The following is a 115078-nucleotide window of genomic DNA, read 5'->3' as shown; positions in this document are numbered from 1 at the left end:
CCCGAATGGCAGCCCGTGCAGGCGGCGGAGGCCGTCACGCCGCAGCGTCGATGCAGCGGTGATCGTTGGGTCGGGTGGGAAGCCCGCGCCCGCACGCCGGCGCCCGCCGCCGCGCGCAGGTGCGCCACGTGGCCGCGCCCGCCGCCATCCGGCCCAGGCGAGTCCCACCACCACCAGCACGCCCAGCAAGGGCAACAGCCAAGGCATTCCGCTCATCCCCTCCCCCAAAGGGGATTGTCTGCGCGCATTCTACCGCTCGCCGGCGCCACCCCGGCACGCCCCCGACGCCCAATCATTTGGGCGCGCGCCCGTCAATACGCAACAAAGCCCTTGTTCAGGCGCGATTCGTATAATGGCCGTGTTGCGCCGCTGCGCAGCACGTCCTGCCCCCGGTGGAGCAGGTCCGACGCCCGCCCGTCGCCGCGCCCATGGCGCCTGCTCCCGAGGGAGTCAATTGCCCGGATTCGAGGTCCGCCTCATCGAGCTCCACGCCGGTGGTGAATGCTACCGGCTGCGCGTGCTCACCGACCTGCAGCAGTTCTCCGATCCCGACGGGCATGGCGCCCGGCTGGGGATCTCCTGCTCCCAGTGGAGCCTGTTCGGCCAGCTGTGGCCGGCCGGTGAACTGCTCGCCGAGGTCATGTCGCACTTCGACATCGAAGGCAAGCGCTTCCTGGAGGTCGGCTGCGGCATCGGCGCGGCCAGCCTGGTGCTCCAGCGCCGCGGCGCGCAGGTGGTGGCAACCGACATCCACCCGCAGGCCGAGCCGTTCCTGGCCTACAACTCCGCGCTCAATGGCCTGGAGGCGGTGCCCTACCGCCAGCTCGACTGGACCACGCCGCTGCCCACGCTCGGCCGCTTCGACGTGTTGATCGCCAGCGACGTCATGTACGAGCGCGACCACGCCCGGTTGCTGGCCGAGGTGGTGGAGCGCCACGCCTGCGGGGCCGCCGAGGTCGTGCTCACCGATTCCGGCCGCGGCGGCCGCGGGCTGTTCACCCGCCTGTTGGAAGCGCAGGGGTTCGCGCTGGAGCCCTGGACCGCCTCGGCGCCCGCGGGGGAGACGCGCAGCCGCCTGCGCGTGCTGCATTTCCGCCGACATTCCCGCCCCGACCGCATCCCCGACGCGTTCGGCCCATCCGTAATGACTGGAGATCCCATGTCCAAGAGCAACACCAAGACCAAGACCACCGCCGCCAAGCCCGCCAGCGCCCCGCTGCGCCGCACCTTCAGCCGCAGCGGCGCCAACGCCGCACACCTGACCAGCCAGGCCATCGCCAGCCACATCGCCGACTTCAAGAAGCAGGGCGGCCGCATCGAAGTGCTGGGCAACACCCCGCTGCGCCCCTTCGTCAGCAAGACCGCACGCCGCAAGACCCCCGCAGCACCCGCCAAGGCCGCCGCGAAGAAAACCGGCACCTGACACCGGGCGCCGGCGTCCGGTCAGAAGATCGACAGTCCGGTCATCTCAGTGAAACGGTGCAGGGCATAGCCGCCCAGCAGCGAGTTCCCCTTGGTGTCCAGGCCCGGCGACCAGACACACAGGCTCATCACCTTCGGCACCACGGCGACGATGCCGCCGCCCACCCCGCTCTTGGCGGGAAGCCCGACATGGAAGGCGAAATCGCCGGCCGCGTCGTAGGTGCCGCAGGTGAGCATGACCGCATTGATGCGCTTGGCCCGGTCGGGGCGGGTGACTCCCACGCCCGATACCGGGCAGTGGCCTTCGTCGGCCAGGAACAGCACGCTGCGCGCCAGGTCCAGGCAATCCATCTCCAGCGAGCACTGGGCGTAGTAGAAGTCCAGAACCGCGTCGATGTCGTTGTGGATGTTGCCGAAGCTCCTGATGAAGTTGACCAGCGCGGTATTGCGGTAGCCGGTCTGCTTCTCGGAGGCGAACACCTCCCGGTCGACTCCGACCGAGGCGTTGCCAGAGCGTGCCCGCATGAACTCCAGCAGGGCCTCGCGTGGTCGCTGGTAGTGCGACAGGATCACGTCCGCCACCACCAGCGCGCCGGAGTTGATGAGCGGGTTGCGCGGGACGCCGCCCTCGAACTCCAGCTGCACCAGCGAGTTGAACGGCACGCCCGACGGCTCGCGGCCCACCCGGTCCCACAGTTCCGCGCCGGCCACCTCCAGCGCCAGGGTCAGGGAATGGACCTTGGACACGCTCTGGACCGAGAACGGCTCGCGGGCGTCACCCACGCAATGCACCTGGCCGTCCAGCGCGACCAGGGCCATGCCGAAGCGGTCGACCGGCACCGAACCGAGCATCGGGATGTAATCGGCGACCCTGCCCTCGCCGAAGCGTTCGCGCACCTCGGCGTTGATGGCGGCCAGGATGCCGGGCAGGTCGTGCCGGGCCAGCACGTTGGCGGTGTCGGAAATCGGCGCCATCAGGCCTTGCGCAGGAAGCAGGTCTTGAGCACGAGGTCGCGGATCCGGTCGGAGTGCCCCTCGATGTGCTCCGGATCATCCGCGACCAGGCGGATGTTGCGGATCATGGTGCCCTGCTTCAGCGGTACGGAACTGCCCCGCACCTTCAGGTCCTTGATCACCACCACCGAATCACCCTGCTCCAGCGGATTGCCATTGCAGTCGCGCACCACGGGCCCGCCGCCGGCCGCCGCATCGCCGGGCGCCCATTCGTGCCCGCAGTCGGGGCAGGAGAAGAGCGTGCCGTCCGACCAGGTGTTGTCCTTGCCGCAGTCAGGGCAGTCCGGTGAGGTGTGCATGCAGGGGCTCCGCGACGTGGGCCGGGCATTGTAGCCGCGCGTCCGGGCGCGCAGTCCCCGTCACCGCGCCCGCCGCCTGCCACCGGGCGCCGCGACCGGTGCGGTGATGCCCATCGACAGGTACACGCTGGTCAGGGTGTCGACTCCGATGTCGGCGCGCGCGACCCACTGCACCGGCACATACAGCAGCCCGCCACCCACCGGGATGGGTGCGGTCGGCACCAGTACCGCGAGGTGGGGCTGGCCGGCGATCGCCAGCGGCTCGGGGTTCGGCAGCAGCCCCAGCACCTTCACCCCGGACTCGCCGAAGCTGCACCACACCGGGCTCATCGCCGCGATGTCGGCGGTCTTGCCACGGTCGCCCAGCACCGCCACGAAGCGCTCGGCGACGTCGTAGACCCGACCCAGCAGCGGAATCCGCCGCATCGAGCTGTCCAGCAACGCCATCACCGGCGCCCGCAGCCGGGACTGGACCACCAGTCCCAGCACGTAGATGGCGGCCAGTACCAGCGCAGTGCCCGCCAGCCAGGCCAGGAACGGGTTGCCGGCGAACACCCCGAGAACCGAGAACGAGCGCCCGAGCATGCTGTCGGGGCCGACGAACCGGTTCAGCAACCCGACCACCCAGACCACCAGCCCCAGCGTCATCACCAGCGGCAACACCGCCAGCAGGCCGGTCAGCCAGGTCGACAGGAACGGTTTCAGCAATCGGCTGGACATCGGACGGTCAGCTTTCGCCCATGCCCGCCGCCGGCTCCCGGGCGCCATCGGTCCTCACCTTCCGTTCGATCCGGGCACCCACGTCCGGGTCGATGTTCTTCCAGTACTCGAAGGCACGCTCCAGCACCGGGCTGCGCACGCCGCCCAGCAGGCTGCCGGCCACCTGCTCGACCAGTGCCCCGCGCTCGGCCTCGGTGAACACCTCGCGCACCAGCACGCCAGGCTGGCTGAAGTCGTCATCGTCCGCGCGCAGCACATAGGCGCTGCGCACCATCGCGCCGTCCGCCTCCCAGCCATCGTCCGCGGTGCCCGACGACTCGGCCCAGGGCCGCCCGCCGCTGTTGGGCGCATACACCGGTGCGGCGCCGCTGTGGTGGTAGGCCATCGGGCCATCGAACAGATAGCTGTTCACCGGCACCTTAGGCTGGTTCACCGGCAGCTGGTGGAAATTGGCACCGATGCGGTTGCGCTGCGCGTCGTTGTAGGCGAAGGCGCGCCCGAGCAGCATCTTGTCCGGCGACAGCCCGATGCCCGGCACCGTGTTGCCCGGGGAAAACGCCGCCTGCTCGACCTGGGCGAAGAAGTTCTCCGGATTACGGTCCAGGGTCATCACGCCCACCTCGATCAGCGGGTAGTCCGCGTGCGGCCACACCTTGGTCAGGTCGAAAGGGTTGATCCGGTAGGTCTTCGCGTCCTCGTAGGGCATCACCTGCACCGACAGCGTCCACTGCGGGTGCTCGCCGCGGGCGATGGCGTCGAACAGGTCGCGGCGGTGGAAGTCGGCGTCGCGCCCGGCCATCTCCATGGCTTCGGCGTTGCTGAAGAACGCCATACCCTGCCGGGTGTGGAAGTGGTACTTCACCCAGAACCGCTCGCCTGCGTCGTTGATCCACATGTAGGTGTGCGAGCCGTAGCCGTTCATGTGGCGCCAGGTGCGTGGAAGGCCGCGCGGCCCCATCAGGTAGGTGACCTGGTGGGCGGACTCGGGATTGTGGGTCCAGAAGTCCCACTGCATGTGGTTGTCGCGCAGCCCGGAGTCCGGCAGGCGCTTCTGGCTGCGGATGAAGTGCGGGAACTTCATCGGATCGCGGACGAAGAAGATCGGCGTGTTGTTGCCGACCAGGTCGTAGTTGCCTTCGCTGGTATAGAACTTGAGCGAGAAGCCGCGTACGTCGCGCCAGGTATCGGGGCTGCCCATCTCACCGGCCACGGTGGAGAAGCGGATCAGCAAGTCGGTCTTCGTGCCGGGCTGGAACAGGGCCGCCCGGGTGTAGCGGGAAACATCGGCCGTGGTCTCGAAGATCCCGAATGCGCCGGCGCCCTTGGCGTGTGGCTGGCGCTCGATGACCTTCTCGCGGTTGAAATGCGCCATCTGCTCGAGGAAGTGCACGTCGTGCAGGACGATCGGGCCGTCGGGACCAATGGTGAGGGAATCGCGGTCGCTGGGCGCGGGTGCCCCGGCACCGGTGGTGGTAGCCGGAGGGCGCTGTTCGTTCCTGCTCATGTACGACTCCTGGTGGTCTGCGGCACCGGCACTGTATCGCGATCGGCGCCGTGCCCGTGATCCACGTCGGGCACGTCCAGGCGGAAAGCCCGGCGCGCGACGAAGCCGCCCCAGTCGACGGGCGACGCCGGGCTAACGGCAAGCCTGCTAGGACTGCGGCTCCCCCACACCACAGGGACCTCCATGGCCACCCAACAGGAAATCGCCGGCAAGCTCTGGGACGCTTTCCAGCAGGACCGCTTCGTGATGATCGGGCTCGACGGCGCGGGCGCCGCGCCCCCCCAGCCGATGACGCTGCTCATGGACGGCAACCACTCCCCGTTCTGGTTCTTCACCTCCAGCGAGACCGATCTTGCCCGCGCCCTCGCCACTCCGCAGTCCGCGGTCGCGACCTTCACCAAGAAGGGCCTGTCGTTGTTCGCCTCCATGCGCGGGCGGCTGTCGGTGGACAACGACCCGGGGGTGATGGACCGGCTGTGGAGCCCGATGGTCGAAGCCTGGTTCGAGGGCCGCAACGATCCGCGCATCACCCTGCTGCGGCTGGATGTGCAGGACGCGCAGGTCTGGCTCAACGAGGGGCAGATGCTGGCGGGGGTGAAGCTGTTGTTCGGGGTCGATCCGCGCGGGCAGGAGGGGCAGGACCGGGACACGGTGGACCTGGACTGAGCGGAAACCGGTTCCGGGTGCGGCCTTTGGCCGGGCCACGTCGGTTGGGGAGCCGGCGGCGTCCATAACGAGGAAGGCCCCCTTTCGGGGGCCTTCTTGCCTTACCAGATGCGCACCCGGTCTTCGGGCGCGATCCACAGCGGATCGGCCTCGGTGACGCCGAACGCGTCGTACCAGGCGTCGATGTTGCGCAGCGGCGCGAAGGCGCGGATGTGGCCCGGCGAGTGGGTGCCGTTGACCAGCTGCTGGCGCAGGGCATCATCGCGCCACAGCGTGCGCCAGACCTGGGCCCAGCCCATGAACAGGCGCTGCTCGCCGGTGAAGCCGTCGATCACCGGCGCTTCCCCGCCGTCCAGCGAGCGGCGATAGGCCTCCAGCGCGATGGTCAGGCCACCCAGGTCGCCGATGTTCTCGCCCATCGCCACCCGGCTGTTGATGTGCATGCCCGGCAGCTGCGGGAACTCGTAGGACTCGTACTGCGCGCCCAGCTTCGCCGCCTGCTCCTCGAACTTCGCCGCGTCCTCGGCGGTCCACCAGTCACGCAGCAGGCCCTCGCCGTCGGACTTGCGGCCCTGGTCGTCGAAGCCGTGGACGATTTCGTGGCCGATCACCCCGCCGATGGCGCCGTAGTTGACCGCCGGGTCGGCATCCGGATCGAAGAACGGGGGCTGCAGGATCGCGGCCGGGAACACGATCTCGTTCTTGACCGAGTTGTAGTAGGCGTTGACGGTCTGCGGGGTCATCCCCCACTCGGTCAGGTCCACCGGCTGGCCGATGCGGCCCTTGCGGTAGTCCCATTCGAAGGCCATGGCGCGCTCGGCATTGCCGAACACGTCGCCGTTGGCCAGCTGCAGGCCGTCGTAGTCGCGCCACTTCTCGGTATGGCCGATCTTCAGCCCGAAGCCCTTGAGCTTGGCGTGCGCCTCGGCCTTGGTCGCCGGGCTCATCCACTCCAGCTGGTCCAGGCGCGCGCCCATGGCGGCCTTCACGTTGGCCACCAGCTCGTCCATCTTGGCCTTGGCGTCGGGCGGGAAGTACAGCTTCACGTAGTCCTGGCCGATCGCCTCGCCCATCGCCGAGGAGGCGTAGGCAACGGCGCGCTTCCAGCGTGCGCGCTGCTCGGGCTGGCCGGACAGGAACCGGCTGCGGAATTCGAACTCGGCATCGGCGAAGTCGCTCGACAGCAGCGAGGCGGCGTTGTCGGTGGTGTGGAAGGCCTGCCAGGCCTTCAGCGTGTCCAGGTCGGTGCCGGCGAAGATCGCGGCAATCTCCGGGAACGCGCTGTCCTGGCGGATCACCCCGTTTTCGGCGTAGTCCACGCCGGCGGCGGCCAGGTAGGCCGGCCATGGGAATCCGGGCGCGAGGGTACCCAGTTCGGCCAGCACCACCGGGTTGTAGGTCTTGTCGCGGTCGCGGCTTTCGGCGCGGGTCCAGTGGGCCTCGGCGATCTTCGTCTCCATCGCCATGATCCGGTCGGCGTTGCCCGCCGGGTCGTCCCAGCCGGCCAGTCCGAGCATCTGCGCGATGTACTCGACGTAGCGCTCGCGCTGCGGGGCGAACTTCTCGTCCAGGTACATCTGCCGGTCGCCCAGGCCCAGGCCGGACTGGCTCAGGTACAGGGTGTAGGTATCCGGGTTGCGCTGGTCATCGGACACGTAATGGCCGAAGAAACTGCCGCCGAAGCTGGCATTGCGCTGGCCCATCAGGCGCGCCATGGCCTCCTTGCTGTCGACCGCGCGGATGGCCTCCAGATGCGGCTGCAGTGGCCGGGCGCCAAGCGCCTCCACCGCCTGCTCGTCCATGAAGCCCTGGTAGAGGGCGGCCAGCTTGGCCTGGTTGTCGGTGCCGGCCGGATCACCCAGGCGGTAGCTTTCCAGCAGCTGGTGCACGCGCGCCTCGGACAGGTCACGCAGGACCAGGAACGAGCCGTACATCGACTGGTCGGACGGGATCTCGGTGCCTTGCGCCCAGGCGCCACTGACATAGGCGAAGAAGTCCGCGCCGGGCTCGACGGTGGGATCCATGCCGGCGGTATCGATGCCCCAGGTGCCGAAGCGGGTGGCCTGGATCGGGTCGGTGGCAGCGCCGCCGGCATGATCACCCGCGTCGACCAGCGACAGGGCGTGGCAGGCCTCGTCCAGGCATGCATCGTGGGCGAGGGCCGCGGGCGCGGCAACGAGGCTGAGCGCGACGGCGGTCGCCGCGGAAAGCAAGGTCTTCTTCAAGGGGGTTCCCCGGTAGCGTGCTGGTCCAACCCCCCTTTTACCCGTTCCGGCACCCCGGGCGCAGTGTCGAAAGTTGGCGGTTCGCGTTCGCGCAGCCAGTTGTGCGCGCGGGTGGCGGCTAGCGCCCCGTGGCCCATCGCCACGCTGATCTGGTCCAGGCCCTCGACGATGTCCCCGGCGCAATACAGCCCGGGCACGTCGGTCCCCAGCGGTGAGCGCGCGTGGGTCGTGCCCTCCTCCCCCAGTTCCAGGCCGAGCATGACCGCGAGCTCCACGCGCTGGCGGACACCCAGTGCGGGGTAGACGACGTCGAAGGACAGCGGTGCCTCGTCGCCCTCGATCTGGACCTGGTAACAATCGCCCCGTGGTGCGTGATGGATGACCGGGCGGTCCACCACGGCGATGCCGGCGCGCTGCAGCCGGGTACGGTCCCGGGGATCCAGCTCGCTGCTGTTGAGTGGCACCAGGGTGATGTCGGCGGAGAAGCGGCGCAGGAACAGCGCCTCGTTCGCGCCGTGGCCATCCGAGCCGATCACGCCGATGCGCTCGTCGATGTGCTCGTAGCCGTCACAGACCGGGCAATAGCGCAGGATGCCGGCGCCGATGGCCGCTTCGTGCACCCCGTCGTCCAGTGGCACCTGCTCCATGTACAGGCCGGTCGCCAGGACCAGACTGCGCGCCCGCAACTGCTCACGGCTGCCGGCGAGGGTGAGGATGAATCCCGGTCCGCCCGCGGCCGCCTGGACCACCTCGCCCTCGCGCACCACGGCACCGTACCGCTCGGCGTGGCGGGTCATGCGTGCGACCAGCGCGGGACCCTCGACCCCGTCGGGGAAGCCGGGCACGTTGTGGGTCACCGGGATGCGCAGCGCGCGCGAGCGGCCGTCATGCACCACCAGCACCCGGCGCCGGAACCGGGCCAGGTACAAGGCCGCGGACAGCCCCGCCGGCCCGGCACCGACGATGATGCAGTCCCACTGGTCCATCGCCCGCTCCCGTGACTGGAAGCGGCAGGCTAGGCGGCACCACGTGAAAGCGCCGGCGGCGTAGGATGCATGACCATGAACATCCTCAAGAGCCTCGCCGCAGCCCTTGCGCTCACCTTCGCCGCCGCCTGTGCGCAGCCCGCCTCGGCCGCGCTCAAGCCGGGCGACCCGGCGCCGGACTTCAGCGCGCCGGGCTGGCTGGCCGGCGAAGCGTTCCAGTTCAGCCTCGCCGACGCACTGCGTGGTGGGCCGGTGGTGGTGTACTTCTTCCCGGCCGCCAATACCCCGGGCTGCAACCTGGAGGCCTCGCTGTTCTCGCAGAACATCGACGCCTTCAGGGGAAAGGGCGCGACCGTCATCGGCGTGACCGCCGGCAACATCGACCAGTTGCGCGCGTTCTCCAATGACACCGCCACCTGCGCCGGGAAGTTCCCGGTGGCCGCCGACGAAGGCGCGGCGATCGCGGCCGATTACGACGCGGTGACCGGGAGCGGCGACATGTCCAGCCGCACGTCCTACGTCATCGCGCAGGACGGCACCATCGCGGCGGTGCACTCGGACATGAACCCGGCCCGGCACGTGCAGGCGATGCTCGACGGGTTGGACCCATAGCCGCCAGGCCGTTCCGCCTCCGAAACCCCATGCGCGGCGCCGGGACGTGGAGCGGTCGTGAACCCCGACTTAACGGTTCGTGCTAAACAGGGCTGCACGCCTTCCATGAACCGGGGATTCGATGGGAACCGCCGCGCCACCTGCCAGCAACACGTTCGGACCCGCAATCCGAGCCCTGTTGGCCTTGGTGCTGCTGGTCGTCCTGTCGCCCACGCCGCGCCCGGCGCATGGCCAGACCGGTGATCCCACGCTGGTGGTCGGTGGCGACGCGGAGTACCCGCCATTCCAGTTCATCGATGAGCACGGCAGGGCCACCGGCTTCGATGTCGAACTCATCCGGCTGCTGGCGCGTGACCAGCGGATGCAGGTGCGTTTCGAACTGGGCGGTTGGGATGCCTCGCTGAAGCGGCTCGAGCGTGGCGAACTGGACGTGGTGCCGATGTTCGCCTCCTCGCCGCGCGAGGACCGCTTCCTGTTCACCCGGCCCTACCTGCTGCGTTACCACGCCGTCTTCGGCACCATCGGCACGCCCGCGGTCGGATCGCTGGAGGAGCTCGCCGGCTCGGTGGTCGCGGTCCAGAAGGCGAGCCTGGCGTGGGAGGCACTCCGGGCGATGGGAAGGACCGGACCCAGGCTGCTCGAGCTTGCCAGCGAATCCACGGCACTGGCCGCGGTCGCCCGTGGCGAGGCGGAGTACGCGCTGGTGCCGACCAGCATCGGCTACCAGACCGTGGCCAAGGAGGGCCTGGACGGGGTGATCGCGCTCAGCCCTCCCCTGCTCGAGCGGCAGTACGTGCTCGCCGTCTCGCGCCAACGCCCTGAACTGGTCGGGCAGCTCAACGACGGCCTCGACCGGCTGCGCGTGAGCGGCGAGCAGGACCGGCTCTACGTGGCATGGATCGGCAACCTGGGCCGGCAACACGCGCCGGCCGGTGCCTGGCCGATGGTCGCCGGGGTGGCGGCGATCCTCGCCCTGTACCTTGCGTTGCTGCTCTGGCGCCGGCGGGCCGGACAGGCGATCGCGGGCGGCGGCCCGGCAGCGCGCGGGCAGGCCCAGGCACCGGGCAGCGGCGCGACCCAGCTGGCGGTCCTGCCCGGACAGCCGGCGCTGCTGGAGCAGCTGGCGCTGCGTGCCGGCAAATGGACGCCCGGCACTCCGGGCTTCGCGCTGGCCAAGATCCGCCTGCTCGGCCTGGACATGGTCCAGAACCTGGCCGGGGAAGCCACCAGCCGGGACCTGGAGGCGATCGTGGCCGCGCGGCTGGCCTCCACCCACGGCAGGAGCGATGTCGCCTACCTCGGACCCGGCCGCTTCGCCGTCGTCCTGCCGGGTGTCGGCGATGCCGAACAGGCAGGCATGGCGACCGAACAGCTGCGGACGCTGTTGTCGCAACGGATCAGCCTGCGCGACCTTCCGATCGACCTGCGTACCCGTATCGGAATCGCCGTATTCCCCCACGATGGCGCGGATGCGCCTTCACTGATGCGGGCGGCGCGGCTTGCACTGGAGGCGGCCGAACGGCTGGGCGTCCGCCGCCTGGCCTACAACGTCACCCTGGAACCCGACCCGCGCAACCTCACCCTTCTGGCGGAGCTGCGCGAGTCACTGGCCGCCGGCCAGCTCGGGTACGCGCTGCAGCCAAAACTCGACCTGCGTACCCGGCGCTGGTTGGGCGCCGAGCTGCTGGTGCGCTGGAACCATCCGCGCCACGGGCCCCTGCCCCCCGCGGCCTTCGTCCCGCTTGCCGAACAGGCCGAGGCGATCGGCGAGATGACGCTGTACCTGATCCGCGCCGGCCTGGCCACCATGCGGCAGTGGTCCGGCCATGGGCAGGCGCTCTCGCTGGCGGTGAACGTTTCGGCCAACGACCTCGCCGACGGCGCGCTCGTCGACGCGGTCATCGGCGCGGCGGCGCGGCCGGGGCCCCAGCTGATCCTCGAGGTCACCGAAACCGACATGATGCGCGATCCCGAACGCGTGGCCGCCGCGATTCCCCGGCTGCGCGCGCATGGCATCCGCATCTCGGTCGACGATTTCGGCACCGGCCACTCGTCGCTGACCAACCTGCGGCGCCTCGGGCCCGACGAGCTGAAGATCGACCAGTCGTTCGTGGCCAACGTGGTGGGTTCGCAGTCGGACCAGGCCATCGTGCGCGCCACCATCAGCCTGGCCCACGACCTCGGCGCCTCGGTCACCGCGGAAGGCATCGAGGACCAGGCCACGCTGGACTGGCTTGCCGCCGCCGGCTGCGATGCCGCGCAGGGCTTCTGCATCGCCAGGCCCATGCCGCCCGAGGCGTTCGCCCGCCTGCTGCAGGACGCCAGCGCGCCTGCGACGTCCTAGGCCATTACCGGCGGGAGCCTCGCCCGTTCGACGTCAGCCCTGCGCCAGGACGAAGTCGATCGCCGCCCGCACCGCCGTCGCCTGCGCGTCGTTGCACTGCTGCGGGGTTGCCTGCGGGCTGTCGGGATAGACCTCGGTGGTGGTGACGTAGGGCGCGCCGGTGACGCTGGCGCACAGCCCGAGCCGGGCCAGCGGATAGTTGATCACCCCACGCTGGGCCAGCGGCGCGCCGATGAGGCCCCCACCCGGGTCTTCCGGCGCGATGTGGGTGACGCGCTCGACCGCGTCGATGATCGCCTTCTGGAACTCCGGCTGCGGGTTCTCGCTGTCGCCGACGAGATAGAAGCCGTCGGGGATCCTGCCCGGCTCGAAAGGCGTTCCGTCGCGCGCGGCCAGTGCCGGGCGGAACTCCGATTCGTCGGTGTCGGTGGTCTCGTGCAGGTCGATGTGCAGCAGCACCTGCCCGCGCAGGGGCTCGACCAGCGCCATCAGCGCCGCCGACTCGCCGGCGGGACTGTCGGGGCGGAAGGAACGGTTCGGGTCCACCGCATGCCGGTTCCAGCGATGGATCCGCTCATAGCCCCAGGGACTGACGGCCGGTGCGATCAGCAGGTTCACCCGCCCCGCGTACCCGGCCGCATCCTCGCGGGCGAACTGCAGCGCGCCATGCACGCCGCTGGTCTCGTAGCCGTGCACGCCGCCGGTGACCAGCACCACCGGCAGGTCGCCGCGCCAGTCGCGGCTGCGCAATGCATGGAGCGGGAACGACTCACCGTCGTAGTCCAGCTCGCCGTACTGGATGACATCGAAGCGATCACGCAGGCCGTCGATGGCCGATACCACCTCGTCGCGGTAGCTGCGCCGGCGGGACTGGCGGCCGAGCCACTCGGCCTTCTCGCTGTCGGACCAGGGGGTACCGGGCGTGCCGATCGGGTAGAAGCGCTCGCTTGCCATCATGGGTCCTGCATCGTGGGTGCACTGAATGATGGACTCCTGCCGTGGGAGGTGCCAGCGGCCGCACCGGCGTGCCCGTTCCCCGGGGAGGCGTCTTCACGGCACGCACGGGGCCGGGGGCGAATCATGGCGACCGGGTTTCACGAAGGAGGATTCCCCCACATGAACATCAAGCTCACCCTGTTGACCGCGTCCTGCGCGCTCGCCCTGGCCGCCTGTGGCGGCAATGACACGCCACCGCGCGACCGGGACACCGCCGCCACCCCGCCCCCGGTCGCTGGCGACACGGCCCCGGACAGCGCCATGGGCGCCGGCAACACGCCCCCGGCGGCGACCACGCCCCCGGCGCAACCGGCGGGCAGCACCGGAACGGCCGGCAACACGGGAACCGACACGGCGGCACCCGCAGCAGGCGCCAGCGGCAACAAGCCCGCGGCGGTCGTGAACGACTGCAGCACGACCATCGAGGGCAACGACGCGATGCAGTTTGACGTCGGCTCGATCACCGTGCCGGCCTCGTGCAGCGATTTCACCATCAACCTGCACCACAGCGGCCAGCTGCCGGTCGCGGCGATGGGCCACAACGTGGTGATCACCCGCGCCGCCGACATGCAGGCGGTCGCATCGGCCGGGCTGTCGGCCGGGGCCGACGACAACTATGTCGATCCGGATGACGAGCGGGTCATCGCCCACACCGACCTGGTCGGCGGCGGCGAGACTACGTCGGTGACCTTCGCGGCCAGCGGGATCCAGGGCAATGGGCCGTACAAGTTCTTCTGCAGCTTCCCCGGTCATTCCGCACTGATGCGGGGCACGATCCAGGTCCAGTAAGCCTGGCCCACCCCGTCACTCCACCGCACCCCGGCCCATGCCGGGGTGCGCGTGCCGGCGTCGATTCCGGCACTCGTCGCAGCAGCGACCTTCAGTGGGTCATCCGGCGACCGGCATCCTTCATCCCGGTCTTCGCCTGCGCGGCGACCATCGCTTCACGTCCCTGGGCGGACTGCTTCCACTGCTCGTAGTCCTCGTCCAGCTGCGCGCGCTCCTCCGTGGTGAACAGCTCGCGCGCCATCTTGAACATGGTCTGTTCCTCCTCCCTGGCGTGGTGCTCGACCATCTCCCCGAACACCTTGATCCGTCCCGCGAATTCGGGGGTGTCGACCTCCGCCGCATGCACGTCGGGAATCACGGTTTCCTCCACCGCCTTGTGCTCGGCGACCGCTTCGGCGTGGGTCTTGAGCCCGTCACGGTCTGCGCGCTTGCGGAACTCCGGGTAGAACACCTGCTCCTCCCACCTGGCGTGCGGCATGAAGCTCGCCTCGATGCGCTCGAGCAGGTCGGTACGCGTCTTGCGCGCGCGGTCGGTGGTGTCGTTCACCTGGTCGAACAGCTTGCGCAGTTCGTCGTGCTCGGACTTGAGTGTCTTCAGGATGTCGCGCGCCATGTCGGGATCCTCCGGTTGAATATCCCGACAGTGCTGGGCCCGCCGTTAGTGCCGCGTCGTTGCCGCCCCCCGGGGACTGCCCTGGCCCGCACGCGTACACTGGCCGTTCCACCCCACACGGAAGAGCCCATTGGCCAAGCCCAACTACTCGTTCGAAAAGCGCCAGCGCGAGATCGCCAAGAAGAAGCAGAAGGAAGAGAAGGAAGCACGCAAGCGCGCCGCCAAGGCCGCCAAGCAGGACGAGCCTGCCGCCACGGACCCCGGCCAGGGCACCTGAGCCGGCCTGCGGCCCGCCCGGCGGGGCAGGCCCGCCGTGTCAGGGCGCCCGGGGATTGAGCTTGCGCTTGCCTGAGCGACCGGCCAGGGTGATGACGGCGACGCCGGCGAGGATCACCAGCATGCCGGCGATGTCCCGGGGCCCGACGCTCTCGCCCGCCAGCACCACCCCGAACAGCACCGCCACCGGCGGATTCACGTAGGCGTAGCTGGTGGCGATCGCCGGTCGCGCATGGCGCAGCACGTAGAGGTAGGCGCTGAAGGCGACGATCGAGCCGAACAGCGCCAGGTAGGCCAGCGACAGCGTGGCCTTGAGCGTGGGTTCGGCCGGCAGCCGCTCCCCGGTTCCGAAGCCGACCGCCAGCAGCGCCACCGACGCGCACAGCATCTGCGCGGCGGTGTTCATCGGTCCCGCCGGCATGTCCTGGCGCCGGCTCCAGACAGAACCGAAGGCCCAGGCCGCCGCGGCGACCAGCAGGGCGACTGCCCCGATCCGCTCGCCCGACAGCCCGCTGCCCAGGTTCAGCAGCACCACCCCGGCAAAGCCGACCATCAGGCCCAGCGCCTCTCGCCGGGAGGGCCAGTTGCCATAGAGCCCGCCAAAGGCGGCGGCGAACAGCGGCATGCTCGACACCGCGACCGCCGCGATCCCAGAACTCACCCGCTCCTCGGCAAAGCACACCAGGCCGTTGCCCATGCCCAGCAGCAACAGCCCGGTGACCGCCGCATTGCGCCACTGCGTCCGGCTCGGCGGCGCCATCCCGCGCCAGCGCAGGAACCCGTACAGCAGCACCCCGGCGGCCGAGAACCGCAGCCCGGCCAGCAGGAACGGCGGATAGCTCTCCAAGGCGAAGTGGATGCCCAGGTACGTCGAGCCCCACACCACGTAGAGCAGGAACAGGCACAGCGGGATCAATACCCGCGGCTGCAGGCGGGGCGCAGCCGTGGGCATGGCAGGGGACTCGGGCATCGTGGGGACGGGACGGGGCAGTGGCGCATTATCCGCCGCGCGGGGGCGCGTGGCAGGTTTTTTCCGCCGACCTTGCGTCTTTTGCCGCAAACGCCGGCGGCATGACCAACGGCCCGGCGAACCTGCGTCGCGAGCGGATAAAGTCGACCGCTTCAAGCGCGCCGTCCGGGCGCCGGGGGGTCGAGATGCTGAAGCGTTGCGTGATGTTGGTGTGCCTGGGAGTCAGCGGTGCCGCGATGGCCAGCGAGCCGGTGGACCTGGACATGGTGAGCAGGATCCGCCAGGAGGCCTTCCACAACTCCCAGGTGATGGCCACCCTCACCCACCTGACCGAAGGCATCGGCCCGCGGCTGACCAACTCGCCGCAGATGGCCGAGGCCAACGACTGGACCCGTGGCAAGTTCAACGAGTGGGGGCTGGCCAACGTTCACGATGAAGCCTTCGACTTCGGCCGCGGCTGGGAATTCACCCACGCCAGCGTGCAGATGCTTGGCCCGCGCCAGCTGCCGCTGCATGCGTTGCCCAAGGCCTGGACCCCGGGTACCGACGGTCCGGTCGAGGGCGAGGCCCTGCTGGTCAAGATCGAAAAGGCCGCGGACCTTGAGAAGTACCGGGGCAAACTGGCCGGCCGGATCCTGCTGCTGAGCGAGGAGCGCGAGTACGCGCGCGGAGAGAAGCCCGACTCCCACCGCCACGACGACGCCGGCTTGGCCGAACTGCAGGCCTTCGCCGTGCCGAAGGACGAGAAGGACGACCGCGCCGAGCGGGTGAAGAAGTACACCGAGCGCCAGGAACTGGCGAAGGCCACGAACGCGTTCTTCGTCGAGGAAGGGGCCCTGGCCGCGATCAGCATCAGCGGCTGGGACAACGGCATCATCCGCGTCGGCGGCGGCGGATCGCGCAAGGCCGGCGAGTCGGCGGGCATCCCCGAGCTGGCCATGGCCGCCGAGCACTACAACCAGCTGGTGCGTGCGCTCGAGCGCGACGAGAGCGTACGCCTGCGCGTCGACGTGGACGCCCGCTTCACCGACGAGGCCGACCAGCCCGGCCACAACACCGTGGCCGAGATCCCCGGCAAGGGCCGCAAGGCCGGCGAGATCGTGATGCTCGGCGCCCACATGGACTCCTGGCACACCGGCACCGGCGCGGCCGACAACGCCGCCGGCGTGGCGGTGATGATGGAAGCCATGCGCATCCTCAAGGCCGTGGGCGCCCAGCCCGACCGCACCATCCGGGTCGCCCTGTGGAGTGGCGAGGAGCAGGGCCTGATCGGCTCGCGCGCCTACGTCGCCGACCACTTCGCCGCCTACCCCGAACCGAACGACCCGGCCCAGCAGGCGCTGCCCGGCTCGCTGCGCGATCCGACCGGCCCGCTGCAGCGCAAGCGCGACTACGAGCGTTTCTCGGCCTACTTCAACATGGACAACGGCTCGGGCCGCTTCCGCGGGATCTACGCCCAGGAGAACCTGGCGGCGGTGCCGATCTTCCAGGCCTGGCTCGAGCCCTTCCATGACGTCGGCGCGACCACCGTGGCCACCCGCAACACCGGCAGCACCGACCACATCTCCTTCGACGCGGTCGGCCTGCCCGGCTTCCAGTTCATCCAGGACCGGCTGGACTACTTCAGCAACGTCCACCACAGCCACCTGGACACCCGCGACCACATCGAGCCGGAAGACCTGAAGCAGGCCGCCGCGATCGTCGCCTCCTTCGCGTGGCATGCCGCCACGCGCGAGGAAAAGATGCCGCGCAAGCGCCTGCTCGAGCGCGAGTGACCACCGCGCCCGCACGGTGGCTGGCGGGAACCTTGCGCTAGACTTGGCCGGTCCCAGGGAAAGGACCGGCCATGACAAGGATGTGGATCGTGGTGGGCGACCCCACCAGCAGCGGCGGCAAGGTGATCACCGGCTCGCCATTCACCGACATCGACGGCAAGCCCGTCGCCCGCGTCAACGACAGCGCGACCTGCCCGAAGCACCAGGGCAGCTTCCTGATCGTCGACGGCGACACCACCACCCTCATCGACGGCCAGCCCGTGGCCCTGCATGGCAGCAAGCTGTCGTGCGGGTGCTCGGTGATGGGGGTGGAGCAGGTGCGGGTGTTTCTTGATGCTGGAGGCGGTCGCGCAGCGTCCGCAAGGCCAAAGCGCTCGATCCATGCGGCCTCCACAGGACCTGCCACCATGCAGGGACTGATTGCTGCCATGCGGCCACCCGAGGCTGCAAATGCTGCTGCAGACGACGGAACTTTCAGCGAAACCTTTATCCTCAGGTCTGCCGAGACCGGAAAGCCACTGGCTCATCGCGCCTATCGCATCCTGCGCAGTAATGGCACGAATGAACAAGGCACGACCGACCGCGCCGGCGCCACCCACCTGGTCACCAGCGGGAAATCCGAAGTGGTGCGGATCGAGCTGGGCGAAGAGGCAGCGGTATGACCCGGTTCGTGGCCGTAGGCGAATCCTCCACCCGTCCAGACAGCCAGCCTGCTCAAGCACACCCACCACGTCGGCAAAATCAAATCGCGGTGCTATCACGAAGGCACCTGTTCCATGGAAGAATCAGAGCGGATCCGGAGCTGGGGATGGGCGCCCACGAAGATCCACAATCACGAAAAAACAAAGCCTTATCCCGATCGCTTCCCGTTGAACGAAGACAGTGTCGGGATCGAAGTCGTGTCCCAATGCCTCACCAACTGTGGACCGGACGATCCTGATCAAGCCACGTGGGAAGCACCGACTGCCGAGCAGACCGAGTCGATCCGGACCCTCGTGCGAATACTGAAACGCACTTACGACCTGACTGATACGGACGTGCACGAGCACGACGTCATCTCCTACAAGAAGGGCGGAGAAGGTGCCGGCCTCTACATTCATGGTGAGGAGCCATGAGCAACCACGGGGTCGTATTGCTGGTGATCGCGTGTGCATGCGCGGGCATCGCCACATGCGCCTCAGCGGATCAGCGAGTTGGTACGGCCACAGCCGCGACAGGCGGAATTGAGGTGCTCTCTGTCGACGCGGCCCGTTATACCGGGACTTCCGATGATCCAGCGCTGGAACGTGCCTGCCACGAGTGGCGGCTCACGCCGACCCAGGTCATGCGATTTTTCCGGCTCGCAACCGAGCATGACGACGCGCCATATTCCGGTTTCTACCAGGTGTCATGCGCGGTCAGTGGCGAACTGCGAGCCGCGCAGCACGACTGGTCCTTCTCCATAGGTGGAGGGGGCACCGCGGTGTGGCGGTCCGGGAAGGAAATCCGCCACTGGGGATGCAGCGCGGCGGAATGTGCGCCTCTGGTACTCATGCCCGCCGACGGGTTCGATCCGGAATGACTGACCCAGGTCATGGCGCCCCCCATCCATGGGCGCCAGGCTGGGACCGTCACAAACCCTGGAGATCCCCGATGGGCCGCGCCATCCCCATCGACTTGAACCCCTCGCACACTGTCGAGATCGACGGCGCGCTGGTGGCTTGCGGGCTTGGCTTGGCGGTCGACGAGTTCCGGCGGCTGATGGACACGCAGCAGATCACCGTGCTGTGCGAGCGCGGCACCGGCGCGGACGAGGGGCTTTACCGGGCGAGCTTCTATCACGACGGAAAGCGGGTGCGGCTGGTGGTGGACCGCGACGGCAATCCGGTGCCCTGATCGACCCCGGGCTTGCCCGACCACGGGGTTTCCCCAGATTGCCACGACGCCCGGGAAGGGCGACAACGGTCCGCACGCCATCGTATGGACCCCTGGCCATGACCGTATCCGCAATCTCCCACGCCGCTGTTGACGCCGCCCGCGGCATCGAGGCCCTCCAGCCCCTCCGCGACAACCCGCGCTACGAAGGACTGGTCGACCGCTTCACCGCGCAGGCGGCCACGCCGGAACAGCGCGGGCAGGCCTACGACCTGATCGCCGGCTTGGAGGCCAACGGCACCCTGACCGACGAGGTGCTGGCGCAGCAGGGCGCGCAGGCGATCGCCGCCGACCGCACGATTCCGGTCAACGTCGCCGAAGTCGCGCCGCTGGTGCCGCCGGGCACCGCCCTGGGCCCGTTCCCGAGCAACGATGCGGCCGCCATCGAGATGATGAATTACTCCAACCCGCTATCCATCGAGATCAACCTCGAGAACGGCGGGCTGGTCTTCAGCAACGCGGCCGGCGAGTTCTTCGTCACCACCCCGATGCCGGGCACCCTCGACGGCTTCGACCCCAGCCAGGTGCCGCAGCCGGAGGGCATGGCGCTGGAGGCCTGCTACCACGGCCATGCCGACTACTCGAAGGCCGACGGCACCCGGACCGACAAGGACGGCGACCAGTTCAACAGCGACCACTTCTCGCAGCAGGACAAGCGCGTCGCCGACGGCGGCTACTGGGGCCCGGTGATCTACGTGTCCACGCCCAGCGGCGATTTCCGCAGGTACGATTCGGCGACCCGCCAGGACACGGTGATCCAGGAAGGCACCCGCGGCCGCGAGGACCGCCAGCCGGACCTGCCGCCGCCCGGTATCATGATTCCGGTCTGACCCGCCCCGGCGTACGCCGGTCCATCCCCTGAAACTGGACCGCCGCCTTGAAGAACCTCCTGCTTACGGGACTGCTGATCATGACCACCTTCGCGACCGCCGCCTTCGCCACCGGCACCCAGCCCATGGACACACGCGCACTTGAACTCGACGGGGCCGCCGTGCGCGCCCTCGCCACCGCCCTGCCCGCCTTCGCCGAAAAGGCTCCGGCTTCGCAGCTCGATGACTACACCGTCCACGTGAACCCGTCCCGGGACGGCGTGGTGCAGGTGGTGTTCGAACCGCGCCTGCCGGAAGGCGAACCACCCACCCTGGGCGGCAGCAACGCCGCCGGCCCCGAGGTCAACGTCTGGGTACGCACCACCGGCGGCTACGCCGTGGAGAAGGTCACCCTCGCCCGCTGATCCGGGCGGTTCTATCCGTCCACCCGATCGAGCAAGGCCTGCAGCCGCGCGGCGTCCTCGATGGCATGGCCGGCCGCGGTGTTGTCGAGGATGCACCAGGCCGGCGCCGCCGGCGCGGCCCGCGCGCGCATCGCCGCCGCGAGCGACTGCAGCGCGGCGTCGTCGTAGCGGCTGTAGTACACGCGTGGCGAGCCGTGCCAGCGCCAGTAGCGCCAACCTGCCGCGCACCCGCCCGGATGTGCCGCCGCCGGCAGCCGCGCCGGGTCGGCCGCGACCCGCGTAATCCCATACCGGTCCCAGAGGCTGTCGATGGCCGGATCGAACCAGCTGGCGTGGCGCGGTTCGCAGGCGACCGGCACCGGGGTCCGACGCCGCAGCATCGCGAAGAACGTGTCGGCCACCCGCGCATCAAACGCGAGGCTCGGCGGCAACTGCACCAGCATCCCACCCAGTTTGGGACCCAGCGCGGCGACCGGATCGAGGAACACCGACAGCGCCGTGCCCACGGCACGCAGCCGCGCCTCATGGGTGATCGAACGCGGCATCTTGACCGAGAACCGGAAGTCGTCCGGCACCGTGGCCGCCCAGCGCTCGAAGGTCCGCGGCAGGTGCAGGCGGTAGAAGGTCGAGTTGACCTCGACCACCGAGAAGCGGGTGGCGTAGCGCGCCAAGTGGCTTTCACCCTCGCCAAAAAGGGGCGCGTGGCGCGAGGGAATCGACCAGCCGGCGCAGCCGACCCGGAAAATCGGCCCGGCGGCCGGCGTCACGAGGTGCACGCCCGCAGCAGCAGGTTGAGCACGATCGTGAGGACGACCGAGGCGATGATGCCGGGCAGGCAACCGGAAGTGCGGATTCGGACTGGCATGGGAACGCGGCTCTCACCGTGGCTGCCCCTGGATACCGCGTGATCCGTCAACGTCGCATCGTCCCGGCGGGCCTTCGCGGTGGAGGCGGGGTTGCTGCCGCTACCATCGGGAACATGAACCGGTTCCTCCTGCCCGCCCTGCTTCTCCTGTCGGCGCCGTTGGCGCAGGCCGCCAGCCCCGTCGCCACTGTGCGCGTCGCCTTCGACCGCGAGGGCATTACCGCGACCGCCACCGACGGCCTGGCCGACCGGGCCACCGGCCGCGAGGTCACCGCGGACGACCCGGTGCGGATCGCCTCGATCTCCAAGCTGGTGACCGCGATCGGGGTGATGCGGCTGGTCGAGGCCGGCACGCTGGACCTGGATGCCGACGTCAGCGCGGCACTGGGATGGACGCTGCGCAATCCCGCCTACCCGGATACCCCCGTCACGCTGCGCCTGCTGCTCTCGCACCGCTCCAGCCTCACCGATGAGGCCGGCTACTGGCAGACGCCGCTGGGCGGACAGCTGCGCGGCATCCTCGATGACCCGCGCGCCTGGGACAGCGGGCATCCACCCGGGACGTACTTTCGCTACACCAACCTCAACTTCCCGCTGGTGGCGCAGATCATGGAGCGCGCCACCGGCGAGCGTTTCGACCGGCTGATGGATCGGCTGGTACTGGACCCGCTCGGGCTCGACGCCTGTTTCACCTGGACCGGCTGCAGCGACGATGCCATCGCCCGCGCAGTGGTGCTCTACGACGGCGACGGCGACCCGGCCAATGACCGGCTGGGCGGGAAGCGCCCCGATTGTCCCGTGCTCGCCGGTGACGCGGGCTGCGAGCTCGCGGCATGGCGCCCGGGCACGAACGGCGGCCTGTTCTCCCCGCAGGGCGGACTGCGGATTTCGGCCAACGACCTGGCGCGGATCGGGCGGCTGCTCCTGGGTGGGGGCGAACTGGACGGCGTGCGCCTGCTGATGCCCGCTTCGCTCCGCACCCTGGCCACGCCGCTGTGGACCTACAACGGTGATGCCGGCGCTCCCAACGGCGACACGGAGGGCGGCTTCTTCTGCCGCTATGGCCTCGCCGTCCAGACCCTCGCCACGGCGGTGGACGGCTGCCGCGACGCGCCATTCGGCGACGGTGTCGCCCGCGTGGGCCACTCCGGCTCCGCCTATGGCCTGCAATCCGGCCTGTGGCTCGACTACGACGCCGGCACCGGCGTGCTCTGGTTCGCCACCGGCATGCCGGATGAACGCCTGGGCGGGCACTCGGCCTTCAGCGCACTGGAAGAGTCCCTTGCACAGGAAGCCACGGGCCGGTGATCCCCCTTGCCCGGTCACGCGCCGGGCATTCGTTTTGACAATGATTCTCATTACCGCCGACAATTGCGCGAATCACCTGGCCCGGCCGCAACCCGGCCGGCTTAGAAAGAGGCAGTAATGAACAAGAAGATCCTGATCCTGGCCGCGCTCGTCCTCGCACTGGCCGCGTGCTCCAACCCGTCGCCCGGCGAGGGGACGGTGACCGGCAGCGCAGGAACCCCGACCGAAACCCCGGCTACCCAGGGCGAGGCCGGCCCGATCCCGGTCACCCACCGCCAGGGTGAAATCGTCCTGGAGCGGCAGCCGCAGCGCGTGGTCGTGCAGGACATCGCCGTGCTCGACATCCTCGATGCGCTCGGGGTCGACGCCGTGATCGGCGTCCCCGCCAGGGGACTGCCCGACTACCTGGCGCAGTACGGGACCGAGCCGTACCTGAAGACCGGCACGCTCCAGGAGCCCGATTACGAGGTGATCAGCGCCGCCCAGCCCGACCTGGTGATCCTCGCCGGGCGCTCCCGGACCAAGTTCTCCGAAGTGTCCGCGATCGCGCCGACGATCGACCTGTCGGTCGACAACGACAACCTGGTCGAGGGCGTCAAGGCGAACGTCACCACCCTGGGCGCGATCTTCGGCAAGCAGGAGCGCGCCGCCGAGCTCAACGCCGAGATCGACGGGAAGTTCGCGGCACTGCGCGAGCGCACCGCCGACGCCGGGACGGCGATCGTGCTGGTGACCAACGCCGGCAGGCTGGGCGTCTACGGCAATGATTCGCGGCTGAGCTGGATCTTCACCGAGGCGGGCTTCAAGCCGGTCCGCGACGAGGTCGACGACCGCTTCCACGGCGGCGACGCGGTCTCCTTCGAGTTCATCCTCGAGGCCGACCCGGCCTGGATCTTCGTCGTCGACCGCGATGCCGGGATCGGCACCAGCGAAGGCGGGGCGGCGCAGAAGCTGCTCGACAACGCCCTGGTGCACCAGACCCGCGCCTGGAAGGACGGCCACATCGTCTACCTCGATCCGGTGCCGGCCTACGTGGTGATGCACGGCTTCACCGCCGTCACCCGCCTGGCCGACCAGGTCATGGAGGCCGTCGGCGCGGGGTCCTGACATGGCCCGCGGCGACGCGGCCACGCCCGGCGGCGGCGTGGCCGCGATGCCTGTTTTGACCGTGCACGAGAATCCCATGTCCCTGCGGGCCCCGGCCCTTGCCGTCCTGGTACTGCTGGTACTGGGCCTCACCAGCCTGTTCGTCGGCGTGAGCCCGGTGCGGATCACCGCGTTGCTGTCCTCGGGCGTGGCCGACCGCGACCTGCTGGTGCTGCTGGAGAGCCGCCTACCGCGCACGCTGGCGGCGATGCTGGCCGGCGCGTCGATGGCGATCGCCGGGCTGGTGATGCAGATGATCGTCCGCAACCGCTTCGTCGAGCCGACCACCGTCGGCACCGCGGACTCGGCGGCGCTGGGCTTCCTCGCCGCTACCCTCTTGGTACCGGGCTGGCCGGTGATGGCCAAGATGGCGGTGTCGGGCTGCTTCGCCCTCGCGGGCACGGCGCTGTTCGTGCGGATCCTGCGCTTCGTGCCGCTGCGCGACGTGTTCCTGCCGCCACTGGTCGGGATCATGCTCGGCGGGGTGATCGGGGCGGTCACCACCTTTTTCGCCTACCGCTATGAACTCATGGGCACGATGCTCGCCTGGCGGGTGGGCGACTTCTCGGGGGTGCTCAGCGGCCGCTACGAGTTGCTGTGGCTCGGCTTTGCCGGCCTGGTGGTGTCCTGGATCGCGGCCGACCGCTTCACCGTTGCCGGGCTGGGCCGGGACTTCACCGTGAACCTGGGGCTCAACTACCGCCGGGTGATGATGGTCGGGCTGGTGATCGTGTCGGTCATCAGCGCCGTGGTCCTGGTGACGGTCGGCATCATCCCCTTCCTGGGACTGGTGGTGCCCAACGTGGTCAGCCTGCTGGTGGGCGACAACATGCGCCGCGCGGTGCCGTGGGTGGCCGCCGGCGGCGCCGCCTTCGTGCTCGCCTGCGACATCTTCGGGCGCGTGGTCCGGGCGCCGTACGAGATCCCGGTCAGCGTGGTCGTCGGCGTCGTGGGCAGCGGCATCTTCCTCTACCTCCTGCTGCGCAAGCGCGATGGCACTGCCTGAGTTCCGCCTTCCCGCCGTCCTGCGGCAGCCCTCGCGCCCGGTGGTGGTGATCGCCGTGCTGTCGGTGCTGGCGCTGGCCGCGATCGCCTGCTTCATGCTGGTCGGTGCGCGTGGCAACTGGGGCTTCGTGCTGCCCTTCCGCGGCGCCAAGCTGCTGGGGCTGGTGCTGGTGGGGTACTCGATCGCGGTGTCGACGGTGCTGTTCCAGACCGTGACCAACAACCGCATCCTGACGCCCGCGATCATGGGCTTCGACACGCTGTTCCTGCTGATCCAGACGCTCATCGTGTTCTTCTTCACCTCCGCCACGCTGGCCACCGTCGATGCGCGGCTGCAGTTCCTGGTGGAAGTGGTGGCGATGATCGGCTTCAGCGTGCTGCTGTTCCGCTGGCTGTTCATCGGCGGCGAGCGCAGCCTGCACCTGATGGTGCTGGTCGGCATCGTGTTCGGCGTGCTGTTCCGCAGCCTGTCCAACCTGATGCAGCGGATGATGGACCCCAACGAGTTCATGGTCCTGCAGGACAGTTTCTTCGCCAGCTTCAACACCATCGACCGCACCCTGCTGGGGATCTCCACCCTGATCGTGGTGGCGGCCTCGATCGCCCTGCTGCGCCTGTACCGCATGCTGGACGTGCTCTCGCTCGGCCGCGCGGCCGCGATCGGCCTGGGCGTGGAGTACCGGGCCACGGTGATGAAGGTATTGGTGATCATGGCGGTGCTGGTGTCGGTGTCCACCGCGCTGGTCGGCCCGGTCACCTTCTTCGGCCTGCTGGTGGCCAGCCTGGCCCATGCGCTGGCCGGCGACGGCCGGCACCGCTATGTCCTGCCCATCTCGATCCTGGTCGCGATCATCTGCCTGGTCGGCGGGCAGACGATCATGGAGCGGGTGTTCGCCTTCGGCACCGCGCTGTCGATCATCATCGAGTTCCTTGGTGGGCTCGTCTTCATCTTCCTGATCCTGAGGGGCGCGGCGCGATGATCGTCACCCGATCCCTGCAAAAGGCCTATGGCGACCACCTGGTGGTCGACGGCGTATCGCTGACCCTGCCCGCGGGCGGGGTGACCTCGATCATCGGCCCCAACGGCGCCGGCAAGTCGACCCTGCTGTCGATGGTGAGCCGGCTGCTGGCGATGGACTCCGGCAGTGTCGAGGTCGATGGCCTGGACGTGGCCCGGACGCCGTCGAACCTGCTGGCCAGGCGGCTGGCGATCCTGCGCCAGGACAACCACCTTTCGGTCAGGCTGACGGTGCAGGACCTGGTCGCCTTCGGCCGGTATCCGCACAACCTCGGGCGCCCCGGCCCCGACGACCGGGTGCACGTGGACCGCTCGCTCGCCTGGCTCGGCCTGGACGAGCTGCGCACCCGCTACCTGGACGAGCTGTCCGGCGGGCAGCGGCAGCGCGCGTTCGTGGCCATGGCGCTGTGCCAGGACACCGACTACCTGCTGCTGGACGAGCCGCTGAACAACCTCGACATCCGGCACTCCAGCCAGATGATGGAGCGGCTGCGCCGCGCCGCCGACGAGCTGGGCCGCACCGTGGTGGTGGTGCTGCACGACATCAACTTCGCCTCCTGGTACTCCGACACCATCGTTGCGATGAAGAACGGGCGCGTGCACAGCGAAGGACCGCCAGGGGAAATCATCACCGGCGAGCGGCTGTCCGACCTGTACGACACGCCGATCCAGGTGATCGAGGCACAGGGGCGCAGGATCTGCCTGTTCTACGAGGCCGCGAACCACGCCGCCGGCGGCTGAGCGGCAACCTGTCCGCCCGACCGCTCCGGGACCCGCTCCGGTGGTTCCGGGTACCCTCTCGCTCATCCCCCACCGGAGCGTCACCATGAACCTGGCCAGGCACTCACTGGTACTCGGTATCGCGCTCGGGCTGCTGGCGGCCTGCGGCGGCGAGAGCCATCCCACCCCCGCGCCCGCGCCCAGCACGGACGCTCCTGCCACCGGCATCGCCACGACCGGCGAAGGCCAGGCCGCCGACGCGCCGACCCACGCCTTCACCACCACCGAGGTGGCTCGGTTCGATGCACCGTGGGCGATGACCTTCCTGCCCGACGGTCGCCTGCTGGTGACCGAGATGGCCGGGACGCTGAAGCTCTACGACCCGGCAACGGACACCACCGCCACCGTCGCCGGCGTCCCCGAGGTCATGCACGTGGCCCAGGGCGGCCTCGGCGACGTGGTCCTGCACCCGGATTTCGACGGCAACCGGCTCGTCTACATCAGCTTCGTCGAGGCCGGCGACGGGGGCCTGATGGGCGCCGCGGTCGCCCGTGCCCGGCTGGTGGAGGACCAGGCCGGCGGCGCTGCGCTGGAGGACCTGGAAGTCATCTGGCGCCAGGTGCCCAAGAAGAGCGGCGACGGCCATTTCGGCTACCGCATCGCCTTCGACGACGACGGCATGCTGTGGATCAGCTCCAGCGAGCGCAAGGCGTTCGACCCGGCCCAGGACATGACCGGCAACCTGGGCAAGATCGTGCGCCTGAACGAGGACGGCAGCGTGCCCGACGGCAACCCCTTCGCCGATCAGGGCGGCGTGGCCGCGCAGGTCTGGTCGCTCGGCCACCGCAACATCCTTGGCATGGCCTTCGATGCCAAGGGCCGGCTGTGGGCGCATGAAATGGGACCCAAGGGCGGCGACGAGCTCAACCTGATCGAGAAGGGCGAGAACTACGGTTACCCGGTCGTTTCCAACGGCAACCACTACGACGACACGCCGATCCCCGACCACGACACCCGGCCCGAGCTCCGGGCGCCGATCATCACCTGGACCCCGGTGATCTCGCCGGCCGGCTTCATCATCTACGACGGCGACCTGTTCCCGCGGTGGCGCGGCAGCGGCTTCATCGGCGGCCTGTCGTCGATGTCGCTGGTCCGGGTGCAGTTCCAGGATGCCGGCGCCCGCGAAGCCGAGCGCTTCGACATGGGCCGGCGCATCCGCGAGGTCGAACAGGGTCCCGACGGCGCGATCTGGCTGCTGGAGGACGGCACCCGCGAGGGCAAGGGCTGGCTGCTCAGGCTGGAGCCGGAAAGCGCCTAGTTCCGGCCAGGCCGGGCGGTGCATTCGATCGGCACCATCCGTCCGATCTCCACCGTCAGCGCATCGCCCTTGCCACGGATGGTGTTGGGGCCGTTGCTGTAGATGAAGCCCGACCCGCTGACCTGCTGGGGCAGCTCGATTTCGTTGCCGTGGCGGACCAGGGTCGCCCGTTCGCGGGCCTGGTCGAAGCGCACCGACAGGGTCTCGCCATTGGTGCAGTCGAAAGCGACTTCGCGGATGGCGTCGCCGCCGGCCGGCGTGGTGGTGGTGCAGGCGGCCAAGAGGGCGGCTGACAGGGCGGTGAGGGCTGTGGGGGCGGGTTTCATTTTCTGTGATCCTTCGTGGCGGGAGAGCGGACGGGGATGGTAGCGCCGCGGCGCAGCAGCCGCCCTGCCCGACCGGCCGGCTCGCCCGCCTCCAGGGCAGGCTGGCCATTGACCACCACCAGGTCGAACCCCTCCGCCATCGCGGTGGGATCCACGTAGTCCGCATGGGCGCGGATCCCGGCTGGATCGAACAGCACCAGGTCGGCCCTGGCGCCCGGGCGGATCGTGCCGCGATCGCGCAGGCCGAGGATCGAGGCCGGCAGTGACGTCGCCTTGCGCACCGCCTCTTCCAGGCTCACGCGCGGCTGGCGGACGGCAAAGTCCTCGATCCACTTGGCGAAGGTGCCGGCGCCGCGGGGATGGCTGCCGCCCGGCGAGCCGTCGGAGGCAACCGCCACCTGCGGGTCCAGCAGCAACCGGTCCTGCAGGGCACGGTCCATCACGAAGTGCGCGGCCTGGCCGCCGCCGGGGCCGATGTCCAGCAGGGCCTCGGCGAAGGGCAGTTCCTGCTGCGCCGCGACCTGCGCCAGGGTGCGGCCGGCATGCGGCCCGGTGCCGAACAGCAAGGCCTCCGGTCCGCCGCGCTGCTCCATGCGCCGCTGCAGGTACGCGCGCAGTTCGTCACCGCGCGCCCGGCGCACCGCGTTGTAGTCGGCCGGCGGCAGCGCCCACTCGGGGAACAGGATCGCCACGCCGGTATAGCTCGCCTCGTAGGGATAGGCGTCCGCGGTCAGTGGCTGCTCCGCCCCGCGCAGCGACTGCAGGAAGGCCAGCAACTCCTCCGCCGCGGCCTCGCCCTTGCCGTAGACCATCTTCAGGTGCGAGACGTGCGCCCGTGCCGGGCCCGCCGCAACCACCAGCTCGCGGATCGAATCGCGCACCTCGTCGGCATCCTCCGAACGCATGTGGCTCATCGCCACCCCGCCGAAGCGCGCGACCACCGGGCCAAGGCTGGCCAGCTCGCGCGGCTCCGCGTAACGGCCGGGTACGTATTCCAGCCCGGTGGACAGGCCGAAGGCACCGGCACGCAGGTCCTGCTCAAGGATCGACTGCAGTGTTTCCAGCCGGGCGCCGGACGGCCGGCGCGTGCCGTCGTCGATGCCGGCGCGGCGCCGCAGCGTCCCGTGGCCGGAGAGCGTGGCGACGTTGATGTCCGGCGTGGCCCGCTCCACTGCGTCCATCCATGCTGGCAGGCTGTCCGCGGCAGTCGCCGAATCCGCCAAGGCCGGGCTGCCGCCGTCCTGCCCCAGCACCACGGTGGTCACGCCCATCGCCAGGAACGGCGTGAACGCCCCTTGCAGCGGGTCGCCGTGGGTGTGCAGGTCGATGAAACCCGGCGCCAGTACCCGGCCGCCGCCCTCCACCACGCGCAACCCGCGCGCCTGCGCGGCCGGCACCCGGCCGATGTGCTGGATGCGGTCGCCCAGCACCACCACGTCCGTGGCCTGTCCCGGCCGTCCGCTGCCATCGACAAGCAGCACGTCGCGGAACACCCAGCCCGGCACCCGCGCCTGCCGCACCGGAACCGCACCCGCCCCGAACGGCAGCAGGGCGCAGGCGCTCCCCGCGGCCATCGCACCCAGGAACCCGCGCCTGGACCAGCCCTGGCTCATGACAACCCCTCGCGTCGGCAAGGAACCTACGGTACCGCCATCCGGACGCTGGCGCCGGGCCGTGGCTGCCCGTTATCGTAGCGGCCGCCCATCGTGGCCCCGGGGAACCACCAGCGTGAGTGAGCAAGCCAGCAGGACCCATCGCGCGCCGGTCCAGTGCGAGAACTGCGCGACCGCGCTGCAGGGCGAGTACTGCCACGTCTGCGGGCAATCCGTGCACGACCCGATCCGGCACATCGGCCATGCGGTCGAGGAATTCTTCGAGGCGTTCTGGCACCTGGACGGGCGGCTGTTCCGCACCCTGCGCGACCTGTCGTCGCCGGGACGGGTGGCGATCAACTACCTGGCCGGCCACCGCGCCCGCTATATCGCGCCACTGCGCCTGTTCGTGGTGCTGAGCGTGCTCACGTTCTTCGTCGGGGCCGCCTCGGTGCATCTCGGGGAGGACGCCCTCAGGGTCGACGGCCTGGACGGAATCAACGCGGCCACCACCGTCGAAGAAGTCGAGCTTCTCCGCGACCAGGCGGTCGCCGGGATCCAGCAGGCACGCGCGGATGCCGGCAACACGCCGGGAGTCGATCCCACCCTCATCGCGGCCGAGGCGCGGATCCGCGGCGCCGCAGCCAACCGGGTGGTCGAGCTGACCGGCAGCCCGGCCACGGACGCGGCCGGGAACCCGTCGGCCGCGTCCGACCGGCCAAGGCTGCGGATCAACCTGTTCGGCCACCGGGGCGAATGGGACGCGAAGGAGAACCCGCTGGTGATCGGCTGGTGGCCGGGGTTCGCCAACGACTGGCTGAACCGCAGGATCGGCAACCTCGAGAAGAACATGCAGTCAATGGATGTCGCGGATACCGACGCCTGGCTGCAGGGAATTATGTCGGCGGCGCCATCGGCGCTGTTCCTGCTGGTGCCGGTATTCGCACTGCTGCTGAAGATCGCCTACCTGTTCACGGGCCGGCTGTACCTCGAACACCTGGTGGTGGCGTTGTACAGCCACGTGTTCCTGCTGCTCATGCTGTTGCTGGCCTTCGTGATCTCCGCGCTGGACGGCTGGTTCGGCGCAGGTGCGGCAGGCATCGCGCTGGACCTTGCACTGGCGGCCGTGCTGGTCTGGATGCCGGTCTACCTGCTGTTGATGCAGAAGCGCGTCTACCGGCAGTCGTGGTGGCTGACCGGACTCAAGTACCTGGTCATCGGCAACATCTACTTCGTGATGCTGGCGGTGGCCACGCTGCTGGTGTTCCTTGGCCGCCTGGCGTCCGCCTGAGCACCAGAGGCGGCCGGCCGCAGACCGGTATATCGTGGGTCCCCCCGCCCGAACCGTCCGGAAGCCATGCACGAGCCAAGCGCAGTGAACCCGGACGTGGCCCACATCCAGCGGATCGATGCGATACCGCGGATACTCTCGGCCGTCGCGCAGATCACCGGCATGCGTTTCTGCGCCGTGGCCCGGGTAACCGATACCCGCTGGACCGCCTGCGCGGTCCTCGACGAATCCGGCTTCGGCCTGGTACCGGGCGACGAGCTGGAGCTTGAGACCACCCTGTGCAACGAGGTCCGCCAGCACCACATGCCCGTGGCGTTCGACCGCGCGAGCACGCACCCGGTCTACTCGCAGCACCACACCCCCCGCATCTACGGCCTGGAGAGCTACATCTCGGTGCCGATCTTCCGCCGCACCGGCGATTTCTTCGGCACCCTGTGCGCGATCGACAGCCGTCCGGCGGAAGTCGAGGACCTTGCGGTGGTGAAGTCGCTGCAGCTCTTCGCCGAGATGATCGGCCTGCAACTGGAACTCGTCGACGACCTCGACGCGGCGCGCGCCCGCCTGCGCGACGCCGATTTCCGCCAGGAGCTGCTCGGCGAGACCGAACGCGACATCCGCAACATCTTCCAACCCATCGTGACCTCGCTATACCTGCTGCGGACCTCGCCCACCCTCTCCGACGAGGACCGGGTACTGGTCGAGCAGATGGAGGCGTGCTCCCTGCAGCTCACCGATCTGCTGCACCGGCAGCTGGACGTCACCGTGGAGCGGATCGAGGAGCGGCTGGCCGGCGTCCATACCTGAAGCCCGGAACCCGCAACCGGAGGACCACATGAGCTGGCTCATCGAGCACCGGCAACTGATCACGCTCCTCGTCAACGTCGGGATGCTGGTCGTGTGGATCACCTACCTGCAGGTCTTCCTCGCCGGCTTCCGGCGCCAGCGCAAGCCGACGATCCTCATCAACGTGGGCCAGAACCGCGGCCTGGACGCCCACTGTCTGGTGACCAACATGAGCGCGGAGCCCATCTACATCCACGCCCTCGTCGCCATCCTGGAGGGACCCGGGGGCGTTGTGACCTGCCCGGTCACCGAGCTCGATGGCGAGGACTGGAGCGGGCCGTCCGACCTGCGGCTGTGGACCCGGCAGGGCCCGCTCGCAAGCGCCCAGATCCGCGACATGGGCACGATGAAGGCGATCATCGACCACGCCCGGAAGACGATCTCGAACGAGGAAGGTGACCCGCAGGCGATCGCCGAGCTGCGCACGCTGGAGATCCAGGTCATCGCCGTCTACGGCTCCGAGGACCTGCCGGTCGCGGCCAGGCGCCGCTTCGACCTCGTGCGGGGCGACGACGGGGAGCCGGCGCTGCGCCCGCAAACCTACGCGGCGCGGCAGATCCGTTCGCGGCGCGAGCGCCGGCAGATCGCCCGCACGCTTGCCGACGGGCCGCCGCGGCTTATGTAAGCGGGAAGCGGTGCGCGACCGGCTCACCCGACGGCACTCTCCAACAACGCCGGGTGGCTGGCCGTGCCGCCGTCGATCCGGAACACCTCGACCGCCCGCGCCAGCCCGGTTGCCTGCCCGGCAAGTCCATTCGCGGCAGCACCGGCTTCCTCGACCAATGAAGCATTCTGACGGGTGACCTCCTCCAGGCGCTGCACGCGTTCGCCGACCTGTTCGATGCCGGCGTGCTGCTGTGCCGAAGCGGCAGTGATTTCACCCATGATCCCGGTAACCCCGTGTACCGCTCCCACCAGGCGCGCCATGGTCTCGCCGGCGCGCGACACCCGCTCCGAACCGGCTTCGACGTTGCGTACCGATTCGCCGATCAATGCCTTGATGTCGCGGGCCGCGCCCGCCGAACGTTGGGCCAGCTCGCGCACCTCCGAGGCGACCACGGCGAATCCCCTGCCCTGTTCGCCGGCCCGCGCCGCCTCGACCGAGGCATTGAGCGCCAGGATGTTGGTCTGGAAGGCAATCCCGTCGATGACTCCGATGATGTCCGCGATCCGGTGGGCGGAACCGCTGATCGCATCCATGGTCGCGACCACCTCCTGCACCACCTCACCACCATCAGTGGCTGCCTGGACCGCGTCGCGCGCCAGTTCGTTCGCCTGGTGCGCGTGCTCGGCATTGCGCCGGACCTTGTCGGTCAGCTCGCCCATGAGCGTGCTGGTCTCCTCGAGACTGGCCGCCTGCTGCTCGGTACGGCGTGACAGGTCGGCATTGCCTGCGGCGATTTCCGACGATGCCAGCTGGATCGAGCCCACCGCGGCCTGGATGTCGCGCACGATCTCGGCCAGGCGCTCTCCGGTCCCGCTCGCGTTCCTGCCGATCTGCCCGAACACGCCGGGATGGCCGGCGTCCATGCGCACTGTCAGGTCGCCCCGCGCAAGCGCGCCGAATACAGCCGAAACCGCAGCGAGGTTGTCCTCGGCCGTGGTCATCAGATGGTTGAGGTCGGAGACCATCTCGCGGAAACCGGCCTCGAAGCGGTGAGCGTCGCCACGGGCGCTGAAATCGCCCGCCGCGGCAGCCGAGGACAGGTGCTTGATCTCGGTGCTGATGGCCGTGAGGTTGTCGCGTGCGGTCTCCATCACCTCGTTCAACCGCGCCTTCTCGCCCGGCAGCGGCTCCAGGATGGCGGTGAAGTCACCGGTTCCGTAGCGCGCCAGCATTTCCGCAAGCCGCATTTTCAGGTCGATGTGCGAACCGACCAGTTCGTTGATGTCGGTTGCCATGGCGCCGTACACGCCGGGGAAGTCCTCCCGCATCCGGTGGCTGATCTGGCCGTCCTCGTGGCGTGCTGCGATCTCGCGCTGTGCATCGCAGAACTCCACCAGTTGCTGCTGCATCCGGGCCATCGCCGACAGCAGTTTCGCCGTTTCATCGTTGCCCCTGGGATGGATCCGGCTTCCCAGGTCACCAGCGCCAACCCGCCGGACGACCTCGAGTGCCTTTCGCAGGGGTTTGGCCACGCTGCGGCTGATCCGCCAGCCCAGGACTCCGCCCAACGCCAGCGCGACCGCACACAGCACCAGCATCAGCCACGCGAACTCACTGGCACCCGCGCCGGCGGTTGCGGCCAGCTCGTGGTTCTTGGCTTCCTCCAGGTCGATCAGTTCATTGATGCGGGCCAGCCAGGTGACGAATGCCGGGGCAGCCTCCCCCAGCACCAGAGCGCGTGCGGCGTCGACCTCACCCCGTGCCCGCAGTTCGCGCGTGCGCTCGACCAGCGCCAGGGTGTGCTCCTCGATCCCTCGGATCGTCTGCAGGATGCGCTTCTCCTCGGCATCGGTGTTCGCCGGATCGTCGACCATCGCGTACAGCGGGCCGGCCGAAGCCAGGTAATCGGCGGCGAGCCGGTCGATCAGCGCGTTGTTCCCGTCGACGGTTGCCTGGTCCTCGGCCAGGACGACATCGCGCAACGCGATCGAGCGGTCATGCACGCTTCCGCGGAAGTTGATCGCGTATCGCTGCTTGACGCTGTTGACCTTGCCCATGGTGGTCAGCGCGCGATCGATGTTGCGCACCTGCCCCACTCCCACCATGGTGAGCACCACCATGAGGGCCAGGACCGCGCCGAAGCCTAGCGCGAGTCGTTGCCCGACAGCCATCGTGTTCAACTGCATCGCGGTTTCCTTGCCCTGCCGGAACAGAGGCATGTACGGAGGTTTTTCCGGTAACGGCCGCAACGGCCGGGCCTTTAGCCTTCCGTGTGCCGACGGCCGGGACCGCGCCCCACGCCCGCTACGTCACGCCGAAGCGACCAACCCCCGGATACGGTCCGGGCTGATCCCCAATGGAGAACGACCGACATGATCAAGTGGGCCCTCATCTTTGCCGCCATCGGCATCATTGCCGGCATCCTCGGCTTCGGCGGTATCGCCGGTGGCGCCTTCGGCATCGCCAAGTTCCTGTTCTGGGCGGCCATCATCATTGCCGTGGTGCTGTTCCTGCTCGGCATGACCGTATTCAAGAAGGTGACCTGAGCCCGCGGGCGGGTCCCCCGGGCCGCGGCCCGTCGTGGACCCGCCAGCAGCAAGAGGTGGCCGTTCCGTGGGGGTGCTGCAATCATTGCCCCATGAACACACCCACTGACAACGCTGCCGGTCCCCTGCACATCGACGTACTGTCGATCATGTCGCAGGTGGTCTACGGAAGCGTAGGCAACACCATCACGGTGCCCCTGCTGCAGCGCCTCGGGCTGAGCGTGGCCGCGGTGCCGACGGTGGTGCTCAGCAACACGCCGCATTATCCGTCGATCCACGGCGGGGCGATTCCGGCTGACTGGTTCGCGGGCTACCTGGACGACCTGGTGGCCCGCGATGCCCTGACCCGGCTGCGGGCGGTGGTGGTCGGTTACCTGGGCAGCCACGCCCAGTTCGACGCACTGCTGGACTGGTGGGAGCGCGGGCAGGCCCGCCCCGCGCAGCCGTTGCTCATCATCGACCCGGTCATGGGCGACCACGACCACGGGGTCTATGTCGACCCTTCGCTGGTGCAGACCTATCGCGAGCGCCTGGCCGGCCGCGCCACCGGGCTGACGCCCAACGGCTTCGAGCTCGCGCAACTTACCGGCATGCCGGTCGACAGCATCGACGAGGTGGTGGAGGCCGCACGCAGCCTGCTGGTCGGGCACACGCAATGGGTCGCCGTCACCAGCGCCGCGCCGGCGGGCTGCGCGGATGACGAGATGAAGATCGTGGTGATCACCCGATCGGGCGTGGACGTGCTGGCCCACCCTCGCCTTCCCCTTGCACCCAAGGGCACGGGCGACCTGTTCACCGCGTCCATTGCCGCCGGCCTGCTCAGTGGCCACTCCATCGTGGAGGCGGCCACGCAGGCCTATGGCGAGGTCCTTTCCGCGCTGCGCCGCACCCAGGCAGCCGGCTGCAGCGAGCTGATGCTGCCGCTGGCCGTCATATGAGGGGCCGCCGTCCGATCCATGCATCCGCCAGGGCGCTCGCAAAGCGCCGCGGCTCGCCGGTGAGCGGGTCATCAAAGGCAAGCGAACTGGCGAACAGCTGCAGCGATCGCGTCGGATCGTCCGGGCCCGGGTCCCGCAGCGCCGGATAGAAGCGGTCGTGGAGGATCGGCGCTCCCAGCGCCGCCATGTGCACGCGCAACTGGTGCTTGCGCCCGGTCACCGGCTCCAGGCGGTAGCACCAGGCCCCGTCGCCACGCTCGGCCACGTCGACCACCGTCTCGCTGTTGGCCTCGCCCGGTACCTCGCGCATGCGGAAGAACGGATCGCCACGCTCCAGCCGGCTGCGGTGCACATGCGGAAACACGAGGCGTGGCAACGGCGGCGCGACGGCGAGGTATTCCTTGCGGATGCGCCGTTCGCGGAACAGCGCCTGGTAACGCGAGCGGCTGCCAGGGTTGGCCGAGAACAGCACCAGCCCCGCGGTTTCGCGATCGATCCGGTGCAGCGGCACCAACGCCGGGTTGTCGAGGCGCTGGACCAGGCGGGTCAGCAGTGTTTCGCGGACCCAGGCACCGGTCGGCGCGACGGGCAGGAAGTGCGGCTTGTCGGCAACCACCAGGTGCTCGTCGGCGTGCACGACGGTCTCGGTGAAGGGGACCCGGGGCTCGTCCGGGACTTCACGGAAGTAGTGGATTTCCGCGCCAGAGCGGTACGGAGCGCTGGCATCGAGCGGGCGGCCGCCTGCATCCAGCACCCGCTCCCGCGCGAAACGGCTCTCCCAGGTGGCGGAGTCCACCATTGGAAAACGCGCGCACAAGGCTTCCAGCACCGTCGCCCAGGGGCCGGGTGGAAGCTGGATCCGGCTGGCGGGTATGCCGTCGCGGGTGGGGCGTGATGCTGCACTCACGGGGGCAGCTTACCTGCGAGGTGGATCCTCGCCTCGCGGGATACCGCGTTCGCCTGGCGTAACCGCGCCTTCTACTGAGTGGTGCCCTTTGCAACCGTTTCCAGCAGCTGCGCCCGGGACGCCTCCTGCGCTCCGCCATCGGGCAACTTCGGAAGCTGCTCGCCCTGCACCAGTGAACGCACCAGATGCTCCTCGCGGTACGCCATACCTTTCCGCCGCATCACGTTGGCGTAATGGTCGTGGATGCGCTGGTACTGCACCTCGCATTCGTCAAGCCGGAGATCCACGCTCTGGATGTAGCGTGACCCGCCGCGGGCGAACGCAACACTCTGCAGGCGGGCCACACACACCGCGAATTTGACGTGGTCCACGCGTACCGTGGTTTCCGACAGGCTGCCTGGCCCGGTCACTGAATTCCCGGCCACCCGTTGGCCAGTGCTGCAGTTGCCGCCGTACCTGATGCGGTAGATGGTGGAACGGAAGTCGACGCGGTTCCACAGCCCGCGTGCGGCCAGCAGCGCAAACTGGGACGCCGAAAACAGTGCCAGCGCGACCAGGCCCGTGGTCAGCGAGGGGGCCAGCGTGAACAGGACGGCGAGCATCGTGCCCGCCAGCCCCATCGCCACCCCGAGGCCTCCCAGCCCGACCAGGGGCCACTGTTCCTTGTCATTCCAAGCCCGGGCGATGGCGCCCAGCGCGCTGCCGTGATTGCCGATCGCGTTCACCTCCTGCTCGGCCTCGACCAGGAGCGAGCCACCGAACTCCCCGCCACGGTGCCAGTCATCGGTGTGCGCCAGCTGCTTGCGGGGATACGGCAGGTCACCTTCCAGGCTGCCGATCAAGCCGCTGCCAACCGCCACCTCCACATCCTTCCGGATCAGGTGGCCCACCCCGGAGGTGCTGAGATCGCGTGTCTGTGCCCGCAGGGACAGCACGAACAGCGCGCTCGCCACCAGCATGGCCGCCATCGCACAGACGGTGGGGATGACGATGGAACTCGTGGTGACGGGCAAACGCGGCAATGCCTCGGCCGGCAGCATGCCCAGCAGGATCGGTACGAAGATGGACAGCAGCAGGATCCCCACGGTCTTCGCCGGCGTGGGAGCCTTCGGGCGGTCCAGCTGCTGGTCGCCTCCCCTGCCGCGCCAGGCATTGCGCCACACGGCGGCAGGGTCGATGGCCAGGAGCAGGTAAAAGGGCACGAGCAGCGCGAACACGTCCGGCCTGGAAAATACCCACATCAACAGCAGGCCCAGCACCGCGACGGTGAGGTTCACGATCCGCAGCACCTGCGTTTCCGCGTGCCAGCGGATCACCTGGGGCGCCAGCTCGAGCTTTGGCAGCCAGCTGTAGAGCTTCTTCAGCAACGCGTTGTCGGGCGTAGGCGGCGGCTGCACCCCATCGTTCAGCACTTCGACCACGTATCCGGCTTCGTTGGCCCGGCCGTTGGTGTTGAACTTCTCCGGGACGGCAAATCCGCCGATGTGATCGGGATGGAACTTGAATTTGTCGTCCCGCCACGCTTGTGCGGTCTGGTGCAAGCCCACCACCAGCAGGATGGCCGCCACGGCCAGCAGTGGCAGGACACCCACCCCGTCTTCCTCCACCTGGCGCGCGATCAGGAATGCGACCACTCCACCCGCCAGGATGTTTGCCGCTCCCACCGCCAGGTGGAAACAGTTGGAGATCCGCAGCGGATTGGTTTCGCTGGACTTTCCAGCAGCCTCACTGAACTCGGTCGACATCTGGCCCCCTGCAGCGCTCGCCGGATCCCCGGCATTCTGGTTCCTTGCTGGACTATCCCCGCGCGTCTACCCGACACACGGCCGAATCCATCCCACCCTTACAGAACGGCCGCCTCGCCGTGATCTTGAGTGGCGTTACCCAGCGGTAGAACGGCACGTCGGGTTGAAGCCGGACGCGCAATGCCCCCTCACTTTCGTCCAAACTGTACGCCCGTCGCGGGGCCCTGCCCGCGCGACCCATTTCCGGGACCCCGTGAAAACTCCTGCAAGCCTGCTGACGCTGATCGAAGAAGGCGTCATCGATGAAGTGTTACGTCCGCTCAAGAGCGGGAAGGAAGCCGCGGTGTACGTGGTTCGCGCCGGCGACCAGGTGCGCTGCGCGAAGGTCTACAAGGACATGGCGCAGCGCAGCTTCCAGAAGCGCGTCCAGTACCAGGAAGGCCGCAAGTCGAGGGGCAGCCGCGAGGCCCGGGCCGTGGCCACCGGCAGCCGCTACGGCCGCCGGCAACAGGAGGCCGAGTGGAAGAACGCCGAGGTCGACGCGCTGTACCAGCTGCGCGGGGCGGGCGTGCGCGTGCCCGAGCCCCACGGCTTCTTCCACGGCGTGCTGGTGATGGAGCTGGTCACCGATGCCGAAGGTTTCTCCGCCCCGCGCCTGGGCGAGGTGGAACTCACGGCCGGACAGGCGCGCGGGTTCCACCGCGTGCTGGTGCGCGAGGTGGTGCGGATGCTGTGCTGCGGCCTGATCCATGGCGACCTGTCCGCCTACAACGTCCTGGTGGGCCCCGACGGCCCGGTCATCATCGACTTCCCGCAGGTGGTGAATGCCGCCGGCAACAACGCCGCGCGCACCATGCTGCTGCGCGACGTCAACAACCTCACCGCAAGCCTCGGGCGCTGGGCGCCGGAGCTGCTCGACACCTGGTACGGCGAGGAGATGTGGGCACTGTTCGAGGCAGGCGAACTGCAACCCGACACCGAACTGACCGGTCAATTCGTCTTCGACGAGCGCGCCGTCGACCTGGACAGCGTGCGCGAGGCAATCAACGACGCGCGCGAACTGGCACTGATCCGCCAGCAGGGGCGCGAGGCACAGGACGAGGACTAGGTTTGCACGGCCGGGCGCCGACTAGCCGCCGCGCACGCGCAATGTCAGCCCCTTGAGGAAATTGCGCAGCAACTGGTCGCCGCAGGGACGGAAGTTCCGGTGCCCGGCCTGGCGGAACAACGCCGACAACTCCGGCTTGGTCACCGGGAATCCCGCATCGGCAAAGATCTGGTGCATGTCCGCGTCCGTGAGTTCGAACGCCACCCGCAGCTTCTTCAGCACCACGTTGTTGCTGATGCGCTTCTCGACCGGCCGCGGCGGCTTGCCCTCTTCGCGCCCACGCAAGTGGACGATCAGCCCGTCGAGCACATGCGCCAGCACCTCCTCGCTGCAGGCGAGATGGCCCGGTTCGTCCTCCTTCAGCAACATGGCACGCACGTCGTCCTTGTCGAGGGCGAACGCGGGATCGGCCAGGGCGGCGATTTCGACCAGTTTCTGGTGGCTCAGGTCGAGCATGTAGCGGATGCTGCGCAGGACGTCGTTGTTGATCATCGGATCCAACATGCGGCTGGGGATGCGGCGCAGTCTACCGGCGGCGCGCCCGCTACACTGCGTGCCCTGCTTCCGCGGCACCGATCCATGTCCGATCCCGTTCGACCGGCAAGACGCGTTTCCGAGCCGGCCACGATGCTGCTGCACAAGCCCGTTGGCTACGACGCCGTCGGTGGCCCGCAGCCCGCGGCCGACCTGGTGGAACCGGCGACGCGCTGGTCCGAAGACCCGTCGGGCGTGCACCTGCTGCAGCGCCACTTCCATCGCCTGACCCCGCTGGTGCCGCTCGACGCCGAGGCCAGCGGCCTGATGGTGCTGACCCAGGACGGCCGCGCGTGGCGCCGGCTGACCGAGGACCTGGCGGAGATCGAACAGGAATACGTGGTCGAGACCCGCGGCGAGATCGCGCCCTATGGCCTGGCCCGGCTCAACCACGGCCTGGAGTACGACGGTCGCGTGCTGCCACGGTGCAAGGTGAGCTGGCAGAACGAGTTCCGCCTGCGCTTCGCCCTCAAGGGCGTGCAAGCCGGGCAGCTGCGCCACGTGTGCGCGCAGGTCGGCCTGGACGTCGTGGCGATCCGGCGCATCCGCATCGGCAAGGTGCCGCTGGCGAAGATGCCGGTCGGTACCTGGCGCTATCTTCCCGTCGGCGAGCGCTTCTGAGGCCCGGAGACAATGACGCCATGCGAACCTTCGTACTGAGGGCACGGGCGGCACCCACCGACAGCGCCAGGCTGCTGGCGTCGGTCGGCACGGACGCCCATGCGGAGATCCTCGCCCACACGCTGATGAACGCGATCTTCGTGGCGCAGTCGCACCGCCCCGACGTGGTGGTCCACCTGGTCCTGGAAAGCACCCGGGACTTCTCGCGCACGATCCGCTTCGATGCCAACGCCATGCACGACATCGGCGGCTTCAACGAGCAGGCGCTGCTGGGCAAGATCGCCGCGGCGCTGGACGCCTCCCGCGGAATGGGCAAGGAGGAGACGCGCCCCGTGGAATCCGGCGTCACCGTGCGCACCATCAGCTTCGAGCGGCTGGTGCAGCAACTAGCCGAGGACCACCAGCTGTTCGTGATGGACCGGAAAGGCACGCCGATCCGCGGGCAGGAGTTCGGGGGCAACCCCTGCTTCCTGCTGACCGACCACATCCCGATGCCGAAGAAAACCTTCCACAGCCTCGAGCGCCTGGGCGCGAAACGGATCGCCCTGGGCAAGACGATGCTGTTCGCCTCGCAGTGCGTGGTGCTGATCCATTACGAGCTGGACCAGCGCTAGGCCGGCACGGCTATAGCAGGAACCGGCCGCGGGTCGGCACCGGTGGGCGCCGACCACCCGGCGGGCGCAGCATTTCCACCACCTGCATCAGGTCGAGCCACGCCTGGATCGGGTCCGCCGGCGCCGGCATGCGCTCCACGCCGCCCTCGCCCACCAGGACGACGGGGGCGCGATCAGCTCCGGGCTTCGTCGATGAGCTCTTCAAGCAGTCCCTCCCGTTCGAACAGGCGGAAATACTCCCTCAGCGCCTCGTGGTCGAGGGTCTGGTGATGGGCGCGCATCAGGGCCCGGATGTCGTCCAGGTCGCGGGTGCGCGTCGGGTCGTTGACGTATCCCTGGAGCTTGAATGCAACCAGGCCCTCGGCACTGATCACCCGCAATCGCCCCATCGGCGTGTCCCGCTCATCGGCGGCCGCCAACAAATGCCGGGCGATGGGACGGTGCGCATACAACAGGTCGAGACCTTCCTCGCCGCGCAGGTAGTTGGCGGCGTCCGCGCTGCGATGGATGCAGCGATATCCCAGCTCCAGCAGGAGTTCGTGCAGCCGGTCGGCGTCGCCGGCATCCACGAGGAAGTCGACATCGCGCGTGGCGCGCACGACATCGTGCGCGGCAAGCGCGAGTCCGCCAATCAGCGCCGGCGGGGTCCGTAGCCGGGTGAAGACGACGAGGGATTCCCTGATCTGGTCAAGCAGGCTGGCCATTCCGGCATCGTAGCGCAGCGGATATTGACGTCGATACGGACCGGGCCCGTTTTCTCAGTCCTTCACCAATCCCCCGTCCACCACCAGGTTCTGCCCGGTGATCGCGCGCGCCCACGGCGAGGCGAAGAACACGATCGCGTCGGCGAACTCCTCCGGCGTGGTCACCCGGCGCAACGGGGTGGACTGGGCGATCAGCTCGAACACCGCGTCCGGCGTGGCCGCACTCGCATCGGTCGTGCGCAGCAGGCCACCGGACACCATGTTGACGGTGATGCCGTCGGGACCGAGGTCGGCGGCCATGGTGCGGGTCAGCGACAGCAGCGCGGCCTTGGAAGCAGTGTAGTCGTGGTACGGCACCACCGGGTTCTGCACCAGGTTGGTCCCGATGTTGATTACGCGGCCATAACCCAGCGCGCGCATGCCCGGGACCGCTGCCTTCAGGGTGTTCAGCGCACCGCGCACGCTGCCCTCGAACTGGCGCTCGAAGCGCTCCCAGCCGATCGCCTCGCCCTGCGGTCGGGCGTCGCCGTCGAAAGCGAAGTCGATCAGCGCGTTGTTGACCACCGTGGTCACCGCGGTGCCGAAGCGCGCCTGCGCCGTGGCCAGCATCGCGCCCACCGCGTCCGGATCGGTCACGTCCGCCTGCAGCGCCAGCACCCGGTCGGCGCCGGCCTGCTGCTGGATCGCCTGCGCGGCTTCGCTGCTGCGGTGGTAGTTGACCACCACCCGCGCGCCCTCGCGCAGGAACGCCCGGCTGATCGCCGTGCCCAGCCCACGTGCGCCCCCGGTGACGAGCACCAACTGATCGGCCAGTGCCAATGCATCGGACATCGGATTCTCCTCGAAATGCCAGTTCTGTTGCCGGCGCGCCTGCGCCAGCACGTGAATAGACGCATGGTGCCAGCGACGGCGGTCCAGCGCCTGACCGCTGCCACGCATGTCGATTTCCCTGCCCTCCAGACATCAGACTGGGCGAGCCCACCCGCGAGGAGAACGACGATGATCCCGAAGAACACGATCTGCCTCTGGTACGACGGAACCGCGCTCGAGGCCGCCACCTTCTACGCCGAAACCTTCCCCGACAGCGAAGTGAAAGCCATCCACCGCGCCCCGGGCGAGTACCCCTCGGGCCAGGAGGGCGACGTGCTGACGGTCGAGTTCACCGTGCTCGGCATTCCCTGCCTCGGCCTCAACGGCGGCCCGGCGTTCCCGCATACCGAGGCGTTCTCGTTCCAGGTCGCGACCGACGACCAAGCCGAAACCGACCGCCTGTGGGACGCGATCGTCGGCAACGGCGGCCAGGAGAGCGAGTGCGGCTGGTGCAAGGACAAGTGGGGCCTGAGTTGGCAGATCACCCCGCGCGCACTGACCGAGGCCTACACCGACCCCGATCCCGCCGCGGCCAAGCGCGCCTTCGACGCGATGATGACCATGCGCAAGATCGACATCGCCGCGATCGAGGCGGCGCGGCGGGGGTGACCTCTCGCTTACCTCTTGAGTGCACAACGGCAGCCAGGATCAGTGCTCCGGGTGCGGCGGCTCTTCGGGCTCGCGCAGCGGCGGCGGCACGGTGGGGTCGACCGGCTGGTCGGGAACGGGATCGACGGGACGGTCGGGGACCGGATCCCGCGGCTGGTCGGGAATGGGGTCGCGGGCCGGGTGCGGCACCGCGCCGGGCACGTCGCGCGGGTCGTGGACCGGGGGGACGGATGGCGTCATGGGAGTCCTCCGTGGGGCAGCAGCGCTGCCGGGAAGCCATGGTCCTGCCCGACCCGTTGGAGCGACGTGAGTCGCGGCCGCGCCAAGGACCGGCCGGAAGGCCCCGGCTCAGCCCCGGAACGTCTGCAGGTGCACGCTGGTCTCGCTGCCGCTGATGCCGGGGATCCCGCGGATGCGCTCCAGTGCCCTGGACAGCTCGGCCAGGTCACCGACACGCAGTTCGGCGACAAGGTCCCAGCGGCCGTTGGTGTCATGCAGCTCGGCAACGCCGGGCTCGCCCAGCAGCGCACGGATGACGGAGTGCTGGGTGCCGCTTACCGCGATGCTGGTCCAGGCATGGATCTCGTCGGGCGCCGCGTCCGGCCGCAGGCGCACGGTGTAGCCGGTGATCACGCCTTCGCGTTCCAGCTTCGCCATGCGGTTGGTCACCGTCCCGCGGGAGACGCCAAGTGCCTGCGCAAGACCGGCAACCGGCGCCCGGGCATCGTGGCGGAGTCTGGCGATCAGGCGGTGGTCGAGGTCGTCCATGGTCATTCCGTCAACATTGACTGCCACTTTGCCACGTTGGTTGCGAAAAGCCCGCATTCCTGCCATTTCGCACTGACGCGCCAGCCCGGACAATGGACGACGTACCCCGGTGCCGACGCGCCGCCAACCGGACAGGAGCCCGAATGACCACACTGCTGACCACCCACGATGTCGCCAGGATCGTTGCCACCCATGGCCTGCCGCGGATGTTCTCGCGCCTGGTGGACTATCTCGAGGCCGACTTCGCCCGCTGGAACGATTTCGACAAGACCGCCCGCACCGCCGCCCATTCGGACGTGGGCGTGATCGAGCTGATGCCGGTCGCCGACGACAGGGAGTACAGCTTCAAGTTCGTCAACGGCCACCCGGGCAACTACCGGCACGGCCTGTCGACGGTGATGGCGTTCGGCGCGCTCGCCGACGTCGAAACCGGCATGCCGACCGTGCTCAGCGAACTGACCATGACCACCGCGATCCGCACCGCCGCGACCTCGATCATGGCCGCGAAGCGACTCGCGCGTAAGGACTCGAAGGTGATGGCGCTGATCGGCAACGGCGCGCAGAGCGAGTTCCAGGCGCTGGCCTTCCACCACATGCTGGGCATTGCGGAAGTGCGCCTGTACGACGTCGACCCGGCCGCGACCGACAAGCTGGCCGCCAATCTCGCCGGCGCCGCGCCGGAGCTGCGCGTCGTCCGCGCCGCCGATACCGCCGCGGCCGTACGCGGCGCCGACATCGTCACCACGGTGACCGCCGACAAGAAGAACGCCACCATCCTGACCGCCGGCATGGTCGAGCCGGGCATGCACATCAACGCCGTCGGCGGCGACTGCCCGGGCAAGACCGAGCTGGACCCGGCGATCCTCACCGCGCCCAACACCAGGACGTATGTGGAGTTCGAGCCGCAGAGCCGGATCGAGGGCGAGCTGCAGCACATGGCCGCGGACTTCCAGGTGACCGAGTTCTGGCGCGTGGTCGCCGGCGAGGCACGGGGACGTACCGGCAACGACGAGGTCACCATCTTCGACTCGGTCGGGTTCGCGCTGGAGGATTATTCCGCGCTGCGGCTGGTGCGCGACCTGGCCAGCGAGCTCAAGCTGGGCAGCAAGACCGACATCGTGCCGGTGATGGCCGATCCGAAGGACCTGTTCGGCCACCTGGTGGGGACCCAGGCACGGGACGTGACGCAGGGGCAACGGATTCTTGACGCGGTTGCAACAGCGGCGGCCGTAGCCTCCTGACTGTCGGGAACACAAGCAAAGGGCTGAGGTCCGGCGCGAACCGTTCCCGACGCGAAGGTCCAGCAGGCGGCAGCCACCACTGTCGCCACTGGACCTTCTTTTATTGGCCCGGGCCCTGCCCGGCCCGCGCACTGGCCGCCTGTCTAGCGGCCGCCGCCCCGCTCCACCCGGAAGTCGATCGGCTTGTAGCTGAAATTGTTGGACTGCCCGGCCGAGCAGGCAGTCATCGCCACCACCAGCGGCATCTCGGCGCGCAGGCGGATGAAGTCCCCGGGCCGGCTGAGCGGCGGCAGCACGGCGATCGCTCCGGTCTGCCCGTCCACGGCGACGTTCATGAAGATGTTGAAGGCCACCGGCACCCGGTCGGTGGTGATCCCGTAGGGTGCCAGCGCCGTGGCCAGGTTGCCCTCGCAGCCGGGGCGGCCCTCGGCCTCGCCGTAGAGGATCTCGAACATCCGTTTCGAGCACGGGGTCAGGGTGAAATCGTGCCGTCCGCAGGTGTCCTCGAGGATGGTGAACATCGGCCGGCTGCGGTTGGAGTACAGCGTGTCGCCGGTGCCCAGCCACAGCTTGGAGGCGTAGTCGATCGAGCGGCCCGAGGAGAGGTATTCGACCAGGTCGTCGCGGGCGAAGGCGGTCAGGTCGCTGACCTGCTGGCCCATCGGATCGATCACCACCAGCTCGTCCCCGGTCTCCAGCTCGATGGCACGGCCGGAGCAGGGGGGAATGCGTTCAGTGGTCGCCACCGGAGTGGCTCCGAGGTTCGCCGGTGTTTCCATGCTCATCCTGTCCTGCCCACCTTCAACGGGCACTTCCAGCCGGGTTCCACCGCGCGGCCACTGTACTGCCGGGCCTCGCTGGCGGCGCCGAAATCCGCCAGGTTGGGATTGATCGACCCCTGCAGCGCGACATCACGGCCCCGGGTGGCGGCCTGCATCTTCCCGTAGCGCCCATCGGCCCGCAAGCGCTCGAACTGGCGATGCGGGTTGAACACCAGTGCCGGCACCGCGAACCGCCGCGCGACGCGTGACGCGCCCGGATGCAGGCCGATCACGAAGAACGGATGGCCCGCCACGCTCATGCTGAACCGCGGGTCGTCCGGGTCGCGGCTGACGTCCTCCGCCCACGGAATTCCGCGCCGCAGGTCCAGCGCGTGCAGGCGCTGCAGCTGCGCCCACAGCAGGCCCTCGAAGCGCTGCTCGCCAGTATCGTGCGGCCCGTCGAACAGGGCGACAAAGGAATGCATCACCCGGCCTTCCTGGCCAGTGGCCGCCACCTTCGTCGCGAACGCACGCAGACGGTCATGCAACGGTGCGTCGTTGCCGCGCTCCCCGAAGGGGGCGAACTGATGGACTTCGATCGCATCCTTGCCCAGCGCAGCCTTGGCCCCTACACAGGGAAACCCGCCCGCACCCACGAAATCGAGGAACTGCTGCGACAACGACCCTTGCACTGAAAGCGGATCAGCCACGGGGCGCGTGCCGCCCTTCCGCGAACTCCTCGACGATCTTGCGGCAGAAGGCCGGCAGGTCGCCGGGCTTGCGGCTGGAGACCAGACCCTTGTCGGTCACCACCTCTTCATCGACCACCTCGGCGCCGGCATTGCGCAGGTCGGTGCGCACGCTGGGCCAGGAGGTCATGCGCCGGCCGCGCACCACGTCGGCCTCGATCATCACCCACGGGCCATGGCAGATGACGCCAATGGGCTTGCCGCTGCGCGCGAACTCACGCACGAAGCCGACCGCGGCCTCATCGGTGCGCAGGGTGTCGGGGTTCGCCACGCCACCCGGCAGGATCAGCGCGTCGTAGTCATCCACGCGCGCGTCGGCCACCAGGCCGTCCACTTTCAGCCTGTCGCCGGGCTTGTCGTGGTTCATGGCCTGGATCTCGCCGTCCTTGATCGACAGCAGGCGCACGGTGGCGCCGGCGTCTTCCACCGCCTTCCGCGGCTCGGTCAGCTCGACCTGCTCCACGCCGTCGGTGGCGAGGATAGCGACGGTCCTGTTTTCGAGTTTCTTGCTCATTCCGGCTCTCCTGTGGACTCGCGGCACAACGCCGCCGGGCCGGACAGGGTGCAGGAATGGGGATGGGCGCTTCGTGAGACCGGAAGGAGGTCCTTGGGCTACCGCCGCCAATCGCCCAACGCCGCCGCCAGATACCCCGCCGTCCGGCTGCCCCGCACCTTCGCCACCTCGCGCGGCCGCCCCTCGGCCACGATCCGCCCACCCCGCTCGCCTGCACCCGGCCCCATGTCGATCACCCAGTCAGCCTGGGCGACCACGCGCATCTCGTGTTCGATCACCACCACGGTATTGCCGGTCTCGACCAGTCGGTGCAGTTGCGCCATCAGGCGGTCGACGTCGGCGGGATGCAGGCCGGTGGTGGGCTCGTCGAGCACGTACAGGCTGCGGCCACGCTGGCTGCGCTGCAGCTCGGTGGCCAGCTTGATGCGCTGGGCCTCACCGCCGGACAGCTCGGTGGCGGGCTGGCCCAGGCGCAGGTAGCCCAGGCCGATCTCACGCAGCAGGTGCAGCGGGCGGGCGATGGCGGCCTGCTCGCTGAAGAACCCGCCGGCCTGCTCGACCGTCATCCCCAGCACCTCGGCGATGTTGTGGCCGTTCCACCGGACCTGCAGCGTGGCCTCGTTGTAGCGGGCGCCATGGCAGGTCGGGCATGGGGCGTGGACGCTGGGCATGAACAGCAGCTCGACGCTGACCGCGCCCTCGCCTTCGCAGGTTTCGCAGCGGCCCTTGGCCACGTTGAACGAAAAGCGCCCGGCGTCGAAGCGACGGCGGCGTGCCTCGGGCGTGGCGGCGAACAGCTTGCGCACGTGGTCGAACAAGCCGGTGTAGGTGGCCAGGTTGGAACGCGGCGTGCGGCCGATCGGCTTCTGGTCGACCTGCACCAGGCGTTGCACGGCATCGACATCCCCGGCCAGGTGCCCGCGCGTGCGCTCGATGGCGGATGGCGCGTCAGGGGTTTCGTCGTCGCTGTCCTCGGGCTCGTGGCCCAGGTGCAGGCGGACCAGTTCGGCCAGCGCCTGCGCGATCAGGCTGGACTTGCCCGAGCCGGAGATGCCGGTGACCGCGGTCAGCACGCCCAGGGGGATGCGCGCGTTCAGCCCGTTCAGATTGTGGCGGTGCAGCCCCCGTAGCTCGAGCCAGCCGGATGGCGTGCGCTCACGGCTGTCCGGTGCCGGCGTGGTGCCGAACAGGTACTGCGCCGTGCGCGATTGCTCGACGCCCGCCAGTCCGTCCGGCGGTCCGCTGTACAGCACCTCCCCGCCCCGCTCGCCGGCGTCTGGACCGACGTCGACCAGCCACTGCGCGCGGCGCATCAGCTCCAGGTCGTGCTCGACCACGAACACCGAATTGCCGGCGTCGCGCAGCTGCTCCAGCGCGTCGTACAGCGCCTGGCTGTCCGCCGGGTGCAGGCCGGCGGACGGCTCGTCCAGCACGTAGACCACGCCGAACAGCTGTGATTGCAGCTGCGTGGCCAGCCGCAGGCGCTGCAGCTCGCCCGGCGACAGCGTCGGCGTGCTGCGCTCCAGCGACAGGTAGCCCAGCCCGAGCGCCTGCAGCGTGTGCAGGCGGGCCACGACGCCTTCGGCCAGGCGCTGCGCGGCGAGGCGCTTCTCCTCGGACATCGCCGGGGTGCGGGGGAACGTCCCCTCCGCGGCCGGCTGCAACAGTTCCACCACCCGATCGAGCGGCAGGCGCGACAACTCCCCGATGTCGATCCCGGCAAACGTCACCGACAGCGCCTCGCGCTTGAGCCGCTTGCCGTCGCACTCCGGGCACGGCCGGCCCTCCAGGAAGCGCGACACCCGCTTCTTCATCAGCGCGCTCTGGGTGTTGGCGAACGTGTGCAGCACGTAGCGGCGCGCGCCGGTGTAGGTGCCCATGTAGCTGGGCTCGGCCTTGCGCTCGAGCGCGGCGCGGGTTTCGGCCGGGGTGAAGCCGGCATACACCGGCGCGGTCGGCGTTTCCTCGGTGAACAGGATCCAGTCGCGGTCCTTCTTCGGCAGGTCCTTCCAGGGCTTGTCGACATCAAAGCCGAGCGTGACCAGGATGTCGCGCAGGTTCTGCCCGTGCCACGCCGGCGGCCACGAGGCGATCGCCTTCTCGCGGATGCTCAGCGACGGGTCCGGCACCATCAGCGCCTCGGTCACCTCGTACACGTGGCCGAGCCCGTGGCAGCGCGGGCACGCGCCCTGCGGGGTGTTGGGCGAGAAATCCTCGGCGTACAGCATCGGCTGGTCGGCCGGGTACGCGCCAGCGCGGGAATACATCATCCGCACCAGGCTCGACAGCGTGGTCACGCTGCCGACGCTGGAGCGCGCATTGCTGGCCCCGCGCTGCTGTTGCAGGGCGATGGCCGGCGGCAGGCCTTCAATCGAATCGACATCCGGCACGCCGGCCTGGTCGATCAGCCGCCGCGCGTACGGGGCCACCGATTCGAAATAGCGGCGCTGCGCCTCGGCGTAGAGCGTCCCGAATGCCAGCGACGACTTGCCCGAACCGGACACGCCGGAGAACACCACCAGCCGGTCGCGCGGCACGTCCAGGTCGACGTCCTTGAGGTTGTGCTCGCGCGCGCCGCGGACGCGGACGCAACCGGGGTCAGGGGCCATGCTCACTCCCGCCCTAGACGGCGCGCGAGGTCGGCCGCAGTCCGGAGGGCGCGGATGTACTCCGTGCGGAACCGCGGCGCCTGGACCGCCACGTTCTCAAGGCCGTCCACGTACGACGCCACCAGGTCCGCCGCGTTGTACTGGTCGCGCAGCTCGGCCATCGTCCTGCCCACGGCGTCGCGCACGTGCCAGTCCACGTTGATGCCCTTCTCGGCTTCATTGGCGAGGTCGACGACGCGCAGCAGGTGCGGCGTCACCAGACCGACGACGGTGGCTCTCATGGTTCAACCCTGCAGTCGGGACGGAAGGCTACCCCAGCTGCGCCATACCGTGCGCGGCGCGTGGCGCAGCCCGGTGCACGCCAGAACTCTCAGGGACCGCACTGCCACTGGCCGGCGAACATCCTTTCTGCCCCATCGGCGCGCTGGTAGGTGAGCGTCGCCGGGTTGGGCGGGGACTCGCCACCCCCGATAGTGGGACCGGTCAGTTCGACCAGGATCACCTTGCCGGCACCGGAGAAACGCGTACCGCGCAGCATGGCGCCGAATCCGCCCGGCGCCGCAACCGGTTCGACGTAACCGGCAACGTTCACCACCCCGCGGCTGGCGTCGTCGGAGGCGACGTTGCCCTTCGCCAGCAACAGCGCCCCGCCGGAATCGACGGAGAAGCTGCAGGCCAGCTCGCCTGCGAGCGAGGCGGCCTCGACGTCCGAGTCGGTGAGGGGCAGGAGCTCGATGGCCGAGCCGTCGCCGCCCACCGTCGTGCCAGTGGCATTTGCTGGCTGGGATGCAGGCGCCCTGCCCGTGGTGTCCGCGGGATTGCCTCCAGTGGTGCAGGCCGTTGCGAGTAGCGCCGTCGCAATGACTGCCCAGCGCGGCAGCGGACAGGGGGCGGCGGCAAGCAGTCGCATGTCAAATCCCTCGATCGACCGGACGCCCGGCCAGCCTGGACAATAGCGCGCCAAGGGCGCCGGACTACAGCAGCACTGCGTGCCGCCCGCGCTCGCCGGCTTCCAGTCCGTTGAACACGACCGAGCGGCTGGCGGCATCCCACTCCAGCGCACTGCCGTCGTAGGGATTGCGCAGCGGAGAATCCCGCACGGCGGCAGCCGCCTCGTCCACGCCGATGCCGCCTCCCCGCAGACCGGCGACCAACAGCGCGGCGCGCCGGTGGCCCTCCAGATCGCTCACACGGGCGATGTAGTGCGAATACAGGCTCGCAGGCGCGAGCGACTGCAGGATGCTGCCCACCGGGTTGTAGAGCCGGAAAGCCGGCGGCGCGGGTTCCTCGCCCAGGAGCGCGAGCGCCGGACCCAGTTCCGCGTGGGGCAGCTCCGACAACCGGCCCAGTCGCACCATGCTCGCGGCGGCGAGGTTGAGCGTGGCCTGCTCCTGCAACAGGGGACGCGACAGCCGGCCGCCCGGGCGTCCCTGGTCCTCGTCCTGCATTCCGGCGTGGATCTGCTGCATCGCACCCACCGTGAACCGCCACTCGCCGCCAAACGCACGGAACAGTGAACGCTCGGCCACGGTGAGCGGGGCGCGCCAGGACGGCGGCACCGCCTGGGCTATCTGTTCGGGTGGCAACCCGGCCAGCGCCAGGTTCCCGAACTCGAAGTTCCGCTCGGCCGCGGCCACCGCCACCATCTTGGTAAGCAGCATGTCCGAGGACGCCATCACCCCGCGCCAGAACACCAGGTCCCGGTCCAGCAGATCGCGCGCCGCGACGGCATCGCCAGCGAGCGCGAGCCGCCGCGCATCCAGCAAATGCAGCTTCTGCGCGTCCATCGCCGGCTGGTAGGAAGGCAAGCGCGCGACGGGGTCCTCCGGCACTTCCTCGCTCCAGCCGGTCGCCGCGAGCATCCTGCGATACCCGTCAAGCAACCCCAGTTCCGTCTGGAGCCACTGTCCAAACGCCTCCGGATCGGCGTCCAGCTTTTCCGCACACGCCGCGGCTTCCGAGCACGCATCGACGAGCGCGGCGACCTCCGCGCTGCGCGCGGCCCTATAGCCGGCACCGGCCTCCTCCGCCAGCGCCTGCAGGTGGACAAGGCCGTTGTCGGCGTCGGCCACGGCCGGTCGGTCGCGGTAGATGGCGGCCAGCTGCCTGGCTTCGGCGGAGGGCGCCTCGTCGTTCCAGTTGATGACCACCAAGCCTGCATACGCAAGCGCCGGAAGCCCCACCAACAGCACCAGCACGCCGGCGAAGATGCGTGACCCCTTGATTCGTCCCATTGCTTGCCCCCTTCAGCATTCGTCTCGAACGGCCTTCCCCGGCCGCCTGTCGCAATGATGACGCAGATCGGCGAGTGCGGCCGCGCCGAGCGTGACGGGACTCCAAGCGGGGCGATGTCTACAGCAACACCTCCAGCCCCTTCCGATCAATCAGGTCCAGCAGCTTGAGCGACGGGCCGCTGGGCCGCTTGGCACCGATCTCCCATTGGCGCACCGTGGAAGCGCTGGTGTTGAGCACGCTGGCGAATACCACTTGGCTCAACTGGTGGCGGGAGCGCAGCTCGCGGATGCGCTCGGGGGGCCACTCCGCGATGGGCCCAAGACAAAGCGCATCGAACGCCCGCATACGCCGTGCATCGATGAAGCCGGCGGCATGGAAATCCTGCGCGGTCTCATGGGCTTCATCGAGGATGCGGCTAGTGCTTTGCGCCCTGGTCATGGGCGTCACTCTATCGCTTGGTGATACACATTGCGGCTACGTCGGCACTGGCTGCCAGGAAAGAGCCCCTACTCCACTGCCACGAACGGCGACGACGTGCACGTCCGGCACCAGAAGAACCACTCCGCCCCGTCATCGAACAGGACCGAGCCGGTCCCGTACTGGCGAACGGTCCAGGTGCCCTGCCTGCCATCCGTCAGCACCAGCCGCCCCCGGACCAGACATGGCGACCAGGGCAGCCGGTGCAGGTAGTCGTCCCGACCAATGGATTCACCTTCCTCCAGCGCCGCGCGGACCATGCCCTCGTCCAATACGAACGCCCGGCACTCCGCGGGGTCCACGTCGGGCGAGGCGGCACCGTTCTCCGTGACCTGGATCGCGTCGACATCCAGCCCGGGGCGCGCCGACGCGCCAACCGGCTCCTGGGACGCTGACAAGGCACACCCGCAAAGCATCAGCGCGGCTGCCGCGGCCAGCGGGAACCGAAGCCCGGTCACCATGACGCAGTCGCCGCCTCGGTCGGGGTCTTGTAGGACACCTGCGGGTGCCGATAGACCTCTTCCGCCGCGACGCTGAGCGTGCGGCGCAGCTCCCCGACCAGCCAGCGCAGTGCCGCGTTCTGCTCGTCGGTCACCGGGACGTACAGGAACTCGTCGGCGCCGCGCATCGTGCCGAAGTCCGGATTCCGGTTGTACTCGCCGATCAGCTCGATGCCGATGCTGTCGCGATTGGACAGAAAACGCTCCGGGAAGGCCTTGCCGTGCTCCATCGTGCTGCGCTGGCGCAGCGTGGTGGCCGACTGCAGGCGCTTGAGCTCGGCCGGCTGGCAGTTGTGCCGCTCCAGGCACCGCGAGCGCAACAGGCCGACGTGATTTGCCCGTTTGTGGAGCGACGCGGTCTGGTAGATCGCCCCGGTCTTGTCGATGAGGAAGTGGGCGCCAACCGTACTGTTGGCGTAGCTGTTGAAGGTGGACTGGGCGGTGGACCCGCCGGTCTGGTGGACGACGATGCCGTTCACCACCGGCATGTCGCCACGCTCCAGGGATGGGTATCGGCGCGCCTCAATGAGCGCGCTGCGCACCATCCCGTCCTTGTCGATACGGAACATGCATCCTCCTTGATGTGCCTGGCCGCGATCCTGCGGCACCCGGACCGTATATCGTCGCAGCGACGGCCGCAACGCTTGGCCGGCGCGCCCCAAGCCCCTACCCGCCCGCCGCTTCCGGTGCCGACAACCCCTTGCCGTACACCCCGGAGCGATCAAAGCAACACACGCGCCGCTTGCCCGAGGCGAGCATGTCGCAGGTAGTGGCAATGCGGCGCGCCCGGGTCTCGGGCTTCTTCGCCGAGGTGATCCAGAAGATCCAGTCACGGCGTGCCACGGGGGTGAGGCTTTTCCAAGGTTCGCGGAGATGCGGATTGCCTGCCAGGGCCTTGCGCAAGTCGGCCGGCACCCTGGGCTCCGGCTCTTCCTCGACCGGAGCGATGCGGAGGGTGACAGTGTCGCCAACGGCTGCATCGGCGGCCTCCCGCAGGCTGCGCGGCACCTTCAGCCAGTGGCTGCCCTGCCCGTCTGGTTCCAGCGTCGCCTGGAATGCCTGGCCATTGAGCGTGCCGTCGACACTTACCAGCCCACGGGCAGGCAGGCGGGCACTGACCTCCGTCGGCACGAGCAGGAACGACCAGGAGGCGCGCACCGGCGTTGCCGGTCGCAGCAGTCGGGTTTTGAACACTGGAAGCTGGCTTGCCATTGGCCCACCGCACCGGTTCGAAGAAGTCGCTGGGTCAAACATAGCGCCGCGCGCCTCTGGCGGCACTCATAGCCGACGACGGCAGTGCCGGTCGGGTAGACGCGACGACACCGTAGCCGCAGCCACTCGGGATGCCGGACGACACCCGTTGCTCCATGTGTGATCGGGAGGACAAAGCGCGTCCGCCGCTGCCTTTGTAGTATCGGCGCAGGACCGCATTGCGCAGAGATGGAATTCCGCGATGAGTGCGAACTACTCCAAGAGTGCATTTCTATACCGGCAGGTCCGCCGCGGACTTCAGGCTGGACGGTACATGCCCGGGCAGCGGATCGACCCGGCCACGCTGGCCGAAGAGTTTCGAACCAGCCCTACTCCTGCTCTGTTCGCGTTGTACCGGCTGGTGGGCGAAGGCCTGGTCGTCGACCACGCCCGCAGTGGCTTTTACGTCCCGTTGCTCACCGAGGTAGCGATGCGGGACTTGTACGACTGGATGGAGCGGCTCTTGTTGATGGCATGTGACAGCGCGCCCCGCCCGGGCACACGAGTGCTCCCGGAATTGGAGTCCGCCTCCACCGACGACGACGTGGTGAAGTTGACCTGGAAGATGTTCGACGCAATCGCCGCTTCGACGGGCCAGCGTTCGCTTCACCGCGCTGTCAAACAGGCCAACGACCAGCTGGCACCGATACGCCGCGCCAAGCAGAGCCTCCTCGACGATCCACTCGAAGAGCTTCTCTTGATAGCTCGCGCCTGGCGCGCGCGAGACATGGCTGCTCTCCGGCGACGGCTGAGGGAGTACTACGGCCACCGCAAAACGCTCGTGCCGCAGACCGTGGACCTGCTCAACGAGAGCAGCAACCGCTTGCATTGACTCCGCGTCGTTCAAAGCGAGCGCATGCTCGTACAGGCAGAACGCGTGCTCCGGGGCGCAGCCATAAACATGAACACCCTGAATTAACTGCCCCAGAATTAACCAAAAATCATTTGAATATAGAAAACCACCACTCCTAGGCTGGACATGCCATGGAACGCCCCGTGGCGCAGACCGAAGGAGTCAGAGATGAACAAGAGCGAGAGCGTCCAGAATGACGCACCGGAAGATGTGATCGTCCTCGGCATTGCCAGCATCGAAACACACGGAGTGATGGATGGGAATACCGAGATCCTTGGCGCGTTTCCCCACACTGGAATTGCCGAGGACTGACCAGCAGGGCGCACCGAAAGGTGCGCCCTCTTTTACAGGTCCGACCATGCGTTACAGAGCACGACCCAACCTCTCGTACTGCGTGATAGACGACCACGCGATATTCCTGGATATCGATGCAGACAGGTATTTCCTCCTGCCTGACCACCTGGAGCGTGCGTTCCTCGGCCACGTCAGAAAAGCAGGCATCCCTGACGAGCGGCTACAGGAACTCGCCGATCGAAAGATCCTGGCGTCCGTCCCGGTGGAAGCTACGGGACCAGCGCGCGCACACGCCGAACCGAGCCGGAGCGCAGCTGAGCTTCCATCGCAGACGAAGCGGCCTGCAGTGCTCCACGTACCCGAAGTGTGGGCTGACGTATGGACGTGCAGGCGAATGCTCAGAACCCAGCCCTTCAGAAACGTTCTGGATGCGGTCGTTCAATACCGAAAAGTGCATGACGCGTCCGCACGCCCGGGAGTTCGCCCAAGGCAGCAGGATCGCCTGCTTCTGCACACCAGTGTCTTCCAGCGCGCTCGCCTGTACGTCCCGATCGAGCCTCGTTGCCTCATGGACTCGCTTGCGCTCACGCGCTTTCTGGCGAGACGGCAGCATTCCGCGAACATCGTGTTTGGGGTTACCCACGAGCCATTTGCCGCACATTGCTGGGCCCAGGCCGGGGATCTGGTTCTCAATGACACCCTCGGCAGCGCAAGGTCACATACGCCAATCAGGGTGGTGTAAATGAGCTGCCGCTACGTCGCAATTCTGGAGCACCCTGCGGCAAGCCACTCCTCCGACATCGGTGCGGCTGGCACGTTGGGACTCTCGGAAGCCTTTCGTAACGGATCGATCCGCCTGTTCGCGCCATGCGGCACCCCCATCATTGAAATGCCCTGCGGCGGAGCCGTCGTCGGCCACCTCTTCCTGCGGGACGGCACAGCGGTCGCCCACCCCAACCAGATCCGGACGGGTGCCTCGCCGGACGAAGTGAGAGCTTTCGTCCTTGAGCAATGCTGGGGTGAGTACATCCTCGTCCAGCGGGAGTCCCCCGGGACGGTCGTGGTGACCCGTGATCCTTCAGGAGGGGTCCCCTGCGTCTACTCGAGCGGAACAGCCACGCGCTTTGTCACATCGGACATCAGCCTAGCCATCAGCCTTGGCCTGTACACACGGCAGATTGACTGGGAGTCCGTGGCCCACTACCTGGCGTACCCCTATCTGAAAACCGCGCGAACCGCCCTGGCAGGCATACGCGAGCTGCTGCCGGGATGCGCACTACGTGTACAAGGATCGGAGGCTTCCGATGAGATCGCCTGGAGCCCGTGGACATTCATCGACGCGGCTACCCGCATTTCCAACGCTGACGAAGCTGCTGCGCACGTACGCGATGCGGTCGCGACGGTCGTAGGCAGCCTGGGTAAAGTGGATGAGGCCGTCCTCGTGGAGCTATCCGGGGGACTGGACTCTTCGATCGTCACGGCATGCCTTCGCGACTCGGAAGCCCGCGTTGGATGCGTCACTTTCGTACCGGGGGTACCCGGGGCTGACGAAAGACAGTACGCCGGCCCGGTGGCAAACCTCCTCGGGACCGCACTCCATGCGGCGCCCCTGCGCGTTGAGGACGCCCGCATTGATGCCCCTCCTCCGCCCTGGGCGACCAACCCTGGCGTAGCTCCGCTGCAATACACGGCAGACCAGGTCGCGATGAGCTTCGCCGAGCGGGAGAGCTTCACAAGCTTCTACTCGGGTGGCGGAGGCGACACGGTGTTCTGCTATCTGCATAACGCCTCACCTGCCGCGGATGCATTCAGGGCGCTTGGTTCCAGGGCCTGCCTGACTGCCATCCGGGACTTGTCCGATCTGTACCAGTGCACGCTGTGGAAGGCCGCCCGTTTGACGCTGAAGAAGCTGGCTGGGCCACCGAGGCCCCCCTGCCGGGCAGACCACACCCTTGTCTCGCTGGAGGCAAGAGTGGATCTTCCCGATCCCCACCCTTGGTTCGACGCTCCAGACCACGCGCTGCCGGGAGACAGAGAGCGTGTATTCGACCTCGCGGGAACGCAGTTGTTGAAGGAAGGAGTGTTCCGCGCCATGGAGTATCGGCTCCGGCTGCCGCTACTCTCCCAACCTGTTGTCGAAACCTGCCTGAGGGTTCCCTCGTGGATGTGGATCAAGGGAGGACGCGACCGCTCCATCGCCAGGACCGCCTTCTCGGATGTCCTGCCAGCCGAGGTCATCAACCGGCGCAGCAAAGGCAGCTTCACCCAATACTGCGGTGCGGTTTACCAGCGCAACAGGAGCGAAATACGGGACTTCCTGCTTGGTGGTGAACTCCGCGCCCGTGGACTGATCGACCCTGAGGCGCTCGAGGTGTTCTTCTCCCGCCCTCCGGCGCCGCGGGATGAGTCGTTCATGCGGACGTTCACCCTCTGCACGGTTGAGAGCTGGGTGCGCCATCAAGGCTAGGGCCCGCCTTGCTCTCCTGCACTGGCGTGCCGTACGGAATCGCCCGTCAACTCCCGCCAGTGCCTGTACTGGCCTGCCTTCCTGGCGGACTGGTCCTCGAACCCCTGCAGCCAGAACCGGAACCAGTCGATGTTCCGCTCGTACGCCGCCACCTTGTGTCGTGGCTGGAACTTCTGGTGTGGCTCGTCGGGGAACACGTACAGGTCCGCCCTGCCCGCCTTGATCAACGGGACGATGTAATCGAGTCCGTACAGGTACTCCTCCTCCGGCATCTGGAACAACACCGGCGCCTGGATCCGCTCGACGTTGAAGGCCGGTGACACGCGCTTCCACTGCTCGGGCGTTTCATCCACTGAGCCCAAGCCCCACCCTCTGCGGAAGCTGGCGGAAAAGACGTCGCCTTTCAGGCTGCCCATCAAGGCGTACAACGGCGACGCCGAGGGTGATGTCACCGACACCGCTGCAAGGAGATCCGTCTCTACGGCAGCCCACAGGGCCATCTCGCTTCCGAAGCTCAATCCCCCCATGCCAACCCTTGAGGAATCCACCAATCCCTCGGCCGCCAACTCGTCGACAATCCGGGTGATCGCCTCCAGGCCCTGGTTGTACCTGCCGACGGGGTCCGGCTGATACGGGGGTGCATTGATGCACAGGGCCAGGATTCCGCGCTCGGCAAGGGATGCAAGTGGCCATTCATCGCCAAGCCCGCCCCGCAGAAATCCCGGACAGAAATAGTAGGTGATGAACAGCGGCTGCTTCGTCGCACCGCGGGCCCTTCCGATGAACAGCTGGCCCGAGTACGCAGTCCCTTTGTTGTCGCTCCACTGGAGCAGGCGGACCGACACGGCTTTGGAAAAGTCAGCCGCCAACGCGGCGTTTGGATCGAACAACACCGTGTTCCGCCCTGTCCGTACGTCTATTTTCTCCAGCCGCGGCGGATGGTCAGCCCTCGCCACGACGCAGGCCAGCACCTTGGCGGACACACCGCAGTCGCTGCGATGGTTCCGACCACCGTTGACCAACCCGGTCGACTGCATCACCAGATGCACTTGGCGGGTCGCGATGTTCCATCGGAAGATGGATTGCGCGAGCCCGTCCTTCCGGCTCGTGACGGTGAAGAGCAGTTCTTGGCCGTCGGGAAGCCAGCTGGTACCGGTGATCCACTTTCCGACGCAAGCCTCCGCTTGGCATTCGACTAGGCGCCCTGTCGGCGAACGGATCAGCACGGACAGGCGGCCCGCATCCTGCGGACCGGCGCCGTCTTCCCGCGCAAGCGGCGTCACCAACGCGATGCGCCCCGTCGGCAGATGCTCCTCGACCCGCGAAGGCGCTGGCATTCCGTCCGGAAGATCCAGGCTCCCCGGGCTGGGTGGTTCCCTCGGCGGCTCCACTTCCCGGGACGTTCCGGACTCCAGGTCGAGTTCCCGCCAGCGATCCGGTACATGAGCAAGAAGCGGACCACGCGCGAACCATGCACCCGTGTATCGCTGCGTCGCCGCTCGGCCCGTGACCAGGCTGGAGCGGAACAAGGGAGCACCAACCGGCACGCTTTCGTCGACCCTGATCCCGCGCTCGTACTCGGCCTGCTCTGCCCGGACCACCTCCTCGTGGGTGGCGCCGACACTGTATTTCAACGTTCTCCCGTCCTCGGCCAGCGCGAAGTCACGGACATCGGCCGGGTCGAACGTAAGTGGCTCGGCGCCAGAACCATCCGCAGCCGCCCTCCAGATGTCCACCCTGCTCCCAAGCATCGCCATGTAGTAGACATATCGCCCATCGGGCGACCAATGCACCGTCGCCGGCAAAGTGACTCCGGCCGAGTCCCGGAGCGGAACACCGCCGTCGCCGACCTTGCGAGGAGGCACGCCGCCGTCCAGGTCCTGGACGTACCAGACCGACTCGTAGGCATTGCGGGCAACAGATGCGCTCTCCACACGGAACGCAACCCGGCGCCCGTCTGGCGAGATCACGGGCGACGACAGGTCCGCCATCTCCACGAGCCGCGTGGGAGAGATGGCCTGCGCACCTGCAGAGCTCGAGATCATCCAGACCACCATCCCTGCGCTCGCCACCAAGACTTTCACTCGCCGCCGTACTGCGTCCATCGCTCCACCTCTCCTCCATCCGGTCAGCACGCTCTTGCTTGCACCCCCTGCGGGGCCAGGCACCTCAGAAGTGCTTCGATATCGAGACGCTCACGAACCGGCCCATGCCGGAGTAATTGGTGGAGTCGTAAGGAGGGTGGTCGAGTGCGCTTGGCGTGTGGAACGGCGGGTCCCGGTCAAGCAGGTTCTGCGCGGCAAGCGACACTTCCACGTCCGACCATGCGCCCTCCCCCGGTCCTGTGGCGTACAGCAGCGTTGCGTCCAGCGTGGTGAACGACGAGGTCTTCTCCGTACGCCCTGGCACCAACGCATTCGTTACACCACTGGTGTAGTTGAGGAAGCCGGAGGCACTGAATCCGCCCTGCGACCACACCGCCCCAACTCGTCCGTTGACCTCCGCAGGGCTGTACAGCATGCCTGCGAGGTCGTACGCGTCCTCGGCCGGTGACGGCTGTTGCGAGCTGTCGAGCCAGCTCGCTGATCCGCGGAGCGAAAGCCGTCCAGGCCCCATGTCCATCCGGTACGACGCGGACACGTCCAGGCCATGGATCCGCTGGCGCGCAACGTTGGTGAACTGCCCGTACCGGATCGCCACCACCCTCCCCGGATCAAACGGCTCGCCGGTTCGGTTGTAGAACAGGTCGGCTTGGGCCAAGGCCTGCTCGAGCTCCTCCTGAGTCGGCGAATACGTGATGAACCGGTCGTACCGCGGGTCGCCCAGCGACTGGCTGTAGTTGGCCATGGGCTGGACGACGCGATCGGTGTAGTCGATATCGAACCAGGTCAGCTCCGCTTCCAATCCGGGGATGGCCTCCGGATGGATCGCCAGCGAGGCGCTCCAGGTCGTCGCCCGCTCCGCGCCAAGGTCCGGGTTTCCACCCCCCAGGGACAGCACGGTTGCGTCGTCGGGATAGCCAACACCGCCGTAGTAGGTGGCCGGGTCAAGGATCGTCTGCCGCGTCCAGAAGCGCTGGAACAGCGTTGGCGCTTTGAACGACCTTCCCCAGGAGCCCTTGATCGTGAAGTCCGGGCTCGGGCCGTAAATCAGGCCTGCCTTGGGTGTCGTCATGCTGCCGAAACTGTCGTAATCCTCCTTGCGCGCAGCCAGGCTGAGTTCCAGCCGTGCTCCGGAGGACCCTGGCTCCCGCCCCAGGATCGGCAGGTTGATTTCGGCATAAGCAAAGCGGCTGGCCTCGCTCCCCTCCACGGCGCTCACTCCAGCCAGATAGTTGTGCTGCGCAAAATCGTTCCGCCGGTACCCGGCACCCACGGCAAGGCGCGTGTCGCCGCCAGGCAGGGAGAACACCGGCCCCTCCGCCCCGACGTCGTAGGTAAGGATCTCGTTGCAGAAGCAATCGTTGAGCATCTGGGTCAGCGCGCCCGTCCCAAGGTCCACTCGTGCGTGGCGGTTGACGAGCCGATCCTCTCCCACGGCCCCGCCAAGCTGCAGCGTCCAGTCGTTCCGCAACGCCACTTCGACGACGGGGGAGACCAGGGTCACCGTGGACTTGGGCGTCAGCACGTTGTAGTACGGCAGGGCATCGGTGTTGTATGGATAGAGGGTCTGGTTGCGCTTGGTTTTCAGAGCATCCAGGCGCAACTCGACGGAACCCCCAATCGCCTGGTGCGCGCTTGCCAGACCACTCTGCAACCCGCTCCCCGGCCACAGCGTGGAGCGGTCGGACATGTAGCGGGTGTACTCCCGCTGCCGCGCGAACACCGGATCCACCGACACATCCTTGAACGTGGAGATCACTCCGCCGCCCTGCCACGTCGTCCCCGCTGTCATCGTGTACTCGCGTGTGTCCGCCCCACCGCCTGTCGCGCCGCCGTAGCGCGTGCCGAGCCTGACACCGTCGTAGTCGCGCTGCAGAATGACGTTGCCCACGCCTCCAACTGCATCGGACCCATAGATCGCGGACGCACCGTCGGCGACGATCTCGATCCGTTCCACCGCCTCGACAGGAATCGCGCTGATATCGACGCCCTGCACGAACCCGCCGTACGACAGCCGGCGTCCGTTGAGCAGCGTCAGCGTCGCATCCGGGCCTGCCCCGCGCAGGTTCAGTGACGACCCGCCGGTGACGTTCTGGTTGGCGAGCCCCCCTGCCCCGGCGGTCGCGCCGCCGGCCACGCCGGGGTTCTGCCCGCCCGAGAAGTTCTGGGGAATGCTCCGGATCACCTCGCCAAGGTCGGCGAAGCCCTCCTCCCGGATCTGCTCCACGCCGATCGCGATGAGCGGCGACGGAACCGAGCCACCCTTGATGCGGGTACCGGTGACCTGGATGGTTTCGAGTTCGGTCGCAGTAGTGTCGGGCTCGGTGACCATGGTGGCCTCAGCCGACGCATCTGCGCCGCGTGCCTCCACGGATGAGGATGGCTCCTGCGCCAGTGCGGCGTGTTGCGGGAGCAACGATGCGGCGACAGCGACCGCAAGAAGACTGCGAGCCATGCCACTTCTCGTGCCGCGCGACCCAAACGATTTCTGCCGCATGCGCCAGCCACCCGCAGTCTCGCGGCCAGCAGCTTCCAAGTGGCCACGCATCTCTTGGCCCAAGCCACTCACAACAAAGTCCTTGTCGTTCGACATGCAGCATCTCCGGTTGGTGATTGGCCAGACCTGGAGTCCGTTGGCGAGGCATGCAGCGCGACCGCGTAGCAGCGGTCGCTGTGCTTCGAAAAACCCGGTCCCAAGTCGCCCCACTGCTACGTTTAACGTAGCAGTGATCCAGACACTACGTAATCCGTAGTGTCGGAGTCAAGCGGTCTTTCCGAAGCTCCCCAACGAACCACTTGGGGATGGCGCACGATTGACTGGGAAACGACCGCTGCCTGTGTTCGCCCGCCGGCTACGCGAGGCGCGGGAGGCCTGCGGCATTTCGCAGCGGATCCTGGGCATCAAGATCGGACTCGACGAGTTCGTGGCGAGTGCCCGGATCAATCGCTATGAGATGGGCGTGCATCAACCCGCCCTCCCCATCCAGCAGCGGTTGGCTGACGCGCTCGGACTTCCGCTCGCGTACTTCTATGCGGAGAGCGATGCGCTGGCTCGAATGATTGCCAGGTTCGGGCCGGAGCGCTGAGCCCCCGGATGCCCTTGGCAACGTATCGGGAAAGCCATCTACGTTAAACGTAGTATCCAAGTCGCGCCCGCTTTCCGAAGCTCCCCTGCGGGGAACTTCAGAAAGTGAAGACGCTTGCCTGGCAGGAAACAGCTACCGGTCTACAGTCGCCGCCTGCGCGAAGCGCGGGAGGCGTTCGGCATTTCCCAGCGCAATCTGGGGATCGAGGCCGGGCTGGACGAATTCGTCGCAAGCACCCGCATCAACCGTTACGAAGCGGGCGTCCACCAGCCAGACCTCCAGACGCTGGAGCGCCTGGCGGACGTCCTTGGTCAGCCGGTGGCCTACTTCTACGCCGAAGACGACGAGCTTGCGGCGGTGATCCGGAAGTTCCACGAGAGTCGCAAGCGGAAGGGTTCGTAAGCTTCCCCGTCAAGCACAGAGTTCAAAAGTAGAACCTCCGGCGCGTTGGTGACGGTATTCGCTAGGGGTCAGGTTCCCTAGCGATTCATGCGGACGCTCCTCGTTGTACTCGAGCATCCACCAGTAGGATGCTTCGCGCACATCGTCGAGCCGGGCGAACAGGTGCTGGTCCAGGATCTCCTCGCGGAACGTCCGGTTGAAGCGCTCGATGTAGGCGTTCTGGTTCGGCTTGCCGGGCTGGATGTACTGGATGGCCATGGCGTTGGCCTTGGCCCACTGGATGAAGGTCTCACCCAGGAACTCGGGACCGTTGTCGGTGCGCAGCACCTGCGGCAAGCCATGGTCGCGTTTGAGTTGCTCGAAAATGCGCACCAGGCGGGCGGAGTTGATCGACGTATCGACCTCGATGTGCAGCGCCTCGCGGTTGAAGTCGTCGACCACGTTGAAAGTCCGGAACCGTCGCCCGCACGCCAGCGCGTCGGACATGAAATCCGCCGACCAGACGGTGTCGGGCAGCCGCGGGACGTAGAGCGGTACGCGCTCGCGCTTGGGCAGCCGGCGCCGGGCAGCGCGCCGCAGGTTGAGCTTCATGGCCTTGTACACCCGATAGATCCGCTTGTGGTTCCATTCCGGATGGCTGCGGCGCAGGAACGCGCGGCACTTCCAGAACCCTCGGCTGGGGCGGTCCTGCACCAGCTTCGACAGGGCCGCGATGATCTCCCCGTCGCGCACCGTCCAGTCCAGCGGCGGGCGGTACCAGGCTGCCTCCGAGAGCCCTATCCAGGCACAGGACCGGCGCACCGGCACCGGCCGCGCGTGCACCTGTACCAGGTACCGCACCGCCTCGCGCTTGCGCGCCGGCCCTACAGTTTTTTTGCGATCAGGTCCTTCATCGCGGCCGCGTCCAGTGCCAGCTCCGCGTACATCCGCTTGAGCCGGCTGTTCTCGGCTTCCAGCTCCTTGACCCGCCGCAGCTCGGACGCCTCAAGGCCCCCGTACTTCGACTTCCACTTGTAGTACGTCGGCACGCTGATGCCGGCTTGCCGGCAGATGTCCTTGACGGGCACGCCGGCGCCGGCCTGCTTGAGAATGGCGACGATCTGCGTCTCGGTGAACCGCGATTTCTTCATGGGAACCTCCTGGCGGGAACATGCCAGAAAGTTCTACTTCTGAGGACTCTACGTGGTGGGGAAGCTTACGGATTCAATCTTCGGCCAATTCTGGTTCCAACAAGAGCCGACACCACCACGACGATCCAGTCAACCCACCACAGAGGCGAGTCGGATCTGCTAACACCAATAACTAACAACAACAGGGTTCCGATGAGCTCATGCGCGACAATGATCGAAGCAGCATGAATATACGGCAACCTCTTCTGCATGCGAGCGAACTTAGCAAACAGAAGAATGATGACAATCGCCTCAATCACGCGGCCCAATGAATATGCAACAAACACCTGCATCTCGGATTGATCTGGCATGACCCCGGATTCAAGAACAATACTAATTGCGACTCGAAGAACCAAGAGTAGCAAGGCAAATTTAAGAATTCGTGCGAAATTCAAAGATGTCATTTTTCCGTCACTGAAGAGGAGAGGCACGCGAAGCACTACTATCCTTGGTCGCGTAAATTAATTGGTGTTGGAGCCGATTGCTGCGGTTGTGGAGCTCCAGATGAGCTACTCGATGAACGATTCACGCCAGCTTCTACTGCATCGCCAATGGCCATTCCAGCTGCAGCCCCTGCGGCAGATGCTGCGTCCCCGCCGATCTTGCCGTCGAGCTTTTTCTCGACATACGCACCAACGGCTTCACCGACCAATGCCCCTGCTCCTTGCCCTGTGGCATCTCCATCATTTGCCACTTCAATCGTTACTTCGCCAGCATCTTTTAGTATCCCGACTGAGGTCAAGTCTGCGCCAACATCTAAAATAATTTTGTCCTTTGCCCTGCCTTCGTCAGCGTATTGTTTATAGAGTTGCCCAAACTTATCTGGGTCTCCTTTGCTGTTCCAAAGAGCACGGATCATTCGACCCATATCTTTAGCTGCTGCCCCCGATGCTCGTCCATCCGGGTCGATGAACGTGTACGGGTTGTTGAAAGCGTATGCGTAGCGATTGAAGAGCCGCATATCGCCACTGTCCAATGCGGTCACCGGATCAACGCTAAGGAACCTCCCGATCCCCGGATCGTAATAGCGCTGCTGCATATATATCAAGCCAGTAGCGCTGTCCTCAACATGTCCTGTGTATCCGGCCCCATCATTAAGTGTTGGTGCGTTTTGCGTTCCATAAGGTTCGTACTCCCGCCGTTCAGTGACAAAACGGCTGACATCTGTGACGGCTACAACACTCCCCAATGCATCAGTGTGGATGTATCTGATTTCCTTCGCATTCGCGGCACCGATCCCGGCGAAGAGAATCACGCCTGTCAGGAAGCGGGAGATCACTCCTCACCTCCTTCTGCGATCTCCGGCGTCTCTGCCCCGAACGGCTTACCAGGCCCCCCGGGACCTCCCGGTACCGGGTACGCCGGCGCTGACCATGCTGAGCAGCTGTGCTCACTGCACGCCCTCACCTTATAGGAACTGTCGCACTGCGCATCCCAATTGAAGCTGTTGATCGGCCCTTGGTAGATCACTCCGCCCGAACCAGCGAGCTCATAGCGCGAGACGCCCGACACAAAGTTCCAGGTAATTCGGCACATCCACGCACTGGATTGCGTGACGCTTAGGCCGGTCGGCACCGGCGGCGGTGGCGGCGCGACCACCACCGCCTTGACCGCCGAGTACCCTCCACAACCCCCGGCATTACAGCCCCGCGCCCGGTACTCCCAAGTGGCATACGCCTTTCCGGAGACCGCCTTGCTGCGGCCGGACGCGTTATGGATCTCGCTCCAGCTGCCGCCCTGCTTGCGCTCCTGCAGCCGGTAGTTGTTCGCACCGCCAACGGCCGTCCAGCTGACCGTATAACTGCCGCTCGTGCTGCTCGCGGGGGCCGTCACCGTTGGTGTGGCCGTCGGGGGACGGGTCACCTGGGTCGATTTCACCGCGCTGTAGCTGCCACACCCCCCGGCGTTGCAGGCGCGAATCCGATACTCGTAGGTGCCGGTTGCCTTGCCGGAGACGCCTTTGCTGGTTCCTGAGGCATCGTGGATGGTGGCAAAGCTACCGCCCGCCGGCCGCTCCTGTAGTTGGTACCTGGTCGCGCCCGACACCGCCGCCCAGCTGACGGTATAGCTGCCCGTCGTGTTGCTGGTGGGCGCAGTCAGTGTCGGCGCCGAAGTCGGCGGACGGGTCACAGCGGTGCTCTTGCCTGCGCTGTAACCTCCGCAGCCAGCGGCGTTGCAGGCCCGGATCCGATACTCGTACGTTCCCGTCGCCTTGCCGGAGATCGCCTTGCTGGCCCCCGATGCATCGTGGATGGTGGCGAAGCTGCCACCCGCCAAGCGCTCCTGCAGCTGGTACTTGGTCGCGCCCGACACGGCCGTCCAGCTGACCGTGTAACTGCCACTGGAGTTGGTGGCCGGCACCGTCAGCGCGGGGGGCGCCGATGGTGGGTAGACCACTTGGACACTCTTGCTCGCGGACACTGCGCTGCAGCCCGCCGGGTTGCAGGCCTTGATCCGGTACGCATAAATGCCTGCAGCCTTGCCACTGTAGGCTTTGCTGGTCGCCGCTCCGTTGTAGGCGCTGGTCCAGCTTCCGCCGTTGGCACTTTCCTCCAGCGTGTAGCTGGTCGCGCCAGCCGCACTGCTCCAGCTGACGGTGTAAGCCCCGCTCAACCCCTGGGCTGGCACTGTCAAACTCGGCGGCGCTGCCGGTGGCAACTCTACTGACACCGCCTTTGCCGCGCTCCAGCCAGCACAGCCGTGGTCGTTACACGCGCGGACCCGATAGCCGTAGGTACCGCTGGCCTTACCGGATACCGCCTTGCTGCCACCCGCCGCATTGTGGATCCGAGTCCAGGTACCGCCGTTGGCCTGCTCCTGCAACTCGTACCGGCTCGCCAGCGATACGGCGGTCCAACTGACCGTGTAGTTGCCGACCGTCACGTAGGCGGGCGCAGTCAATGTCGGCTTGCCCTGTGGAATCAGCGCCACGGTGACCGTCTTGATCGCCGAGTAGCCCGAGCAACCCATCGCACAGCTACGAACGCGGTAGCGGTAGGTACCGTTGCTCCGCCCGCTCGTACTCCAACTCAGGGTCGTGCGCTCGGTAACCTCAGCCCAGACACCGCCGTTACGGCTTTCCTCAAGCCGATAGGTCTCGGCACCGCTGGTGCTGGTCCAACTGACGGCATAGCTGCCGTTGTTGCTGGTCGCAGGCACCGTCAGCGTCGGCGCGGCCGGCACCGAGGCTGTGTCGCTGACCTCCGCCACCAAGCTGCCGTTGAGGTGGACATACTGGATCGCCTTGCGTCGGCGATAGTCCTCCTGGTAGCGCAGTACTCCGTCCTGCCCGTACATCGAGAAAATGCTGCCGGACGCGGGGTGCGTGGCCTCGATCCTTCGGCCATGGGCGTCGTAGCGGTAGTACTCCTTGCCAATCACCTCGCGCAGGCGATTGCCATGATCGAACTGGAATTCCACCCCGTTCTTGTTGGCCAAGTTGCCGCGGACGTCGTAACCCAACCCGATCACGCTGGCACCGCCGACGGTGTCCATCACGTTGGTCAGGCGCTGGCGGGCGTCATAGCCGTAGGTGTGATCGCGCCCGGCCACCTTCACCCGGGTCAGGTTGTCCAGCACGTCATAGCCGTACACGGCGGTGCCGAACATCGGCGATACCGTACCGGTCAGCCGGTCCAGGCCGTCGTAGCTCATGTCGCGGTTGCCGCGCCCGGCGTTGGCGCCATCGGTAATCGCCATGACGTTGCCGTTGGCGTCGTAATCGAGGCCGTCGTCGTGGACCACCAGGCTGCCGTACGCATCGCGACTGCGGTCCGGCAGCCCGCGCGCGTTCTGCACCAGCGTGTGCACGATGCCGTTGCCGTAGGTGAACTGCTTCATCGCCCCGTTGGGGAAATAGCTCACGCCGGTGGCGTACGTGCCGGCCTTCGTCGGTTGACCCAGGGCATTGGGGGCGTAGTCGACGGTCAGGTTGCCGGGGTAGCTATGCGTCGCCAGATGGCCATTGGCGTTGTAGCCGTAGCCGAAGACCCAGGTGTACAGCCCGGGCTGGCTGATGCTTTCCTCGGTTGGCAGCCGCCGCTTGTTGTAGGTGTAGGCGTTGACCGCGGTGGTCAGCCCGTCGTCGTTGTAGGTGGTCACCCGGCTGGGCAGGCCGTCGGGGGTATAGACCCAGCTTTGATTGCCGTTGCCGTCCGGGAAGGTCAGCGTGGTGAGCCGGTTGCGTGCATCGTAGGTGCGGTTCACCCGTGAGCCAGCTGCCACGCTGCTGCGGTTGCAGGTCAGCGTGTGCAGGTTCAAGCCGCTGGCCGACCAGGCGATGTTGCCGGCCGCGTCGTAGTCCACCAATGTGGCGCCGGTTTCCGGCTCCAGCGTCTTGCACAACTGCTGGTTGGCGTCATACACGTAGTTGCGGGTGACCGCGATCGAACTGTTGGAATTGCGGCGGGTGATCGCCGTGGGCTTGCCGAACACGTCCCGTCCGATGTCGGTGAACACCCCTTCCGGGTGGCTGATGGACACCGGCCAGTCAGTAGTCGGCTGATCGAAGGCCAGGAAGGACGTTGTGGTCTGCTTGCCGCGGGGGTTGGTCACCCGGGTGCGGAAACCGGACAGGTACTCGGTCCGCGTGGTGAGCTTGCCCAACTCGCTGTCCTGGATGACCTGTGTCGGACGGCCAAGTGCGTCGTAGGTGGTGCGGGTGCCGGTGGTCGGGTTGTCGACCGTGCTGGGGTAGGAGGCGAACGTCACCCGGCCGTCGTGATCATAGGTGTAACGCGTGAACCGGTTCGAATAGCTGTTGTTGGTGTCGAACTCGCGCACTACCACTGGACGCCACAAGGCGTCGAAGTAGCTGATCTTGCGCCCGTTACCGGTGGCGACCGTCTGCCGCCAATGGCCTGCCGGAATGCCATATTCGCTTGCGTCAATCCGGGCGAAGGTCTGCGTGGTCTTGTTCCACGCAGTGCTGTCGGAGGTGGGATAGACGATGCTGGCCAGCCGCCCCATCACGTCATACGTGTAGTTGGTGGGGTAACCGTTCTCATCCGTGACCCGGGTGACCCAGCCGTTGCCGTCCACAACCGCCGTCTGGCTCTTGCCGTCGGCATAGCCGATGCTGCGCGGAATGCCGCGGTGCCAACTCGAGAGTGTCGTGGTGTTGTTGCGGCCATCCTTGACGGTCGCGACAGTCCCGTCCGCATGGTAGGAGCGGGTCTGCACCACCCTTCCAAAGTGCTTGAAGACGGTTGGGCGGGCCAGGCTGTCGTAACTGATTTCCGTTCCGACAGCAGAGTTGACGGTCAGGTTTGCAAGCTGACCCAAGACCCACCGTGAGCGATTGTCGTGGTAGGTCGTTGCCTCGGTCCTGCTGCCTCCCAGCGAGCTGGAGCGGGTTACTTGCGTTGGGCGCGCCAGGCTGTCGTACTGACCGACGTAGTTGTTGAACGTCTGCCCCTGTTGGCTGACGACGGTCCTGCGCAAGGGCCGGTTAACCTTGAGGGAAGGATCGTCACTGGCAGAGAGCATTCCAAAACCGTCCGGGAACGGCATCGATGCTGCTTCCGCATCGGTCACATACGTGTTCACCTCCGAGCGCAGGACCGTCCCGGAAGAGCTGCGGACGGAGGTGGAAAGAAGGCGTCCGGAGTTGACTCCAAACTGGTTTCCATAGCTGTGGACCACGGAACTGCCGTCCGGATTCGTGACCACCCCGTTCCCGTTGCCGTATGTCCACTTCAGTGCGGGTGTACCCGGCCCAGAGATCTGCTTGTCCTGGATGGCCCACACATCGTAGTAATTCGGGATCGCCAGCTTCGAGTAAATCGCGCCGTCGATGTTCTCTATGACGCAGTTGCGGGGAACGCCCTGCCGCCACCTACGCTTATGAGAGAACTTGAACACTCCCCGTGCCCCGGACGGGTGGCCGGCGGTCAGAGTAAAATCAGGGGACTTCGGCGGATCAGGCTCCAAACAGAAGCTGTCGTTGACGAAGTCCGGCTTCAAGTACACGGGCCAAAGGTTGTTCGAGTACGTGTAGTCCCACTTCGACCCATCGGGCTGCGTTACCGAAGCCAAACCCTCACCGAAGAACGCACTGGAGTAGCCATACGTCCACGTCCGGCCGTTTGCAGTGGCAGAAGTGATCTTTCCGTCCGTTGAGTAGCTCAGCGATATGGTTCTTCCGTCGCTCGAAGTGATACTCGACAATCGGTCGCCGTCGTAGCTGTAAGACACCCAGTTGCCGAAGCGATCCTCGACCCTGCTGGCCATGAGGTAGACCGCGACCCGAGCAAAACGCCCTCCGGTACGCTCTTCCATAATGCCGGCTCCGCGCTCGAGCCCAATATCGAAGGTGTAGCGGGTGCCGTCCGCGTCCACCGCTACAAAACCCTCCCCGCCGTAGCCGTTCGAAGTACTGGACTTGCAGGAAAACCGCAGCTTGTCACGCGTACCCCAGTTGTAGGTCTTGCCGTCCGTGGGGACTGACTGTTCAGTCGCTGCGATCCACAGAACCTCGTTGTCCCCGCCTCCCGGCATGTGAACCTTAATGCCCGACCAGACCTCGTTGTAATCAAAGGGATGTCGGATATCTGGCATCCACATCGTTGAGCAACGCTTGGTAGAGCCGTTTCCCGCGGCGTTCCATTTCCCGCGGCCGTCGAATATCCCGTACATGTACGGCACATCGATGTCCCATATGCCGAACCCGCCGAGATTCTCACCCTCTTTCTTCGAGTCGATCCTGAGGCGGCGAGTGAGGCGGACAGGCAGCCCGCTGTTGCCGGGAACATCGACATCCGTGACCACGAACTCGGTCGTCCCATCGTGCAGGCTGATCTGCTCGCCAAAGAGATCGGACTTGAGTGGCGCGACGATCTCCGCAGAGCGGATCCTCTTGTCGTACTCCTGATACGGCATCAGCGGCGCTTCCTGAGCAGCCGCTGCGTATGCCATCAACAGAGCAACGCCGGCCGCGACGCAGCGGCCAATCACAGTCTTGTACATCCGGCTCCCCTTGCAGGCGGCTCCTGGCCGCGCTCCGTTGCCCGTCTCCCCAGACGGCGCAAGGAAAGCATTGCCCGAAAAGCTGCCGGACTCAAGAGTCCCACGGCACAACATCACACTTTTTCGCCCTCCACTGGCGCGTGTAATGACCCAGTGATTTCCGGCTCAGGTGGTACGTTGCCAAGGAGCAACCCATGAACGTGATGATGGAAGAGGAAATCAAGCGTTGGACCGCCCGACGGAAGTCGGCGCTGGTGCTGGAGATCATCCAGGGCAAGACCACGGTCTCGGAGGCGAGTCGGCAGTTCGATCTAGCCCCGTCCGAGATCGAGGAGTGGATGGACCACGCCAAGGCGGGCATGGAGAACGCGCTGCGGGCCAAGCCTGAGGACGTGCGGGAGCAGTACGAGCGCCAGCTCAAGGACCTGCAGGAAGCCTATGGCGAGGCCATGCTGGAGCTGCGCGCGCGAAGAAAATTGCAGTCCCTGCTGGGCAAGGACGAGAGTTGATCAACTCGATCCAGCAGGGACTGAAGGACGACGGGTTTGAGGTGCCGGTGGCCAAGCTGTGCCGCTGGTTCCGGGTGCCGCGTCGGACGGTGTACTACCGGCCGACCAAAGCGCCACCGCAGGTGCGGCCGGAACTGGCGGAGCCGATCAAGAAGCTGATCGAGGAAGAGCCCTCGTTCGGCTACCGCACCGTCGCCGGGTTGCTGGGCATGAACAAGAACACCGTGCGACGCATCTTCGGGCTGGCAGGTGCGCAAGCGGGCGGTGGGCCAGCGTCCGCGGATTCAGGCGCTGCCGTCGGTGGCGACGGCCCCAGATCAGCGCTGGGCGACCGACCTGTGCCGCGTCTGGGGCGGGCGGGACGGGTGGCTAACGCTCGCCTTGGTGATCGACTGCCACACCCGGGAGTTGCTGGGCTGGCAGCTGTCACGCAGCGGCAAGGCGACTACGGCGGCTGCAGCGCCGGAGCAAGCGCTGATCACCCGCTACGGCACGCTGGGGCGAGTGCCGGCACCGTTCCTGCTGCGGTCCGACAACGGCCTGGTGTTCACCGGCCGGCACTACAAGCGCCTGGTGCGTAGCTACGGCCTGGAGCAGGAGTTCATTACCCCGCATTGTCCACAGCAGAACGGGATGGTGGAGCGGGTCATCCGGACTCTGAAGGAGCAATGCGTGCACCGGCACCGGTTTGAAACCCAGCAGCACGCGATGCGCGTGATCGCGGATTGGATCCAGTTCTATAACTTCCGGCGCCCCCACCAGGCGCTGGGCATGAAGACACCCGCCGAGGCATATGCTTTAGCGGCCTGACCTGAGCAGAAACCGCTGGGTCATTACATGACCGTCCACGATGCCGCCACCCCCGCCGACGTGATCCGCACCTACCGCAACGTGGAGCAGGCCGACCGCATCTACTTCTGCGGCTGGCGCGACAACACCGTGCGCGGCGACAGGGTCAGTTCCGCCAACCTGGCCAAGACCCGCCGCTGCCTGGGGCAGGCCGCGCACGACCTGTGCCGCAGGCGCAACCTCAGCTCACGCCGGACCGACGATCCGCATCGGGCGCGGGACTACTTCGCACCGGACGCGGTGCAGGCCTGAAACGACTACGGCCGGGCCGCCGCCCGGTGTTCCTCCACGACGCGGACGCGTTCCACGGGCGACAGTCCGTCCAGCTCGGCGATCGACAGGCGGAAACGATCAAGCAGGTAATCCTGCTGCCGCTCGGTCAGCGGCATGGCCGGCACCTCGCCGCGCAGGACCGCTTCCACGTGCGACCACAGCGCGGCTTCTTCGGTGTGTGTCAGCGATGGCATGGCTGGCTTCATGGCGTTCCATAGGCGTTGAGTGTGAACCTGACGTGGTTAGTTCCTTCTGGACGCTCAGGAAGTGAACCTAACCCCGTTTTTCCGACCCCGTTTTTTTCCGTTTTTGGTTGCCGGTCAGTAGCGTTTGCCGCTCCTCCCCATAGCGAGGGAGGTGATTAAGAAGAGGTAGAGCAAGCTGCCTGCGATAAGTGCCCTAGTGATGTCGTGCTCCAGCCACGTCCACCCCGAAAGCAGAAGTGTAACGAGCAACATTGCACCACCTGCACCGCTACGTGCTGCATCGACGTAACGCCTCCACATTCGGCTCGGAAGACTTGTGCTATCGGTCTGCATCTATTTCAGCTTCTCCTCAACCTTTGCCTTAGCCGCTGTACCGGCTGCAGTTAAGGCTTGCCCCGCATTGCTGCCAGCAGCAGAGGTCGCACCTGCAACTTTCGCAGCGTCGGAACCTATGTTCGCCGACCGAGTCGTTTCAGCAATGTGGGCACCTAAGCCTCCTTTGTTCGACATACTTTCCAGAGCAGCAGTCGGCCCCAAAGTTAATCGCTGACCAGCCGCTCCGAGGGCGGCGGCGGCAGCTCCCTCTACAAGAGCGCCACCAACATCAGGCGCCTTCCCATTTGCCACGTCACCTGCCAAGGAAGCATTCACTCCGACCGCTCCCGAACCGGCCGCGGTTTGTGCAACAGCACGGCCAACAGTCACTGTTCCTTTCGCAGCAGCAAGTGCACTTGCTGATGCAATACCGCCCGTGAGTGCTCCAGCTCCAGCAGCGATTGCGACGTCGGAAACATCGATCTCAGAGAAAGACTTTCCTTGGATGGCAGTCTGGACAAAGACCTCCACGCCCGCACCGATTACAGCCCCCCACACGAACTGCGCAACTCGTCCATCCGGGTCGGTGAATCGATAAGGATTGTTGTTGGCGTACCAGTAGCGGTTGAAGTTCGCTCCGGTGTTGCTGCCGGCCGTGACCGGATCAACGCTCAGGAACCTTCCGATCTGTGGATCGTAATAGCGCTGCTGCATATACGTCAGCCCAGTTGCAGCATCCTGCACATGCCCCGCGTAGCCCAGCCCGTCAGACACCGCCGGCGCTAGCTGCGCTCCGTACGGCTCATATTCCCTCCGCTCGATCACGTTCCTGTTGGCATCCGTCACCACCGCCACGCTCCCGAGCGCATCGGTGTGGATGTACCGCACCTCTTGAGCAGCGGCAGTGCTGAACGCGGTAACACACAGCAGAGCAAGCAGGATCCTGGCGATCACACCGCTCCCTGCGAACATAAGCCGCGCACTCCTGATCATCATCGGTCCCCCGCCTGCTCCGGACCTTCCGGCCCACTCCGCGCCCTCAGGCGCGATCCCCGTGAGCGAGCCTACTCCGGCACAGCCAAGCCAGCAACGCGAACGTTACCCGCTACCTCCGTCTACTGCCTGCCGCCCCGGTTGCCCGCCCCCCGCGCGTTCTGCTACCCACTTCGACGCGTGCCCTTCCTCATCCCTGGAATTCAGTCCACGCATCGCCCTTTCGGATCATGGGGGAAGCACACACCCCGCGCCCAGCATGAAGCTCCGGCGCCGGCACCCCAGGTTTCATGAGAAGCGAAGCGCGAGCAAATTGGCTGCAACGCGCCCGCGGAAGCCCGGCAAAGACCGGCAACCCCGCTTCGGTTCCAGGAGAGCGGTGCATGCAAGAATGCGGCACCGCACAGGAGACATCGGATTGGCTGCACCCGCACCTGATCGCCGGATCCGCGCCGTACTGTTCGACGTATACGGCACCCTCGTGCGGATCCTGCGGCCGACGCGTCCGTACCGGCAGCTTCTCGGGATCGTGCGGGCACAGGATCCGACGATCGACAGGACGGCGTTCTCCCGGCTGGTCATGACCCGGCCGATGGGGTTGTCGGAGGCGGCAAGACTTCATGGCGTGGAGTCTTCGGCGATCCAGGCCCTGGAGAACGAGCTGGAGGACGAAATCGGCAGCATCGAGCTGTTCCAGGAGGTCCCGCAGGTGCTCGGAACCCTGCGTGATCGCGGGTACCGCATTGGTGTCTGCTCCAACCTGGCGCTGCCGTATGCGTCGCCCGTAGCCCGGATGCTCGAGGGACTGGTCGACGTCACGGTGTGGAGCTTTGAGGCCGGCTACATCAAGCCGGAACCGCAGATCTACGACCTTGCCGCCGATAGGCTCCAGGTGCCCCCTTCCGCGATGTTGATGGTGGGGGACAGCTATCGGGCGGATGTCGAAGGGCCGCGGGCAGCCGGAATGCAGGCGATGCATCTGGTGCGTCGGGGTGGCGGAGGGGACATCGGTACGTTGGACCGGTTACTGGACTGGCTGCCGTAGCGACCCGCAACCTGAGGGATGGCCCGCTCGGCCGATTGCTTCCCGACCTCAGTGCAACGCGGCCATGCGGAGCGGCGTCACGGCGTAGACCGCGTGCGGTTCCTCCACCCTGCCCTGCCTGCCGGCGACCTCGTCCAACCGCTGCATCTCGACTTGGTCGAGGATGTCCCGCATGGCGAGTGCGTGGGTGTGGAGCGCCTCCCCAATCGCCGGGAGCGTTCCTTGGGCCAGGTCGGTCGCCTGCGTCGTGGCCAGCAGGTCGCCGTGGGCCGCGAGCATCCGGAGCAGCCGGTCCAGCGCATCCATCTGCTTGACAGCGATTCCGTAGGCATACGCATCTCCCGCGCCGCCGCCGGGTTGAGAAATCATCCCTTCTTGCGCCGGACCCGCATGGCTACTGTCCGGACCGCCCTTGCTCCGCCGAGTCGTCATCGCCTGCTCCTCCATGAAGTGGCCGCCCGCCGGGAGGGCGGACGGGAAGTCGGGAGGTTCGAAACCGCTAAGAGCCGGCGGGCGTATTCCCCTTGCGGGTGTTGTATTAGCCGCCCTCCCGACGCAGGCTTCGCGTCGGCTATGCCTGCGGGATACGCAGGCACAAAAAAGCCCACCAGGTTGTCGGAGGTGGGTACCGCTCTTAGAGGAGTTTCGACGCTCCTTGGGTTCGAACCTACGCCGGCTCGACACCCGCCGTCAAGCGTCCTCCCGCTACAAGTCGCAGTTGGGTGCCACTGACCGCCCCAATGGCGCGAGCAGCGGATCGCCGAACGGCCGCTACAGCAACACCTCCAGCCCCTTCCGATCGATCAGGTCCAGCAGCTTGAGCGACGGGCCGCTCTACTGGCGCACGGTCGAAGCGCTGGTGTTGAGGACGCTGGCGAATGCCACCTAGCTCAACTGGTGGCGGGAGCGCAGCTCGCGGATGCGCTCGGGAGACCACTCCGCGACGGGCCCAAGGCAAAGCGCATCGAATGTCCGCATGCGCCGTGCATCGATGAAGCCGGCGGCATGGAACTCCTGCGCGGTCTCATGGGCTTCATCGACGATGCGGCTAGTGCTTTGCGCCATCCGTTTCATGGTCGAACCATATCACTTAGGGTTATGGCCAAAGGCACCCTTTGATCGGGCGTCACCGGATCGCGTTCCTTCTCCTAGACACCGCCCCTGCCCATCGTCTCAGCTGATGATTCACCCCTCTCTCATCTTTGCCGACTCCATCAATAATCGGCATAGTGATGGCTTATCCGGTATTCCACACGAGGGCAGCCATGGCAAAGGGGAGCCTGTTAGCGTCCAATGAGGCCTTGTTTGAGGAGGACTACCTTCTCAGGACACTTGGCCGAATCGGCTATGAGCCTGACACTGCGCTCGCCGAGCTCGTGGCGAATGCGTGGGACGCGGGAGCTGCCAAAGTCAATGTCATCATCCCGGACGAAAAGGACGGGCTTCTAACAGTTGAGGATGATGGCCATGGAATGACGCCCGAGCAGTTTCGAGCTCGCTGGATGAAGCTTGGCTACAATCGCCACAGAGGACAAGGATCTGCGGTTCAGTTCCCAAAAGAACGACTTGATTGGATCCGACAGGCATTCGGACGGAACGGGATCGGCCGTCATGGTCTACTATGCTTTTCAGACCATTACACGGTCGAAACGTGGGTGGACGGAGCACTGTCGACTTTTGTGATCGGAACTGAAAATCACTCTACCTCTCCCTTCTATATCAAGGAAGAGCGAAAAGGAACGAGGTCCGGACACGGCACCCGGTTGGCAGTCATTGTAGAAAAACACCTCCCGAAGCCCGATACAATTCGCGGTGTGCTCGCCGCTCGGTTTTTGCATGACCCGCGCTTCGTAGTCGAAGTAAATGGTGTGTCGGTGCTACTCTCTGAACATCAAGGCCTCATTAAGACTCAGGCCCTCCATGTCACAGAGGACCATCAAGTAATGGCACACGTGGTCGACGCCGCATCGCCTGGACGCTCCAACCGCTACCAAGGCATCGCGTTCTGGGTCAACAAGCGTCTCGTTGGACTACCGAGTTGGACCGTTGGTTCAACAGCAGTGATCGACGGCCGCTCACGTTTCGCCAAGCGCCACGCGATCGTGATTCAGTGTGGAGACGAATGGCTCTCTCAGATCGAGGGGGATTGGTCACGCTTCAAGAATACCGAACTTGCGAGGAGCCTCTTCGGAGCAGTAAACAGCTATGCCCAATCCGTCTTTGACGAGCTCTCGGAAGACCTCATTGAGGAACAGTCCGAGGAGGCGCTCATGCGCAATCGCGAGACATTTCGTAGTCTCCCGACAGGAGCGAGACTAGAGGTAGCCCGCTTCACACAAGAACTCGTACACGAGCAACCCGGGATTCAAAGCGAGTCGCTCCATCAGGCAGTCAGGGCAGTGATCAGGCTTCAGGAAGCCAGGAGCGGTGCAAGCCTGCTTGCTCGCTTGGAAAAGCTTGCTGACTCTGACATCGACGGTCTCGATCGCCTACTCGAACAGTGGACCGTCCAAGATGCCCTGACAGTTCTCGATGAGATCGATCGCAGGCTGTCAGTAATCGCAGCCATAGAGAAGCTTGGAAGCGACGAACAGGCCGACGAACTCCATACCTTGCACCCGTTAGTTACAAAAGCACGATGGCTCTTCGGGCCAGAGTTCGACAGCGCCGAATACGCATCCAACAACACACTTCAAACCGTTGCGACACGCGTCTTCAAAGCCCGCATCGAGAACCAATCATTTTCCAACCCGAAGAAACGCCCCGATCTCGTTGTATTGAAAGACTCTACCCTCTGCGTAGTTGGAACAGAGGCTTTCGATTCAAGTTCTGAGCACCTATGCACAGTCAGAGATGTACTTCTGATAGAACTGAAGAAGGGCCGCTCGACCATTGGAAGAAGCGAGATGTCCCAAGCGGTCAGTTATGTAGAAGACCTCCTCGCCGATGGCGGGCTTTCTGGCATGCCTATGATTCATGCCTTTGTAGTCGGGCATACCGTTGCGTCAGGGCAGTTCAAGAAAGAGCTCAAAGATGGGGATGAACGACGACGCGGAGCTGTAACTCCTGTGACTTACTCTTGGCTTACCGATACCGCAAACCGCCGGCTCCATGGCTTGAGAGAGCGAATTCCCTCGCGATACGACGACGCCAGTGGCTACGCATTGGTAGCCAAGATAATGGGAACGGCAAGTCAAGCCCCCCTTATTGAAGAGTCTGATTAGGGAAAGGGTCCCGCCACCAGACATCTGCGGGCAGGCCGGTATCAGCGCTCCGATGCACTACAAGTGGAAGTATTTCTGAACTCTTTGCGCGCGCACCCTTAGACTTGCTTCGGCCACAGCCACTCACCATGCAGCAAGCGCGCCTTGTTGGTCCGGTTGACCTCCTCTCTAGCCGCGAACGATCATCCGAGGGGCGAGCACGACCTACAGGGGGGGGAAGTCTTGGCAACCCAGACCAATCGGTTCATCCAGAGCATCGAGGACAAGCTTCCTCGGCACGACTCCGTCGAAGCTGCAGCGGCAGAGGTAAGAGCAGAGCTTTCCGGCTTGGGGATCGCCATCGAAGGTCCATTGAAGGAAGAGCTGGAGGCCGCCATCGAGGCGGTCAACGCGCGCCTTGGGCCGATCGAGGTACTGCGCCGCAACTCCATCATCAAGCCGCGTGAGCAGTGGTACAGCGGCCCGTCACCCACGGACCTGCATTGGCCGTCGGTTCGGGGCTACCTGAAGAACTCGAAGGGCTGGGACGAGGAAACGGTCCAGTCGATTGACGACAGTTCGACGGAAGTCGTATCTCTCCTGGCAAATCCCAGGAACGCCCAGTTCCGCTGCCGTGGCCTCGTGGTCGGATATGTGCAGTCAGGCAAGACCGCCAACATGACGGCAGTCATCGCCAAAGCGGTGGACGAGGGTTACAACCTGATCGTCCTGCTCGCTGGCGTGACCAACAAGCTACGGGCCCAGACTCAGATACGAATCGAAGCGGATGTCGTAAAGCGCCATCGGCACCAGTGGCAGCTGTACACAGAAGAGGAGCTGGATGGCGACTTCACCGCCCCGGCCAACAAGGGCTTCACGATGCCACGTCCGGGAACGGCCCAGCTGGCAGTGATGAAGAAGGAAACCAACCGGCTGGAAGCATTCCTTGGGACCATCTCCAAGACTCCCAATGCGGTGCTGAGCAAGCTGCGGGTTCTTCTGATTGATGACGAGTGCGACCAGGCATCCCTCAACTCAGCGGCGCGCGAGTACGACATGACCCGGATCAACGAACAGATCCGGAAGATCATCACGGCCCTCCCCGCCGTCTCCTATGTGGGCTACACGGCCACGCCGTTCGCCAACGTATTCGTCGATCCGTTCCCGGCCAACAAGGACGTATTGGACGACCTGTACCCGGAAGATTTCATAACCGCACTGCCGCGGCCCCAGGATTACTTCGGGGCACGCGAGGTGTTCGGCGATGAACCCGACGACGCCGGAGCCGACGGAGAAGCAGGTCGAAACATGATCCGCGTGATCAAGGACGATCTCGACCTCTACCGCCCGGCGCGTCCGCAGGACAGGGAGAGTTTCGAGCCCGTCATGGGGCCCGATCTGCGGGACGCCATCCTGTGGTTCCTGGTCACCTGTGCCGTACGACGTAAGCGTGGCCAAGACGACAAGCACATGACGATGCTTGTACATACCTCTGCGAACATCATTCCGCACCAGCGGACCGCAAGCCTGATTTCGAAGTGGATCGAGTCACACGGAGAGGATCTTCGAAAGGGTGTGGGACCGAGCCATGGCCGCTTGCTGGAGCTGGTCCACAGGGAAACCGGGGCCGTCCCGACGAACACCGCTTTTCCTGAAGGCGCTGAGCTGATTGCGCTCATCGCAGACTCTCTGGACGCACTTGAAATCGTTGTCGAGAACAGTGCCACGGACATCAATGAGCGTCTCGACTATTCGGACCCTCCCAAGACCTACATCGTCGTCGGTGGCTCGGTGCTGGCGCGTGGCCTGACCCTTGAAGGGCTCTCGGTCTCCTTCTTCCTTCGCACCTCCCGGCAGTACGACACTCTGCTGCAAATGGGACGCTGGTTCGGCTACCGGCACGGCTACGACGACCTACCGCGCCTGTGGACCACTGCTGATCTCGCATCCAGCTTCCGTGCCCTGGCACAGGTCGAGGACGAGGTGCGAGACGAGATAGCCGTTTATCGCGCCCGGGAAGCTACTCCGCTGGATTTTGCTGTCCGCGTACGAAGCATCCCGGGAATGGCGATCACCGCGGCCACCAAGATGCGGCACGCGTACCGGACCAGCATCAGTTTCGATGGCCGTCACATTCAGACGATCCGCTTCGACCATCAGGACCTGGAGTCCCTCACGGGCAACTGGAAGGCCGGTGCCCAGCTGCTGACAGAGGCTGCCTCGTGTCGCGATGGCAACACTCTTCTTTTCAGGGGGGTGTCCTTCTCGTCAGTGCGGCGGTTCCTGAGGGACTACCGCATATGCGACGCCCACATGGACCTGAAGGAAGACATGCTTCTCGGCTATCTGGACGCGGCAGAGAAAAAACTGACCAAATGGAACGTCGCTGTCGTGACGGCATCCGACGGTGTGGCATCCGAGCGTCCACTCGGCCCCCTGTGTCACGTCCCGACCGTCCGTCGCGCCAGGCTTGCAAATACCGGCACGGACTACGCGGACATCAAAGCCCTCATGTCAAAGCGTGACATCCTGATCGACGCCGAAGATCGGTCCGTTGAGCCGCATGAAAAATGGGACGTGCTGAAAGCGCGCCGTCCCTCCTTGCCGCTGCTGCTCTTGTATCCGATCAACAAGGTGTCAGCCCCCAGTCGTCCGAGCACGACTCGCGAAGCGCTTGATGCGGCGGCTGATGTACTTGGTTTCGGCATCGTGTTCCCGGGTGTGAAGGATCGCTCGGGCAACTACTTTGCCGTCCAGCTGGATGCCGTATCCCAGGACGAGATCGAGCTGGAGGAAGCCACCGGCGCAGAGGCAGCCCTGTGAGCGCGAGTGATCCAACTTCGTCTTGGGGCCGACTCAGGGCCGGCGGTCGGGACGACAACAACGAAATCTCCACGATCGCCAGCTCTGTCGACAGCGGATACGGGCCGGTCCGCTTCGCTCTCGGGGCGAATGATGAGCCGCGCCTTCTGGTGCCCTGCTCGTCCACGACGCGGCTTGCTGCGCAGGAAGCTCCGAACCTGAGCCTGGCTTTGGTGAGGCTGATTTTGGAAGGCACCTCTACGGCCTTTATCGACCTCACCTGCATCGACCGTCGTTTGGAGTCCGTCTTTACTGAGCTCGCCAGCGAGGTTCTGAAAAGGCTGAAGGCGGGCAACTCTCCCTCCAATGCAGTGACGGGCGGCATCAGGGACTTTCGTGCTCTGCTCAGCCAGGCACATCCGGATGAAGTGTCAGACGAGATCATCGCCGGCCTCATCGGTGAACTCGTCGTGCTCTCACGCCTCTGCGCGAGGGACATTTCCGCCGTGCATGCGTGGACTGGCCCCGACTCCGAGCGGCACGACTTTCGCCACGCACGGCATGCAATCGAAGTGAAAACGTCATTGCGAGCGGATCGCAGGGTGATCTCGATCCACGGGGTCGAGCAGCTTTCCGCGCCGACGGATGGCACCCTGGTGTTGTTCCATGTCCGGATCGAGCGCACCGCCGATGGCGAGCTTTCCGTGCGGAGGCTGGTCGACCAGCTACTCGGGCTCGGCGTCCACGAGTCCACCCTGCGCACGCGACTGGGTGAGCTCGGATGCCACGACCACCATGCGAAAGAGTGGAATCGGCGCTCCTTCAACCTTGAAGGCATGTATGCGTACAACGTCGGGGCGGGGTTTCCGGCCATCACCCGTCATTCGTTTGCGCTTGGCGAACTTCCATCCGGCCTCTTGAACATTGCGTACGACGTCGATCTTCAGTTCGCGTCCGCATTCAAGCTGGATGAGGAAGGAACCAGGGCCGTGATCGAGAGGTTCCTCGCGTGACCGAGCCCCTACGCCTCTTCAGTGAGCCTTTTGCAGCATCCGGGAACATGCATGGCGAGGGGTTCCGCCGCCTGCTCGGAAGGCCGGACCTCAGTCTGGTGCAGACCGTGATTCGCGAGGCCCTGCAGAACTGCGTGGACGCGGCGCTTGGTGACCAGCCCACGGAAGTGCTGCTTCGGCTCCGCGCCCTTGCTCCTGCCGAGCGCAGCGCATTGCGCGAGCTTGCCTTCGCCACGCTGCCCCGTTCCCGCAATTCAAGACGCGATCTCGGCCGGGCTCTTGAGAAGCCCGACCTCCGGATCTTCGAGATCTGTGACTTCAACGCAGTCGGACTGGCGGGGCCGACGCGGGCCGACGTACCGGGCAATGGAGAAGAGCCACACAACTTCGTCAATTTCCTGCGCAACGTCGGTGCAAGTCGCGATACGCATCAGGGTGGCGGCACGTATGGCTACGGGAAGACCTCCCTCTATGCCCTGAGTTCGTGCGCCACGATCCTGACCGACAGCCTCACCACGAACGAGGGACGCCCCGTTCGCAGAGTGATGGGATGCCACCTGGGCGAAGCCTTCGATGCCGTCGACAGCTCGGGAGCGAGACGACGCTTCACCGGGCGTCACTGGTGGGGTGGTCTGGTCATGGACGGCAACCTGGAGCCCGCCACCGGCGACGAAGCAAGCTCCCTTGCCGACGCCATCGGCCTGCCGGTCCGCAGGGCCGGCCGGTCTGGTACTACGGTCGCGATCCTGGATCCGCTGTTTGAATCCGAGGCTCTGGATGACATCACGGACGAGCTGATCGAGACGGTGCTCTGGAACTTCTGGCCGAGAATGACCCGCTCGACCCCGACCCACCGGCGCCTTTCCATCAGGCTCGAGGTGGACGGAGACGAAGTGCCGATCCCTGCCCCGGAGGATTTCCCACCGCTCGATCTGTTCAGTCGTGCCCTGGATCTCCATCGGCGGGGAGAACAGCGACAACCCATCCTGTCCCGACGCCCGGCAAAGCTTTTGGGGCACCTTGTCATCAGCAAGGGCATGGCAGCGCAACGGATCGGCCCCGCCATGCGAACCGACAGTGTCATGCACCCCCCTTCCTCGCGCATCGCGTTGATGCGCCCGGTGGAGCTGGTGGTCAAGTACCTGCCCGGCGATCCGTTCGCCGATCCGCGCTATGAATGGGCGGGAGTCTTCATTTGCTCAGACGAGGACGAGGTCGAAGCGGCCTTCGCGGACGCGGAGCCTCCCGCGCACGACGACTGGATTCCCTCCAACCTGCCACCGGGCCATCCACGGACCTTCGTCAACGTCGCACTCAGGCGGCTCAAGGAATCAGCAGCGCAGGTTGCGCAGTCGGGGCGTATGCCTGTTTCCGGAAGCGAATCTAGCCCCTCTCTGGCCCCCACCGCGGCCCTCATGGGGCGTTTGCTTGCCGGTACTTCGGGCCGGGGCCCGGGCCGCAGCTCACCTACCCGGCGCACTCCTCCCGCCAGCAAGAAGGGGGTGGGTATCAGCCGACCCATATTTGTCGGGCTGGAGGCAGGAGAGGACGGGCACCGGGTCGCCCGGTTTGAGGCAGAGCTCAGGAACGACGGCTCGTACCCCGGACTCCGCGTTGTGGTGGAGCCACATCTGGTTGCGGATGGAGGCCGCGCGGATCCGGACGACCTTCCTGAGGAATATCAGGTAGCCCTCGAAGAGCTTTCGCTGAGGTCCGCCGGACTGGCCACGGCCAAGCAAGTACTTCAAGTTGGGCCACACGCTGGAACTATTGCGATCGCAGTGCGCGTCCCTGCGGCCGCGGCCGCTGGCATCAAGGCCCGGCTTGAATGGGATGACGGGGAATGAGCCACTACGCTCTGCCATTTCGTGTACTGCCCGACTCTGCCGTGAGCGACCACGAGGTCCTGATAGGCCCGTCGGGCTCGCCGCTACTTCCCGCGGAGGATGTCCTCCACGGATGGGACTACGCCCAGGCACTGGACGTCCTCACCCACGCGACGGTGGACATGGCCTTGGCGGCGGAATCGCTTGAAGTACCCGAGTCCGAGCTTCGCCTGTGCGCGGTCCTCCATGCAGGCACGGGAGCGGGTTCCCTGCCCCGAAGCACCTGGGAGCTCGCGCGGTGCTCCCTCTCCAGAGCTGACGGAGCAATCAGCCTCGCTGGAAGCATCGAAGGCAGCCAGTTGTCAGGCCGGCTTTGGCTGAATCTTCAGATCCTGCTGGCTTCCGTCCCTGCGAGCGGCGACCCGCTATCCCCTTCGCTGCCAGGCTCACGGCTCTGGTCCAGCCAACGAGACGTCCTGCTGGAAGATGGCGGCGATTCGCGGTTCCCGATCGAGCTGATCAGCTTTTCCCGCGCTTTCTCCGGGCAGCTCCATGCCGGGGCTCCCTGGTACGTCGACTGGAGCCCGAATGCCCTGGAGGCAGACTTCGGCGGGTCCGTTCGGGTCTATATCAACTCTGACCTGGAGATCATGTCGGGGCGGTTCATAACCGGTGACGCCTCGACACTTCAGGCCATCGTGGCGGATGTCATGACACAAATGATCAGCAGCACCCTTGCAGCGGAGGACTCCGAAGAGGTTCTTGAGCAATGCGGTGAAGGCTCGGTGGGGCATCAGATCCGGTTCTGGCTCGACAGCGCCTTTCCTGGTCAGTCCCATGCCTCGGTACTGTCGATGATGCGTGACCGGCCGAGCGTGTATCGGGCGACCCTGCTTGCGTTAGCGGCTGTGGAGGGCCTGACATGACCTTGCTCCTGCCACGGCTTTCCAAGCCGGGAGTTGCCAACATCCTGGCCGGACACAACTCTGGAGCGCCCCCTGCCCTCGACCAGGCCACCGCACTGGCCTCGTACTCCGATCTCATCTCCTTCGCGGCCAGCGGGGGTACGAGGTCACCTGAGACATCCTATCGGGTCGCCGAAGGACTCCGGAGAATCGCCGAGCAGTGTGGGTACCCCAAGCTGCTATCACGCGCAAAGTTCGACCGTGAGAGCGCCGTCTATCTAGCGGGGCATCCCGCCTTGCAGTCGGGCGAGGCGCTCCGCAACGACGTGTGGGCGTTCATGGCGACGATCGCCGCCCCTGACCTGGTCGGCTGGCGCTTCGGAGACCCGCACAAGACCCGGTTCGAAGGAGGGGTACGCAACGCGTTCCAGCGACTCTGGCTTCGGGGCAAGGCGCTGGATCGAGGTCCAGACCACGCGGAGCGGTGGCGTCTCGTGCTGTCCATGCCTGAAGACGCGGCGGTACAGATCGTTGAGCGACCCTCGCTCGGGGGACGCCCGCACGTGGCACTCGCACTCGGCGAAGGATGGCTCAGAATGGTCCAGTCCGCCGCCTTGGGCGATCATGAGCAGCTGATGCGCACCGCAACCAAGATCCTGCGTCTCCAGAACGAGATCGTAGACCTGATGTACCTGTCCGGGGACCAGCTCACGGACGCAGTGGATGCCGCATTCGCAAAGGCCCGCAGCGCACTGGGGGAGCCGGGTATACAGCCCGCTTTCGCCGACGGCTGACGCGTCGGATGTCCTATTGACAACTCGAAGGCCTCTGCCATCCTGGCAGGCCTCACTCACGCAGCATTCGTTTCATGCCCATTCCTGTAGTTGACATCTTTGCTGGCCCCGGCGGACTGGGTGAAGGCTTCTCCGCATTTATTCCAAAAGGCGGACGCGAGCCTGCTTTCAAGATTGCTGTGTCTGCCGAAATGGAAGTCAACGCGGCACGTACGCTGCGGCTCCGTGCGTTCTTCCGTCAGTTCCCCCCGGGTGAGGCTCCGGAGAGCTATTACGAATATGTCCGGGGGCATAGGAAGACACCTTGGACGGACGAGACACAGGGCGAGTGGGATGCAGCGTGTCGCGAGGCGCTCCAGCTCACGGTGGGTACGCCCGAGCACGACGCGATCCTGCATGAGCGGGTTGCCTCGGTCTCCAAAGGAGATCGACCCTGGATACTCGTAGGTGGACCGCCTTGCCAAGCGTATTCGCTTGTTGGCCGTGCGCGAAACCGCGGAATCGCCGGTTATCGCCCCGAGAAAGATGAGCGCCACTTCCTCTATCGCCACTATCTTGAGCTGATCAAGAATCACCATCCCACCGCGTTCGTAATGGAGAACGTCAAGGGGATCCTTTCTTCCAAGGTGGGAGGAGCCCTGGTTTTCCCACAGATCCTGCGGGACCTCGCGGAACCTGGCGGCCCGGATGGACCCAAGTACCGGATCATCCCGTTCGTTGCTCCCCCAGACACTTTGGGTGACGACACGGCACAGTTCATCCTGCGCGCTGAGGAGCTTGGGGTTCCCCAGGCAAGGCACCGGGTGATCCTTCTCGGTTTGAGCGAGGGCGTGTGCAACCGCGATCCGCCGCACTTGGAGCCGACTCCGGCGGCGACCCATGTAAGACACGTTCTGGAGCAGCTTCCGCCACTGCGTAGTGGGTTAACCACCAAAACTGTCCGCGACTGGAGCAAGGACGCTACTCGTATCCTGCGCGCCACTGCGAGCCACTCCCGTCGAGCATGGGGACGAGTCGCCGATGAGCTTGACGCGGCTGCAGCACGCGTCAGCGACCGGGATCCGGGCACGGGCGGCCGCTGGATGCCTTGGCAGGGGGACCGGGCCTCCCTGCCCCCCCACCTCGCGAGCTGGCTCCACGACCCGCGCCTCGGCGGTCTCCTCAACCATGAAGTGCGGTCGCACATGGAGGATGACCTGAAGCGCTACGCTTACACCGCGGCCTTCACCAAGGTTCGCGGAGTCTCGCCGAGAGGGGCGAACGAGTTTCCGACGATTCTGCACCCGAATCACTGGAACTGGGAAAGTGGGAAGTTCATTGATCGTTTCAAAGCCCAAGCTTGGGACCGACCAAGCTCCACAGTCACGAGCCACCTGTCCAAGGATGGGCATTATTTCATCCATCCGAACCCGGTTCAGCTCAGGAGCCTATCTGTCCGGGAGGCGGCGCGACTCCAGACCTTCCCTGACAACTACTTTTTTGAGGGAGCGCGAGGCGCACAATTTAGACAGGTTGGCAACGCCGTGCCTCCATGGATGGCCAACCAGCTAGCCCGAGTGGTCTACTCCGCTCTTGTGGAAAGCTGATCTGGCTCAGACTCGATCTGTGCTGCTACTACAGCACCCCGAATGTGCTTCGCCAGCTCACACAGCGCCTTCTCTTGATCGTTTCTGATCGCACATTCCCAAATCACTATAACTCGCCAGCCCATCTCAAGCAGCTTGCGTTCATTCTCGGCGTCCCGCTTGGCGTTGCCCCTAATCTTCCCCACCCAAAACTCAGTGCGCGTGGCCGGTACGCGGAAGTAACGGCAATCTTCGTGACCGTGCCAAAAGCAGCCGTGCACGAACACTACGGCACCCCACTTTGCCAATACCAAATCAGGACGCCCTGGCAGCCTGCGTTCGTGTAGGCGAAATCTGAAGCCTCTCCCGTGCAAATAGCGACGGACCACAAGCTCGGGCTTTGTATCCTTGCCCCGTATGCCCGACATCATCCGCGACCGTACGTCTTTCTTCACGATGTCCATTAGCGGCCTCCTCTTCACCTGCGTATCTGCGCTTGGAAAGGCGTAAGCTTTCCCGTCAACCGACGCACCGGGCGTTGGTGCACTTGCACCAGGTACCGCACCGTCTCGCGCCAGTGCGCCGGCCGGCACCGGCTGCTTGAAGATGGCCACGACCTTGTTCTCGGTGAACCGCGACTTCTTCATGAGAGCCTCTTGGCGACAACACGCCAGAACGCTCTACTTCTGAGGACTCTACGTGGTGGGGACGTTTACGCCCCAACTTGATTCGGGCACTACCAGCCAACGAGCCGCGACCACAGAGGACATCCGTGCCGAAGTGACACCACGCACCAAAGCACATGGCTACGGACGAATGCGCGAGTAGCTCGCCGCACTCTGCGTCTCGCACCCTAAGATTGACGGGTCGGCCGGCCCTGGTTCCGCGTCCGTAGCTCAAGCGCGAAGGCGCTGAGCGAATCGTATAGCTCCTTTGCGGACGGAGATGGCATCGCGTCCAACTCTGTCGCAAATAAATCGTAGTAGCTCATGAACCGACGCTTATCACTTCGCCAGCGCCAGCTCCACTCGTTTGCGTATGGCGGAAGCCGATGACCATCTACTCGATTCCGCACAGAGCGGTCCATCAGTGCCCCGAAAATAAAATTATTAATGACCTTAACGAAGCTGCGCAAAACGATTCCGATCTCTTCCAAGGAACCGGAATCAAGCTTAAGCGGCTTCTCCAACTTGCTACGGTGACTAGCCAACCCTAACTTAATCGCATTCTTTGCTCCCAGCCTCCCAAAACGATGTACGCAGCAATGCCTAAGTTCACAGACCTTCTGAAACTCAAGCAGCGCGCCTTCCACTTCGGTAGGAAATGAACCTTTTACCCCAGCCAACACACGGATCGCATCTTTAATATTCGCACTACTGGAGAACGAGTATTCCTCAATCAATGCCTCAGGGAGCATACTCTTATCCAGATGCAATGCAGCCCCAAAAGCCACCGCCTGCGGTTCTGCGAGCCTAGCCGCAAAGTCGTCCACATTAATCAGCCCCCTGAACAAGGCGCGGAAATAACTTTCGACTGCAGAAACATAACCGAGCACAATCAGAGGGCCCATCTCGGCAGGCAGGGGCACGCGTCCGAGATACAGACGATTGAGCGCGTTCGTGTTCTCAATATACTGATCCAAAGGGCTCAAATTTTGCTCAGCATGGGCCTCGTCAAATAAGCTCGATGTATGCACCTCGCCCAACCCGGAAGAAACCGCGGTGATGTTCCGGAAAGAAGGCGCTAGTGCTGCAGCAACACCTCGCTGACCCCCTCCTTGGGTCGCGCCGGCACCCTGCTGTCGCTGCTGGGAATCACCAGGCCTCTGAGAACTCATGACAAAAACTCGTCCACAAACGCGGTCACCATCTGTACAATCTTTGCCGCACGCACATTCCCGACGCGGTGCAGCTTCCTAAGCTCGGAGCCGGGGTCTTGGATCGCGAGGAGATCGCCGATAGTCTTAATTCGATCGAGAGTACCTATTCGCTCCCTTTGCCACTTCGTGAGTCTTGGTACGGACGAGAGAGGCAGGCTCATACAACGCGCAAACATCGAGTCGTCTAGCAACTCACTTCCGCACTCGTGACAAAAGCGCTGCTGAGCCGTGAGACGGTCGGCCCCACAGACTCGGCACTCTGGAAGATCGATACGCAGCTGTGGCAGTGAATCCGAACCTATCAGCTTGCTAAGTGTTCTCCGCAGAGGGTGTTTCGATGCTCTTCTAGAAAGGGCTTCCACCAACTGTCCTGCTGCTGAGCTTCTTGTACCAACCGTTACTGCCCGAGCGCTAATTAGCGCGGCAAGGTGCGGCATATAACGGCGGTACAAGCGCCCCTCCCCATGGGAGACGCTCTGATGTTCAAAAACCAGACCGGCCTCCAGCAAAAGATTGAACATGCGCTCGACGAGCGCTTCAGCAACCTCAGTAGCGGGAACTCCCACGATCAGCTGCTTCTCACCTCTCCCTGCTGGACCAGCTTGAGCATCACGGAGCTCACGGATCATACCGTCGAGCAACTGCTCACCTACATGAATTAGCGATTCAAACCGGGGCATCTTGATTGCCATGGACCGGTACTCTTCGCGCTTGGATTCCGCATGATTTTCGATCACGCGATTCAAAACCTGGCTTTGTGTGCCACTCGAGCGAGAAAAGTCCCGGAGCATCGTTAGATAGGCTCTGGGTACCCCGAAAGCTGCAAGCTTCAGAACCTCGTCAACGTCAGCCGACACCTTAACTGACGGCAGCCGCTGTGCCGCAATCGCACCCATCAGGCTTCGATAGTTCGGATGATCAACTGAGAGCCAGACTGCAACCTCGTCAGCCTCATGCGCCGCATGGAATCTCGGCCCGAAATCCGTAGCGGGGTAAACAGATGCCTTAGGAGACACCCGGTGCGTCCGCAGAACCCTCACGATATCGAAGAACTCAAAGAGGTACTCAGGAGTAAGCGTCAAAGCAGCATCATCCAAAAGGATGACTGCGCGCTTCCTACCGAAAGCATTACACGCAGCCTCAATTGAGAGCAGTAACTTATTCACACTAATCGAAGATAAAACCCTCTCGGGCCCCTCCGTCAAAGGAAGCCCCCGCTCGAGCTTATCCACCAGGTCAGCCAGCTCTTCTGGCTCATACCCCAAAATTCGTAAAGTAGTGTCGGTATCATCGCCGCCCAGCTGTATACACACCTCATTCAGTGCGATCAAGATTCGGGCAATGACCCACGCATGGAAAAGATCGATTGCGTTCGATCGCGTCTTCAGGAGCGGCTCGAGCCGATAGTAGCGATTGAACGTAACGTACACAGCAAGAGGTGACTTCTTGTCATCCCTGCATAGAAGCCACGTATACCGCATCATGTGCGTCTTCCCACACCCGCGCGGTCCGACCAAAAGCTTTGTACCGCGAGCCACAAGACTCCGGTGAATCTCCTCGAAAAAATCTGCGCGCGCCGTGCCCCGCCGGAGCTCCTCTACCGGGATATGGTCTGCACGCTCGTCGAGGGCTTCTTGGAGGCGCTGCTCTTCTTCCGTCCGATCGTGTTTGTTCACCCCGCCCCCTCAACCCTGAAATCTAAAAGCGCGTCAGCAGTTAAGTATCGCGCCCCAACCCCGCGCGACACCGCTCGTAAGTATGCGCGCCCCCTGCTTGAAGTCAGGTTCTCCAGTACTCGTGCTGCAAGCTCATCGGGCACGCGCAACCTAAACACGCAGTCGGACAAGTATGCGTATCCTGCCGATACCACGCATACTTTATCTTCTAGGCACCTACCTACGCGGGCAACAAGAATGTCTTTCGGCGCTGCCACAGGATAAACCCCCTCCAAAGCCGTACAGCTTGGCAACCTTACTTTCGCCACGCCCATCGACCTAGGAAAGTCCGAGGTGTGAAACGTGGCTGCATGAGAGCGAAGACTACTTGACCTAATAGCGCCGCGAACCAGCGTTCCGCCCAGCTCACGGAGCATCATGGATCCGGCGCCTACGACGTTGGCCTTGGTGGCGTGAAAGGCGTAGTCGAGCCTATCGGTAGCAGCCTCTAGGTCGACCGCTATGGGTGATGAAAGCCCTTCGCCGCTACGAAGCTCCGCGATCGACACCATCTCACTCGGCCCCCGGCCCTTGCGCAGAATCAAGATATGCGCGCGAGCCTCTGTTCCGACAAACATCCCTGACGGCAGACTAATTACTCGCTCCACTTTGTGGTTGAGCAGGAGATGTTGACGCAGCTGCCGATGCCGCTCACCCGAGATCGGCCCATCTGGAATAATGAGCGCAAGCTGCCCTCCTGTCCTCACAATTCTCAGCAGCTGCGCAAGGAAGACGATCTCTAACCGCGCCTCGGGGAAGACCGGACACACCTCCGCCAAGCCAGCCTCCGCAAGGATATGCGCAAACTCGGAGCGCCATGCGCGTTTCACATAAGGAGGGTTACAAATTGCGAGATCGAACGTACCGTATTTTTGCTCAAGCTGTTGCGGCAGGTGGACGTTGAGCGCGTCCCCCGCAATGTGAAAATGCAGAGGTGCGAATTGCTCCGGCACAAGCCTCTCGTCAACATCAATGGTAACCATCTTCGACAAAGGCCAAGCTGATGAGACAGACCTACTAAGGCTCCCATCTCCCGCACCTAGATCAACCATTGAGATATTATCCCCGCCATCAATGAAACTGGCGAGGGCCGTGCCCACCTCCACTTTCGAGAAGAACTGCCCGAGCGAGATATTGCGCACCCGGGTTCTGTTTACTGAGTTGGGCGGCATGATGCATGGCCCCGCGAAGCGGTTTGCACGGCTACATATTCCTCCGATACTCCCCACCCACCTCATACAACGCATGGCTGATCTGCCCCAGGCTATGCGTCTTCACCGCCTCCACCAGGCTCTCGAACACATTCCGCCGCTCCCGCGCCGTCGCCTGCAGCTCCCGTAGCGCCTCGTCCCCGATCGCGTTCCGGTTCCCCTGGAACCCGCGCACGTTCTCGATCTGCTGGCCCTTCTCCTCCGGGGTCGAGCGTATCAGCTCGATCTCGGTGGCCACTTCGCTGTCCTTGCCCTTGAAGGTGTTCACGCCCACCAGCGGCAGGCTGCCGTCGTGCTTGCGGTGTTCGTAGTAGAGCGATTCCTCCTGGATCTTGCCACGCTGGTACATGGTGTCCATGGCGCCGAGCACGCCGCCGCGCTCGCTGATCGCCTCGAACTCCTGGTACACGGCCTCTTCCACCATGTCGGTCAGCTTGTCGACGATGAAGCTGCCCTGCCAGGGGTTCTCGTTGTAGTTCAGCCCCAGCTCCTTGGTGATGATCATCTGGATCGCCACCGCGCGGCGCACGCTTTCCTCGGTGGGGGTGGTGATGGCCTCGTCGTAGGCGTTGGTGTGCAGGCTGTTGCAGTTGTCGAACAGGGCGTACAGGGCCTGCAGCGTGGTGCGGATGTCGTTGAACTGGATTTCCTGCGCGTGCAGGGACCGGCCGCTGGTCTGGATGTGGTACTTCATCATCTGGCTGCGGGCGCTGGCGCCGTAGCGCTCGCGCATGGCGCGGGCCCAGATGCGACGGGCGACGCGGCCGATGACGGTGTACTCCGGATCCATGCCGTTGCTGAAGAAGAACGACAGGTTGGGCGCGAAGTCGTCGATCTTCATGCCGCGCGCCAGGTAGTACTCGACGATGGTGAAGCCGTTGCTCAGGGTGAAGGCGAGCTGGCTGATCGGGTTCGCCCCGGCCTCGGCGATGTGGTAGCCGGAGATCGACACCGAGTAGAAGTTGCGCACCCCGTTGTCGACGAAGTACTGCTGGATGTCGCCCATCATCCGCAGCGCGAACTCGGTGCTGAAGATGCAGGTGTTCTGGGCCTGGTCCTCCTTGAGGATGTCGGCCTGCACGGTACCGCGGACGGTCTTGAGGGTCTCGGCCTTGATGCGGGCGTAGGTCTCCGCGTCCACCAGCTGGTCGCCGGTGACGCCAAGCAGGGCCAGGCCCAGACCGTCGTTGCCCTCGGGCAGGCCGCCGCCGTACTCGGGGCGCTTCTTGCCTTCGAACAGCTTGTCGATCTTCGCCTGCGCCGCGGTCCAGCGGGACTCGTCCTCGCGCAGGTATTTCTCCACCTGCTGGTCGATGGCGGTGTTCATGAACATCGCCAGGATCATCGGCGCCGGGCCGTTGATGGTCATCGACACGGACGTGGTCGGCGCGCACAGGTCGAAGCCGGAGTACAGCTTCTTCATGTCGTCCAGGGTCGCGATGTTGACCCCGGAGTTGCCGATCTTGCCGTAGATGTCCGGGCGCTCGGCCGGGTCCTCGCCGTACAGGGTCACGCTGTCGAACGCGGTCGACAGGCGCGCGGCCGGCTGGCCCAGGCTGAGGTAGTGGAAGCGCCGGTTGGTGCGCTCGGGCGTGCCCTCGCCGGCGAACATCCGGATCGGGTCCTCGCCGGTGCGGCGGTACGGGTACACCCCGCCGGTGTAGGGGTAATGCCCCGGCAGGTTCTCCTTCTGCAGGAACACCAGCAGCTCGCCCCAGGACCGGTAAGTCGGCGCGGCGATCTTGGGGATCTGCAGGTGGCTCAGCGACTCGCGGTAGTTCTCGACCCGGATGGTCCTGCCGCGCACCTGGTACTCGTTGACCTCGTCGGTGATGGACTTGAGGCGGTCCGGCCACTCGCGCAGAAGGCGCAGGGCGTCGGAGGAGAGAGACTGGATGGCGTCGTTGTAGCGCTGGCGGAGGGTCAGCAGGGTGCGGTCTGTAACGTCGTCATTCCCGCGTACCTCCCCACCGTCATTTCCGCGTACCTCCCCACCGTCATTCCCGCGTACGCGGGAATCCATGGACGTCGCTCCCGCGTCACCCTCTGAACGTCCATGGGTTCCCGCGTTCGCGGGAACGACGTTCTGGGGGGCATACAACCCAAGCTGCTCCGGCAACGCAGGGTCTTCCAGATCCCGCAGGCTCTGCCAGTAGCTCTGCGCCCGGTCGGCCACCTCGGCCTCACTCTCGATCCGGCGATTGATCCCCCTGCCCTGCTCGGCGATCTCCGCCAGGTAGCGCACGCGGCTGCCCGGGATCAGCACGGTGGCGCGCGGTTCCCTCAGGCTGGTGTCGATCTCCGGGGTCCAGGTCTCGCCCGGCAGTTCCAGCTTCTCGCGCACCAGGCGGCACAGGTTGGCGAACATCCAGCTGATGCCCGGGTCGTTGAACTGGCTGGCAATCGTCGGATAGACCGGAATCTCCTCGTCCTTGAGCTGGAACGCCACCCGGTTGCGCTTCCACTGCTTGCGGATGTCGCGCAGGGCGTCCTCGGCGCCGCGCTTGTCGTACTTGTTCAGCACGACGAGCTCGGCGAAGTCGAGCATGTCGATCTTTTCCAGCTGGCTGGGGGCGCCGAAGTCGCTGGTCATCACGTACATCGGGAAGTCGACCAGGTCGACGATCTCCGAGTCGGACTGGCCGATGCCGGCGGTCTCCACGATCACCAGGTCGAAGCCCAGGCCCTTCAGGAAGGCGATGGAGTCCTGCAGCACCACGTTGGTGGCCGAGTGCTGGCGGCGGGTGGCCATCGAGCGCATGTACACGCGGTGGCTGCGCAGCGAGTTCATGCGGATGCGGTCGCCCAGCAGCGCGCCGCCGGTGCGGCGGCGGGTCGGGTCGACCGAGATGACGGCGATCCGCATCTCCGGGAAGCTGGCCAGGAAGCGGTTGAGCAGCTCGTCGGTCACCGAGGACTTGCCGGCGCCGCCGGTGCCGGTGATGCCGACCACGGGGGTGGAGCGGGCCTTGCCGAAGCGCTCCTGCTCGGGCACGGCGGCCCATTTGCGGCGCAGCTCCTCCAGCTTCGCCTCGTCGAATTCGCCGTCCTCCAGCGCGCTGAGCACGCGGCCGATGCCGATCTCGTCCTCGATCGCGGGGCGCTGCACCGGGATGTCGCGGGCCTCGCGCTCGTCACGGGCGCGCCCGGCGCGTGCGACCACGTCCTCGATCATCTCCACCAGCCCCATCTTCATCCCGTCGTTGGGGTGGTAGATGCGCTCGACGCCGTACTCCTGCAGCTCGGCGATCTCCTCCGGGGTGATGGTCCCGCCGCCGCCGGCGAAGATGCGGATGTGGCTGGCGTCGTGCTCGGCGAGCATGTCGACCATGTACTTCATGTATTCCACGTGCCCGCCCTGGTAGGACGACAGCGCGATGGCGTCCGCGTCCTCCTGCAGCGCGGCGCGGACCACGTCCTCCACCGAGCGGTTGTGGCCCAGGTGGATCACCTCCGCGCCCTGGGACTGGATCAGCCGGCGCATGATGTTGATGGCCGCGTCGTGGCCGTCGAACAGGCTGGCGGCGGTGACGAAGCGCAGCGGGGTGCGGACGGCGTCGGCCTGCGGCTGGGGAATCTGGGTCGCGGGGGTGCTCATTGGTGCGCTCACAACAAAAACCGGACCCCGATTGTAGGGCGCAATAGCCGCCACGGCGGCGTATCGCGCCGAACCGGCGGCATCCGGTGATGCCGGAACACCGGTGTAGACCGGGCCTAGCCCGGGGTGTCGGCCAGCGCCCCCAGTTCATCCTCCATGTGCGCCAGCAACGCTTGCATGCGCTGGAGGCGTTTGCGGTCCGGCGAGGCGCCGTCGAGCAGTTCCGCCAGGCGCCGCAGGCGGGTCGCCTGTTCGCGGGCGTCCCAACGGCGCATGGGGGCATCCGGATCCACGCCTGCGATGCGTGGCCGCCGCCCGGAAACGTAACGCTCGAGCACCATGCACAGGCGCTGGGTGGATTCGAAATCACGCTCGTTCCAGGGCGTGGAAGTACCGTGCACCTCCTCCTTCCAGGCCTCGAAGCTGACGCGCGGTCCGATCCGCAGGCCGTTGTCGTCGATCTGGAAGGGCTGGTCGGGACGGCCGGCCCAGCGCAGGTTCTGCACCTGCTCGCGGCGGAACAGCAGCAGCCAGTCACCGCGGCCCTGCCCCACCGGTGTGGCGAACAGCCCGCAAGCGGCGCGTGGCGGATCGGGATGCCAGGCACTGCCCTGTGACGTGGCGGCGATGCCGGCATGCCCCTGCGACCCGGCCCAGGCCAGGGCGTATGCCAGGCCCTCGTCGCCCGGTACCTGGCCGTGGGTGTGCCAGGTGCCGTCCAGGCTGATGGCCACGCCGTCGGCCTCCACTGCGCCAAGGACCAGTTCCAGCAGGTCCGGGAGGAGCGCGGCGGCATCACGTGCCCGGTGCAACTTCCGCTCCAGCTCATCGCGCTGGCTGCGGCAGGCCGCGTCGGCGCGGGCGCGGCTGCGCAGCTCCTGGGCGTCGAGGATCATCGATGCATGGCGGCCGACCATCTCCAGCGCGACCCGCTGGCGGGCGGCCACCGGGCGCGGTACCGCGTGGTGGCACGCCACCAGGCCCCAGAGCCGGCCATCGACCACCAGCGAGATCGACATCGAGGCGCGCACGCCCATGTTGCGCAGGTACTGCAGGTGCACCGGCGAGGCCGCGCGCAACACGTCGAAGCTCATGTCCACCGGGTCGTCGAGCTCGGGCGACTGCAGCAGCGGCTGCGGCTCGGCATCCACGTCGGCAATCACGCGCACGCGGTTGCGCAGGTACAGCGCACGCGCCTGCGGCGGTATGTCGGAGGCGGGATAACGCAACCCGTCGTAGGACCCGAGGTCGCCAGACAGGGACTCGGCCACCACCTCGCCGCTGCAGTCCGGCAGGAAGCGGTACACCATCACCCGGTCGTAGCCGGAGATCAGTTGCACCTGGCGCGCGACGCTGCCCAGGAAATCGACGCCTGCGGCGGCATCCAGCCCCGCCACCAGGGCGTGCCCTCCCTGCAGGGAGGCTCCGCGGCCGCTGGGCTCGAGTTCCAGGTGCAGGAGCTCGCCCGAGAGGTGGGCGGAGACGTCGTGCAGTGCTCCGAGCGGGCCTGCGTTGGTGGTGCAGGCGAACTGCGACAGGCCGGCATCGCCGCGCGCAAGCACGGCCCTGACCGCCTCGATGGCGCTCCGGTCGAGCAACGCGTCCAGCGGCTGGTGCAGCAGCGCCTGCATGTCACCGGCGTCGAACAGGTCCACCGCATTGGCCGAGGCGGCGAGCACGCGCAGGTCGCGGTGCCGGGCGACCAGCAGCACGCCGGGCGGCTGCACGGCGCCAATGACGTGGATGGGCTCGCGGGCGCACTCGGCGAGCGCGCGCTCCAGGGCCGGGTCGGGATTCATGTCGGGGCCCCGGTGGCGGAAAGCCGCGCGTGGACGATCGCGAAACCGGTGATGGCCCCGGCGGTGGCGTCACCGCCCTGCTCCGCTGGCAGCCCGTCCAGCAATCGGGCAAAACCGCGCCAGCGGGCCGGATCCGCGGTCACGTGGGCCAGGAATCGACATGCGTCCGCGACGGCGGGCTCCCGTCCTGCCAGCCCTTCGACGTCACGCGCCAGCAAACGCGCCCCCAACGCGGACCCCTCGACGACGTAGCAGCCGCCCAGCCAGGCGGCGGGGGTGGCCGGCATCGGGCCGTCGGCCGGTTCCGCCGCGACGCCCAGGCGCGCGGCATCGTGGCGCAGCGCCTCCAGGCGCGCGGGATCGCCCCAGCAGGCCAGGTGCGCGGACCACCGTGGCTGCCAGCCCCGGGCGACCCAGTCGGCGAGCGGCAACATGGCGGCAAGATAGCGCCGGTAGTCGTGCAGGTTGCGCAGGCCGCGGGGCAGGAGCCCGTCCAGCGCCTCGTGGGTGGCCCGGGTGGAGGCGCGCACCTGCGCCAGTACGCCTCGCCACTGCTGCGTGGCCGCCGGCGGTGCCAGTGGCCCCGTCGCCGGGCGGGCGGTTTCTGCTGCGATTCGCATGCTCATTCCCCACGTGACCGCATGGTTCCCCGTTCATGCGAGGCCTCATTGAAGCATGTCCGGCAGCCACGCGCGAACCGGTTAGGCCGCCTATTGCGCCCCGGCCGATGGGGGTAGAATGCGCGGTTCGTTACCCCCCAACCAGCCGGACGGGCGCCCCGCGCCCCGGCCGCCGCGGAGCAACTGATGATCTTCGAAACCCTGGATACCTTCGGCCACGAGCAGGTCGTGTTCTGCCACAACAAGGACGCGGGCCTGAAGGCCATCATCGCGATCCACAACACCGTGCTGGGCCCGGCGCTGGGCGGTACCCGCATGTGGCCGTACAAGAGCGAGCAGGAAGCACTGAACGACGTGCTGCGCCTGTCGCGCGGCATGACCTACAAGAACGCGGTCGCCGGCCTGGACATCGGCGGCGGCAAGGCGGTGATCATCGGCAACCCGGCCACCGACAAGTCCGAGGCGCTGTTCCGCGCGTTCGGCAAGGCCGTGCAGTCGCTGGGCGGCCGCTACATCACCGCCGAGGACGTCGGCATCGACGTCAACGACATGGAGCACGTCTACAAGGAGACCGAGTTCGTCACCGGCGTGCACCAGGTCCACGGCGGTTCGGGCGATCCGTCGCCGTTCACCGCCTACGGCACCCTGCAGGGGCTGATGGCGGCGCTGAACGCCAAGTTCGGCAACGAGGAAGTCGGCAAGTACACCCACGCCGTGCAGGGCCTGGGCCACGTCGGCATGGAGTACGTGAAGCTGCTCAAGGAGCGCGGCGCGAAGATCTTCGTGACCGACATCAACCAGGCGCTGGTCGACAAGGCGGTCAACGAGTACGGCGCCGAGGCCGTGGGCCTGGACGAGATCTACGACGTCGACGCCGACGTGTACTCCCCGTGCGCGCTGGGTGGGACCGTCAACGAGGAGACCCTGCCCCGCCTGAAGGCCAAGGTCATCTGCGGCTCGGCCAACAACCAGCTGGCCACCAACGCCATCGGCGACGAGCTCGAGAAGCGCGGCATCCTCTACGCCCCCGACTACGCGGTCAACGCCGGCGGCGTGATGAACGTGGCGCTGGAGATGACCGGCTACAACCGCGAGCGCGCCATGCGCCAGATGCGCACGATCTACCACAACGTGGCGCGCATCTTCGAGATCGCCGAGCGCGACGGCATCCCGACCTACAAGGCCGCCGACCGCATGGCCGAGGAGCGCATCGAGGTGATGGGCAAGCTGAAGCTGCCCCTGGGCCGCAGCGCCCCGCGCTTCGAAGGCCGCATCCGCGGCGGCGCCTGAGCCGTACCGCGGTAGACCGACGACGGGGCCCAGTGCCCCGTCGTTGTTTTAAGACCGTCGTTGTTTTAAGACCGTCGTTCCCGCGAACGCGGGAACCCAAGGACGTTCCGCCGTCCGCACCAACGTCCCTGGATCCCCGCTTGCGCGGGGATGACGAGAATCAACTTCCGTGGATCCCCGCCTGCGTGGGGATGACGAGAATCAACGTCCCTGGATTCCCGCGTGTGCGGGAATGACGATGTAAAGAGGAAATGCCATGCGCCCCTTCCCCCTCGGTGAGGAAATCGATTCCCTGCGCGACGCCGTGCGCCGCTTCGCCGAGGCCGAGATCGCGCCGCTGGCCGAGAAGGTCGACCACGACAACGCCTTCCCACAGGAGCTGTGGCCCAAGCTGGGCGAGATGGGCCTGCTCGGGCTGACCGTCGACCCGGAGTACGGCGGCAGCGGCATGGGCTACCTCGCCCACCTGGTGGCGATGGAGGAGATCTCCCGCGCCTCCGGTGCCATCGGCCTGAGCTACGGCGCGCACTCCAACCTGTGCGTCAACAACCTCTACGCCAACGGGACGGAAGAGCAGCGTCGCAAGTACCTGCCCGGCCTGTGCAGCGGCGAGCTCAAGGGCGCGCTGGCGATGAGCGAGCCGGGTGCAGGGTCCGACGTGGTCGGTTCGATGTCCTGCCGTGCCGAGCTGCGTACCAATGAGAGCGGCGACGACGTGTGGGTCGCCAACGGCAACAAGATGTGGATCACCAACGGCCCGGAGGCCGACGTCCTCATCGTCTACATGCGCACCGCGGACAAGGACGCCGGCAGCCGCTGCATGACCGCCTTCCTGGTCGAGAAGGGCATGAAGGGCTTTTCCACTGCGCAGAAGCTGGACAAGCTGGGCATGCGCGGCTCCAACACCTGCGAGCTGGTGTTCGAGGACTGCGAGATCCCGGCCGAAAACGTGCTCGGCGAGGTCAACCAGGGCGTAAAGGTACTGATGAGCGGCCTGAACACCGAGCGCCTGGTGCTGTCCGGCGGTCCGCTGGGCCTGATGCAGGCGGCGCTGGACATCGCCCTGCCCTACGTGCGCGAGCGCCGCCAGTTCGACCAGCCGATCGGCACCTTCCAGCTGATCCAGGCCAAGATCGCCGACATGTACACCGCGCTGCAGTCCAGCCGCGCCTTCGCCTACCAGGTCGCCCGCGACTACGACGCCGGCCACAACAGCCGCGTCGACGCCGCCAGCTGCCTGCTGCACGCCAGCCGCAGCGCCGTCACCGTGGCCTTGGAGGCGATCCAGGCCCTGGGCGGCAACGGCTACATCAACGAGTTCCCGACCGGCCGCATCCTGCGCGACGCGAAGCTGTACGAGATCGGCGCCGGGACCAACGAGATCCGGCTGATGCTGATCGGTCGCGAGCTGTTCGAAGGCCGGGCGTAGCACCGGGCGCAATAGCCGCCCACCGGGCGGCGTATTGCGCCGGAAGTGTCCGCCCGGTCAGAACCCCACTGACCAGTTCGCGTCAGCCCCAGTCCAGGTTTCCCCGAACTCGCGCCGCGCATCCAGCTCGAAGCCCAACCGTCCCACCGGCAGATCCGCCCCAAGGCCCAGCCCCAGCACCCCGACATCGTCATCCAGCCCGGCGCCGCTGATCGGCGACCAGGCGTCGATGCCGGTGAAGCGCGCCGCGATGCCCTGCCCCGACTGCGACAGGGTGTGCTGCCATTCCAGCCGGCCGGTCAGGTCGACGCGGGCGTTGCCCCACCACGTTGCGCGGTCCAGGCGCACGCCGGCCAGGGCCTGGTCGGCGTTGAAGGACGAGCCGGTGGTGCTCAGGCCGAAGCCGGCGGCGCCGTGCTCGGTGAAGCCGTCACGCGACAGCTCCAGGCTCTGCGCGCCGACGTACGGGGTCAGCGTGCCGCCGGCCAGGCGGAAGCGGTGGCCGGCCTGCAGGCCCACGGTGGTGTGGGTGGTGGCGTACCCGGCATGGACGCCGAAGCGGTCGCTGCCCAGCAGCACGTCGCGCTGCAGGTCGCGGTCCATGCGCCCGTGCGACAGCCTGCCCATCAGGTAGCTGCCGGCCAGGCTGTCCCACGACGCGTACAGCTGGGCGTCGAGCTGGCGGTTGCGCTCGCGGTCGCGGCGCAGGCTGTGGCGGGCGAAGCCGTCGCTCTGGCCGAACGCGGCGCCGACGGTCAGGTTCGGCGCAACGCGCAGGTCGTGGCCGATCATCCAGCCGTCCGAATCCAGCTGCCCGGCGTTCGACCCCATCCCGCGCTCGCTGCCCAGGCGCTCGGCCCAGGCGCCGGCCGGGCCGCCCCGGCCCATGCGGTCCAGGCGGTTCTCCAGCGCGTGGCGGCCGCCTTCCAGCGCCATCATGGTGAACGCGGTCTCCGCACCGTGCAGCTCGCCCGACAGGCTGGCCAGGGACTCCTGCGCGGCCGCCGCGGTGGCGCTGCGCTGCAGGGCGCCGGCGGCCTCCAGGAAGCCGGCGGTGCCCGGACCGTCGCCCATGCCCGGCAGCGCGCCGCGGTCGATCAGGCGGAAGGCCTGCTCGACCCGCTCGGCCGCCGACAGCGCGGCGGTCGGCATGCCCAGGCCCTGTGCGGTGGCGCTGACGTCCAGGCGCTCGATGTCCAGCCAGACGGTATTGCTGCCGTAGCCCAGGCTGGCATCCAGGAACACGCCCTCGCCCGCGAACAGGCCATCGAAGCGGCCGTCGACGCCGTTGCTGGCATGCAGGAAGGTCTCGCGGCCGGATTGCACGTAGCCCTCGGTGATCCCGGTCACCAGGGCGTCGCCGGCCAGCGTGGCGGTGCCGGCCACGTCCAGGCGCTCGCCGATGTCGAAGGCCAGCGTGCCGCCGTCGGCCTGGGTGAAGTCGCCGGCGACCAAGTGGTCGGTGCCCTCGGGATCGGTGCCGATCAGCGCGAGGATGCCGGCGTTCTCGACACTGCCGCCCACCGAAATGCCGTCGAGCAGCACCAGGCCGTGCTCGCCGATGTGCACCTCGCCCGGCAGGTCGTGCAGCGAGGACAGGGAGCCGCCGGTCACCACGGTGGTGCCGGTGTAGCGGTTCTCGCCGGTCAGGTCCAGGTGGCCGCTGCCGGTCTTGGTGATACCGCCGCTGCCGCTGATGTCGTTGGACCAGGTGGAGGTCCCGCCGCTGAAGGCGACCCGGAACTGCCCCCAGTCCAGCCGACCGGGGCCCTGCACCGCGCGGCCGACGTCGAGCAGGCCGTGGCCGAAGATCTCGTCGACGCCCGGCTTGCCCAGGTCGGTGGCGGTTCCCAGCAGGGTCTGCCGCACCAGGTCGTTGTCGAAGTACGGGAAGGCCTCCCACACCAGCGCCGCGGCGCCGGACACCTGCGGGGCGGCGAACGAGGTGCCGCGGTAGATCCAGTAGCTGGGATCGTCGCGCTCGTCGTCCACGTCGCTGACGATCACCCCGCCCGGGGCCACCAGGCAGAAGTCCATCGCCCGGCCGCAGGCATTGGAGTAGTCGGCCAGTTCATCGGGCTTGTGGCTCTTGACCGCGCCGACCGCCAGCCAGCCGCGCTCGAGCACCTCGGCGCCGGCGCCCAGGGCCGGCAGCGCGGCGGTGTCGGAGGGGTGGTCCAGGCCTTCGTTGCCGGCGGCGAACACCACCAGGCCGCCCCAGTCGACCACGAACGGGCGCATGGCGTCGACGAAGGTGCGGGTGACCGCGTCGCCGCCGGTCCAGTACAGCCCGCCCCAGGAGTTGTTGGAGATCTTCGCGCCGCTGTCGATCAGGTCCTCGTGCGGGATCGACAGCCAGGAACCATCCCTGACCTCGTTGCCGCGGCCGGAGCCGTCGTCGTCCGGCGGGGCGTCGGAGATGATCCGCGCCGAGACGAACTTCGCGCCCTGGGCGATGCCGCCGGGCAGCTCGCCGAACGGCCGGCCGCCGGCGATCTGCGCCACCGCGGTGCCGTGGCCGAGCACGTCGTCGGATTCCAGGTCGTTGTAGACCGGATCGAGGTACGTGTAGCTCGCGCTCACCTTCCCGGTCATGGTCGGGTGGTCGCGGCGGATCCCGCTGTCGAGGAAGCCGATGGTCACGCCGGCGCCGGTATAGCCGGCGTCGTGGGCCTCGTAAGCATGGGTCAGCGCCAGGTGCGCGTCGACCGCCGGTTCCGGGTAGTTGCTGGAGGGCGGCGGGTCCGGCGGCGCCGGCGGCGGATCCTTGATCTGGTGGCCCGAGCCACCCCCGCCGCAGGCGCTCAGCGCCACCAGCGCGGCGATCGCGAAAGCAAGGCGCGCGGGGCGCAGACGGACCGGATGCTGCGAGTTCATTCCCTTCCCCTCTGTATCAGGCCCTGCGGCCGTTTCGCCCGAGACTGCCCCCACATCACGCGGGGCGCAATAGGCGGCGCGCCGTATTGCGCCGCAATCCCCATCATGCCGCCGCCCTCCCGCGGGCACCTCCGGGTTTGCCGCGGCGCAGCACCCCGCCGATAATCCCGGACCTGCCCAACGCACCAGTTCCGGAGTGTCCATGAGCGACGTCGTCATCGTCGGTGCCAAGCGCACCGCCATCGGTTCCTTCCTCGGCCAGTTCACCGGCGTCCCCGCCCCGCAGCTCGGGACCGCCGCGATCAGGGGCGCCCTGGAGCAGGCGGGCCTCGCCGCCGACCAGGTGGACGAGGTGATCATGGGCTGCGTGCTGCCGGCGGGCCTGGGCCAGGCGCCGGCGCGCCAGGCGGCGCTGGGCGCCGGGCTGCCGGTGTCGGCGGGCTGCACCACCATCAACAAGGTCTGCGGCTCGGGCATGAAGGCGGTGATGTTCGGCCACGACCTGATCAAGGCCGGCTCGGCGAAGGTCGTCGTCGCCGGCGGCATGGAGTCGATGACCAACGCCCCGCACCTGCTCAACGGCTCGCGCACCGGCGTGCGCTACGGCAGCGCCGAGTTCCTCGACCACATGGCCCATGACGGGCTGACCAACCCGTACGACGGCAAGGCGATGGGCGTGTTCGGCGACATGGCCTGCAACACCTACGAATTCGACCGCGAGGCACTGGATACCTTCTCCGCCGAGAGCGTGCGTCGCGCGCAGCAGGCCCAGGCCGACGGCCGCTTCGACGACGAGATCGTCCCGGTGACGGTCAGGACCCGCAAGGGCGAGGTGGTGGTCGACCGCGACGAGGAGCCGGGCAAGGTCAACGTCGACAAGATCCCGACCCTGCGCGCGGCCTTCGGCAAGGAAGGCGTGCTGACCGCGGCCTCCTCGTCGAAGATCTCCGACGGCGCCGCGGCGACCGTGCTGATGTCGGCCGACGATGCCGCCGCCCGTGGCCTGCAGCCGCTGGCGCGCATCGTCGCCCACTCCACCCATTCGCAGGAGCCGGAGTGGTTCACCACCGCGCCGGTCAGCGCACTGCGCAGCGTGATGGAAAAGGCCGGCTGGAGCGTCGACCAGGTGGACCTGTTCGAGGTCAACGAGGCGTTCTCGTGCGTGGCGATGGCGCCGATGAAGGACCTCGGCATCCCGCATGACAAGCTCAACGTGCATGGCGGCGCGGTGGCCCTCGGGCACCCGATCGGCGCCAGCGGTGCGCGCCTGCTGGTGACGCTGGTCAATGCCCTGCGCCAGCGCGAGGGTACCCGCGGTGTCGCCTCGCTGTGCATCGGCGGCGGCGAGGCCACCGCGGTGGCCATCGAGTTGTGCTGAGCGGCCACGCAACGAGCAAGATTAACGCACTTCTAACAAAAAGCGACCAACAACTGCTTGACAGCGTTTGCCGGGTCGTCATCATGTTGCCGGCGCGCGGCTTGCGCGTAGCCGATTCTTTTCCACTGACGAGGAAACACACATGACCTTCAACAAGGCGCTGCTCGCCCTCGCCATGGGCTTTGCCCTGGCCGCGTGCTCCAACCAGCAGCAGGCCGAGGACTCGGCCGCCGAGGCCTCCGAGGCCGCGAACGAAGCCCAGCAGGCTGCCGCCAACGCCGCTGCCACCGGTGACATGATGGGTGCCGACGCTGCCCAGGCTGCCGCCGACACCGCCGCTTCCGCCGCCGAGGCCGCCGCCACTTCGGCCGACGCCGCTGCCGCTGCGACCGACATGACCGCCGCCGACGACGCCGCCGACGCTGCCGAGAACGCCGCCGACGCCGCCGAGGAAGCCCAGGACGCGGCCGAAGAGGCTGCTGCCAGCACCGACGCCGAGAACAACAACGACGGCCAGTAAGAACTCTGCCGCTCGTGTGGTTCGAAAGCCGCCGGGGAAACCCGGCGGCTTTTTTCGTCCCGCTCCTCTTCACATTGCTTTACAGGGGCGGCGTGGAATAGTTCGGCCGCCCGGCAGCAGCCGGCCGGAACACCGATCCCATCTGCCGACGAACAGGAGCTACCGCATGAACCACAAGCTTTCCATCCTGATGGCTGCCAGCGTCTTCGCCCTCGCCGCCTGCAACTCGCCGGAAGCCGAACAGCACGCCGACGACGCCGGCGCCAGTGCCCGCGCTGCGGGCGAGCAGGCTGCCGCTGCCGCACGCTCCACGGGCGATGCCGCCGTTGAAGGCGGCCGCGCCGCGGTCGCCGGTACCCGCGATGCCTTCGACACCGCGGCCGCCCGCACCGACGAGGCCACCGACGACCTGCAGCAGTCCTACGAGGAAGGCAAGGCCAGGGCCGCCGACAACATCGCCGAGGGCGCCGACAACGTCTCCGCGGAGATGCGCCAAGAGCGTGCCGAAGCCGAAGCCGAGGCCGCGCGGGAAGGCAACGACTGACCGCCCGCACCTCGATGTGACACCCGGAAGGGCCCGCCGACGCGGGCCCTTCTTCTTGTTGGCCGTGTTGCCCGGGTGCGCTCCGCTTACCCGGGTATCCTTGTGCCCCCGATCGACAAGGCCCAAGGCATGCCCGTACTGAGCTCCGCCCTCGACCCGCGTTCTCCCGATTTCCAGGCCAACGCCGGATACCACCGGGAGCTGGTCGCGGAGTTGCGCCAGCGCCTGCGGCACGCGGCGGCCGGTGGAGGCGACAAGGCCCGCGCCCGCCACGAGGGACGCGGCAAGCTGCTGGCCCGCGACCGGATCACCGCCCTGCTCGACCCGGGCTCGCCGTTCCTGGAGATCGCTCCGCTGGCCGCCGAAGGAATGTACGACGGCGCCGCGCCGGCCGCCGGCATCGTCTGCGGCATCGGGCGGGTCATGGGCCAGGAAGTGGTGATCGTCGCCAACGACGCCACGGTCAAGGGCGGCACCTATTTCCCGATGACGGTGAAGAAGCACCTGCGGGCGCAGGAAGTCGCCCGCGAGAACCACCTGCCGTGCATCTACCTGGTCGACTCCGGCGGCGCCTTCCTGCCACTGCAGGACGAGGTCTTCCCCGACAAGGAACACTTCGGCCGGATCTTCTACAACCAGGCGCGCATGAGCGCTGAGAACATCCCGCAGGTGGCCGTGGTCATGGGTTCGTGCACCGCTGGTGGCGCCTACGTGCCGGCGATGTGCGACGAGTCGGTGATCGTCAAGGAACAGGGCACGATCTTCCTGGGCGGCCCGCCGCTGGTGAAGGCCGCCACCGGCGAGGTGGTCGATGCCGAGACCCTCGGTGGCGCCGACGTGCACACCTCGATCTCCGGCGTCGCCGACCACTTCGCCGAGGACGACCACCACGCACTGCAGATCGCCCGCGACATCGCCGGCCACTTCAACCGCAGGAAGGAACTGCCGGTCGCCGCGATGCCGGTGCGCGAGCCGCTCTACCCGGCCGAGGAGCTGTACGGCATCGTGCCAAAGGATCCGCGCCGCCCGTTCGACATCCGCGAGGTGATCGCGCGCATCGTCGACGGCAGCGAGTTCCAGGAGTTCAAGGCGCGCTACGGCAAGACCCTGGTGTGCGGCTTCGCCCACGTCCACGGCTACCCGGTGGGCATCGTCGCCAACAACGGCATCCTGTTCTCCGAGTCCGCGCTCAAGGGCGCGCACTTCATCGAGCTGTGCAACCAGCGCGGCATCCCGCTGGTGTTCCTGCAGAACATCACCGGCTTCATGGTCGGCAAGAAGTACGAGCAGGCCGGCATCGCCAAGGACGGCGCGAAGATGGTCACCGCGGTGGCCTGCTCGCACGTACCCAAGTTCACCGTGGTGATCGGCGGCAGCTTCGGTGCCGGCAACTACGCCATGAACGGGCGCGCCTATGGCGGCCGCTTCCTGTGGATGTGGCCGAACGCGCGCATCAGCGTCATGGGCGGCGAGCAGGCCGCCAGCGTGCTGGCCACGGTCCGCCGCGACGCGATCGAGGCCAAGGGCGGCGAGTGGAGCGCGGACGAGGAAGAGCAGTTCAAGGCCCCGATCCGCGACCAGTACGAGGACCAGGGCAACCCGTACTACGCGACTGCGCGAATGTGGGACGACGGCATCATCGATCCCGCCGATACGCGGCGCGTACTCGGGCTGGCAATCTCGGCCAGCCTCAACGCCCCGATCGAGGACCGCACCAACTTCGGCGTCTTCCGTATGTAACCCACCGTCATCCCCGCGCACGCGGGGATCCATGGACTTAGGCTTTTCCGGGTAGGCCGTGGTCCTTCGGGTACGTCGCGGGGGGGAGCCGGCTGTCGTGGGGGACAGGCCACCCTCCTGACGGGCCTTCGGCCCTTTTTGAAGTCGGGCGGCCTGTCCCCCACGACAGCCGGCTCCACGGTTGGCGCAGGTTTCGGAGCCACGCCTGGAAAGTGCACCGCGGCCATGGCTCCCCGCGTGCGCGGGGATGATGGCGGAGCGCGCCCTTACCCGTTCCTCGTTCCTTTCCCCTCGTTCCTCGCCTTGTTGGCCATGAAGCCGATGGCCAACACGGCGATCACCAACACCTGCGCGCCCAGCGTCTCCCACGTCGGCGAGATGCCCAGCAGGTCGATGCGCGGGAACGCCACCGGCGACAGGGACATCCAGCCGGCCTCCTGCAATGCGGCCACGCCCTTTCCGGCCAGCACCACGGCCAGGATCGCCAGCAGTGCCGAACTGATCGCGAAGAAGGTGCCGAACGGCAGTTTGCGCGACCAGCGCAGCATCGCCCAGGCGATCACGGCGAGCACCACCACCGCTGCGGCGGCGCCGGCCATCACCGCGCCATGCGCGCCCTGGCTCCACAGGGCGGCGTAGAACAGCACGGTCTCGAAGGCTTCGCGGTAGACCACGATGAAGGACAGCAGGAACAGGAACCACATCGAGCCCTTCGACAGCGCGTGCGAGAGCCTTTCGTTGATGTAGCGCTGCCAGGCGCCCGCCTGGCTCTTGCCGTGCATCCAGATACCGACCCAGACCAGCACCACCGCGGCGAACAGGGCGGCGAAGCCTTCGGTCAGTTCGCGGCTTGCCCCGCTGATGCTGATCAGCCAGGTGGCGGCGGCCCAGGTCGCACCACCGGCGACCAGCGCACCGGCCCAGCCGGCGTGCACGTAGGGCATCGCCTCGGTGCGCCCGGCCTTGCGCAGGAAGGCGATCATCGCGATGACGATCAGCAGTGCCTCCAGGCCTTCGCGCAGCAGGATGGTGAAGGCGCCGACGAACGAGGACACGCCGTTGGCCTGGCCCGGCGCCAGGGCGGCCTCGGCTTCGCCCAGCAGCGTGTTGATCGCGGTGGCACGCTCGCTGACCTCGGCCGGCGGGGCACTGCGGCTGATTGCGGTGCGCAGCTCGATCATCGCCGCCTCGATCTGCAGCATCAGGGGGCGATCGCGCGCGGCCAGCACCGGCTCGACCGGCTCGAAGCCGTCCAGGTAGGCCGACAGCGCCAGGTCGCGGGCGGTCTTGTTGTCGCCGGCGCCGTATGCGGCGACCACCTCCGCCACGCGCATGCGTGCCAGCGCCAGCGCGCCTTCCGGCTCCGCCACGGCATCCACGGCGCCGGGATCGCGGCGCAGGAAGGCGGTCAGCGCGCGCGCGTCGTCCTCGCCCACCTGCGCGGCCAGCGCCGCCGGGGTCACCTGGGTCAGCGCGGCGAGGTCGGGGAACTGTGCACGCAGCGCGGCATCGTCCTCCCACAACGCGCGGCCCTGCGCGGCCAGCTCCTCCGGGAACGCGTACTGGCCGATGTGGAACGACAGTGCCCAGCGCTCGTCCTCCGGCAGGCTGGCGTAGCTGAGCATCGAGGTGCCTTCCAGGCCCTGCTCGATCACCTGGTACAGGGCGAAGATGCTGCGCTCGCGGGCGCGGTCCTCGTCGGTGAAGTCGATCGCCGGCGGATCCAGGCCGACCGAAGCCGGGCCGTCGCCGCCGCCACTGGCGCCATGGCAGCTTGCGCACAGCTGCTGGTACAGCTGCGCGCCGCGGGCCAGGTCGGGGGCGCTGGCCGGCGCCAGCGGCATCGGGTAGGCCGCCAGCAGCGCCGCGGCCGCCCCGCGCGCCATGGCACCGACCTCGGCCGGCGGGCGCTTGCCCTCGATCGCCGCCTGCAGCCCATGCACCTGTTCGAGCAGCTGCGACTGCGCCGGGGTCGGTTCCAGTCCGTTGATCAGCTCGCCGGCCGAGGTCGAGAACTCCAGCATCTCGGCGTACTCGAATTCGTTGACCACCTCGCCATCGGCCACCGCCTCGGGGTAGTCGACGGCGATGTAGTCGAGCAGGCGCCAGGCCGTCTGCGAGTCGGAAACGGCGGCATGGCCCGCGAAGGAGGCCATCGCCAGCACGAGGGCGAACAGGCAGCGCTGGATCAGGGAAGGCATGGGACGTGGTCCGGGCGAAAACGCGAAGTCTACCCCGCCTTTGAGAATCAGTCTCGTTTCCGGGGCGATATGATTCCCGTGCATTCCAAGGAGTCAACGCATGTCCCACCCCCTGCTCAACCTGCGGGAAGGGCCCGTCGCCCGCCTGCGCCTGAACCGGCCGGAGATCCACAACGCCTTCGATGCGACCCTGATCGCGGCACTGACCGGGGCACTGGATGCGATCGCCCGGGATCCGGAGATCCGGGCCGTGGTGATCGAGGGCGAAGGCGCCTCGTTTTCCGCCGGCGCCGACCTCAACTGGATGCGCGGCATGGCCGCCGCCAGCGAGGCGGAGAACCGCGACGACTCGCTCGCCCTCGCCCGCCTGATGCGCGTGCTGGATGAGCTTCCCAAGCCGACCATCGCCCGGGTCCATGGCGCGGCCTTCGGCGGCGGCGTCGGCCTGGTCGCCTGCTGCGACATCGCCATCGGCGCACGCGGCGCGAAGTTCGGCCTGACCGAGAGCAGGCTCGGGCTGCTGCCGGCGGTGATCTCGCCCTACGTGATCGAGGCCATCGGTGCCCGCCAGGCGCGGCGCTGGTTCGCCACCGCGGAGATCTTCGACGCCGACCAGGCCGAGCGGATGGGCCTGCTGCACGAGGTGGTCGAACCCGACGCCCTGGACGAGGCGATCCAGCGCCAGGCGGGGCTGCTGCTCAAGGCCGGACCGCACGCCTCGGCGACAGCCAAGGCGCTGGTGCGCCAGGTGGTCTCCCACGCCGACCGCGACCGCCACGACGCCGACAACGCCGCCCTGATCGCCCGCCTGCGCGTTTCCAGCGAAGGCCAGGAAGGCCTCACCGCCTTCCTCGACAAGCGCAAGCCCGCCTGGGCGGGCTGAGCGGCCGGAAAAGAAAGAGGCCCGCTTCCGCGGGCCTCCCATTCTCCGGTGGAAAGGAACGAGCCCCACTCGTTCCTCGTTCCTCTTCCCTCGTTCCTCAGAAGTTGTACGTCACCACCAGCTGCGTGTAGCGCGGCGACTGCCAGCCGGTGGCTTCCCCGAAGTACGGCATCATGTTGCCGGGCGTGCTTTCGTACCGGGAATGCACGTTGACGGCGGTCTGCTTGTTCAACAGGTTGTACACCGACAGGCGCGCCTTCAGGTCGATGCCCTCGACCGGCAACGTCCAGGTCACGTTGGCACCAATGTTGGTGACCCACGGCATGCGGCCGAACGCGCCACGCTCCGAGTAGACCAGCTCCCGCGTTTCCCAGTCGGAGCAGTTCGCCACGCACAGCCAGCCGGAGCCGCCGCCGCTGAACTCGCCGGGTCCGCCGGCACTGCGGTCGTCGTTGGGCCAGCGCACGCCGAACGCGGTGATCGGGCCACCGGAGCGCGCGGACGCCGTGGCGCCGAAGCTCCACATCTCGTTCAACTTGAAGCTGCCGCGCAGCTTGATCTGATGGCGGAAGTCGTTGAACGTCGGGCCGAAGCGCTCGTTGACCGCCGGGTGGTCGTAGTACTGCACCAGGTTGGTGTCGTTGTAGCCGGTATCCGAGTTCACCGGGCCCTCGATGTTGCCCTCGGACTTGGACCAGATGTAGCTGGCGTTGAAGGCCCACTTGTCGTCCCAGGCGCGGTCGAGCTGGAACTCCACCGCCTTGTAGGTGCGCTTGGGCTTCTTGTACCCCATCACCGCGCCACTGCCGAGCGCCTCGTAGCCGTCCTTGGAGGAATCGAACTCGACCCAGTCATTGGTGTCCGGGCACCACAGGGTGGTGCTTTCACCCGGGTTGATGATGGGCCAGTCGCCCGAGTACCACGCGCAGCCTTCGACATGGTTGATGCGCGCATCTTCCACCGCGCGGGTCATTTCCCGGTAGGTCGCGTTGACCCCGTACGACCACTCCTGGTTGATGGCCTGCTGGAAGCCGAGGATGAACTCGTCCTGGAAGACCTGCTTCAGGTCACGGTCGACCGCGGTGCGGACGTCATCGGGTGCGGGAACATTGCCCTCGGTGTTGACCGGGCCGATCTGCGCACCGAGGTTCGGCATGAGGTAGGTGTTGCCGGTGATCGGATCGATGTTCTCGGTCCAGCCATCGAGCACGTAATAGCTGTGCTCATCCGTGCTGCCGCCGCCGAAATAGTCGGTGAGCTTGTTGGTGAGCGGAGTGTAGTAACGGCCCGCGTTGCCGAACACCTTGGTCGTGCCGTCGCCCTTCACGTCCCAGCTGAAGCCCAGGCGCGGGGCGATCATGTCGCCGAAGTCGGCCTTGGCGAAGGTCGCGCCGGAAGCGAGCTTGTTGTGGAACTTGTCGGCGCGGACGCCGAGGTTCAGCAGCACGTTCGGAGTCACGCTCCAGCTGTCTTCGATGTAGATCGCCTGCGCCTCGGTCGAGACCGGGGCACCGGTGATGTAGTGGCGGGCGTCGATGTAGGCGGTCACGCCGTCGGGAATGGAGGCGCCGTTGGGAAGCTGGCGATCGTCCTCGTCGGCTGCGATGCCGATCGCGGTGTAGCTCACGCCGTCGCCCGGATACACCCTGGAGCTGTTGGAATCCATCACCTCCTGGTCCACGCCGAAACGCAACAGGTGGTCGCCGAGCGTCCACTCGAAATCAAGGCGCGCCGCCTCGCGCTTGTCGTACCGGCTGCTGATGCTGCTGTTGCTCGGATGGCAGCCTTCCTGCTGGGTCTTCTCGCCGAAGATCTCGGTGTAGCTCGAGGAGCGGCCCACGATGCTGCAGTCCGCGTCCCAGGGACTGCCGGAGGTCGCACTGCGCTCGTTCACGCCATACATGGCCTTGGCGGTAAAGCTGTCGCTGAAGTGGCCCGTGTACGTGAGCGACCAGTTGTCGCCGCCAGAGCCGTCATAGCTCTGGCCGGTGCTGTTGCCGCGCGTGGCGCTGTCCCAGTCGTAATCGTATTTGGTGGTGTCCGACTCGGCCTTGTCGGAGAAGGCGAGCAGCTCCAGCAGGTGGTCGTCGGTGATCCGCCAATCGAGCTTGGCGCCCCAGAAATCGTTGTTGCTGTTGGTGTACCACGCCTCGGTGGTGTCGATGTCCCTGGGATTGCTGTCGCGCAGCTCGTACATGGCGAAGAAGAACAGCTTGTCCTGCAGGATGGCGCCGGATGCCCAGACGTTGGTCTTGTAGAACGAGCTGTCGTCGCGGCTCCTGCGGTCGCGTTCGTCGATGGTGCCGTCGCTGTGGAAGTGGTCGTCGGGCGAGGATGTCAAGGCCGACGGCTCGATCGTGATTTCCGCACCGGCGTGGAACTCGTTGCCTCCGGAACGCGTCACCGCATTGATGACGCCACCGGTACTGCGCCCGAACTCCGCCGAATAGCCGCCGGTCTTGACCTGGAACTCCTCGTAGAAGGCGAACGGAACCGACGAGAAGCCTTGGCGGCGGTAGGGGTCGGTCACGTTGAGGCCGTTGATGTAGGCGACGTTCTCGGCCACCGACGAGCCTCCAAAGCTGAGGCCGCCGAAGCTGGCGCCCGAAGACACCACGCCCGGCGCCAGCAGCGCGACGGAACCCAGGCTCTGGTCCACCGGCAAGCGCGTCAGTTCCTCGCGCCTGATGTTGGTGGCCGACTCCGTCGAATGCACGTCCACGCGATTCACCACGCGCGAGCCGACCACGCTCACCGTGGCCAGGTCGGCGATCCCGCCTTCACTGCCGAGGTTGACCGTGGTGGTGCCACCCAGGGACACGTTGACGGTCACCGGCGCGCCCACCGGCTGGCCGTTGCGGATGGTCTGCAGTTGGTAGTCGCCCACCGGCAGCTGGCCGAGGCGGTAGCTGCCATCCGCGTCCACCGTCGCGCTCCGGGTCAGCCCGGTGCTCGTGCGGGTGACGATGATCTGGTCGCCACTGGTGGCGCGACCGGCTACCGAGCCGGTGGCGCTCTGTGCGTAAACCGCCGGCACCATGGCCGCCAGGCACAGGCC

Annotated in this window: 103 protein-coding genes and 1 pseudogene (2 of these 104 only partly in view); 52 read left to right on the top strand and 52 right to left on the bottom strand. The window is 66.7% G+C overall.

Annotated elements, in window-relative coordinates:
- Positions 1-216: the start of an HDOD domain-containing protein gene (locus tag LY625_RS10080; RefSeq protein WP_233740072.1), read on the bottom strand. Its footprint begins 879 nt before the window's first position; the window shows 216 of its 1095 coding nt (coding positions 1-216); its start codon is at positions 214-216; the stop codon falls past the left edge of the window.
- 238 nt (positions 217-454) lie between these two features.
- Here LY625_RS10080 and LY625_RS10075 point away from each other — a divergent pair, with 238 nt between their 5' ends.
- On the top strand, positions 455-1423 hold the full coding sequence (locus tag LY625_RS10075; protein ID WP_233740071.1) for a protein N-lysine methyltransferase family protein: 969 nt from the start codon (positions 455-457) through the stop codon (positions 1421-1423).
- A gap of 20 nt (positions 1424-1443) precedes the next feature.
- Here the strand turns inward: LY625_RS10075 and LY625_RS10070 are convergent, their stop codons facing one another.
- From LY625_RS10070 to LY625_RS10055, 4 genes are read right to left on the bottom strand one after another with little or no spacing between them, the layout of a single operon-like run.
- Positions 1444-2397 carry a glutaminase gene (locus LY625_RS10070; RefSeq protein WP_233740070.1) on the bottom strand — a complete coding sequence of 318 codons (954 nt, stop codon included), beginning with the start codon at positions 2395-2397 and terminating at the stop codon, positions 1444-1446.
- Positions 2397-2735, bottom strand: a complete 339-nt coding sequence (locus LY625_RS10065) for a zinc ribbon domain-containing protein YjdM (protein ID WP_233740069.1) — start codon at positions 2733-2735, stop codon at positions 2397-2399. Before LY625_RS10065 ends, LY625_RS10070 begins: the two co-directional genes overlap by 1 nt.
- Before the next feature lie 60 nt (positions 2736-2795).
- Positions 2796-3455 (bottom strand): DUF502 domain-containing protein, encoded by a 660-nt coding sequence (locus tag LY625_RS10060; protein ID WP_233740068.1) that lies wholly within the window; start codon positions 3453-3455, stop codon positions 2796-2798.
- A gap of 7 nt (positions 3456-3462) precedes the next feature.
- Positions 3463-4959, bottom strand: a complete 1497-nt coding sequence (locus LY625_RS10055; RefSeq protein WP_233740067.1) for a catalase — start codon at positions 4957-4959, stop codon at positions 3463-3465.
- Between the two features lie 183 nt (positions 4960-5142).
- Between LY625_RS10055 and LY625_RS10050 the strand changes: the two genes are divergently transcribed.
- A complete protein-coding gene (locus LY625_RS10050) occupies positions 5143-5625 on the top strand; it encodes a pyridoxamine 5'-phosphate oxidase family protein (protein WP_233740066.1) in 483 nt (160 codons plus the stop codon).
- A 101-nt stretch (positions 5626-5726) separates the two neighbouring features.
- Here LY625_RS10050 and LY625_RS10045 read toward each other — a convergent pair whose 3' ends face one another.
- Complete coding sequence (locus LY625_RS10045; protein WP_233740065.1) at positions 5727-7850, bottom strand: M13-type metalloendopeptidase; 2124 nt, start codon at positions 7848-7850, stop codon at positions 5727-5729.
- Positions 7847-8836, bottom strand: a complete 990-nt coding sequence (locus LY625_RS10040) for an NAD(P)/FAD-dependent oxidoreductase (RefSeq protein ID WP_233740064.1) — start codon at positions 8834-8836, stop codon at positions 7847-7849. The genes LY625_RS10045 and LY625_RS10040 overlap by 4 nt, the downstream gene beginning before the upstream one ends.
- Before the next feature lie 75 nt (positions 8837-8911).
- Between LY625_RS10040 and LY625_RS10035 the strand changes: the two genes are divergently transcribed.
- Positions 8912-9448 carry a peroxiredoxin gene (locus LY625_RS10035; protein ID WP_233740063.1) on the top strand — a complete coding sequence of 179 codons (537 nt, stop codon included), beginning with the start codon at positions 8912-8914 and terminating at the stop codon, positions 9446-9448.
- 187 nt (positions 9449-9635) lie between these two features.
- Entirely contained in the window at positions 9636-11792 is a 2157-nt protein-coding gene (locus LY625_RS10030) for an EAL domain-containing protein (protein WP_233740106.1), read from the top strand.
- A 33-nt stretch (positions 11793-11825) separates the two neighbouring features.
- Here LY625_RS10030 and LY625_RS10025 read toward each other — a convergent pair whose 3' ends face one another.
- Positions 11826-12746 (bottom strand): M14 family metallocarboxypeptidase, encoded by a 921-nt coding sequence (locus tag LY625_RS10025; protein WP_233740062.1) that lies wholly within the window; start codon positions 12744-12746, stop codon positions 11826-11828.
- A 162-nt stretch (positions 12747-12908) separates the two neighbouring features.
- Between LY625_RS10025 and azu the strand changes: the two genes are divergently transcribed.
- Entirely contained in the window at positions 12909-13577 is a 669-nt protein-coding gene (gene azu / locus LY625_RS10020) for an azurin (protein WP_233740061.1), read from the top strand.
- Between the two features lie 91 nt (positions 13578-13668).
- Here the strand turns inward: azu and LY625_RS10015 are convergent, their stop codons facing one another.
- On the bottom strand, positions 13669-14190 hold the full coding sequence (locus tag LY625_RS10015; RefSeq protein ID WP_233740060.1) for a hemerythrin domain-containing protein: 522 nt from the start codon (positions 14188-14190) through the stop codon (positions 13669-13671).
- A gap of 130 nt (positions 14191-14320) precedes the next feature.
- Here LY625_RS10015 and LY625_RS10010 point away from each other — a divergent pair, with 130 nt between their 5' ends.
- The gene (locus LY625_RS10010; protein ID WP_233740059.1) at positions 14321-14467 is read left to right on the top strand and encodes a hypothetical protein; all 147 of its coding nucleotides are present in this window, start codon (positions 14321-14323) and stop codon (positions 14465-14467) included.
- Between the two features lie 39 nt (positions 14468-14506).
- Here LY625_RS10010 and yedA read toward each other — a convergent pair whose 3' ends face one another.
- Positions 14507-15418: a drug/metabolite exporter YedA gene (yedA, locus tag LY625_RS10005; RefSeq protein WP_233740058.1), complete on the bottom strand. Its 912-nt coding sequence runs from the start codon at positions 15416-15418 to the stop codon at positions 14507-14509.
- Positions 15419-15621: 203 nt separating this feature from the next.
- Here yedA and LY625_RS10000 point away from each other — a divergent pair, with 203 nt between their 5' ends.
- From LY625_RS10000 to LY625_RS13400, 7 genes are all read left to right on the top strand, one after another.
- The gene (locus LY625_RS10000; RefSeq protein WP_233740105.1) at positions 15622-17211 is read left to right on the top strand and encodes a M20/M25/M40 family metallo-hydrolase; all 1590 of its coding nucleotides are present in this window, start codon (positions 15622-15624) and stop codon (positions 17209-17211) included.
- 92 nt (positions 17212-17303) lie between these two features.
- A complete protein-coding gene (locus tag LY625_RS09995; protein WP_233740057.1) occupies positions 17304-17873 on the top strand; it encodes a PAAR domain-containing protein in 570 nt (189 codons plus the stop codon).
- Positions 17874-17987: 114 nt separating this feature from the next.
- Positions 17988-18326 (top strand): N-acetylmuramoyl-L-alanine amidase, encoded by a 339-nt coding sequence (locus tag LY625_RS09990; protein WP_233740056.1) that lies wholly within the window; start codon positions 17988-17990, stop codon positions 18324-18326.
- Positions 18323-18772 carry a hypothetical protein gene (locus LY625_RS09985; protein ID WP_233740055.1) on the top strand — a complete coding sequence of 150 codons (450 nt, stop codon included), beginning with the start codon at positions 18323-18325 and terminating at the stop codon, positions 18770-18772. The genes LY625_RS09990 and LY625_RS09985 overlap by 4 nt, the downstream gene beginning before the upstream one ends.
- Before the next feature lie 71 nt (positions 18773-18843).
- The gene (locus LY625_RS09980) at positions 18844-19086 is read left to right on the top strand and encodes a DUF6522 family protein (protein WP_233740054.1); all 243 of its coding nucleotides are present in this window, start codon (positions 18844-18846) and stop codon (positions 19084-19086) included.
- A gap of 98 nt (positions 19087-19184) precedes the next feature.
- Positions 19185-19955, top strand: coding sequence for a DUF4329 domain-containing protein (locus tag LY625_RS09975; protein WP_233740053.1), 771 nt, complete (start codon positions 19185-19187; stop codon positions 19953-19955).
- A gap of 47 nt (positions 19956-20002) precedes the next feature.
- Positions 20003-20359 (top strand): hypothetical protein, encoded by a 357-nt coding sequence (locus LY625_RS13400; RefSeq protein ID WP_255703439.1) that lies wholly within the window; start codon positions 20003-20005, stop codon positions 20357-20359.
- A gap of 11 nt (positions 20360-20370) precedes the next feature.
- On the opposite strand, the gene LY625_RS09965 is transcribed toward LY625_RS13400, so the two are convergent.
- Positions 20371-21135, bottom strand: a complete 765-nt coding sequence (locus LY625_RS09965) for a DUF72 domain-containing protein (protein WP_233740052.1) — start codon at positions 21133-21135, stop codon at positions 20371-20373.
- A gap of 203 nt (positions 21136-21338) precedes the next feature.
- On the opposite strand from LY625_RS09965, the gene LY625_RS09960 reads away from it, so the two are divergent.
- The 6 genes from LY625_RS09960 to LY625_RS09935 all read left to right on the top strand — a co-directional run bounded on the left by LY625_RS09960 (position 21339) and on the right by LY625_RS09935 (position 27739).
- Entirely contained in the window at positions 21339-22532 is a 1194-nt protein-coding gene (locus LY625_RS09960; protein WP_233740051.1) for a serine hydrolase domain-containing protein, read from the top strand.
- A 117-nt stretch (positions 22533-22649) separates the two neighbouring features.
- Positions 22650-23639, top strand: a complete 990-nt coding sequence (locus LY625_RS09955) for a siderophore ABC transporter substrate-binding protein (protein ID WP_233740050.1) — start codon at positions 22650-22652, stop codon at positions 23637-23639.
- 76 nt (positions 23640-23715) lie between these two features.
- Positions 23716-24684 carry an iron chelate uptake ABC transporter family permease subunit gene (locus LY625_RS09950; RefSeq protein WP_233740049.1) on the top strand — a complete coding sequence of 323 codons (969 nt, stop codon included), beginning with the start codon at positions 23716-23718 and terminating at the stop codon, positions 24682-24684.
- On the top strand, positions 24671-25663 hold the full coding sequence (locus tag LY625_RS09945) for an iron chelate uptake ABC transporter family permease subunit (RefSeq protein WP_233740048.1): 993 nt from the start codon (positions 24671-24673) through the stop codon (positions 25661-25663). Before LY625_RS09950 ends, LY625_RS09945 begins: the two co-directional genes overlap by 14 nt.
- Complete coding sequence (locus tag LY625_RS09940; RefSeq protein WP_233740047.1) at positions 25660-26442, top strand: ABC transporter ATP-binding protein; 783 nt, start codon at positions 25660-25662, stop codon at positions 26440-26442. The genes LY625_RS09945 and LY625_RS09940 overlap by 4 nt, the downstream gene beginning before the upstream one ends.
- A gap of 85 nt (positions 26443-26527) precedes the next feature.
- Positions 26528-27739, top strand: coding sequence for a PQQ-dependent sugar dehydrogenase (locus LY625_RS09935; protein WP_233740046.1), 1212 nt, complete (start codon positions 26528-26530; stop codon positions 27737-27739).
- On the opposite strand, the gene LY625_RS09930 is transcribed toward LY625_RS09935, so the two are convergent.
- Together LY625_RS09930 and LY625_RS09925 are read right to left on the bottom strand one after the other, a co-directional pair.
- On the bottom strand, positions 27736-28065 hold the full coding sequence (locus LY625_RS09930) for an MliC family protein (protein ID WP_233740045.1): 330 nt from the start codon (positions 28063-28065) through the stop codon (positions 27736-27738). The genes LY625_RS09935 and LY625_RS09930 overlap by 4 nt on opposite strands.
- Entirely contained in the window at positions 28062-29678 is a 1617-nt protein-coding gene (locus LY625_RS09925) for an amidohydrolase family protein (RefSeq protein ID WP_233740044.1), read from the bottom strand. Before LY625_RS09925 ends, LY625_RS09930 begins: the two co-directional genes overlap by 4 nt.
- Positions 29679-29793: 115 nt before the next feature.
- Here LY625_RS09925 and LY625_RS09920 point away from each other — a divergent pair, with 115 nt between their 5' ends.
- The 3 genes from LY625_RS09920 (at position 29794) to LY625_RS09910 (ending at position 32416) form a co-directional block, all read left to right on the top strand.
- The gene (locus LY625_RS09920; protein ID WP_233740043.1) at positions 29794-30948 is read left to right on the top strand and encodes a DUF3667 domain-containing protein; all 1155 of its coding nucleotides are present in this window, start codon (positions 29794-29796) and stop codon (positions 30946-30948) included.
- 66 nt (positions 30949-31014) lie between these two features.
- Positions 31015-31752, top strand: a complete 738-nt coding sequence (locus LY625_RS09915; protein ID WP_233740042.1) for a GAF domain-containing protein — start codon at positions 31015-31017, stop codon at positions 31750-31752.
- Positions 31753-31780: 28 nt separating this feature from the next.
- Complete coding sequence (locus tag LY625_RS09910) at positions 31781-32416, top strand: hypothetical protein (protein WP_233740041.1); 636 nt, start codon at positions 31781-31783, stop codon at positions 32414-32416.
- A 23-nt stretch (positions 32417-32439) separates the two neighbouring features.
- Here LY625_RS09910 and LY625_RS09905 read toward each other — a convergent pair whose 3' ends face one another.
- A complete protein-coding gene (locus tag LY625_RS09905) occupies positions 32440-34617 on the bottom strand; it encodes a methyl-accepting chemotaxis protein (RefSeq protein WP_233740040.1) in 2178 nt (725 codons plus the stop codon).
- Positions 34618-34770: 153 nt separating this feature from the next.
- On the opposite strand from LY625_RS09905, the gene LY625_RS09900 reads away from it, so the two are divergent.
- Both LY625_RS09900 and pdxK read left to right on the top strand, forming a co-directional pair.
- Complete coding sequence (locus tag LY625_RS09900) at positions 34771-34944, top strand: DUF1328 family protein (protein WP_233740039.1); 174 nt, start codon at positions 34771-34773, stop codon at positions 34942-34944.
- A gap of 92 nt (positions 34945-35036) precedes the next feature.
- Positions 35037-35882, top strand: a complete 846-nt coding sequence (pdxK, locus tag LY625_RS09895; RefSeq protein ID WP_233740038.1) for a pyridoxine/pyridoxal/pyridoxamine kinase — start codon at positions 35037-35039, stop codon at positions 35880-35882.
- Here the strand turns inward: pdxK and LY625_RS09890 are convergent.
- Together LY625_RS09890 and LY625_RS09885 are read right to left on the bottom strand one after the other, a co-directional pair.
- Complete coding sequence (locus LY625_RS09890) at positions 35875-36789, bottom strand: pseudouridine synthase (RefSeq protein WP_233740037.1); 915 nt, start codon at positions 36787-36789, stop codon at positions 35875-35877. The two genes, pdxK and LY625_RS09890, sit on opposite strands and share 8 nt — an antisense overlap.
- Positions 36790-36860: 71 nt before the next feature.
- Positions 36861-38534: a hypothetical protein gene (locus LY625_RS09885; RefSeq protein WP_233740036.1), complete on the bottom strand. Its 1674-nt coding sequence runs from the start codon at positions 38532-38534 to the stop codon at positions 36861-36863.
- A 253-nt stretch (positions 38535-38787) separates the two neighbouring features.
- On the opposite strand from LY625_RS09885, the gene LY625_RS09880 reads away from it, so the two are divergent.
- Positions 38788-39642, top strand: a complete 855-nt coding sequence (locus LY625_RS09880) for a PA4780 family RIO1-like protein kinase (RefSeq protein ID WP_233740035.1) — start codon at positions 38788-38790, stop codon at positions 39640-39642.
- Between the two features lie 21 nt (positions 39643-39663).
- Here the strand turns inward: LY625_RS09880 and LY625_RS09875 are convergent, their stop codons facing one another.
- Complete coding sequence (locus LY625_RS09875) at positions 39664-40134, bottom strand: DUF1456 family protein (protein WP_233740034.1); 471 nt, start codon at positions 40132-40134, stop codon at positions 39664-39666.
- A 120-nt stretch (positions 40135-40254) separates the two neighbouring features.
- Here LY625_RS09875 and LY625_RS09870 point away from each other — a divergent pair.
- Both LY625_RS09870 and trmY read left to right on the top strand, forming a co-directional pair.
- Positions 40255-40797: pseudogene (locus LY625_RS09870) on the top strand (pseudouridine synthase); the annotation flags it as partial.
- 20 nt (positions 40798-40817) lie between these two features.
- Positions 40818-41411, top strand: coding sequence for a tRNA (pseudouridine(54)-N(1))-methyltransferase TrmY (trmY, locus tag LY625_RS09865; protein WP_233740033.1), 594 nt, complete (start codon positions 40818-40820; stop codon positions 41409-41411).
- A 173-nt stretch (positions 41412-41584) separates the two neighbouring features.
- Here trmY and LY625_RS09860 read toward each other — a convergent pair whose 3' ends face one another.
- Both LY625_RS09860 and LY625_RS09855 read right to left on the bottom strand, forming a co-directional pair.
- On the bottom strand, positions 41585-42115 hold the full coding sequence (locus LY625_RS09860) for a nucleotidyltransferase family protein (RefSeq protein ID WP_233740032.1): 531 nt from the start codon (positions 42113-42115) through the stop codon (positions 41585-41587).
- A gap of 54 nt (positions 42116-42169) precedes the next feature.
- On the bottom strand, positions 42170-42946 hold the full coding sequence (locus LY625_RS09855; RefSeq protein WP_233740104.1) for a 3-oxoacyl-ACP reductase: 777 nt from the start codon (positions 42944-42946) through the stop codon (positions 42170-42172).
- A gap of 168 nt (positions 42947-43114) precedes the next feature.
- Here LY625_RS09855 and LY625_RS09850 point away from each other — a divergent pair, with 168 nt between their 5' ends.
- Positions 43115-43594, top strand: coding sequence for a VOC family protein (locus LY625_RS09850; protein WP_233740031.1), 480 nt, complete (start codon positions 43115-43117; stop codon positions 43592-43594).
- 39 nt (positions 43595-43633) lie between these two features.
- On the opposite strand, the gene LY625_RS09845 is transcribed toward LY625_RS09850, so the two are convergent.
- Both LY625_RS09845 and LY625_RS09840 read right to left on the bottom strand, forming a co-directional pair.
- Positions 43634-43834 (bottom strand): hypothetical protein, encoded by a 201-nt coding sequence (locus LY625_RS09845; protein ID WP_233740030.1) that lies wholly within the window; start codon positions 43832-43834, stop codon positions 43634-43636.
- Between the two features lie 108 nt (positions 43835-43942).
- Positions 43943-44362: an Lrp/AsnC family transcriptional regulator gene (locus LY625_RS09840; RefSeq protein WP_233740029.1), complete on the bottom strand. Its 420-nt coding sequence runs from the start codon at positions 44360-44362 to the stop codon at positions 43943-43945.
- A 143-nt stretch (positions 44363-44505) separates the two neighbouring features.
- Between LY625_RS09840 and LY625_RS09835 the strand changes: the two genes are divergently transcribed.
- Positions 44506-45603, top strand: coding sequence for an ornithine cyclodeaminase (locus LY625_RS09835; RefSeq protein WP_233740028.1), 1098 nt, complete (start codon positions 44506-44508; stop codon positions 45601-45603).
- Between the two features lie 143 nt (positions 45604-45746).
- On the opposite strand, the gene LY625_RS09830 is transcribed toward LY625_RS09835, so the two are convergent.
- The 11 genes from LY625_RS09830 to LY625_RS09780 all read right to left on the bottom strand — a co-directional run bounded on the left by LY625_RS09830 (position 45747) and on the right by LY625_RS09780 (position 54660).
- A complete protein-coding gene (locus LY625_RS09830; RefSeq protein ID WP_233740027.1) occupies positions 45747-46349 on the bottom strand; it encodes an urea carboxylase-associated family protein in 603 nt (200 codons plus the stop codon).
- A gap of 35 nt (positions 46350-46384) precedes the next feature.
- Complete coding sequence (gene gntA / locus LY625_RS09825) at positions 46385-47056, bottom strand: guanitoxin biosynthesis heme-dependent pre-guanitoxin N-hydroxylase GntA (protein WP_343223480.1); 672 nt, start codon at positions 47054-47056, stop codon at positions 46385-46387.
- A 10-nt stretch (positions 47057-47066) separates the two neighbouring features.
- A complete protein-coding gene (locus LY625_RS09820) occupies positions 47067-47627 on the bottom strand; it encodes a type 1 glutamine amidotransferase domain-containing protein (protein WP_233740025.1) in 561 nt (186 codons plus the stop codon).
- A 98-nt stretch (positions 47628-47725) separates the two neighbouring features.
- Positions 47726-50236 (bottom strand): excinuclease ABC subunit UvrA, encoded by a 2511-nt coding sequence (gene uvrA / locus LY625_RS09815; RefSeq protein WP_233740024.1) that lies wholly within the window; start codon positions 50234-50236, stop codon positions 47726-47728.
- Positions 50237-50238: 2 nt separating this feature from the next.
- Complete coding sequence (locus LY625_RS09810; protein ID WP_233740023.1) at positions 50239-50517, bottom strand: hypothetical protein; 279 nt, start codon at positions 50515-50517, stop codon at positions 50239-50241.
- A gap of 89 nt (positions 50518-50606) precedes the next feature.
- Positions 50607-51146: a hypothetical protein gene (locus LY625_RS09805; RefSeq protein WP_233740022.1), complete on the bottom strand. Its 540-nt coding sequence runs from the start codon at positions 51144-51146 to the stop codon at positions 50607-50609.
- Positions 51147-51210: 64 nt separating this feature from the next.
- Positions 51211-52470, bottom strand: a complete 1260-nt coding sequence (locus LY625_RS09800; RefSeq protein WP_233740021.1) for a hypothetical protein — start codon at positions 52468-52470, stop codon at positions 51211-51213.
- A gap of 118 nt (positions 52471-52588) precedes the next feature.
- Positions 52589-52909 (bottom strand): helix-turn-helix domain-containing protein, encoded by a 321-nt coding sequence (locus LY625_RS09795; protein ID WP_233740020.1) that lies wholly within the window; start codon positions 52907-52909, stop codon positions 52589-52591.
- A gap of 68 nt (positions 52910-52977) precedes the next feature.
- On the bottom strand, positions 52978-53346 hold the full coding sequence (locus LY625_RS09790; RefSeq protein ID WP_233740019.1) for a hypothetical protein: 369 nt from the start codon (positions 53344-53346) through the stop codon (positions 52978-52980).
- 56 nt (positions 53347-53402) lie between these two features.
- Positions 53403-54017, bottom strand: coding sequence for a peptidoglycan recognition family protein (locus LY625_RS09785; protein WP_233740018.1), 615 nt, complete (start codon positions 54015-54017; stop codon positions 53403-53405).
- A gap of 97 nt (positions 54018-54114) precedes the next feature.
- Entirely contained in the window at positions 54115-54660 is a 546-nt protein-coding gene (locus LY625_RS09780; protein WP_233740017.1) for a YdeI/OmpD-associated family protein, read from the bottom strand.
- Positions 54661-54901: 241 nt separating this feature from the next.
- Here LY625_RS09780 and LY625_RS09775 point away from each other — a divergent pair, with 241 nt between their 5' ends.
- The 3 genes from LY625_RS09775 to LY625_RS09765 all read left to right on the top strand — a co-directional run bounded on the left by LY625_RS09775 (position 54902) and on the right by LY625_RS09765 (position 58313).
- Positions 54902-55531: a GntR family transcriptional regulator gene (locus tag LY625_RS09775; RefSeq protein WP_233740016.1), complete on the top strand. Its 630-nt coding sequence runs from the start codon at positions 54902-54904 to the stop codon at positions 55529-55531.
- Between the two features lie 189 nt (positions 55532-55720).
- Positions 55721-55864 carry a hypothetical protein gene (locus LY625_RS09770; protein ID WP_233740015.1) on the top strand — a complete coding sequence of 48 codons (144 nt, stop codon included), beginning with the start codon at positions 55721-55723 and terminating at the stop codon, positions 55862-55864.
- A 724-nt stretch (positions 55865-56588) separates the two neighbouring features.
- Complete coding sequence (locus LY625_RS09765) at positions 56589-58313, top strand: asparagine synthase C-terminal domain-containing protein (protein ID WP_233740014.1); 1725 nt, start codon at positions 56589-56591, stop codon at positions 58311-58313.
- Here LY625_RS09765 and LY625_RS09760 read toward each other — a convergent pair.
- Together LY625_RS09760 and LY625_RS09755 are read right to left on the bottom strand one after the other, a co-directional pair.
- Positions 58310-60418, bottom strand: a complete 2109-nt coding sequence (locus LY625_RS09760; protein ID WP_233740013.1) for an Atxe2 family lasso peptide isopeptidase — start codon at positions 60416-60418, stop codon at positions 58310-58312. The genes LY625_RS09765 and LY625_RS09760 overlap by 4 nt on opposite strands.
- 64 nt (positions 60419-60482) lie before the next feature.
- On the bottom strand, positions 60483-63008 hold the full coding sequence (locus LY625_RS09755; protein WP_233740011.1) for a TonB-dependent receptor: 2526 nt from the start codon (positions 63006-63008) through the stop codon (positions 60483-60485).
- A gap of 244 nt (positions 63009-63252) precedes the next feature.
- On the opposite strand from LY625_RS09755, the gene LY625_RS09750 reads away from it, so the two are divergent.
- The gene (locus LY625_RS09750; protein WP_233740006.1) at positions 63253-63501 is read left to right on the top strand and encodes a helix-turn-helix transcriptional regulator; all 249 of its coding nucleotides are present in this window, start codon (positions 63253-63255) and stop codon (positions 63499-63501) included.
- 114 nt (positions 63502-63615) lie between these two features.
- Positions 63616-63903 carry a helix-turn-helix transcriptional regulator gene (locus LY625_RS09745; RefSeq protein ID WP_233740004.1) on the top strand — a complete coding sequence of 96 codons (288 nt, stop codon included), beginning with the start codon at positions 63616-63618 and terminating at the stop codon, positions 63901-63903.
- Positions 63904-63912: 9 nt separating this feature from the next.
- Here LY625_RS09745 and LY625_RS09740 read toward each other — a convergent pair.
- The 4 genes from LY625_RS09740 to LY625_RS09725 all read right to left on the bottom strand — a co-directional run bounded on the left by LY625_RS09740 (position 63913) and on the right by LY625_RS09725 (position 72038).
- A protein-coding gene (locus LY625_RS09740) for an IS3 family transposase (RefSeq protein ID WP_233740002.1) occupies positions 63913-65033 on the bottom strand; the annotation gives its coding sequence in 2 pieces (ribosomal slippage) (positions 63913-64781 and positions 64781-65033; 1122 coding nt in all).
- Between the two features lie 65 nt (positions 65034-65098).
- A complete protein-coding gene (locus LY625_RS09735) occupies positions 65099-65503 on the bottom strand; it encodes a hypothetical protein (RefSeq protein WP_233740000.1) in 405 nt (134 codons plus the stop codon).
- Between the two features lie 11 nt (positions 65504-65514).
- Positions 65515-66351, bottom strand: coding sequence for an RHS repeat-associated core domain-containing protein (locus LY625_RS09730; RefSeq protein ID WP_233739998.1), 837 nt, complete (start codon positions 66349-66351; stop codon positions 65515-65517).
- Positions 66348-72038 (bottom strand): hypothetical protein, encoded by a 5691-nt coding sequence (locus LY625_RS09725; RefSeq protein WP_233739991.1) that lies wholly within the window; start codon positions 72036-72038, stop codon positions 66348-66350. Before LY625_RS09725 ends, LY625_RS09730 begins: the two co-directional genes overlap by 4 nt.
- Positions 72039-72232: 194 nt before the next feature.
- Here LY625_RS09725 and LY625_RS09720 point away from each other — a divergent pair, with 194 nt between their 5' ends.
- From LY625_RS09720 to LY625_RS09710, 3 genes are all read left to right on the top strand, one after another.
- Positions 72233-72547 (top strand): DUF1153 domain-containing protein, encoded by a 315-nt coding sequence (locus LY625_RS09720; protein ID WP_233739986.1) that lies wholly within the window; start codon positions 72233-72235, stop codon positions 72545-72547.
- 264 nt (positions 72548-72811) lie between these two features.
- The gene (locus LY625_RS09715; protein ID WP_233739977.1) at positions 72812-73357 is read left to right on the top strand and encodes an integrase core domain-containing protein; all 546 of its coding nucleotides are present in this window, start codon (positions 72812-72814) and stop codon (positions 73355-73357) included.
- 27 nt (positions 73358-73384) lie between these two features.
- The gene (locus LY625_RS09710) at positions 73385-73648 is read left to right on the top strand and encodes a DUF6037 family protein (protein WP_233739975.1); all 264 of its coding nucleotides are present in this window, start codon (positions 73385-73387) and stop codon (positions 73646-73648) included.
- A gap of 5 nt (positions 73649-73653) precedes the next feature.
- Here the strand turns inward: LY625_RS09710 and LY625_RS09705 are convergent, their stop codons facing one another.
- Both LY625_RS09705 and LY625_RS09700 read right to left on the bottom strand, forming a co-directional pair.
- Positions 73654-73863, bottom strand: a complete 210-nt coding sequence (locus LY625_RS09705; protein ID WP_233739971.1) for a hypothetical protein — start codon at positions 73861-73863, stop codon at positions 73654-73656.
- Between the two features lie 345 nt (positions 73864-74208).
- Entirely contained in the window at positions 74209-75186 is a 978-nt protein-coding gene (locus tag LY625_RS09700; RefSeq protein ID WP_233739970.1) for an RHS repeat-associated core domain-containing protein, read from the bottom strand.
- Positions 75187-75601: 415 nt separating this feature from the next.
- Here LY625_RS09700 and LY625_RS09695 point away from each other — a divergent pair, with 415 nt between their 5' ends.
- Positions 75602-76228 carry an HAD family hydrolase gene (locus tag LY625_RS09695; RefSeq protein ID WP_233739967.1) on the top strand — a complete coding sequence of 209 codons (627 nt, stop codon included), beginning with the start codon at positions 75602-75604 and terminating at the stop codon, positions 76226-76228.
- 48 nt (positions 76229-76276) lie between these two features.
- On the opposite strand, the gene LY625_RS09690 is transcribed toward LY625_RS09695, so the two are convergent.
- A complete protein-coding gene (locus LY625_RS09690) occupies positions 76277-76660 on the bottom strand; it encodes a hypothetical protein (protein WP_233739960.1) in 384 nt (127 codons plus the stop codon).
- A gap of 453 nt (positions 76661-77113) precedes the next feature.
- Entirely contained in the window at positions 77114-77293 is a 180-nt protein-coding gene (locus tag LY625_RS09685) for a hypothetical protein (RefSeq protein ID WP_233739959.1), read from the bottom strand.
- 167 nt (positions 77294-77460) lie between these two features.
- On the opposite strand from LY625_RS09685, the gene LY625_RS09680 reads away from it, so the two are divergent.
- The 7 genes from LY625_RS09680 (at position 77461) to LY625_RS09650 (ending at position 88357) form a co-directional block, all read left to right on the top strand.
- On the top strand, positions 77461-79452 hold the full coding sequence (locus tag LY625_RS09680) for an ATP-binding protein (RefSeq protein WP_233739956.1): 1992 nt from the start codon (positions 77461-77463) through the stop codon (positions 79450-79452).
- Between the two features lie 222 nt (positions 79453-79674).
- On the top strand, positions 79675-82254 hold the full coding sequence (locus tag LY625_RS09675) for a Z1 domain-containing protein (RefSeq protein ID WP_233739951.1): 2580 nt from the start codon (positions 79675-79677) through the stop codon (positions 82252-82254).
- A complete protein-coding gene (locus LY625_RS09670; RefSeq protein ID WP_233739949.1) occupies positions 82251-83246 on the top strand; it encodes a PD-(D/E)XK motif protein in 996 nt (331 codons plus the stop codon). Before LY625_RS09675 ends, LY625_RS09670 begins: the two co-directional genes overlap by 4 nt.
- Complete coding sequence (locus tag LY625_RS09665; RefSeq protein WP_233739946.1) at positions 83243-85093, top strand: hypothetical protein; 1851 nt, start codon at positions 83243-83245, stop codon at positions 85091-85093. Before LY625_RS09670 ends, LY625_RS09665 begins: the two co-directional genes overlap by 4 nt.
- A 41-nt stretch (positions 85094-85134) precedes the next feature.
- The gene (locus LY625_RS09660) at positions 85135-85998 is read left to right on the top strand and encodes a hypothetical protein (RefSeq protein ID WP_233739934.1); all 864 of its coding nucleotides are present in this window, start codon (positions 85135-85137) and stop codon (positions 85996-85998) included.
- A complete protein-coding gene (locus LY625_RS09655) occupies positions 85995-86771 on the top strand; it encodes a hypothetical protein (protein WP_233739932.1) in 777 nt (258 codons plus the stop codon). The genes LY625_RS09660 and LY625_RS09655 overlap by 4 nt, the downstream gene beginning before the upstream one ends.
- A 74-nt stretch (positions 86772-86845) precedes the next feature.
- Positions 86846-88357 (top strand): DNA cytosine methyltransferase, encoded by a 1512-nt coding sequence (locus LY625_RS09650; RefSeq protein ID WP_233739930.1) that lies wholly within the window; start codon positions 86846-86848, stop codon positions 88355-88357.
- Here the strand turns inward: LY625_RS09650 and LY625_RS09645 are convergent.
- From LY625_RS09645 to LY625_RS09615, 7 genes are all read right to left on the bottom strand, one after another.
- The gene (locus LY625_RS09645) at positions 88333-88983 is read right to left on the bottom strand and encodes a very short patch repair endonuclease (RefSeq protein ID WP_233739928.1); all 651 of its coding nucleotides are present in this window, start codon (positions 88981-88983) and stop codon (positions 88333-88335) included. The genes LY625_RS09650 and LY625_RS09645 overlap by 25 nt on opposite strands.
- 206 nt (positions 88984-89189) lie before the next feature.
- Positions 89190-90173: a hypothetical protein gene (locus tag LY625_RS09640; protein ID WP_233739924.1), complete on the bottom strand. Its 984-nt coding sequence runs from the start codon at positions 90171-90173 to the stop codon at positions 89190-89192.
- The gene (locus LY625_RS09635) at positions 90170-91891 is read right to left on the bottom strand and encodes a hypothetical protein (RefSeq protein ID WP_233739923.1); all 1722 of its coding nucleotides are present in this window, start codon (positions 91889-91891) and stop codon (positions 90170-90172) included. Before LY625_RS09635 ends, LY625_RS09640 begins: the two co-directional genes overlap by 4 nt.
- On the bottom strand, positions 91888-93102 hold the full coding sequence (locus LY625_RS09630) for an N-6 DNA methylase (RefSeq protein WP_233739917.1): 1215 nt from the start codon (positions 93100-93102) through the stop codon (positions 91888-91890). Before LY625_RS09630 ends, LY625_RS09635 begins: the two co-directional genes overlap by 4 nt.
- Before the next feature lie 31 nt (positions 93103-93133).
- Positions 93134-96739 carry a methylmalonyl-CoA mutase family protein gene (locus LY625_RS09625; RefSeq protein WP_233739908.1) on the bottom strand — a complete coding sequence of 1202 codons (3606 nt, stop codon included), beginning with the start codon at positions 96737-96739 and terminating at the stop codon, positions 93134-93136.
- A gap of 116 nt (positions 96740-96855) precedes the next feature.
- Positions 96856-98538 (bottom strand): GAF domain-containing protein, encoded by a 1683-nt coding sequence (locus LY625_RS09620; protein WP_233739902.1) that lies wholly within the window; start codon positions 98536-98538, stop codon positions 96856-96858.
- On the bottom strand, positions 98535-99158 hold the full coding sequence (locus LY625_RS09615) for a biliverdin-producing heme oxygenase (protein WP_233739900.1): 624 nt from the start codon (positions 99156-99158) through the stop codon (positions 98535-98537). The genes LY625_RS09620 and LY625_RS09615 overlap by 4 nt, the downstream gene beginning before the upstream one ends.
- 186 nt (positions 99159-99344) lie before the next feature.
- On the opposite strand from LY625_RS09615, the gene LY625_RS09610 reads away from it, so the two are divergent.
- Positions 99345-100448 (top strand): Glu/Leu/Phe/Val dehydrogenase dimerization domain-containing protein, encoded by a 1104-nt coding sequence (locus LY625_RS09610; RefSeq protein WP_233739898.1) that lies wholly within the window; start codon positions 99345-99347, stop codon positions 100446-100448.
- Positions 100449-100704: 256 nt separating this feature from the next.
- The gene (locus tag LY625_RS09605; RefSeq protein WP_233739896.1) at positions 100705-101877 is read left to right on the top strand and encodes an isovaleryl-CoA dehydrogenase; all 1173 of its coding nucleotides are present in this window, start codon (positions 100705-100707) and stop codon (positions 101875-101877) included.
- Positions 101878-101934: 57 nt separating this feature from the next.
- On the opposite strand, the gene LY625_RS09600 is transcribed toward LY625_RS09605, so the two are convergent.
- Positions 101935-104754 (bottom strand): autotransporter serine protease, encoded by a 2820-nt coding sequence (locus tag LY625_RS09600; protein WP_233739894.1) that lies wholly within the window; start codon positions 104752-104754, stop codon positions 101935-101937.
- Between the two features lie 202 nt (positions 104755-104956).
- Between LY625_RS09600 and LY625_RS09595 the strand changes: the two genes are divergently transcribed.
- The 4 genes from LY625_RS09595 (at position 104957) to LY625_RS09580 (ending at position 108936) form a co-directional block, all read left to right on the top strand.
- The gene (locus LY625_RS09595) at positions 104957-106132 is read left to right on the top strand and encodes an acetyl-CoA C-acyltransferase (RefSeq protein ID WP_233739892.1); all 1176 of its coding nucleotides are present in this window, start codon (positions 104957-104959) and stop codon (positions 106130-106132) included.
- Positions 106133-106274: 142 nt separating this feature from the next.
- Entirely contained in the window at positions 106275-106652 is a 378-nt protein-coding gene (locus tag LY625_RS09590) for a hypothetical protein (RefSeq protein ID WP_233739891.1), read from the top strand.
- Between the two features lie 166 nt (positions 106653-106818).
- On the top strand, positions 106819-107196 hold the full coding sequence (locus LY625_RS09585; RefSeq protein WP_233739889.1) for a hypothetical protein: 378 nt from the start codon (positions 106819-106821) through the stop codon (positions 107194-107196).
- A gap of 129 nt (positions 107197-107325) precedes the next feature.
- Positions 107326-108936 carry a carboxyl transferase domain-containing protein gene (locus tag LY625_RS09580; protein ID WP_233739888.1) on the top strand — a complete coding sequence of 537 codons (1611 nt, stop codon included), beginning with the start codon at positions 107326-107328 and terminating at the stop codon, positions 108934-108936.
- Positions 108937-109202: 266 nt separating this feature from the next.
- Here LY625_RS09580 and LY625_RS09575 read toward each other — a convergent pair whose 3' ends face one another.
- Positions 109203-111137, bottom strand: coding sequence for a cytochrome c/FTR1 family iron permease (locus LY625_RS09575; protein ID WP_233739886.1), 1935 nt, complete (start codon positions 111135-111137; stop codon positions 109203-109205).
- A gap of 100 nt (positions 111138-111237) precedes the next feature.
- Between LY625_RS09575 and LY625_RS09570 the strand changes: the two genes are divergently transcribed.
- Complete coding sequence (locus LY625_RS09570) at positions 111238-112020, top strand: enoyl-CoA hydratase-related protein (RefSeq protein ID WP_233739885.1); 783 nt, start codon at positions 111238-111240, stop codon at positions 112018-112020.
- A gap of 97 nt (positions 112021-112117) precedes the next feature.
- Here LY625_RS09570 and LY625_RS09565 read toward each other — a convergent pair whose 3' ends face one another.
- Positions 112118-115078: the 3' portion of a TonB-dependent receptor gene (locus tag LY625_RS09565; RefSeq protein WP_233739883.1), read on the bottom strand. The gene runs 45 nt beyond the window's last position; the window shows 2961 of its 3006 coding nt (coding positions 46-3006); its start codon lies beyond the right edge, outside the window — the gene reads right to left on this strand; it ends in the stop codon at positions 112118-112120.

This window comes from Lysobacter sp. GX 14042, assembly GCF_021390425.1.
In the GTDB taxonomy this organism is placed as follows: Bacteria; Pseudomonadota; Gammaproteobacteria; order Xanthomonadales; family Xanthomonadaceae; genus Novilysobacter.
The sequence above is the reverse complement of the archived record's forward strand: the minus strand, read 5'-3'. Positions and strand labels throughout refer to the sequence as shown.

Excerpts from the sequence above, each read along its gene's own strand:
- LY625_RS10055 (WP_233740067.1), bottom strand. The coding sequence starts at position 4,959 with ATGAGCAGGAACGAACAGCGCCCTCCGGCTACCACCACCGGTGCCGGG.
- LY625_RS09785 (WP_233740018.1), bottom strand. The coding sequence starts at position 54,017 with ATGTTCCGTATCGACAAGGACGGGATGGTGCGCAGCGCGCTCATTGAG.
- azu (WP_233740061.1), top strand. The coding sequence starts at position 12,909 with ATGAACATCAAGCTCACCCTGTTGACCGCGTCCTGCGCGCTCGCCCTG.
- LY625_RS09915 (WP_233740042.1), top strand. The coding sequence starts at position 31,015 with ATGCACGAGCCAAGCGCAGTGAACCCGGACGTGGCCCACATCCAGCGG.
- LY625_RS10065 (WP_233740069.1), bottom strand. The coding sequence starts at position 2,735 with ATGCACACCTCACCGGACTGCCCTGACTGCGGCAAGGACAACACCTGG.
- LY625_RS09685 (WP_233739959.1), bottom strand. The coding sequence starts at position 77,293 with ATGGCGCAAAGCACTAGCCGCATCGTCGATGAAGCCCATGAGACCGCG.
- LY625_RS09610 (WP_233739898.1), top strand. The coding sequence starts at position 99,345 with ATGATCTTCGAAACCCTGGATACCTTCGGCCACGAGCAGGTCGTGTTC.
- LY625_RS09860 (WP_233740032.1), bottom strand. The coding sequence starts at position 42,115 with ATGGCCAGCCTGCTTGACCAGATCAGGGAATCCCTCGTCGTCTTCACC.
- LY625_RS09885 (WP_233740036.1), bottom strand. The coding sequence starts at position 38,534 with ATGTCGACCGAGTTCAGTGAGGCTGCTGGAAAGTCCAGCGAAACCAAT.
- LY625_RS09720 (WP_233739986.1), top strand. The coding sequence starts at position 72,233 with ATGAACGTGATGATGGAAGAGGAAATCAAGCGTTGGACCGCCCGACGG.
- LY625_RS09930 (WP_233740045.1), bottom strand. The coding sequence starts at position 28,065 with ATGAAACCCGCCCCCACAGCCCTCACCGCCCTGTCAGCCGCCCTCTTG.
- LY625_RS10000 (WP_233740105.1), top strand. The coding sequence starts at position 15,622 with ATGCTGAAGCGTTGCGTGATGTTGGTGTGCCTGGGAGTCAGCGGTGCC.
- LY625_RS09980 (WP_233740054.1), top strand. The coding sequence starts at position 18,844 with ATGGGCCGCGCCATCCCCATCGACTTGAACCCCTCGCACACTGTCGAG.
- LY625_RS09805 (WP_233740022.1), bottom strand. The coding sequence starts at position 51,146 with ATGCGACTGCTTGCCGCCGCCCCCTGTCCGCTGCCGCGCTGGGCAGTC.
- LY625_RS09850 (WP_233740031.1), top strand. The coding sequence starts at position 43,115 with ATGATCCCGAAGAACACGATCTGCCTCTGGTACGACGGAACCGCGCTC.
- LY625_RS09570 (WP_233739885.1), top strand. The coding sequence starts at position 111,238 with ATGTCCCACCCCCTGCTCAACCTGCGGGAAGGGCCCGTCGCCCGCCTG.
- LY625_RS09925 (WP_233740044.1), bottom strand. The coding sequence starts at position 29,678 with ATGAGCCAGGGCTGGTCCAGGCGCGGGTTCCTGGGTGCGATGGCCGCG.
- LY625_RS09985 (WP_233740055.1), top strand. The coding sequence starts at position 18,323 with ATGAGCAACCACGGGGTCGTATTGCTGGTGATCGCGTGTGCATGCGCG.
- LY625_RS09765 (WP_233740014.1), top strand. The coding sequence starts at position 56,589 with ATGAGCTGCCGCTACGTCGCAATTCTGGAGCACCCTGCGGCAAGCCAC.
- LY625_RS09585 (WP_233739889.1), top strand. The coding sequence starts at position 106,819 with ATGAACCACAAGCTTTCCATCCTGATGGCTGCCAGCGTCTTCGCCCTC.
- LY625_RS09900 (WP_233740039.1), top strand. The coding sequence starts at position 34,771 with ATGATCAAGTGGGCCCTCATCTTTGCCGCCATCGGCATCATTGCCGGC.
- LY625_RS09795 (WP_233740020.1), bottom strand. The coding sequence starts at position 52,909 with ATGACCAGGGCGCAAAGCACTAGCCGCATCCTCGATGAAGCCCATGAG.
- LY625_RS09755 (WP_233740011.1), bottom strand. The coding sequence starts at position 63,008 with ATGTCGAACGACAAGGACTTTGTTGTGAGTGGCTTGGGCCAAGAGATG.
- LY625_RS09940 (WP_233740047.1), top strand. The coding sequence starts at position 25,660 with ATGATCGTCACCCGATCCCTGCAAAAGGCCTATGGCGACCACCTGGTG.
- LY625_RS09725 (WP_233739991.1), bottom strand. The coding sequence starts at position 72,038 with ATGTACAAGACTGTGATTGGCCGCTGCGTCGCGGCCGGCGTTGCTCTG.
- trmY (WP_233740033.1), top strand. The coding sequence starts at position 40,818 with ATGCGAACCTTCGTACTGAGGGCACGGGCGGCACCCACCGACAGCGCC.
- LY625_RS10070 (WP_233740070.1), bottom strand. The coding sequence starts at position 2,397 with ATGGCGCCGATTTCCGACACCGCCAACGTGCTGGCCCGGCACGACCTG.
- LY625_RS09950 (WP_233740049.1), top strand. The coding sequence starts at position 23,716 with ATGTCCCTGCGGGCCCCGGCCCTTGCCGTCCTGGTACTGCTGGTACTG.
- LY625_RS09990 (WP_233740056.1), top strand. The coding sequence starts at position 17,988 with ATGGAAGAATCAGAGCGGATCCGGAGCTGGGGATGGGCGCCCACGAAG.
- LY625_RS09640 (WP_233739924.1), bottom strand. The coding sequence starts at position 90,173 with ATGAGTTCTCAGAGGCCTGGTGATTCCCAGCAGCGACAGCAGGGTGCC.
- LY625_RS09875 (WP_233740034.1), bottom strand. The coding sequence starts at position 40,134 with ATGATCAACAACGACGTCCTGCGCAGCATCCGCTACATGCTCGACCTG.
- LY625_RS09690 (WP_233739960.1), bottom strand. The coding sequence starts at position 76,660 with ATGACGACTCGGCGGAGCAAGGGCGGTCCGGACAGTAGCCATGCGGGT.
- LY625_RS09945 (WP_233740048.1), top strand. The coding sequence starts at position 24,671 with ATGGCACTGCCTGAGTTCCGCCTTCCCGCCGTCCTGCGGCAGCCCTCG.
- LY625_RS09835 (WP_233740028.1), top strand. The coding sequence starts at position 44,506 with ATGACCACACTGCTGACCACCCACGATGTCGCCAGGATCGTTGCCACC.
- uvrA (WP_233740024.1), bottom strand. The coding sequence starts at position 50,236 with ATGGCCCCTGACCCCGGTTGCGTCCGCGTCCGCGGCGCGCGCGAGCAC.
- LY625_RS09620 (WP_233739902.1), bottom strand. The coding sequence starts at position 98,538 with ATGAATCCCGACCCGGCCCTGGAGCGCGCGCTCGCCGAGTGCGCCCGC.
- LY625_RS10060 (WP_233740068.1), bottom strand. The coding sequence starts at position 3,455 with ATGTCCAGCCGATTGCTGAAACCGTTCCTGTCGACCTGGCTGACCGGC.
- pdxK (WP_233740038.1), top strand. The coding sequence starts at position 35,037 with ATGAACACACCCACTGACAACGCTGCCGGTCCCCTGCACATCGACGTA.
- LY625_RS09650 (WP_233739930.1), top strand. The coding sequence starts at position 86,846 with ATGCCCATTCCTGTAGTTGACATCTTTGCTGGCCCCGGCGGACTGGGT.
- LY625_RS10040 (WP_233740064.1), bottom strand. The coding sequence starts at position 8,836 with ATGGACCAGTGGGACTGCATCATCGTCGGTGCCGGGCCGGCGGGGCTG.
- LY625_RS09810 (WP_233740023.1), bottom strand. The coding sequence starts at position 50,517 with ATGAGAGCCACCGTCGTCGGTCTGGTGACGCCGCACCTGCTGCGCGTC.
- LY625_RS09960 (WP_233740051.1), top strand. The coding sequence starts at position 21,339 with ATGAACCGGTTCCTCCTGCCCGCCCTGCTTCTCCTGTCGGCGCCGTTG.
- LY625_RS09580 (WP_233739888.1), top strand. The coding sequence starts at position 107,326 with ATGCCCGTACTGAGCTCCGCCCTCGACCCGCGTTCTCCCGATTTCCAG.
- LY625_RS09625 (WP_233739908.1), bottom strand. The coding sequence starts at position 96,739 with ATGAGCACCCCCGCGACCCAGATTCCCCAGCCGCAGGCCGACGCCGTC.
- LY625_RS09910 (WP_233740041.1), top strand. The coding sequence starts at position 31,781 with ATGAGCTGGCTCATCGAGCACCGGCAACTGATCACGCTCCTCGTCAAC.
- LY625_RS09845 (WP_233740030.1), bottom strand. The coding sequence starts at position 43,834 with ATGACGCCATCCGTCCCCCCGGTCCACGACCCGCGCGACGTGCCCGGC.
- LY625_RS09905 (WP_233740040.1), bottom strand. The coding sequence starts at position 34,617 with ATGCCTCTGTTCCGGCAGGGCAAGGAAACCGCGATGCAGTTGAACACG.
- LY625_RS09575 (WP_233739886.1), bottom strand. The coding sequence starts at position 111,137 with ATGCCTTCCCTGATCCAGCGCTGCCTGTTCGCCCTCGTGCTGGCGATG.
- LY625_RS09760 (WP_233740013.1), bottom strand. The coding sequence starts at position 60,418 with ATGGACGCAGTACGGCGGCGAGTGAAAGTCTTGGTGGCGAGCGCAGGG.
- LY625_RS09615 (WP_233739900.1), bottom strand. The coding sequence starts at position 99,158 with ATGCGAATCGCAGCAGAAACCGCCCGCCCGGCGACGGGGCCACTGGCA.
- LY625_RS09645 (WP_233739928.1), bottom strand. The coding sequence starts at position 88,983 with ATGAAGAAGTCGCGGTTCACCGAGAACAAGGTCGTGGCCATCTTCAAG.
- LY625_RS09800 (WP_233740021.1), bottom strand. The coding sequence starts at position 52,470 with ATGGGACGAATCAAGGGGTCACGCATCTTCGCCGGCGTGCTGGTGCTG.
- LY625_RS09840 (WP_233740029.1), bottom strand. The coding sequence starts at position 44,362 with ATGGACGACCTCGACCACCGCCTGATCGCCAGACTCCGCCACGATGCC.
- LY625_RS09655 (WP_233739932.1), top strand. The coding sequence starts at position 85,995 with ATGACCTTGCTCCTGCCACGGCTTTCCAAGCCGGGAGTTGCCAACATC.
- LY625_RS10050 (WP_233740066.1), top strand. The coding sequence starts at position 5,143 with ATGGCCACCCAACAGGAAATCGCCGGCAAGCTCTGGGACGCTTTCCAG.
- LY625_RS09820 (WP_233740025.1), bottom strand. The coding sequence starts at position 47,627 with ATGAGCAAGAAACTCGAAAACAGGACCGTCGCTATCCTCGCCACCGAC.
- LY625_RS09705 (WP_233739971.1), bottom strand. The coding sequence starts at position 73,863 with ATGCCATCGCTGACACACACCGAAGAAGCCGCGCTGTGGTCGCACGTG.
- LY625_RS09855 (WP_233740104.1), bottom strand. The coding sequence starts at position 42,946 with ATGTCCGATGCATTGGCACTGGCCGATCAGTTGGTGCTCGTCACCGGG.
- LY625_RS09700 (WP_233739970.1), bottom strand. The coding sequence starts at position 75,186 with ATGATGATCAGGAGTGCGCGGCTTATGTTCGCAGGGAGCGGTGTGATC.
- LY625_RS09710 (WP_233739975.1), top strand. The coding sequence starts at position 73,385 with ATGACCGTCCACGATGCCGCCACCCCCGCCGACGTGATCCGCACCTAC.
- LY625_RS09770 (WP_233740015.1), top strand. The coding sequence starts at position 55,721 with ATGAACAAGAGCGAGAGCGTCCAGAATGACGCACCGGAAGATGTGATC.
- LY625_RS09775 (WP_233740016.1), top strand. The coding sequence starts at position 54,902 with ATGAGTGCGAACTACTCCAAGAGTGCATTTCTATACCGGCAGGTCCGC.
- LY625_RS10035 (WP_233740063.1), top strand. The coding sequence starts at position 8,912 with ATGAACATCCTCAAGAGCCTCGCCGCAGCCCTTGCGCTCACCTTCGCC.
- LY625_RS09955 (WP_233740050.1), top strand. The coding sequence starts at position 22,650 with ATGAACAAGAAGATCCTGATCCTGGCCGCGCTCGTCCTCGCACTGGCC.
- LY625_RS09935 (WP_233740046.1), top strand. The coding sequence starts at position 26,528 with ATGAACCTGGCCAGGCACTCACTGGTACTCGGTATCGCGCTCGGGCTG.
- LY625_RS09590 (WP_233739891.1), top strand. The coding sequence starts at position 106,275 with ATGACCTTCAACAAGGCGCTGCTCGCCCTCGCCATGGGCTTTGCCCTG.
- LY625_RS09630 (WP_233739917.1), bottom strand. The coding sequence starts at position 93,102 with ATGCCGCCCAACTCAGTAAACAGAACCCGGGTGCGCAATATCTCGCTC.
- LY625_RS10015 (WP_233740060.1), bottom strand. The coding sequence starts at position 14,190 with ATGGCGCGCGACATCCTGAAGACACTCAAGTCCGAGCACGACGAACTG.
- yedA (WP_233740058.1), bottom strand. The coding sequence starts at position 15,418 with ATGCCCACGGCTGCGCCCCGCCTGCAGCCGCGGGTATTGATCCCGCTG.
- LY625_RS09605 (WP_233739896.1), top strand. The coding sequence starts at position 100,705 with ATGCGCCCCTTCCCCCTCGGTGAGGAAATCGATTCCCTGCGCGACGCC.
- LY625_RS09600 (WP_233739894.1), bottom strand. The coding sequence starts at position 104,754 with ATGAACTCGCAGCATCCGGTCCGTCTGCGCCCCGCGCGCCTTGCTTTC.
- LY625_RS10025 (WP_233740062.1), bottom strand. The coding sequence starts at position 12,746 with ATGGCAAGCGAGCGCTTCTACCCGATCGGCACGCCCGGTACCCCCTGG.
- LY625_RS09780 (WP_233740017.1), bottom strand. The coding sequence starts at position 54,660 with ATGGCAAGCCAGCTTCCAGTGTTCAAAACCCGACTGCTGCGACCGGCA.
- LY625_RS09975 (WP_233740053.1), top strand. The coding sequence starts at position 19,185 with ATGACCGTATCCGCAATCTCCCACGCCGCTGTTGACGCCGCCCGCGGC.
- LY625_RS09680 (WP_233739956.1), top strand. The coding sequence starts at position 77,461 with ATGGCTTATCCGGTATTCCACACGAGGGCAGCCATGGCAAAGGGGAGC.
- LY625_RS09595 (WP_233739892.1), top strand. The coding sequence starts at position 104,957 with ATGAGCGACGTCGTCATCGTCGGTGCCAAGCGCACCGCCATCGGTTCC.